The organism is Streptomyces sp. NPDC101132 (genome assembly GCF_044759225.1).
In the GTDB taxonomy this organism is placed as follows: Bacteria; Actinomycetota; Actinomycetes; order Streptomycetales; family Streptomycetaceae; genus Streptomyces.
In genome coordinates this window covers 81235-193711 of the sequence record NZ_JBIVYX010000012.1, presented here as the reverse complement: position 1 = coordinate 193711, position 112477 = coordinate 81235, and the positions used below count along the sequence as shown (strand labels likewise).

General features: G+C 72.2%; 101 protein-coding genes, 2 tRNA genes and 1 riboswitch (2 of these 104 running past the window's edge). Of the genes, 70 read left to right on the top strand and 33 right to left on the bottom strand.

Annotated elements, in window-relative coordinates:
• The 5 genes from ACIQUR_RS26535 to ACIQUR_RS26515 all read left to right on the top strand — a co-directional run.
• Positions 1 to 990 carry the 3' portion of a uroporphyrinogen-III synthase gene (locus ACIQUR_RS26535; protein WP_403668981.1) on the top strand. Its footprint begins 180 nt before the window's first position, so only the last 990 of its 1170 coding nucleotides appear in the window; the start codon falls outside the window, past its left edge; the stop codon is at positions 988 to 990.
• Positions 991 to 1205: 215 nt separating this feature from the next.
• On the top strand, positions 1206 to 1811 hold the full coding sequence (locus ACIQUR_RS26530) for a CGNR zinc finger domain-containing protein (RefSeq protein ID WP_403668978.1): 606 nt from the start codon (positions 1206 to 1208) through the stop codon (positions 1809 to 1811).
• Positions 1812 to 1845: 34 nt separating this feature from the next.
• Entirely contained in the window at positions 1846 to 4140 is a 2295-nt protein-coding gene (locus ACIQUR_RS26525; RefSeq protein WP_403668975.1) for a HelD family protein, read from the top strand.
• A 479-nt stretch (positions 4141 to 4619) separates the two neighbouring features.
• Entirely contained in the window at positions 4620 to 6044 is a 1425-nt protein-coding gene (locus ACIQUR_RS26520; RefSeq protein ID WP_403668972.1) for an NAD-dependent malic enzyme, read from the top strand.
• A gap of 318 nt (positions 6045 to 6362) precedes the next feature.
• Positions 6363 to 6644, top strand: a complete 282-nt coding sequence (locus ACIQUR_RS26515) for an HU family DNA-binding protein (RefSeq protein ID WP_030875040.1) — start codon at positions 6363 to 6365, stop codon at positions 6642 to 6644.
• Positions 6645 to 6758: 114 nt separating this feature from the next.
• Here the strand turns inward: ACIQUR_RS26515 and murA are convergent, their stop codons facing one another.
• Positions 6759 to 8099 (bottom strand): UDP-N-acetylglucosamine 1-carboxyvinyltransferase, encoded by a 1341-nt coding sequence (murA, locus tag ACIQUR_RS26510; protein WP_403668968.1) that lies wholly within the window; start codon positions 8097 to 8099, stop codon positions 6759 to 6761.
• Positions 8100 to 8372: 273 nt separating this feature from the next.
• Between murA and ACIQUR_RS26505 the strand changes: the two genes are divergently transcribed.
• The 12 genes from ACIQUR_RS26505 (at position 8373) to ACIQUR_RS26450 (ending at position 24691) form a co-directional block, all read left to right on the top strand.
• Positions 8373 to 8933: a YqgE/AlgH family protein gene (locus ACIQUR_RS26505; protein ID WP_403668965.1), complete on the top strand. Its 561-nt coding sequence runs from the start codon at positions 8373 to 8375 to the stop codon at positions 8931 to 8933.
• 204 nt (positions 8934 to 9137) lie between these two features.
• Positions 9138 to 9425 (top strand): DUF3039 domain-containing protein, encoded by a 288-nt coding sequence (locus ACIQUR_RS26500; RefSeq protein ID WP_403668962.1) that lies wholly within the window; start codon positions 9138 to 9140, stop codon positions 9423 to 9425.
• Positions 9426 to 9609: 184 nt separating this feature from the next.
• Positions 9610 to 11241 carry a beta-N-acetylhexosaminidase gene (locus ACIQUR_RS26495; protein WP_403668959.1) on the top strand — a complete coding sequence of 544 codons (1632 nt, stop codon included), beginning with the start codon at positions 9610 to 9612 and terminating at the stop codon, positions 11239 to 11241.
• A 360-nt stretch (positions 11242 to 11601) separates the two neighbouring features.
• Complete coding sequence (locus ACIQUR_RS26490) at positions 11602 to 12480, top strand: FAD binding domain-containing protein (RefSeq protein ID WP_403668956.1); 879 nt, start codon at positions 11602 to 11604, stop codon at positions 12478 to 12480.
• The gene (locus tag ACIQUR_RS26485; RefSeq protein WP_403668953.1) at positions 12477 to 15539 is read left to right on the top strand and encodes a 2Fe-2S iron-sulfur cluster-binding protein; all 3063 of its coding nucleotides are present in this window, start codon (positions 12477 to 12479) and stop codon (positions 15537 to 15539) included. Before ACIQUR_RS26490 ends, ACIQUR_RS26485 begins: the two co-directional genes overlap by 4 nt.
• Positions 15536 to 17848 (top strand): xanthine dehydrogenase family protein molybdopterin-binding subunit, encoded by a 2313-nt coding sequence (locus tag ACIQUR_RS26480; protein ID WP_403668950.1) that lies wholly within the window; start codon positions 15536 to 15538, stop codon positions 17846 to 17848. The genes ACIQUR_RS26485 and ACIQUR_RS26480 overlap by 4 nt, the downstream gene beginning before the upstream one ends.
• 159 nt (positions 17849 to 18007) lie before the next feature.
• The gene (locus tag ACIQUR_RS26475) at positions 18008 to 18544 is read left to right on the top strand and encodes a hypothetical protein (RefSeq protein ID WP_403668947.1); all 537 of its coding nucleotides are present in this window, start codon (positions 18008 to 18010) and stop codon (positions 18542 to 18544) included.
• The gene (locus ACIQUR_RS26470; protein WP_403668944.1) at positions 18544 to 19992 is read left to right on the top strand and encodes a hypothetical protein; all 1449 of its coding nucleotides are present in this window, start codon (positions 18544 to 18546) and stop codon (positions 19990 to 19992) included. Before ACIQUR_RS26475 ends, ACIQUR_RS26470 begins: the two co-directional genes overlap by 1 nt.
• A 26-nt stretch (positions 19993 to 20018) precedes the next feature.
• Positions 20019 to 21179, top strand: coding sequence for a type VII secretion-associated serine protease mycosin (gene mycP, locus ACIQUR_RS26465; protein ID WP_403668941.1), 1161 nt, complete (start codon positions 20019 to 20021; stop codon positions 21177 to 21179).
• 18 nt (positions 21180 to 21197) lie between these two features.
• Positions 21198 to 21581 (top strand): hypothetical protein, encoded by a 384-nt coding sequence (locus tag ACIQUR_RS26460; protein ID WP_403668938.1) that lies wholly within the window; start codon positions 21198 to 21200, stop codon positions 21579 to 21581.
• Between the two features lie 9 nt (positions 21582 to 21590).
• Entirely contained in the window at positions 21591 to 23951 is a 2361-nt protein-coding gene (locus ACIQUR_RS26455) for a hypothetical protein (protein ID WP_403668935.1), read from the top strand.
• Between the two features lie 8 nt (positions 23952 to 23959).
• The gene (locus ACIQUR_RS26450) at positions 23960 to 24691 is read left to right on the top strand and encodes a hypothetical protein (protein ID WP_403668933.1); all 732 of its coding nucleotides are present in this window, start codon (positions 23960 to 23962) and stop codon (positions 24689 to 24691) included.
• Between the two features lie 83 nt (positions 24692 to 24774).
• On the opposite strand, the gene ACIQUR_RS26445 is transcribed toward ACIQUR_RS26450, so the two are convergent.
• Positions 24775 to 24846, bottom strand: a tRNA-Cys gene (locus ACIQUR_RS26445).
• A 222-nt stretch (positions 24847 to 25068) separates the two neighbouring features.
• Here ACIQUR_RS26445 and ACIQUR_RS26440 point away from each other — a divergent pair.
• From ACIQUR_RS26440 to ACIQUR_RS26415, 6 genes are all read left to right on the top strand, one after another.
• Positions 25069 to 26544: an MFS transporter gene (locus ACIQUR_RS26440; protein WP_403668930.1), complete on the top strand. Its 1476-nt coding sequence runs from the start codon at positions 25069 to 25071 to the stop codon at positions 26542 to 26544.
• 32 nt (positions 26545 to 26576) lie between these two features.
• Positions 26577 to 26774 carry an Arc family DNA-binding protein gene (locus ACIQUR_RS26435; RefSeq protein WP_385531896.1) on the top strand — a complete coding sequence of 66 codons (198 nt, stop codon included), beginning with the start codon at positions 26577 to 26579 and terminating at the stop codon, positions 26772 to 26774.
• Positions 26774 to 27142 (top strand): type II toxin-antitoxin system death-on-curing family toxin, encoded by a 369-nt coding sequence (locus ACIQUR_RS26430; RefSeq protein WP_399944785.1) that lies wholly within the window; start codon positions 26774 to 26776, stop codon positions 27140 to 27142. The genes ACIQUR_RS26435 and ACIQUR_RS26430 overlap by 1 nt, the downstream gene beginning before the upstream one ends.
• Positions 27143 to 27438: 296 nt before the next feature.
• Positions 27439 to 29226: a DEAD/DEAH box helicase gene (locus tag ACIQUR_RS26425; RefSeq protein WP_399944788.1), complete on the top strand. Its 1788-nt coding sequence runs from the start codon at positions 27439 to 27441 to the stop codon at positions 29224 to 29226.
• Between the two features lie 385 nt (positions 29227 to 29611).
• The gene (locus ACIQUR_RS26420; RefSeq protein ID WP_399944790.1) at positions 29612 to 30253 is read left to right on the top strand and encodes an IclR family transcriptional regulator; all 642 of its coding nucleotides are present in this window, start codon (positions 29612 to 29614) and stop codon (positions 30251 to 30253) included.
• Positions 30254 to 30378: 125 nt separating this feature from the next.
• A complete protein-coding gene (locus tag ACIQUR_RS26415) occupies positions 30379 to 31176 on the top strand; it encodes a S16 family serine protease (protein WP_403668924.1) in 798 nt (265 codons plus the stop codon).
• On the opposite strand, the gene ACIQUR_RS26410 is transcribed toward ACIQUR_RS26415, so the two are convergent.
• The 4 genes from ACIQUR_RS26410 to ACIQUR_RS26395 form a co-directional block, all read right to left on the bottom strand.
• Positions 31106 to 32449, bottom strand: coding sequence for an MFS transporter (locus ACIQUR_RS26410; protein WP_403668921.1), 1344 nt, complete (start codon positions 32447 to 32449; stop codon positions 31106 to 31108). The two genes, ACIQUR_RS26415 and ACIQUR_RS26410, sit on opposite strands and share 71 nt — an antisense overlap.
• A complete protein-coding gene (locus ACIQUR_RS26405) occupies positions 32446 to 32637 on the bottom strand; it encodes a hypothetical protein (RefSeq protein ID WP_403668918.1) in 192 nt (63 codons plus the stop codon). The genes ACIQUR_RS26410 and ACIQUR_RS26405 overlap by 4 nt, the downstream gene beginning before the upstream one ends.
• Before the next feature lie 258 nt (positions 32638 to 32895).
• Positions 32896 to 33537, bottom strand: a complete 642-nt coding sequence (locus tag ACIQUR_RS26400) for a helix-turn-helix domain-containing protein (protein ID WP_403668915.1) — start codon at positions 33535 to 33537, stop codon at positions 32896 to 32898.
• Between the two features lie 96 nt (positions 33538 to 33633).
• A complete protein-coding gene (locus ACIQUR_RS26395; protein WP_403668912.1) occupies positions 33634 to 34110 on the bottom strand; it encodes an Lrp/AsnC family transcriptional regulator in 477 nt (158 codons plus the stop codon).
• 122 nt (positions 34111 to 34232) lie between these two features.
• Here ACIQUR_RS26395 and hppD point away from each other — a divergent pair, with 122 nt between their 5' ends.
• On the top strand, positions 34233 to 35378 hold the full coding sequence (gene hppD, locus ACIQUR_RS26390) for a 4-hydroxyphenylpyruvate dioxygenase (RefSeq protein ID WP_403668909.1): 1146 nt from the start codon (positions 34233 to 34235) through the stop codon (positions 35376 to 35378).
• Between the two features lie 429 nt (positions 35379 to 35807).
• On the opposite strand, the gene ACIQUR_RS26385 is transcribed toward hppD, so the two are convergent.
• A complete protein-coding gene (locus tag ACIQUR_RS26385; protein ID WP_403668906.1) occupies positions 35808 to 37487 on the bottom strand; it encodes a tetratricopeptide repeat protein in 1680 nt (559 codons plus the stop codon).
• 97 nt (positions 37488 to 37584) lie between these two features.
• On the opposite strand from ACIQUR_RS26385, the gene ACIQUR_RS26380 reads away from it, so the two are divergent.
• Positions 37585 to 38964 (top strand): FAD-binding oxidoreductase, encoded by a 1380-nt coding sequence (locus ACIQUR_RS26380; protein ID WP_403668903.1) that lies wholly within the window; start codon positions 37585 to 37587, stop codon positions 38962 to 38964.
• A 13-nt stretch (positions 38965 to 38977) separates the two neighbouring features.
• On the opposite strand, the gene ACIQUR_RS26375 is transcribed toward ACIQUR_RS26380, so the two are convergent.
• Positions 38978 to 39454, bottom strand: coding sequence for an SsgA family sporulation/cell division regulator (locus ACIQUR_RS26375; RefSeq protein ID WP_403668900.1), 477 nt, complete (start codon positions 39452 to 39454; stop codon positions 38978 to 38980).
• A 283-nt stretch (positions 39455 to 39737) separates the two neighbouring features.
• Between ACIQUR_RS26375 and ACIQUR_RS26370 the strand changes: the two genes are divergently transcribed.
• Positions 39738 to 41381 (top strand): RDD family protein, encoded by a 1644-nt coding sequence (locus tag ACIQUR_RS26370; RefSeq protein WP_403668897.1) that lies wholly within the window; start codon positions 39738 to 39740, stop codon positions 41379 to 41381.
• Positions 41382 to 41470: 89 nt separating this feature from the next.
• Entirely contained in the window at positions 41471 to 42271 is an 801-nt protein-coding gene (locus tag ACIQUR_RS26365) for an RDD family protein (RefSeq protein WP_403668894.1), read from the top strand.
• Between the two features lie 4 nt (positions 42272 to 42275).
• Here the strand turns inward: ACIQUR_RS26365 and ACIQUR_RS26360 are convergent, their stop codons facing one another.
• Positions 42276 to 42578 (bottom strand): hypothetical protein, encoded by a 303-nt coding sequence (locus tag ACIQUR_RS26360; RefSeq protein ID WP_403668891.1) that lies wholly within the window; start codon positions 42576 to 42578, stop codon positions 42276 to 42278.
• 443 nt (positions 42579 to 43021) lie between these two features.
• On the opposite strand from ACIQUR_RS26360, the gene ACIQUR_RS26355 reads away from it, so the two are divergent.
• A complete protein-coding gene (locus ACIQUR_RS26355; protein ID WP_403669122.1) occupies positions 43022 to 45385 on the top strand; it encodes an immune inhibitor A domain-containing protein in 2364 nt (787 codons plus the stop codon).
• Positions 45386 to 45526: 141 nt separating this feature from the next.
• Positions 45527 to 45892 carry a hypothetical protein gene (locus ACIQUR_RS26350; RefSeq protein ID WP_403668888.1) on the top strand — a complete coding sequence of 122 codons (366 nt, stop codon included), beginning with the start codon at positions 45527 to 45529 and terminating at the stop codon, positions 45890 to 45892.
• 107 nt (positions 45893 to 45999) lie between these two features.
• Here the strand turns inward: ACIQUR_RS26350 and ACIQUR_RS26345 are convergent, their stop codons facing one another.
• Together ACIQUR_RS26345 and ACIQUR_RS26340 are read right to left on the bottom strand one after the other, a co-directional pair.
• Entirely contained in the window at positions 46000 to 46596 is a 597-nt protein-coding gene (locus ACIQUR_RS26345) for a nicotinamidase (protein WP_403668885.1), read from the bottom strand.
• Between the two features lie 135 nt (positions 46597 to 46731).
• Positions 46732 to 48060, bottom strand: a complete 1329-nt coding sequence (locus ACIQUR_RS26340; protein WP_403668882.1) for a nicotinate phosphoribosyltransferase — start codon at positions 48058 to 48060, stop codon at positions 46732 to 46734.
• 108 nt (positions 48061 to 48168) lie between these two features.
• Here ACIQUR_RS26340 and clpS point away from each other — a divergent pair, with 108 nt between their 5' ends.
• The 7 genes from clpS to ACIQUR_RS26305 all read left to right on the top strand — a co-directional run bounded on the left by clpS (position 48169) and on the right by ACIQUR_RS26305 (position 52953).
• Positions 48169 to 48483: an ATP-dependent Clp protease adapter ClpS gene (gene clpS / locus ACIQUR_RS26335; RefSeq protein ID WP_399944824.1), complete on the top strand. Its 315-nt coding sequence runs from the start codon at positions 48169 to 48171 to the stop codon at positions 48481 to 48483.
• Positions 48483 to 49094: a DUF2017 domain-containing protein gene (locus ACIQUR_RS26330; RefSeq protein ID WP_403668878.1), complete on the top strand. Its 612-nt coding sequence runs from the start codon at positions 48483 to 48485 to the stop codon at positions 49092 to 49094. Before clpS ends, ACIQUR_RS26330 begins: the two co-directional genes overlap by 1 nt.
• 334 nt (positions 49095 to 49428) lie before the next feature.
• The gene (locus ACIQUR_RS26325) at positions 49429 to 50862 is read left to right on the top strand and encodes an amino acid permease (RefSeq protein WP_403668875.1); all 1434 of its coding nucleotides are present in this window, start codon (positions 49429 to 49431) and stop codon (positions 50860 to 50862) included.
• Positions 50863 to 50975: 113 nt separating this feature from the next.
• Positions 50976 to 51395: a Mov34/MPN/PAD-1 family protein gene (locus tag ACIQUR_RS26320; RefSeq protein ID WP_403668872.1), complete on the top strand. Its 420-nt coding sequence runs from the start codon at positions 50976 to 50978 to the stop codon at positions 51393 to 51395.
• Positions 51396 to 51472: 77 nt separating this feature from the next.
• On the top strand, positions 51473 to 51577 hold the full coding sequence (locus tag ACIQUR_RS26315) for a putative leader peptide (protein WP_399944834.1): 105 nt from the start codon (positions 51473 to 51475) through the stop codon (positions 51575 to 51577).
• A 134-nt stretch (positions 51578 to 51711) separates the two neighbouring features.
• Positions 51712 to 51990 (top strand): MoaD/ThiS family protein, encoded by a 279-nt coding sequence (locus ACIQUR_RS26310; RefSeq protein ID WP_403668869.1) that lies wholly within the window; start codon positions 51712 to 51714, stop codon positions 51988 to 51990.
• A gap of 12 nt (positions 51991 to 52002) precedes the next feature.
• Positions 52003 to 52953 carry a PLP-dependent cysteine synthase family protein gene (locus ACIQUR_RS26305; protein ID WP_403668866.1) on the top strand — a complete coding sequence of 317 codons (951 nt, stop codon included), beginning with the start codon at positions 52003 to 52005 and terminating at the stop codon, positions 52951 to 52953.
• Positions 52954 to 53136: 183 nt separating this feature from the next.
• Here ACIQUR_RS26305 and ACIQUR_RS26300 read toward each other — a convergent pair whose 3' ends face one another.
• On the bottom strand, positions 53137 to 53592 hold the full coding sequence (locus ACIQUR_RS26300) for a type II toxin-antitoxin system PemK/MazF family toxin (RefSeq protein WP_403668864.1): 456 nt from the start codon (positions 53590 to 53592) through the stop codon (positions 53137 to 53139).
• 219 nt (positions 53593 to 53811) lie between these two features.
• Here ACIQUR_RS26300 and ACIQUR_RS26295 point away from each other — a divergent pair, with 219 nt between their 5' ends.
• The gene (locus tag ACIQUR_RS26295) at positions 53812 to 54564 is read left to right on the top strand and encodes an MBL fold metallo-hydrolase (RefSeq protein ID WP_403668862.1); all 753 of its coding nucleotides are present in this window, start codon (positions 53812 to 53814) and stop codon (positions 54562 to 54564) included.
• 39 nt (positions 54565 to 54603) lie between these two features.
• Here the strand turns inward: ACIQUR_RS26295 and ACIQUR_RS26290 are convergent, their stop codons facing one another.
• From ACIQUR_RS26290 to ACIQUR_RS26280, 3 genes are all read right to left on the bottom strand, one after another.
• A complete protein-coding gene (locus ACIQUR_RS26290) occupies positions 54604 to 55536 on the bottom strand; it encodes a hypothetical protein (protein ID WP_403668860.1) in 933 nt (310 codons plus the stop codon).
• A 104-nt stretch (positions 55537 to 55640) separates the two neighbouring features.
• Positions 55641 to 56915: a PTS transporter subunit EIIC gene (locus ACIQUR_RS26285; RefSeq protein ID WP_403668858.1), complete on the bottom strand. Its 1275-nt coding sequence runs from the start codon at positions 56913 to 56915 to the stop codon at positions 55641 to 55643.
• 251 nt (positions 56916 to 57166) lie between these two features.
• Positions 57167 to 58468, bottom strand: coding sequence for a PTS transporter subunit EIIC (locus tag ACIQUR_RS26280; protein ID WP_403668855.1), 1302 nt, complete (start codon positions 58466 to 58468; stop codon positions 57167 to 57169).
• Positions 58469 to 58614: 146 nt separating this feature from the next.
• Here ACIQUR_RS26280 and ACIQUR_RS26275 point away from each other — a divergent pair, with 146 nt between their 5' ends.
• The 4 genes from ACIQUR_RS26275 (at position 58615) to rdgB (ending at position 60899) form a co-directional block, all read left to right on the top strand.
• Entirely contained in the window at positions 58615 to 58941 is a 327-nt protein-coding gene (locus ACIQUR_RS26275; RefSeq protein WP_403669119.1) for a glucose PTS transporter subunit EIIB, read from the top strand.
• A 93-nt stretch (positions 58942 to 59034) separates the two neighbouring features.
• Positions 59035 to 59760: a ribonuclease PH gene (rph, locus tag ACIQUR_RS26270; protein WP_399944850.1), complete on the top strand. Its 726-nt coding sequence runs from the start codon at positions 59035 to 59037 to the stop codon at positions 59758 to 59760.
• A gap of 141 nt (positions 59761 to 59901) precedes the next feature.
• The gene (locus ACIQUR_RS26265) at positions 59902 to 60288 is read left to right on the top strand and encodes a hypothetical protein (RefSeq protein ID WP_403668851.1); all 387 of its coding nucleotides are present in this window, start codon (positions 59902 to 59904) and stop codon (positions 60286 to 60288) included.
• 8 nt (positions 60289 to 60296) lie between these two features.
• Positions 60297 to 60899, top strand: a complete 603-nt coding sequence (rdgB, locus tag ACIQUR_RS26260; RefSeq protein ID WP_403668847.1) for an RdgB/HAM1 family non-canonical purine NTP pyrophosphatase — start codon at positions 60297 to 60299, stop codon at positions 60897 to 60899.
• A 44-nt stretch (positions 60900 to 60943) separates the two neighbouring features.
• Here rdgB and ACIQUR_RS26255 read toward each other — a convergent pair.
• The 4 genes from ACIQUR_RS26255 to bcp form a co-directional block, all read right to left on the bottom strand.
• Positions 60944 to 61019, bottom strand: a tRNA-Leu gene (locus ACIQUR_RS26255).
• 54 nt (positions 61020 to 61073) lie between these two features.
• Positions 61074 to 61730, bottom strand: coding sequence for an HNH endonuclease (locus tag ACIQUR_RS26250; RefSeq protein ID WP_403668844.1), 657 nt, complete (start codon positions 61728 to 61730; stop codon positions 61074 to 61076).
• The gene (locus tag ACIQUR_RS26245) at positions 61727 to 62368 is read right to left on the bottom strand and encodes an HNH endonuclease signature motif containing protein (RefSeq protein ID WP_403668842.1); all 642 of its coding nucleotides are present in this window, start codon (positions 62366 to 62368) and stop codon (positions 61727 to 61729) included. The genes ACIQUR_RS26250 and ACIQUR_RS26245 overlap by 4 nt, the downstream gene beginning before the upstream one ends.
• Before the next feature lie 129 nt (positions 62369 to 62497).
• On the bottom strand, positions 62498 to 62965 hold the full coding sequence (gene bcp / locus ACIQUR_RS26240) for a thioredoxin-dependent thiol peroxidase (protein WP_403668839.1): 468 nt from the start codon (positions 62963 to 62965) through the stop codon (positions 62498 to 62500).
• Positions 62966 to 63068: 103 nt separating this feature from the next.
• On the opposite strand from bcp, the gene ACIQUR_RS26235 reads away from it, so the two are divergent.
• From ACIQUR_RS26235 to ACIQUR_RS26225, 3 genes are all read left to right on the top strand, one after another.
• Positions 63069 to 63389, top strand: coding sequence for a DUF3618 domain-containing protein (locus ACIQUR_RS26235; RefSeq protein ID WP_403668836.1), 321 nt, complete (start codon positions 63069 to 63071; stop codon positions 63387 to 63389).
• A gap of 43 nt (positions 63390 to 63432) precedes the next feature.
• Positions 63433 to 63777 carry a GroES family chaperonin gene (locus ACIQUR_RS26230; RefSeq protein WP_399944862.1) on the top strand — a complete coding sequence of 115 codons (345 nt, stop codon included), beginning with the start codon at positions 63433 to 63435 and terminating at the stop codon, positions 63775 to 63777.
• A gap of 70 nt (positions 63778 to 63847) precedes the next feature.
• Positions 63848 to 63911, top strand: a riboswitch (guanidine-III (ykkC-III) riboswitch).
• A 30-nt stretch (positions 63912 to 63941) separates the two neighbouring features.
• Positions 63942 to 64262, top strand: a complete 321-nt coding sequence (locus ACIQUR_RS26225; RefSeq protein ID WP_403668833.1) for a DMT family transporter — start codon at positions 63942 to 63944, stop codon at positions 64260 to 64262.
• Here ACIQUR_RS26225 and ACIQUR_RS26220 read toward each other — a convergent pair.
• Positions 64207 to 66609, bottom strand: a complete 2403-nt coding sequence (locus ACIQUR_RS26220) for a transglycosylase domain-containing protein (protein WP_403668830.1) — start codon at positions 66607 to 66609, stop codon at positions 64207 to 64209. The genes ACIQUR_RS26225 and ACIQUR_RS26220 overlap by 56 nt on opposite strands.
• Positions 66610 to 66900: 291 nt before the next feature.
• Here ACIQUR_RS26220 and ACIQUR_RS26215 point away from each other — a divergent pair, with 291 nt between their 5' ends.
• The 5 genes from ACIQUR_RS26215 to ACIQUR_RS26195 all read left to right on the top strand — a co-directional run bounded on the left by ACIQUR_RS26215 (position 66901) and on the right by ACIQUR_RS26195 (position 72014).
• Positions 66901 to 67704 (top strand): ABC transporter permease, encoded by an 804-nt coding sequence (locus tag ACIQUR_RS26215; protein WP_403669116.1) that lies wholly within the window; start codon positions 66901 to 66903, stop codon positions 67702 to 67704.
• Positions 67697 to 68500 (top strand): ABC transporter permease, encoded by an 804-nt coding sequence (locus ACIQUR_RS26210; protein WP_403668827.1) that lies wholly within the window; start codon positions 67697 to 67699, stop codon positions 68498 to 68500. The genes ACIQUR_RS26215 and ACIQUR_RS26210 overlap by 8 nt, the downstream gene beginning before the upstream one ends.
• 73 nt (positions 68501 to 68573) lie before the next feature.
• Positions 68574 to 69530 carry an ATP-binding cassette domain-containing protein gene (locus ACIQUR_RS26205; RefSeq protein ID WP_403668824.1) on the top strand — a complete coding sequence of 319 codons (957 nt, stop codon included), beginning with the start codon at positions 68574 to 68576 and terminating at the stop codon, positions 69528 to 69530.
• Between the two features lie 17 nt (positions 69531 to 69547).
• Entirely contained in the window at positions 69548 to 70216 is a 669-nt protein-coding gene (locus tag ACIQUR_RS26200) for a DUF1707 domain-containing protein (RefSeq protein ID WP_403668822.1), read from the top strand.
• 235 nt (positions 70217 to 70451) lie between these two features.
• Positions 70452 to 72014 (top strand): S8 family peptidase, encoded by a 1563-nt coding sequence (locus ACIQUR_RS26195; RefSeq protein ID WP_403668819.1) that lies wholly within the window; start codon positions 70452 to 70454, stop codon positions 72012 to 72014.
• A gap of 92 nt (positions 72015 to 72106) precedes the next feature.
• On the opposite strand, the gene ACIQUR_RS26190 is transcribed toward ACIQUR_RS26195, so the two are convergent.
• Both ACIQUR_RS26190 and ACIQUR_RS26185 read right to left on the bottom strand, forming a co-directional pair.
• Positions 72107 to 73321, bottom strand: a complete 1215-nt coding sequence (locus ACIQUR_RS26190) for a serpin family protein (protein WP_403668816.1) — start codon at positions 73319 to 73321, stop codon at positions 72107 to 72109.
• A gap of 26 nt (positions 73322 to 73347) precedes the next feature.
• A complete protein-coding gene (locus tag ACIQUR_RS26185; protein WP_403668813.1) occupies positions 73348 to 74697 on the bottom strand; it encodes a glycoside hydrolase family 18 protein in 1350 nt (449 codons plus the stop codon).
• 260 nt (positions 74698 to 74957) lie between these two features.
• Here ACIQUR_RS26185 and ACIQUR_RS26180 point away from each other — a divergent pair, with 260 nt between their 5' ends.
• From ACIQUR_RS26180 to ACIQUR_RS26155, 6 genes are all read left to right on the top strand, one after another.
• Positions 74958 to 75710, top strand: coding sequence for a GntR family transcriptional regulator (locus tag ACIQUR_RS26180; RefSeq protein WP_403668811.1), 753 nt, complete (start codon positions 74958 to 74960; stop codon positions 75708 to 75710).
• Positions 75711 to 75936: 226 nt separating this feature from the next.
• On the top strand, positions 75937 to 77622 hold the full coding sequence (locus ACIQUR_RS26175) for a purine-cytosine permease family protein (protein ID WP_403668808.1): 1686 nt from the start codon (positions 75937 to 75939) through the stop codon (positions 77620 to 77622).
• A gap of 160 nt (positions 77623 to 77782) precedes the next feature.
• Positions 77783 to 77968 carry an SPOR domain-containing protein gene (locus tag ACIQUR_RS26170; protein WP_403668805.1) on the top strand — a complete coding sequence of 62 codons (186 nt, stop codon included), beginning with the start codon at positions 77783 to 77785 and terminating at the stop codon, positions 77966 to 77968.
• A 40-nt stretch (positions 77969 to 78008) separates the two neighbouring features.
• Positions 78009 to 78410, top strand: a complete 402-nt coding sequence (locus ACIQUR_RS26165) for a (deoxy)nucleoside triphosphate pyrophosphohydrolase (RefSeq protein ID WP_403668803.1) — start codon at positions 78009 to 78011, stop codon at positions 78408 to 78410.
• 354 nt (positions 78411 to 78764) lie between these two features.
• Positions 78765 to 79202 (top strand): ATP-binding protein, encoded by a 438-nt coding sequence (locus ACIQUR_RS26160; protein WP_403668800.1) that lies wholly within the window; start codon positions 78765 to 78767, stop codon positions 79200 to 79202.
• 241 nt (positions 79203 to 79443) lie between these two features.
• On the top strand, positions 79444 to 82038 hold the full coding sequence (locus ACIQUR_RS26155) for a SpoIIE family protein phosphatase (protein WP_403669113.1): 2595 nt from the start codon (positions 79444 to 79446) through the stop codon (positions 82036 to 82038).
• Between the two features lie 109 nt (positions 82039 to 82147).
• Here ACIQUR_RS26155 and ACIQUR_RS26150 read toward each other — a convergent pair whose 3' ends face one another.
• From ACIQUR_RS26150 to ACIQUR_RS26125, 6 genes are all read right to left on the bottom strand, one after another.
• On the bottom strand, positions 82148 to 82864 hold the full coding sequence (locus ACIQUR_RS26150; protein WP_403668797.1) for a PspA/IM30 family protein: 717 nt from the start codon (positions 82862 to 82864) through the stop codon (positions 82148 to 82150).
• 37 nt (positions 82865 to 82901) lie between these two features.
• Positions 82902 to 84953 carry a TPM domain-containing protein gene (locus ACIQUR_RS26145; RefSeq protein ID WP_403669110.1) on the bottom strand — a complete coding sequence of 684 codons (2052 nt, stop codon included), beginning with the start codon at positions 84951 to 84953 and terminating at the stop codon, positions 82902 to 82904.
• Between the two features lie 114 nt (positions 84954 to 85067).
• A complete protein-coding gene (locus tag ACIQUR_RS26140; RefSeq protein WP_403668794.1) occupies positions 85068 to 85394 on the bottom strand; it encodes a hypothetical protein in 327 nt (108 codons plus the stop codon).
• Positions 85395 to 85488: 94 nt separating this feature from the next.
• Positions 85489 to 85674, bottom strand: a complete 186-nt coding sequence (locus ACIQUR_RS26135) for a DUF397 domain-containing protein (protein ID WP_403668791.1) — start codon at positions 85672 to 85674, stop codon at positions 85489 to 85491.
• An 11-nt stretch (positions 85675 to 85685) separates the two neighbouring features.
• Positions 85686 to 85886 carry a DUF397 domain-containing protein gene (locus tag ACIQUR_RS26130; RefSeq protein ID WP_403668788.1) on the bottom strand — a complete coding sequence of 67 codons (201 nt, stop codon included), beginning with the start codon at positions 85884 to 85886 and terminating at the stop codon, positions 85686 to 85688.
• 8 nt (positions 85887 to 85894) lie between these two features.
• Positions 85895 to 86743 (bottom strand): helix-turn-helix domain-containing protein, encoded by an 849-nt coding sequence (locus ACIQUR_RS26125; protein WP_403668785.1) that lies wholly within the window; start codon positions 86741 to 86743, stop codon positions 85895 to 85897.
• A gap of 198 nt (positions 86744 to 86941) precedes the next feature.
• On the opposite strand from ACIQUR_RS26125, the gene ACIQUR_RS26120 reads away from it, so the two are divergent.
• Positions 86942 to 87382, top strand: coding sequence for an ATP-binding protein (locus tag ACIQUR_RS26120; RefSeq protein ID WP_403668782.1), 441 nt, complete (start codon positions 86942 to 86944; stop codon positions 87380 to 87382).
• A gap of 1018 nt (positions 87383 to 88400) precedes the next feature.
• Here the strand turns inward: ACIQUR_RS26120 and ACIQUR_RS26115 are convergent.
• The 4 genes from ACIQUR_RS26115 to ACIQUR_RS26100 form a co-directional block, all read right to left on the bottom strand.
• Positions 88401 to 89171, bottom strand: coding sequence for a succinate dehydrogenase/fumarate reductase iron-sulfur subunit (locus ACIQUR_RS26115; RefSeq protein ID WP_403668778.1), 771 nt, complete (start codon positions 89169 to 89171; stop codon positions 88401 to 88403).
• Positions 89168 to 91069 carry a fumarate reductase/succinate dehydrogenase flavoprotein subunit gene (locus ACIQUR_RS26110; RefSeq protein WP_403668775.1) on the bottom strand — a complete coding sequence of 634 codons (1902 nt, stop codon included), beginning with the start codon at positions 91067 to 91069 and terminating at the stop codon, positions 89168 to 89170. Before ACIQUR_RS26110 ends, ACIQUR_RS26115 begins: the two co-directional genes overlap by 4 nt.
• A gap of 1 nt (position 91070) precedes the next feature.
• Positions 91071 to 91892, bottom strand: coding sequence for a hypothetical protein (locus ACIQUR_RS26105; protein ID WP_403668773.1), 822 nt, complete (start codon positions 91890 to 91892; stop codon positions 91071 to 91073).
• Positions 91893 to 92084: 192 nt separating this feature from the next.
• Complete coding sequence (locus ACIQUR_RS26100) at positions 92085 to 92312, bottom strand: hypothetical protein (protein WP_403668770.1); 228 nt, start codon at positions 92310 to 92312, stop codon at positions 92085 to 92087.
• A 368-nt stretch (positions 92313 to 92680) separates the two neighbouring features.
• On the opposite strand from ACIQUR_RS26100, the gene ACIQUR_RS26095 reads away from it, so the two are divergent.
• The 14 genes from ACIQUR_RS26095 to ACIQUR_RS26030 all read left to right on the top strand — a co-directional run bounded on the left by ACIQUR_RS26095 (position 92681) and on the right by ACIQUR_RS26030 (position 112266).
• The gene (locus ACIQUR_RS26095; protein ID WP_403668767.1) at positions 92681 to 95095 is read left to right on the top strand and encodes an ABC transporter family substrate-binding protein; all 2415 of its coding nucleotides are present in this window, start codon (positions 92681 to 92683) and stop codon (positions 95093 to 95095) included.
• Positions 95096 to 95459: 364 nt separating this feature from the next.
• Positions 95460 to 97364 carry a translational GTPase TypA gene (typA, locus tag ACIQUR_RS26090; RefSeq protein WP_399944928.1) on the top strand — a complete coding sequence of 635 codons (1905 nt, stop codon included), beginning with the start codon at positions 95460 to 95462 and terminating at the stop codon, positions 97362 to 97364.
• Positions 97365 to 97767: 403 nt separating this feature from the next.
• The gene (locus ACIQUR_RS26085; protein WP_403668765.1) at positions 97768 to 99411 is read left to right on the top strand and encodes an ABC transporter substrate-binding protein; all 1644 of its coding nucleotides are present in this window, start codon (positions 97768 to 97770) and stop codon (positions 99409 to 99411) included.
• A 168-nt stretch (positions 99412 to 99579) separates the two neighbouring features.
• Positions 99580 to 100512, top strand: a complete 933-nt coding sequence (locus ACIQUR_RS26080; protein ID WP_399944934.1) for an ABC transporter permease — start codon at positions 99580 to 99582, stop codon at positions 100510 to 100512.
• Positions 100505 to 101452, top strand: a complete 948-nt coding sequence (locus tag ACIQUR_RS26075) for an ABC transporter permease (protein WP_403668763.1) — start codon at positions 100505 to 100507, stop codon at positions 101450 to 101452. The genes ACIQUR_RS26080 and ACIQUR_RS26075 overlap by 8 nt, the downstream gene beginning before the upstream one ends.
• Before the next feature lie 11 nt (positions 101453 to 101463).
• Positions 101464 to 102522: an ABC transporter ATP-binding protein gene (locus tag ACIQUR_RS26070; protein ID WP_403668760.1), complete on the top strand. Its 1059-nt coding sequence runs from the start codon at positions 101464 to 101466 to the stop codon at positions 102520 to 102522.
• Positions 102515 to 103621 carry an ABC transporter ATP-binding protein gene (locus ACIQUR_RS26065; protein WP_403668757.1) on the top strand — a complete coding sequence of 369 codons (1107 nt, stop codon included), beginning with the start codon at positions 102515 to 102517 and terminating at the stop codon, positions 103619 to 103621. The genes ACIQUR_RS26070 and ACIQUR_RS26065 overlap by 8 nt, the downstream gene beginning before the upstream one ends.
• 153 nt (positions 103622 to 103774) lie before the next feature.
• The gene (locus ACIQUR_RS26060; RefSeq protein ID WP_403668754.1) at positions 103775 to 104713 is read left to right on the top strand and encodes a GNAT family N-acetyltransferase; all 939 of its coding nucleotides are present in this window, start codon (positions 103775 to 103777) and stop codon (positions 104711 to 104713) included.
• A 120-nt stretch (positions 104714 to 104833) separates the two neighbouring features.
• Positions 104834 to 106459, top strand: a complete 1626-nt coding sequence (locus tag ACIQUR_RS26055; RefSeq protein WP_403668751.1) for an ABC transporter substrate-binding protein — start codon at positions 104834 to 104836, stop codon at positions 106457 to 106459.
• A gap of 77 nt (positions 106460 to 106536) precedes the next feature.
• The gene (locus tag ACIQUR_RS26050) at positions 106537 to 107460 is read left to right on the top strand and encodes an ABC transporter permease (RefSeq protein WP_403668748.1); all 924 of its coding nucleotides are present in this window, start codon (positions 106537 to 106539) and stop codon (positions 107458 to 107460) included.
• A 130-nt stretch (positions 107461 to 107590) separates the two neighbouring features.
• On the top strand, positions 107591 to 108508 hold the full coding sequence (locus tag ACIQUR_RS26045; protein WP_403669106.1) for an ABC transporter permease: 918 nt from the start codon (positions 107591 to 107593) through the stop codon (positions 108506 to 108508).
• Positions 108509 to 108526: 18 nt separating this feature from the next.
• Entirely contained in the window at positions 108527 to 109510 is a 984-nt protein-coding gene (locus ACIQUR_RS26040) for an ABC transporter ATP-binding protein (RefSeq protein WP_403668746.1), read from the top strand.
• Entirely contained in the window at positions 109503 to 110582 is a 1080-nt protein-coding gene (locus tag ACIQUR_RS26035) for an ABC transporter ATP-binding protein (protein WP_403668743.1), read from the top strand. The genes ACIQUR_RS26040 and ACIQUR_RS26035 overlap by 8 nt, the downstream gene beginning before the upstream one ends.
• Before the next feature lie 280 nt (positions 110583 to 110862).
• The gene (locus ACIQUR_RS26030) at positions 110863 to 112266 is read left to right on the top strand and encodes an FAD-binding oxidoreductase (protein ID WP_403668740.1); all 1404 of its coding nucleotides are present in this window, start codon (positions 110863 to 110865) and stop codon (positions 112264 to 112266) included.
• A 15-nt stretch (positions 112267 to 112281) separates the two neighbouring features.
• Here the strand turns inward: ACIQUR_RS26030 and ACIQUR_RS26025 are convergent, their stop codons facing one another.
• Positions 112282 to 112477, bottom strand: partial view of an ABC transporter ATP-binding protein gene (locus ACIQUR_RS26025; RefSeq protein ID WP_403668737.1) — the 3' portion only. It continues 935 nt past the right edge of the window; only the last 196 of its 1131 coding nucleotides appear in the window; the start codon falls outside the window, past its right edge; its stop codon occupies positions 112282 to 112284.

Below are 112477 nucleotides of genomic sequence, written 5' to 3'. Positions count from 1 at the left end.
GGCGAACTCCTGGCCGCCACCAAGGAACTCATCGGCAACGCCCCCGACACCGTGGTCGCCACCACGGCCATCGGCTTCCGCGGCTGGATCGAGGCCGCCGACGGCTGGGGCGTCGGCGAAGACCTGCTGGCCCGGCTGCGCGCCGCCCGGCTGCTGGCCCGCGGACCCAAGGTCAAGGGAGCCATCCGGGCCGCCGGCCTGACCGAGGAGTGGTCCCCGGACTCCGAGTCGCTCGCCGAGGTGCTGGACCGGCTGCTCGCCGAGGGGGTGGCCGGCCGGCGGATCGCGCTCCAGCTGCACGGCGAGCCGCTGCCGGGCTTCGTCGAGACGCTGCGGGAGGGGGGAGCCGACGTCGTGGTCGTGCCGGTGTACCGCTGGATGCCGCCCGAGGACCTGGCCCCGCTCGACCGGCTGGTGGACGCCCTGGTCACCCGCTCCCTCGACGCGGTCACCTTCACCTCCGCCCCCGCCGCGGCCTCCCTGCTGTCCCGGGCCGGCGAGCGCGGGCTGCTGCCCGAACTGCTGGACGCGCTGCGCGGGGAGGTGCTGGCCGCCTGCGTGGGGCCGGTCACTGCGCTGCCGCTGCAGGCCCACGGCATCGAGACCGTCCAGCCCGAACGCTTCCGCCTCGGGCCGCTGGTCCAGCAGCTCTGCCAGGAACTGCCCGCGCGGGCCAGGACGCTGCCGCTGGCCGGGCGCCGGGTCGAGATCCGCGGCCACGCGGTGCTGGTCGACGAGGACCTGCGCCCCGTACCGCCCGCCGGCATGGCACTGCTGCGGGCCCTGGCCCGGCGCCCCGGCTGGGTGGTGGCCCGGGCCGAACTGCTGCGGGCCCTGCCGGGCGCGGGGCGCGACGAGCACGCCGTGGAGACCGCGATGGCCCGGCTGCGGAGCGCCCTGGGCACGCCGAAGCTGATCCAGACCGTGGTCAAGCGCGGCTACCGGCTCGCCCTGGACCCGGCCGCCGACGCGAAGTACGCGGACGCCTAGACAGGGCCTAGCCGTCGCCCCGCGGCGCGGCTCCCGGGCCCCCGCGCTTCCGTGCCACCGGCTCGCGGGCTGCGTCCCGGCTCGTCGTACGTGGCGCACGTGGTGCTCCTGGACGTTCCGGAACGGAGGCCGTGTCGGCGGGGTTCCCGATCGGCTCGGGGCGCGGCACTCTGGAGGCGGCACCCACCGGTCGCTTCGAGGGCGGTGACACGCGCATGACTGCGGGCGCGGGCTCGTACGGGCTGTGGTTCGACTCCGGGCGCGTCTGCCTGGACCTGGTCGCCACCGCCGGACCCGACGAACGGCTCGGCGAGACCTTCCGGCTGAGGCAGTGGCTGATCGGCACCGGACTGGTGCCCCTGGGCACCCCGCTCGACCGGGTCGGGTACGACTGGCTCCCCCAGTTCTGGGCGCTCCGCGACGACCTCGCCGACCTGCTGGCCGCCGCCCTCCGCGGGCTCCCCGCCGGCGAGGCGCTGGAGCGCGTCAACGCCCGGGCCCTGGCCGCCCCGCCCGGCCTGTGCGCCGTACGGGAGCCCGGCGGCGGACTCGCCCGGCGGCTGCACGGCGCCGACTGCACCGCCCTGCTGGCCGCGGTGGCCCGCGACGCGGTGGTGCTGCTGACCGACCCCGGCGCGGTGGCGCTGCTGCGGGCGTGCGACGGGGAGGGGTGCACCCGGGTGTACCTCGACACCTCCCGCGGCCACCGGCGGCGCTGGTGTTCCAGCGAGACCTGCGGCAACCGCGAGCGCGTCGCGCGCCACCGGCGCCGCTCCCTGGCCTTGCGGGAGGACTGTCCGCAACCGGAGGGGGTACCTTAGACGGTCGCCCAGAACGACCAGAAGGGGGCCCTTGGTGGCCGCGCAGGAAGCCACGGAAGAGACCGTCCGCGATCGGGAGATCGCGGTCGAACAGACTCATCTGGACCAGGTGTACCGCCGCCTCGAGGAGAAGATCCACGAGGCGGAGTTCCTGATGAACGACGCGGCCAAGCGCGGCCAGGTGGGCACGCCCGGCGCGCTCGCCGAGCGCGACGCCCAGGTGTTCCGGGCCGGCATCCACCTCAACCGGCTCAACAACGAGTTCGAGGACTTCCTCTTCGGCCGGATCGACCTCGTGCTCGGCAAGGACGGCGAGCGCGGCCCGGACGGCGCGTACACCTCCGTCGAGCCGGCCGACGACGCCATCCGCGAGGACCTCACCGCCGACATCGCGGAGACCCTGCACATCGGCCGCATCGGCGTCCTCGACGCCGACTACTCCCCGCTGGTCATCGACTGGCGGGCGCCGGCCGCGGCGCCGTTCTACCGCTCCACCCCCAAGGACCCCGGCCGGGTGGTCCGCCGCCGGGTGATCCGCTCCAAGGGCCGCAAGGTGCTCGGCGTCGAGGACGACCTGATGCGCCCCGAGGTCACCGCCCACCTGGACGGCCGCGAGCTGCCGGCCATCGGCGACGGCGCGCTCATGGCCTCCCTCGGGCGGGCGCGTACGCACTCCATGCGCGACATCGTGTCGTCCATCCAGGCGGAGCAGGACCTGGTCATCCGGGCCCCCGCCGCCTCGGTGGCCGAGGTGTCCGGCGGCCCCGGCACCGGCAAGACCGCGGTGGCCCTGCACCGGGCCGCGTACCTCCTCTACCAGGACCGCCGCCGCTACTCCGGCGGCATCCTGATCGTCTCCCCGACCCCGCTCCTCGTCGCCTACACCGAGGGCGTGCTGCCCTCCCTCGGCGAGGAGGGCCAGGTCGCGATCCGCGCGCTGGGCTCGCTGGTCGACGGGGCCGAGGCCACCACGTACGACGAGCCGGCCGTGGCCCGGATCAAGGGCTCCTCCCAGATGCTCAAGGTGCTGCGCAAGGCCGTCCGGGGCGCCCTGGAGCTGGGCGGCGCCCCCGAGCGGCTGCGCGTGGTCGCCTTCAACCGCCGCCAGGAGCTGGAGGCCGAGGAACTCGACCGGATCCGCCAGACCGCCCTGGGCGGCACCGCGCCCGTCAACCTGCTGCGCCCGCGTGCCCGCCGGCTGCTGCTGGACGCCCTGTGGGCGAAGTCCGGTGGCGCGAGCCGGCACACCGACCCCGAGCTGGCGGCCGAACTGCGCGCCAGCTTCGACGAGGACGTCTCCACCGAGGACCCGTTCATCGAGTTCCTGGACGCCTGGTGGCCCGAGCTGACCCCGCGCCGGGTGCTGGCCGCCATGGCCGACGAGCGGAAGCTCTCGCGCTGGAGCCGCCGGGTCCTCAACCCCCGCGAGACCCGTCAGCTGGCCCGTTCGCTGCGCCGGGTGGGCCCGGACGGCTCGGGTCCGCTGTCGGTGCACGACGTGGCCCTGCTGGACGAGCTCCAGGGCCTGCTGGGCGCCCCCGCCCGGCCGAAGAAGAAGCGCGACCTCGACCCGCTGGACCAGCTCACCGGCCTGGAGGAGCTGATGCCGCGCCGCGAGGAGACCCAGCGCGAGCGCGCCGAGCGGATCGCCGCCGAGCGCACCGAGTACGCGCACGTGATCGTGGACGAGGCCCAGGACCTGACGCCCATGCAGTGGCGCATGGTCGGGCGGCGCGGACGGACCGCCACCTGGACGGTGGTGGGCGACCCCGCGCAGTCCTCCTGGACCGACCCCGACGAGGCGGCCGAGGCCCGGGACGAGGCGCTGGGCAGCCGGCCGCGCCGCCGCTTCACCCTCACCGTCAACTACCGCAACCCGGCCGAGGTGGCCGAGCTGGCCGCCAAGGTGCTGGAACTGGCCATGCCGGGCATGGAGTCGCCCACCGCGGTCCGCTCGACCGGTCTCCGTCCGCGGTTCGCCGCCGCGGGCGACGACCTGGGCGCGGCGGTACGGGAGGAAACGGTCCGGCTGCTGGGCGAGGTGGACGGCACGGTCGGCGTCGTGGTGGCGATGGACCGCCGCGAGGAGGCCGCGGGCTGGCTGGCGGGCCTGGGGGACCGCGCCGTCCCCCTGGGCAGCCTGGAGGCCAAGGGCCTGGAGTACGACGCCACGGTCGTCGTGTCGCCCGCGGAGATCGCGGCGGAGTCGCCGGCCGGCCTGCGGGTGCTGTACGTGGCGCTCACGCGCGCGACCCAGCAGCTGACGGTGGTCTCCGACGCGCGCGACGAGCCGGACGCTGACGGGGTGCCGGAGCTGCTGCGCCGCTGACCCGCGCGGAGCGGCGCCCGGCCTCCGGGCGCCGCTTCCGAGATCGTCCGTGAGCCGTTCGGCCCGCGGCCGAGCGGGCGGCATGTGTCCAGGTCGTGGGCAACTCGGCGGAGGGGGGATCACTTCCGGGCAACCTTTGTTAGCCTGGGTGAGGCACCGGCTCGATCCAAGCCCCCGGGCCCAACCTTCGTCGCTTAGAGCGACCACTTGCCGCGAGGCGAGCATGGCGGGTCGGTGTCACAGTCGTTCACAGAGGTCCGCGTCCTTCTCCAGGGAAGGGCGCGGACCTTTTTTGTGCCCGGGCACACTTCCTTCACGTCAAGATATCTCGTATGGTGGAAGTGTTCTTCCGAAGTTTGTAGCTGGTTACCTGCTACCGGCCGGTAGGTGGGACGATCGGACAACACGTCCTGTCGCGTTCGCGCGCGATGTCAGGGGGGCGTGTGCAGCGAAGCAAGGGAAAGCAGAGGAACACGGCCATGGCAACGGCGCCCAGCGTCTCGTACTCGATGACGGTCCGCTTGGAGGTGCCCGCGAGCGGAACCGCGGTCTCCCAGCTCACCACGGCCGTGGAGTCCTCCGGCGGATCCGTCACCGGCCTCGACGTGACCGCCTCGGGTCACGAGAAGCTCCGTATCGACGTCACGATCGCCGCGACCTCCACCTCGCACGCCGACGAGATCGTCCAGCAGCTGCGCGAGATCGACGGCGTGACGCTCGGCAAGGTCTCCGACCGTACGTTCCTCATGCACCTCGGCGGCAAGATCGAGATGGCGTCCAAGCACCCCATCCGCAACCGCGACGACCTCTCCATGATCTACACCCCGGGCGTGGCCCGCGTGTGCATGGCGATCGCCGAGAACCCCGAGGACGCGCGCCGCCTCACCATCAAGCGCAACTCCGTCGCAGTCGTGACGGACGGCTCCGCCGTCCTGGGTCTGGGGAACATCGGTCCCAAGGCCGCGCTGCCCGTCATGGAGGGCAAGGCGGCCCTCTTCAAGCGCTTCGCCGGCATCGACGCCTGGCCGATCTGCCTGGACACCCAGGACTCCGACGCCATCGTCGAGATCGTCAAGGCGATCGCCCCCGGCTTCGCGGGCATCAACCTGGAGGACATCTCCGCGCCGCGCTGCTTCGAGATCGAGGCCCGGCTGCGCGAGGCCCTCGACATCCCGGTCTTCCACGACGACCAGCACGGCACCGCGATCGTCGTCCTCGCCGCCCTCACCAACGCACTTCGCGTGGTGGGCAAGGGAATTGGCGACGTCAAGGTCGTCATGTCCGGCGCCGGCGCGGCCGGTACGGCCATCCTCAAGCTGCTCATCGCGGCGGGCGTCAAGCACGCCGTCGTCGCCGACATCCACGGCGTCGTGCACGCCGGCCGCGCCGACCTGGTCGACGCCGACGCCGAGTCGCCGCTGCGCTGGATCGCCGACAACACCAACCCCGAGGGCTACACCGGCACCCTGAAGGAAGCCGTCGTCGGCGCCGACGTGTTCATCGGCGTCTCGGCCCCGAACGTGCTGAACGGCGACGACGTCGCGGCCATGGCCGAGGGCGCGATCGTCTTCGCGCTCGCGAACCCGGACCCCGAGGTCGACCCCTCGATCGCCCGTGAGACGGCGGCAGTTGTGGCCACCGGCCGCTCCGACTTCCCGAACCAGATCAACAACGTGCTGGTCTTCCCGGGCGTCTTCCGCGGCCTCCTCGACGCCCAGTCCCGCACCGTGAACACGGACATGATGCTGGCCGCCGCGAGCGCCCTCGCCGACGTGGTCACCGAGGGCGAACTGAACCCGAACTACATCATCCCGTCGGTGTTCAACGACAAGGTCGCCGGCGCCGTCGCGGGTGCCGTCCGCAACGCCGCCAAGGCGGCCGGAGCCTCCACGAACGGGCTGTGACGGGCCCCACGTCCGCCTGACCCCCGGCGCGTCGCGGGATGCGGGGCCGACGGGGCCGCTCTAGGGTTGCGGGGATGCCCGCAGCGGTACCGCGGTCCGCATCCACCGGCGGACGGAGCGTCACCGCGGCGTGACCGTGGCGCTTTTCGTGTGACCCTGGCGGGTGCCGGATTGGCTTTCCCGCCGCTGGTGGGGGCAGGATGCGTAACCGGGCGAGAGGGTCTGACGTCAGACCCGGGTCCGGGGACTGTCCTAGGGCCCTGGCAGCATCGGCTTCGATCTCACGCCTCAAAGGCAAGTTGAACACGGGAGTACAACATGAACCGCAGTGAGCTGGTGGCCGCTCTGTCCGAGCGTGCCGAGGTGACCCGCAAGGACGCCGACGCCGTTCTGGCCGCCCTCGCCGAGACCATCGGCGAGGTCGTCGCCAAGGGCGACGAGAAGGTCACCATCCCCGGCTTCCTGACCTTCGAGCGCACCCACCGTGCCGCTCGCACCGCGCGCAACCCGCAGACCGGCGACCCCATCCAGATCCCGGCCGGCTACAGCGTGAAGGTCTCCGCGGGCTCCAAGCTCAAGGAAGCCGCCAAGGGCAAGTAAGTCCTGGTCGGCCTCCGGCCGGGCGTGGTACGCCGTGAGGCGTCCTCATACGCAGAAGGGCGGCCACCCCCTCGGGGTGGCCGCCCTTTGGCGTTCCTGCGCGCTCCTGGAGCGTCAGACGAGCGCGCCGTTCGGCAGCTCGACCTTGGCGCCGAGCTCCACGAGCTTCTCCATGAAGTTCTCGTAGCCGCGGTTGATCAGGTCGATGCCGTGGACGCGCGAGGTGCCCTCGGCCGCCAGGGCCGCGATCAGGTACGAGAAGCCGCCGCGCAGGTCGGGGATGACCAGGTCGGCGCCCTGCAGCTTGGTCGGGCCGGAGACGACCGCCGAGTGCAGGAAGTTGCGCTGGCCGAAGCGGCAGGCCGAGCCGCCCAGGCACTCGCGGTACAGCTGGATGTGGGCGCCCATCTGGTTCAGCGCGGAGGTGAACCCCAGACGGGACTCGTACACCGTCTCGTGGACGATGGAGAGGCCGGCGGCCTGCGTCAGGGCCACCACCAGCGGCTGCTGCCAGTCGGTCTGGAAGCCGGGGTGCACGTCCGTCTCCAGGGCGATCGCGTTCAGCGGGCCGCCCGGGTGCCAGAAGCGGATGCCGTGGTCGTCGATCTCGAAGGCGCCGCCGACCTTCCGGTACGTGTTCAGGAAGGTCATCATCGAGCGCTGCTGGGCGCCGCGCACGTAGATGTTGCCGCCGGTCGCCAGCGCCGCGGACGCCCAGGAGGCCGCCTCCAGGCGGTCCGGGAGCGCCTTGTGGTTGTAGCCGCGCAGCTTCTCGACACCGGTGATCCGGATGGTCCGGTCGGTGTCCATGGAGATGATCGCGCCCATCTTCTGCAGGACGCAGATCAGGTCCTCGATCTCGGGCTCCACGGCGGCGTTCGACAGCTCGGTGACGCCCTCGGCGAGCACGGCCGTCAGCAGCACCTGCTCGGTCGAGCCGACCGAGGGGTACGGCAGGCGGATCTTGCAGCCGCGCAGCCGCTGCGGCGCCTCCAGGTACTGGCCGTCCTCGCGCTTCTCGATGGTCGCGCCGAACTGGCGCAGCACGTCGAAGTGGAAGTCGATCGGCCGGCCGCCGATGTCGCAGCCGCCGAGGCCCGGGATGAAGGCGTGGCCGAGGCGGTGCAGCAGCGGGCCGCAGAAGAGGATCGGGATGCGCGAGGAGCCCGCGTGCGCGTCGATGTCCGCGACGTTCGCGCTCTCGACGTGGGTGGGGTCGAGGACCAGCTCGCCCGGCTCGTCGCCCGGGCGGACCGTCACGCCGTGCAGCTGGAGCAGGCCGCGGACCACGCGGACGTCGCGGATGTCCGGGACGTTGCGCAGACGGCTGGGTTCGCTGCCGAGCAGAGCGGCGACCATGGCCTTCGGCACGAGGTTCTTCGCGCCGCGGACCCGGATCTCGCCCTCGAGCGGGGTGCCGCCGTGGACAACAAGGACATCGTCTGTGCCGGTCATGAATCTCGCGTTCCGAGAGAGGTGGGCAGGGGGCCAGAGAAAAGGGTAAGGGGCAGACTCCCCCGATCCGCATGCCCGACGGGCCCTCGGGAATGTCATGGATTCGCCACAGCACCCTCCGTGCCCGCCGCATGGCGGAGGGTTGTGTTCCGCATGCTGTTCCGCGTCCGCCCCGCGACGCGCGCCCCGTGCTGCCGCGATGCGCCCGAAGTGCGGTGCGTCCGATCCGTCGCCCGCTCCCCCTTCAGGGCGAATATGCGGGATCATGTCCGCATGACCGAGGTGTCCTCGCTCACAGGGCGGCTGCTCGTCGCCACTCCCGCACTGGCGGACCCGAACTTCGACCGCGCGGTGGTGCTCCTCCTCGACCACGACGAGGAGGGCTCGCTCGGCGTGGTCCTGAACCGGCCCACCCCCGTCGGCGTCCGTGACGTCCTGCTGCCCTGGGCGGGCCTGGCCGGGGAACCGGGCGTGGTCTTCCAGGGGGGTCCCGTCTCGCTCGACTCCGCGCTCGGGATCGCCGTCATACCGGGGGACGAGGGCCCGCTGGGCTGGCGCCGGGTGTACGGGGCGATCGGCCTGGTCGACCTGGAGGCTCCGCCCGAGCTGCTGGCCAGCGCCCTCGGGTCCCTGCGGATCTTCGCCGGCTACGCGGGCTGGGGTCCGGGCCAGCTGGAGGCCGAGCTGATCGAGGGCGCCTGGTACGTCGTGGAGTCCGAGCCCGGCGACGTGTCCTCGCCCGACCCGGAACGGCTCTGGCGGTCGGTGCTGCGCAGGCAGCGCAGCGAACTGGCGATGGTCGCCACCTATCCGGACGACCCGTCCCTGAACTGAGGCGGCGCCGGTCCCGGCGCCTGCGGCCGTGGCGCCTGCGGTCGCGGCGCCCGTGGCCCCGGCGCCCGCGGTCGCAGGCGGGGCGGGCCGCGGTCGTGGGCGGGGCGGGCCGCGGTCGTGGGCGGGGCGGGCCGCCGTCGCCCGGGCCGTGCTCCCGCCCGGGCGTGCTCCTCGCGCCGCCGCGCGGCCCAGTACCCTAGCGGCATGAGCACTCTTGAGCCCGAGCGCGGGACTGGCACGGGGACCCTCGTAGAGCCGACGCCGCAGGTTTCCCACGGCGACGGCGACCACGAGCGCTTCGCCCACTACGTCCAGAAGGACAAGATCATGGCGAGCGCCCTCGACGGTACCCCCGTCGTGGCGCTCTGCGGCAAGGTCTGGGTGCCGGGCCGCGACCCGAAGAAGTACCCCGTCTGCCCCATGTGCAAGGAGATCTACGACTCCATGGGCGCCGGCGGCGGCGACAAGGGCAAGGGCGGCAAGGACAAGTAGGTCCTGCCGCGGTCCGGAAGGCCCCCGGGGTGAGCGTGCCGCGCCTCCCGGGGGCCTTCCGCATGCCGGTAGGGTCCCCCGCGTAAGCACTCCGTGAAACAGCCGTTGCGCAGGGTGCAACGGCATGCGGGTACCTCCCGGCGTCGGACCGGGGGCGACCGCCCCGACCGCGAAGGGCCGACGCATGGACCTCATCCCGGCACCCGTCCGCTGCCACGTCGACGACGGCGCCCCCGGGCACACGCTCGACGCGACCACCACCCTCACCGCCGGTCCCGGCGCGGAGGCGACGGCCCGCTGGCTCCGGGGTGAACTCGGTGCGGCCACCGGGTTCCCCCTCCCGCCCGACAGCGGCCGCTCCGGGATCCGGCTGCTGACCGACGACCGGGTCCGCGCCGAACTGGGCGAGGAGGGCTACCGGCTCACCGTGGACGCGGGTGGCACCGCCGTCGTCGGCGGCGGCCCCGCGGGCGTGTTCTGGGGCGCCCAGACGCTGCGTCAGCTGCTCGGCCCGGAGGCCTTCCGCCGCGCCCCGCTGCCCGGCCGTGTCTGGCGGCTGCCGCACGCGCGCATCGAGGACCGGCCGCGCTTCGGCTGGCGGGGCATGATGCTCGACGTCGCCCGCCACTTCCTGCCCAAGGACGCCGTCCTGCGGTACGTGGACCTGCTCGCCGCCCACAAGCTGAACGTGCTGCACCTGCACCTGACGGACGACCAGGGCTGGCGCGTCGAGATCCTCCGCCACCCCCGCCTCACCGAGGTCGGCGCCTGGCGCCCCCGCAGCCGCCGGGGCCACCGCGCCTCGCCGCTGTGGGACGACACCCCGCACGGCGGCTTCTACACCCAGGACGACGTCCGCGAGATCGTGGCCTACGCCGCCGCCCGGCACGTCCGGGTGGTCCCCGAGATCGACGTACCCGGCCACTCGCAGGCCGCGATCGCCGCGTACCCCTGGCTCGGCAACGCCGACGCGGCCGACACCGCGGCCCTCGGCGTGTGGGACGACTGGGGCGTCAGCGAGAACGTCCTGGCCCCCACGGACGAGGTGCTGCGCTTCTACGAGGGCGTGTTCGAGGAACTGCTCGGCCTCTTCCCCGCCGAGACCTCGCCGTTCGTGCACGTCGGCGGCGACGAGTGCCCCAAGGAGCAGTGGCGCCGCTCGCCCGCCGCCCAGGCGCGGATCCGCGAACTCGGCCTGGCCGACGAGGAGGAGCTCCAGTCCTGGTTCATCCGGCACTTCGACCGCTGGCTCGCCGACCGCGGCCGACGCCTCATCGGCTGGGACGAGATCCTGGAGGGCGGCCTCGCGGACGGCGCGGCGGTCTCCTCCTGGCGCGGCTACGCGGGCGGCATCGCGGCCGCCGCTGCCGGGCACGACGTGGTGATGTGCCCCGAGCAGCAGGTCTACCTGGACCACCGTCAGGACGGCGGCCCGCACGAGCCGGTGCCCATCGGCTACGTGCGGACGCTGGAGGACGTGTACCGCTTCGAGCCGGTGCCGCCGGAGCTCGACGCGGCCGCCGCCGCGCACGTGCTGGGCGCCCAGGCCAACGTGTGGACCGAGGTGATGGAGGACCAGAGCCGGGTCGACTACCAGGTCTTCCCGCGGCTGGTCGCCTTCGCCGAGGTCGTGTGGTCGGAGCTGCCGGGGCCCGCGGAGCGCGACTGGGCCGGCTTCCGCGACCGGATGACCGGGCACTTCCGGCGTCTTGACGCCCTGGGCGTCGACTACCGGCCGCCCGGCGGCCCGTCGCCGTGGCAGCGGCGCCCGGGAGTGCTGGGACGCCCGATCGAGGGGCCGCCCCCGAACGTGTGAGGGGGCGGCCGGGGTGACCGGCGTGCGCGGCGGGCGCGGGGGCGGCGCGCGCCCGCCGCCGGACGCGGGGGGCGCCTCCGGGTGGCGGGGGGGTGCGCGGAGCCCGGTCCGCTGCGAGGTGCGCGGAGCCCGGTCCGCGGCGGGTGCGGGGGCGCGTACGGGCGGACCGGGGGCAATCGGAAGTCTGTGCCCAAGCAGTGGCAAATCGGACGAACTGCCTGGTCGGGGGTGAACAGTTACCGGCGGACCCTCGCGTCGACCGGCTTGGAAGATGTGCCAGAGTTGCCACGTCCCGGCAGTGAAGACGTACCGTACGGCGGACAGCTGTGAGCGCCGGGACATCGGGAAGGGGCAGCTGGGTTGACCACGCACGCACCGCAGACGGCGCAGTCCGTGACGCTGCCGTCCTCGCTCGACGAGGCCGTGGCGGCGCTCGCCGCCATGCCCGCCGCCGTGCCCGTCGCCGGGGGCACCGACCTGATGGCCGCGGTCAACTCCGGACTGCTCCGGCCCGCCGGCCTGGTCGGCCTCGGCCGCATCAGCGAGATCCGCGGCTGGCAGTACCAGGACGGCCACGCCCTCCTCGGCGCCTGCCTGACGCACGCCCGCATGGGCCGCCCCGACTTCGCCGCGCTGATCCCGGCCCTGGCCGCCGCCGCGCGCGCCGCCGGCCCGCCGCAGATCCGCAACGCCGGCACCCTCGGCGGCAACATCGCCACGGCCGCGCCCACCGGCGACACCCTGCCGGTGCTGGCCGCGCTGGAGGCCGAGCTGGTGATCGCCGGGCCCGGTGGCGCCCAGCGCGAGATCCCGGTCTCCCACCTGCTCGCGGGCCGCGAGATGCTGCACCCCGGCGAGCTGATCGGCTTCGTCCGCGTGCCGCTGCTGCACGCCCCGCAGGTGTTCCTGAAGGCCACCGGCCGGACCGGCCCCGGGCGCGCGGTCGCCTCGGTGGGCCTGGTGCTCGACCCGGCGCGGCGCGGGGTGCGCTGCGCGATCGGCGCCGTGGCCCCGATGCCGCTGCGGCCGCTGGAGGCCGAGCGCTGGGTGGCCTCGCTGATCGACTGGGACAACGGGCGCGCGCTGGCCCCGGAGGCGCTGGAGGCCTTCGGCGAGTACGTCGCCATGGCCTGCGTACCGGACCAGTCGCCGGAGCCCGCCTCGCCGGCGGTGCTGCAACTGCGTCGGACGGTGGCCGTACTGGCCCGGAGGGCACTGGGGAGGGCGCTGGCCTCATGAGTGGGAACGAGAACGTGACGGGGCCCGCGCAGGGCTCCTGGGGCTGGCAGCCGGTGCCGCACGGCGGTGACTACGACGCGGACGCCACGGCCTTCGTGAAGCTGCCGGACGAGATGCTGGGCGGCGCGGGCACGGGCGAGCCGCTGGAGGCTCCCGGGCACGGGTACGTGCCGCCGGTCATCGTCACCTCGGGCGCCGGTACGGATCCGGCCGCCACGGGGACCTGGTCGATCCCGGTCGACTGGCAGGGCGACGCCGGTACGGGTGGTGTCGCGGTGACCGGTGGCGGTGCGGGTGCCGGTGGTGGCGCGGGCACGGCCGGTGCGGACCGGGCCGGTTCGGATGCGGCCGGTGCGTGGGGCGCGGGCGGCGCGGAGCCGTCGGGCGCCTGGAACGCGGTGCCGTCCGCGGAGTGGCCCGAAGCGGGCGCGGGTGCCGCCAGTGCCATGGGTGCCGGGCAGGCGGACGCGGGTTCCGCGGGTGCCGGTGCCTGGGGCGCGGTGCCGGCCGGCGACTGGCCCGAGGCGGGCGGGCTCGCGCACGGCGACACCGCCGAGTGGCGGTTCCCCGACGCCGACGGAACCTCCGGCGGGGCCGCGCTGACCGGCCAGTGGTCCATCCCGGTGGCCCAGGGCGACCTGCCCGAGGAATCGGGGGAGTACACGCGTTCCACGCTGGCCCCCGAGTGGGCGCACCAGGCTCCGGCGACCCTGCCGGGCGGTGCCGCCGCACCCTGGGCGGAGCAGCTGCAGCAGTGGCCGGTGCCGTCCGCCGAGGCGGTCGCCGAAGCCGCCGCCGAGCACACCGAGGGCTCGGGCACCGCCTTCGACGGGGTGCGGGGCTACGTGGCTCCCCCCGCCGACTACACGGGCACCGCGGTTCGGGTGCCCTACGCGGGCGCCGACGACTCCGACGCGGGTGCGGCGGCCGGTGCGGCCGACGTGTACGCCGGGGACACGGGGCTCGGGGCCGAGGCGTACGCCGGGGCCGAGGGACACGGGGCCGACGGGCACGGTGGTGCCGGGCACGGGGCCGACGCGTTCGGGACGGACGGGCGCGGTGTGGCCGCGGGCCACGGCGGGGCCGGGCACGGCGTCGCCGGCGCGGGCCACGGGGTGGCCGCCGACGACGCGGGCCGTGCGGTCGCCGCCGGGCCGCGGGTGGCCTCGTGGGGCACCGACGCCACCGGGCAGGCGCCCGGCGGGCACCCGGAGGCCGCCGTCGCCGCCGATCTGCTGACCGGTCTGGAGGCCCAGCGCGACCACCCGGCGGGTGCCGGGGCGCCGGGAACCGGGCCCGCTGCCACCGCCGGGTTCCCCGATGCGGCCGGGCCGGCGGGTGCCGGTACCGCGCGGCAGAGCGCGGAGCCGGCCGAGCTGCGGGAGGCCGCGCTCGCCCACACCGCGGCGGGTGCCGCCGCACCCGGCCTCCCCGAGGGCTTCGAGGCCGCCGGGCTCCCGGAGGGCTTCGAGGCCGCCGCGGCGCCCGACGCCCCGGGCGCCGGGGACCACGACCCGGCGGGCAGGGAGCGCGCCGCCTTCACCGCTGCCGGTACGCCCGGCCCGTCGGCCGGCGCCTCCGGCCCCGACGGCACTGGCCGGGGCGACGCAGCCCACGACGACGCCGCGTACGGCACGCAGGCCCACGGGGACCAGGACCCCGCGGGCGGGGAGCGCGCCGCCTTCACCGCTGCCGGTACGCCCGGCCCGTCGGCCGGCGCCTCCGGCCCCGACGGCTCCGCCCACGGCGACGCCGCGTACGGCACCCCGGCCCAGGGCGCGGACGCGTACCGGCTCCCCGCCGAGGGCGTCGTCCCGCACGGCACGCCCGCCCAGGGCACCCCCGTACCCGGCGCCCCCGCGTACGGCACGCCGACGACGTACGGACTGCCCGGCCACGACGTCCCGGCCCAGGGCACCCCGCCGCACGGCACCCCCCTCCACCCCGGCGCGGCCGACGGCTTCCCGGGCGCCGACGTGGACGCCGTACGCGGCTCCGCCGGTCCGGAGGCCGAGGCGCGCGGCGGCCACCCCGCCCCGCAGCCCACCGCCGAACTCCCCGCGACCGCCCCGCGCGGCTCCCGCGCGCTGCGCCGCGGGCTCGGCACCGGCGCCCCCGCGGCCGCGCGGGCCGCGGCGGCCGCTCCGGCGGGCGACGAGCCCGTCCAGCACTCCGCGGCCCCGGACGACGAGGCCCGCGTACCGGGCGCACGCGACGGCGCCCAGCAGTCCGAGGCCCCCGGGCCCGAGGACACGGGTGCCCCCGCGGCGGCCGGCCCGGCCACCGGGGCGGCCGTGCCGTCCCCGGAAGCCGCGGACGCCCCCGAGACCGCGGACGGCGCGGACCCCGGGCCGGCCCCGGAATCCGACGCGGCCCGGGACACCGCCGAAGCCGGAGCCGGCAGCCCGGAGCCCCGTGCCGAGGCCCCCGCCGCGACCCCGGCCGCCCACCCCGAGGGGGCGGGCCCCGCCGACGCCCACCACGAGCACCCGCACGCCTCGTACGTGCTGCGCGTCAACGGCGCCGACCGGCCCGTCACCGGCGCCTGGATCGGCGAGTCCCTGCTCTACGTGCTCCGCGAGCGCCTCGGCCTGGCCGGCGCCAAGGACGGCTGCTCCCAGGGCGAGTGCGGCGCCTGCGCCGTTCAGGTCGACGGCCGCCTGGTCGCCTCCTGCCTGGTGCCCGCCGCCACCGCCGCCGGCAGCGAGGTCCGCACCGTCGAGGGCCTGGCCCAGAACGGCCGGCTCTCGGACGTGCAGCAGGCGCTGTGCCGGTCCGGAGCCGTCCAGTGCGGCTTCTGCGTCCCCGGCATGGCCATGACCATCCACGACCTGCTGGAGGGCAACCACGCCCCCAGCGAGCTGGAGACCCGGCAGGCGCTCTGCGGCAACCTCTGCCGCTGCTCCGGCTACCAGGGCGTGCTCCGGGCGGTACGCGAGGTCGTCGCCGAACGCGAGGAGGCGGCCGCCGCCCAGTCGGAACCCGCGCCCGAGGCCCGCATCCCGCACCAGGCGCCCCCCGGCGCCGGCGGCATCCACCACGACGGAGGCATGGCGTGACCAACGACGCGGCCACGGGGACCGCCGAAGCCACCGCCGCGGAGCAGCCCGCCCTGGGCCTCGGCGCCTCGGTGGCCTCTGCCGACACGCGTGCCAAGACCGAGGGCACCTTCCCGTACGCGGCCGACCTCTGGGCCGAGGGCCTGCTGTGGGCCGCCGTGCTGCGCTCCCCGCACGCGCACGCCCGCATCCTGTCCGTCGACACGTCCGCCGCCCGCGAGATGCCCGGCGTCCGCGCCGTCGTCACGCACACCGACGTGCCCGGCGCGACCACCCACGGCCGCCGCATCTCCGACCGGCCCGTCTTCGCCCACGACGTCGTGCGCCACCACGGCGAGCCCATCGCCGCCGTCGCCGCCGACCACCCCGACACCGCCCGCCTGGCCGCCGCCGCGATCACCGTCGAGTACGAGCTGCTCGAACCGGTCACCGACCCCGAGCAGGCCTTCGGCGCCGAGCCCCTGCACCCCGACGGCAACCTGATCCGCCACATCCCGCTCCGCTACGGCGACCCGGACGCCACCGGCGAGATCGTGGTCGAGGGCCTGTACCGGATCGGCCGTCAGGACCCCGCGCCCATCGGCGTCGAGGCCGGACTCGCCGTACCGCGCCCCGACGGCGGCGTCGAGATCTACACCGCCTCCACCGACCCGCACACCGACCGCGACCTCGCCGCCGCCTGCCTCGGCCTCGAACCCGACCGGGTCAAGGTCGTCGTCACCGGCGTGCCCGGCGCCACCGGCGACCGCGAGGACGGCGGCTTCCAGCTGCCCCTCGCCCTGCTCGCCCTGCGCACCGGCTGCCCGGTCAAGCTCGCGGCCACCCGCGAGGAGTCCTTCCTCGGCCACGCCCACCGCCACCCCACCCTGCTGCGCTACCGCCACCACGCCGACGCCGAGGGCCGCCTGGTCAAGGTCGAGGCGCAGATCCTGATGGACGCGGGCGCGTACGCCGACGCCTCGTCGGAGTCCCTGGCCGCGGCCGTGGCCTTCGCCTGCGGCCCGTACGTCGTCCCGCACGCCTTCGTCGAGGGCTGGGCCGTACGCACCAACAACCCGCCCTCCGGCCACGTGCGCGGCGAGGGCGCGATGCAGGTGTGCGCGGCGTACGAGGGCCAGATGGACAAGCTCGCCGCCAAGCTGGGCCTGGACCCGGCCGAGCTGCGCATGCGCAACGTGATGGCCACCGGCGACCTGCTGCCCACCGGCCAGACCGTCACCTGCCCGGCGCCGGTCGCGGAACTGCTGCGCGCGGTGCGCGACTTCGAACTGCCCGGCCTGCCGAAGGACGCGCCCGAGGACGAGTGGCTGCTGCCCGGCGGTCCCGAGGGCGCGGGCGAACCCGGCGCCGTACGCCGCGGGGTCGGCTACGCCCTCGGCATGGTCCACATGCTCGGCGCCGAGGGCACCGACGAGGTGTCCACCGCCACGGTCAAGGTCCACGACGGCACCGCCACGGTCATCTGCGCCGCGGTCGAGACCGGCCAGGGCTTCACCACGCTGGCCCGCCAGATCGTCCAGGAGGTCCTGGGCATCGAGCACGTGGCCGTGGCGCCGGCCGACACCGACCAGCCCCCCGCCGGACCGGCCACGCACGGCCGGCACACCTGGGTGTCGGGCGGCGCGGTGGAGCGGGCCGCGAAGATGGTCCGTACCCAGCTGCTCCAGCCGATGGCGCACAAGCTGGGCATGTCGACCGAGCTGCTCCAGATCCAGGACGGCAGGATCACCTCGTACGACGGCGCGTTCACCACCACCGTCACCGAGGCCATGGCGGGCAAGGAGCTCTGGGCGACCGCCCAGTGCCGCCCGCACCCCACCGAGCCGCTCGACGAGTCGGGGCAGGGCGACGCCTTCGTCGGGCTCGCCTTCTGCGCGATCCGCGCGGTCGTGGACGTCGACATCGAGCTGGGCGCGGTCCGGGTGGTCGAGCTCGCCGTGGCCCAGGACGTCGGCCGGGTCCTCAACCCCCGCCAGCTCGCCGCCCGCATCGAGGCCGGCGTCACCCAGGGGCTGGGCGCGGCGCTCACCGAGAACCTGCGCACCGGCGGCGGCCTGGTCCGCCACCCGGACCTGACGGGCTACGCCCTGCCGACCGCCCTGGACGCCCCGGACATCCGCATCGTCAAGCTGGTCGAGGAGCGGGACGTGGTCGCGCCCTTCGGCGCGAAGGCGGCGAGCGCGGTGCCCGTGGTGACCTCCCCGGCGGCGGTCGCGTCGGCGGTACGGGCGGCCACCGGCCGGCCGGTCAACCGCCTCCCGATCCGCCCCCAGGCGGCGGTGGTCCAGCCCGCGGCGGCGAACGGCTGAGACCAACTGGAGCCCGTGTGACGTGCATTGCACCTCCATTGCACGTGCAACCCGGAGTTTGGTCTGTCAGTCCTGCTCGCTAGAGTGATCTCCCGTCCGCGTGCGAACGGATGCGAACGGGGCCGGGGCACACGCGGGTGACACACGGGGAGGGCCAACGTGGCGGTGGACGACGGAGCGGGCTCCTTCGGCCTGCTCGCGGGCGGGGTCTTGGCGGGCGGTCTCGCGGGCGCGGTGGCCGCGCAGGCGAAGGCCATGTCCGTCGAGGTCGAGTCGATGCAGAAGTTCAAGACGCGCGTCGACGAGCTGCTGACCAAGCTGGAGGGCTCCCAGGCGGCACCCAAGGCGTTCGCCGACGGCACGCTCCCGTCGGGCGACCTGGGCAAGGGCTTCCACGAGGCCGACGGGCTGTACGGCGCGTACAACACCGTCCACGGCGAGCTGACCAACCTCTCGAAGGCGCTGGCCGGGCAGATAGAGGCGCTGAGCATCGCGGTCGAGGGCTCCCGCGTGGGCTACGAGAACGTCGACGAGGACATCAAGCAGCGCATGCGCCGCCTGCACGCGGATGCGGAGAAGCGGTACGACCGGAAGCGCGACCCGGAGGCCGACGAGCGGGAGGGCGGGCACGCCCAGGACCCGGCCGGGGGCCCGCACACGGGCGACGCCGGCGGGTCGAGGGAGGGTTCCTTCTGATGGCGACGAACTTCGAAAGCCACACCCACCAGGAGCTGCTCGCCATGCTCGCCTCGGCGGACGCGGCGACCGCCAAGAGCCTGGGCACGCAGCTGACCGAGGCCGCCAAGACCATCAAGGAGATCGCCGAGGACCTCAAGGCCCATGCCCCGAAGGTGGCGTGGGAGGGCAAGGGCGGCGACTCGTTCCGCGAGTGGGTCAACGCCACGGCCAACGCGACGCTCCGGCTGAGCGAGTACAGCGCCACGGGCGGCACCTGGATGACCAACGCGGCCCAGACGATCGTCGAGGTCAAGGCCAACATGCCCGAGCGCGACACGTCCGCGGCGGCCAACCTGGCGGCGGCCAAGGACGCCCCGAACGACCCGGACTCGGACCAGATCGCCCGCGAGGCCCGCGCGAAGCTGAACGGCGACCACGCGACGGCGGTCCAGCAGATGACGAAGCTGGCGCAGTCGTACGAGGCGTCGTCGCTGGCCATGAACAGGGCGGAACCGCCTACGTTTCCGCCGCCGCCGGACCGTTTCGTACCGGACGGCGGCTACGCGTCGGTTGAGGAGATCCAGCGCCCCGGCGGCGCCTACGCGGGAGGCTCCGGAGGAGGCACGGGTGGCTCGGGCCACAACCCTCCGCACTCGGACGATGGTGGGAACGACACCACTCGGCCGCCGGTGCGGGAGTCCCCTACCCCGTCTCCGCAGCCGAACACCCCGACTCCCGTGACGCCGGACGCCCGTACCCCGGTGATCCCGGATCGCGACAACGATCCGCGACTCGACAGCGTGGCGCCGCCGATCGAGCGGAAGGCTCCGCCGGTCACGACGCTGCCGCCCGTGGTCAATCCGCCCAACGGCGGGGGTCCGCTGCCGAACGTGCCCCCGCCTCCGCCGTTGGTGCTGCCGCCGAACGGCGTCAAGCCGGGTGGCGGCGGCCCCGGCCTCCCGCCCGGCGGGGGAATCCGGCAGACCCCGCCGCCGGTCATGGGCGGCGGCCCCGGCGGCCCCGGTGGCCGATTCGGTGGCCCGGGGCTGACCCCCGGACCCAGGGACTCGGGCATCGTGGGCGGCCGTCAGGTGCCGGTCAGCAGGACGCCGTCCGCCGGAATCCCGCGGGGCACGGTCATCGGTGAGACGGCCGGCGGCCAGACCGGGCGTTCCCCGGGAGGCTTCATGGGCGGTGCCGGCGGCCACGCCGGTGGCCAGGGTGCCTCGCCGGTCGGGCGGCGGCTCGCCAGTGAGCCCGGAGGCGTCTACGGGCGCCAGCAGGCGGCCGGTTCGGCCAGTGGCCGTCCGTTCACCCAGGGCGGCTCCGGTCTCGTGCGAGGGCAGTCCAACGGGCAACCGGAGGAGCGCGAGGAGCGTAGGGGCCACCGCCCCGACTACCTTGCCGAGGACGAAGAGACCTGGCAGTCGGGCAACCGCCGCGTTGTCCCGCCGGTGATCGACTGAGCGAACGGAACTTGCACGAAATGCGTATGCGTGGAGCTACGTCAGCCCTGCTGGGTCTGCTGCTGGCCGGAGTCGCCGCGACTCCGGCCCAGGCCGAAACCGTGCGCTCGATGCAGTGGCATCTCGACGCCATGAAGGCAGACGAGATGTGGAAGACCAGCACCGGCGAGGGGATCACCGTCGCGGTGATCGACAGCGGGGTGAGCCCGGTGCCCGAGCTCGCAGGGCGGGTCCTCGACGGCAAGGACCTCCTCAAGGTCAAGGGCGACGAGCACACGGACGTCCGCAATCACGGCACGACGATGGCCGCCCTGATCGCGGGGACCGGCGAACGCGGCAACAGCGGTTCGTACGGACTTGCTCCCGGCGCCAAGATCCTTCCCGTACGGGTGGGGGAGGGCGGCGGGGGAGACGCCCACCACGGGGACCTGGCCGCGGGCATCCGCTATGCGGCCGACGCGAACGCCAGGGTCATCAACGTCTCGATGGGCGGCCCCGGTGACACCGCCGATCTCCGAGAAGCCGTGAAGTACGCCCTGGAGAAGGGCTCGCTGATCTTCGCTTCGGTCGGCAACTCCGGGGACTCCGACAACCTTCCCAAGTTCCCCGCCGCCACCCCGGGTGTGGTGGGTGTCGGCGCCATCGACCGGCAGGCGAAGGCCGTGAAGGTGTCACAGCACGGCCCTCAGGTGGACCTGGCCGCACCCGGTGGAGACGTGATCGGCGGCTGCGCCACCAACTCGGGGCTCTGCACGGCAACCGGTACCAGTCCGGCCAGCGCACTGGCATCCGCCTCCGCCGCCCTCATCTGGTCCGCCCACCCCACCTGGACCAACAACCAGGTCCTCCGCGTCATGCTGAACACGGCCGGCAAGCCGAGCGACGGGAAGGAACGCAGCGACTACATCGGCTACGGCGTCGTCCGCCCCCGCGTCGCGCTGACCGACCCCGGCGACCCGGGCCCCGCGGACACGTACCCGCTCCCCGACCTCGCCGCTGCCGAGCCGAAGCCGCAGCCGGACCCCTCCAAGCCCGCCGCGCCGCAGGCCGACGGCCCGGCCGACGCCACCCCGATCGACGACGGCTCCGGAGGCGACGAGCCGTACATCGCCCTCGGAATCGGCGCGGCCGTGCTGCTCGGCGGGGCCGTGGCCGTGGTCGCCGTACGTTCCCGCCGCCGGACCTAGCAGGAAGCGAGACGCGACGTGTCCTTCGAGAAGGAATGGGCCTCCGCGCGTACCACCGCGGCCCGCCCCGCGAGCCCCACCGCCGACCTGAGCGTCGACCCGGACGCCCTCGGGGCGGTCGGCAGCGACGCGTACGACCTCTACCAGCGGCTCTCGCGGGACGGCGACCACGCCCGCCCGGCGACCTTCGACGCGTCGATCGCGCTCACGAACACGAACTTCCTGAGCGGTCCGGCCCTGCTGACCGTCCACGACCGCTGGAACACGCAGCTGCGCACGCTCCTCGACGCCTGTGCCAACGTCTCCAACCACCTGGACTACTCCGCGGCCTCGCACGCCAAGGAGGAGGCGGACATCACCGCCGCCCTGTCCGCATCCAAGATCAACGAGTACCTCAAGTAGGGCAACGACATGACCAGCGCGCTGACGTTCGCCGACATCTACACCCTCCAACTCGCCAAGCTGCACGACGCGGTGACCGACTGGGGCGCGATGGCCGGGAAGCTGGAGACCCTTTCCGGCGATGCGAGAAGCGGCATGCTGGCCAAGGCGAACGCGGCCGACTGGCGCGGGGTCAACGCCGACGTGACCAAGCCCTTCATCGGCAAGACCGCCAAGGAGTTCAGCGACGCCGCCGCGGCCGCCAAGGGCATCGGGACGATCCTCGGCCAGGGCTACGCGGCCTTCAAGCACGCCCAGGACCAGCTGAAGAAGATCGTCTCCACCGAGGCCCCCGCCCAGCAGCTCGTGGTCGACGTCGACTCGGGCAAGGTCAGGGCCGCCGACCCGCTGAGCAACCACCCCGAGGGCCGGCACGACCCCGACTACGACGACCTGGTCCGCAAGGAGGCCGCGGCCGTCAAGGCCCTCCAGCGGCGCATCGACGCGATCGTGGAGACCTGCGACGACGCCGACCAGTCCATGGCCCGCGCGCTGCGGGCGAACATCACCGACGACGCCCACGACTTCAGCCCGCCGAAGTACGACAGCCTGGACGCCGAGGAGGCGCAGCGCGCGGCCGACCTCGCGAAGAAGGGCCGCGAGCTCACGCACGAGGAGCTGGTCCAGCTCAACGAGCTGCTGAGGGACAACCACGGCGCGCCGGCCTTCTCGACGCACTTCTACGGGACGCTCGGGCCGCGCAAGGCCCTGGAGCTCTTCGGGCAGCTGTCGACGGACACGTACGACTACACCGAGGTGAACGGGCAGCGGCTGAAGGACGTGCAGGAGCTCCAGCGCAACCTCGGCCTCAACCTGGCCACGGCCACCGACCCGGACCACAAGCCGCACCTGCCGGCGTCGTTCGGGCAGGAACTGCGCAGGCTGGGCACCGAGCGGATCATGCTGCACGAGTACGACCGCAGCGGCGCCTTCGGCTACCAGCTGCTCAGCGGCATCATGCGGTACGGCGACTACGACGCCCGCTTCCTGAACCCCATCGCGGAACACGCGGCCCAACTGCACGCCGAGGACCCGTACCGGTGGGCGGACACGAAGCCGCTGGGCGGCTACCCGAAGAACATGTTCAACCCGTCCGGGCTGAACGGCGCCGGCTTCGACCCGATGACGGGCTTCCTGGAGGCGCTGGGGCACAGCCCGGATGCGGCGAAGGAGTTCTTCCGCCCGGAACGAGATCTTGTCGCCTACAACGAGGACGGCACCAAGAAGTCGGGCGCTCCCGATCTGGGCAAGGACGCCGACGGCAATCCCATCAAGGGCTACCTCGACTACTTCGGGAACGACAAGTACAAGACCTTCCCCGACATCGAGATCTTCGACCCGGAAGAGGCGAAGAAGGCCCTCACGTTCATGCCGGACGCCCTCGGCCACGCCCTCGAAGCAGCCACGCTCGGCCACGCCTGGGACGACCCGAACCCGAAGCTCCTCCGCGATGCTGGTTCGGCGCGGGTCATGGAACTCGTCGCGGCTAAGTACGGCGGGGACGCGGGTCTTCTCAAGGACCGGGAGATTCTGGCGGACAGCCTGGGCCGCATGACGGCTGGTTACATCGATGACGTCAACTGGGCTTTGCATGAGAACCAGGACGAGAGCGTCTTTGCTCCCCAGAACTCCAAGGGCGAACTGCACGCGAAGTTCGGCCGGGAGGGCGTGCGTGATCTGTTGAGCGCTTTGGGTCAGCATCCTGACGCCTACGCGTCGGTGTCGGCGGCGGATCGCATCTATTCGTCCAGCGTGCTGGAAACGGCCGTGCGTCCGGACGGAACCATCGACGAAGGGCGTGCCCGCGCGACGATCCGCACCACTGCCGAAGTGCAGGGAATGCTCGACGAGTCCCGCGCCGGGCAACTCCGGGGCGAGGCGGAGGAGGTCCACAAGGAGTACGAGCGGGCTCAGGCACAGCGCGCCGCCTGGATCGAGTTCGGCACGGGAGCCGCCGTCGCCGCAGGTGTCGCCTTCCTGCCGGCCACGGCCGCGGCGGCCGGAGCGGCGGCCATCCTCGTCCCCCTGGCAGTCGACACCGGCAGCGGGGCCATCGAGCAGGTGGCGGGGCAGGTGATCGGCGACTGGTCGGACGACGCGGTGGACAAGCACCAGGACGAGATCGACGAAGAGACGCACACCAGCACCAAGACGATGTTCCAGGCGGGTGAGCGCAGCGCCGAGGCGCCGATGGAGAGGTTCTTCGAGGCGCATAAGGTCGACCGGAATAGCAACTTCGGCAACGACCTGATCGAGTCCATGCGGGACGGCTACCAGACCGGAAACTCCCGTGCGGCCCAGCAGGGACACGAGGCGGAGACCGGCAAGTGAAACGGGACATGAGCACGCGCAACCGGAAGGCCCGGCTGGGCATAGCCCTGATGGCGCTGGTCGCGGCCGGGTGCGGCACGTCGGACGAGGGCGCCCCCGAACCTTCGCGGGCTCAGAGTTTCTCCGCGATGCAGGTGTGCGGCGGGTCGGTCGTGCTGCCTTCGTCAGCGAAAGCGCTGGAGCGGCTCACGGGCGCCACTTCGTTCGAGCCGGGGCAGGCGAAGCAGGAACTGGGGATCCCCGCCGCGGCGCAGGTCCTCGAGGACGCCTACAAGGCCGGCTACAAGGTCCGTGACATGCCAGGTGCGCACTGCGTGATTCGTGGTGAAGTGCCTTCAGCCGATCTCGACTACACCGTGAAGCTCGACTTCACGGCGTACAGCGAGAAGGCTGACCTCCCCGACTACGCCAAGGGCCGCCTCGACCATGGCAAGGGAACGCTGACATCGCTGTACGGGTCTCGTACCTCGATCTCCTTCGACTGCGTCAGCTCCCGTGTCGGTTCGACGGCAGCCATCCCACTCCGCGTCAACGGGCGGATCACGTCCGAGGACGGCACGACGAGCTCCGAACCACCCACCGCCGCCGAAGACCGCATGCTCATCCTCCACACCGCCTCCCTGAGCCTCGCCAAGGAACTCGGGTGCCGCAACAACGGCGGGCTGCCGGACGACGTGTCCGGGCTGCCCGAGCCGTTGCCGCCCCTGGACCGCGGGGCGTCCCCTTCGCCCTCCCGCTGACGCGAAAGGCAAACGGCACGGCGCCCGGAACCGCAGGGTCCGGGCGCCGTGCCGTGCCGCGCCGTGCGCCGTACGGCGCGCAGAGACCGCGACCGGAATCGAACCGGCGTAAACCGCTTTGCAGGCGGTTCCCTCAACCACTCGGGCACGCGGTCGTGCTGTGGTGCTCCGACCGTATGCGCGGCCGCCGCGGGGCCGGAAGGGATCCGGCGGGGACGCAACGCGACTGCCACAGCGCGTTCACAGTCCCCCGGGCGCGTCACGGTCCCCGGTGCCGGAGACGGGCGGTCCTAGGGCCCACGGACCAGACGGGATCCGCCTCATTGACCTCTTCCCGGACAGGGACGATTGCCGGTGTTGCCCCTTACCCTGAGGCGATGAGCGCCACCGAACCGCAGACCTCGTCGTCAGCGACCACCGCCCCGCCGCCCGTGCCCGAGCCGCAGGGCGGTGTTCTGGGTTCCGCGCACCGGGCGCTCACCATCGGCATCGTCACCGTCGTGCTGCTCATCGCCTTCGAGGCCACGGCCGTCGGCACCGCGATGCCGGTCGCCGCCCGCGAGCTGGACGGCGTGGGCCTGTACGCCTTCGCCTTCTCCTCGTACTTCACCACCAGCCTCTTCGGCATGGTGCTGGCCGGGCAGTGGTGCGACCGCCAGGGCCCGCTGCGCTCGCTCACCACCGGCATCGCCGCCTTCGCCGCCGGCCTGGTGCTGTCCGGCACCGCGGGGGCCATGTGGCTCTTCGTCCTCGGGCGGGCCGTGCAGGGGCTGGGCGGCGGGCTGGTGATCGTCGCGCTGTACGTGGTGGTCAGCCGGGCCTACGACGAGCGGCTGCGGCCCGCGATCATGGCGGCCTTCGCCGCGAGCTGGGTGGTGCCGTCCATCGTCGGTCCGCTCGCCGCCGGCACGGTCACCGAGCACCTCGGCTGGCGCTGGGTGTTCGTCGGCATCCCGGTGCTGGTGGTCTTCCCGCTGCTGATCGCGCTGCCCGCGATACGCCGCACCGCGTCCGGGCCCGCGGACCCGACGGCCCCGCCCGTCGCCTTCGACCGGCGCCGGATCCGGCTCGCCTTCGGGATCTCCGTAGGGGCCGGGCTGCTCCAGTACGCCGCCCAGGACCTCCGGTGGCTGTCGCTGCTGCCGGGTGCCGTGGGCGCGGCGCTGCTGGTGCCGGCCGTGCTGGGGCTGCTGCCGAGCGGCACCTACCGGGCGGCCCGCGGGCTGCCGGCCGTGGTGCTGCTGCGCGGGGTCGCGGCCGGGTCGTTCATCGCCGCCGAGTCCTTCATCCCGCTGATGCTGGTGACCCAGCGGGGGCTGAGCCCGACGCTGGCCGGCTTCTCGCTGGCCCCGGCCGGGCTCACCTGGGCGCTCGGGTCCTGGGTGCAGGCGCGGCCGTGGGCCGAGAAGTACCGCGAGCGGCTGGTCGTGGGCGGCATGGCCGTGGTGGCGGTGTGCATCGCCGCCGTGCCGCTGGTGCTGATCGAGACCGTGCCGGTGTGGCTGCTGGCCGTCGTGTGGGGCCTGGCCTGCTTCGGTATGGGCCTGGTGATGGCGGCGGGCAGCGTGCTGCTGCTGAAGCTGTCGGCGCCGGAGGAGGCGGGGGCCAACTCGGCCGCCCTCCAGATCTCCGACGCCCTCGCGAACGTGGTGCTGCTGGCCGGCGGCGGCGCGGCCTTCGCCGCCCTCGGCGGCGGCTCGGTGGGCATGGCCCACGCCGCGGCTTCCTCCGACGCGGCCGCCTCCCACCCGGGGGCCTTCGCCGCGGTCTTCCTGCCGATCGCGTGCGTGGCCGCGGTGGGCGTCTGGGTGGCCTCCCGGCTTTCACCCGCACGGGGCGCCGAAACCGGGTGACACCGGCTGGTACCACGCGGTACCGTCGTGTCATGGCTGGTTTGAACGTGAGGTTCACCGAGGAAGAGCTGGACGCGCTCCGCGAGCGTGCCGAGGCCGAGGGGCGGAGCATGCAGTCCTTCGCGCACGACGCCGTCATCAGAGCCGTAAACGAACACTCGCGCCTCTTCAACGAAGCGGCCGAGCATGTGCTGAAGGCGAGTGAGGAGCTGAACCGGAGGCTCGCCTGATGCACTACCTGACCCTGCCCGAGCTGCTGAACCTCGCGCAGCGGCTCGGGGCCAGTGACGTGCGTGATTTCGGTCTGCTGGACTCGGCCCTCGCGCGGCCCCAGTCGAGCGTGTTCGGCCAGGACGCCTACCCCGACGTGTGGCAGAAGGCCGCTGCGCTGATGGAATCGCTGGCCCGCAATCACGGGCTCGTCGACGGGAACAAGCGGATCGCCTGGTACGCGACCTGGGTCTTCCTGCACATGAACGGTCACCCACTGGACGCCCAGTTCGACGTGGACGAGGCGGAGCAGTTCGTGCTCGACGTGTGCCAGGGAGCGCTGGACGTCCCGAAGATCGCGGCACAGCTGCCCCGCTTCGCAGCCTGACGGCATTGACCCCGGTGCCCCGCGCCGCCCGGCGCGGGGCACCGGTGCGTCCGGCCCCGCCCGCCCGGCCCGGGCACTCGTATTCCCCCGCGCCCCCGGATGTGAGTCTCGCCGCACCCCCCGAGGTCACGGCCTCGTCTGCCCGCACGTGGGTCGGCGGCACCGGTAGGGTGGCCCGGTTGTCCTTACGTACGACCGCCCTTGAGCCCGCACGACGTGCCCGTCCCGCACGTGCCGGCGGGCCCGTCACTGCGCGTGCGACCGCCCGTACAGCCGAGAGCCCCGAACCGGAGACCGTGACTACTACCGCCTCCCACCACCTCTCACCCGCCTTTCCCGGCCGTGCCCCGTGGGGTACCGCCAGCAAGCTGCGTGCCTGGCAGCAGGGGGCGCTGGACAAGTACATCCAGACGCAGCCCCGCGACTTCCTCGCCGTCGCGACGCCCGGCGCCGGCAAGACGACCTTCGCGCTCACCCTCGCCTCGTGGCTGCTGCACCACCACGTCGTGCAGCAGGTGACCGTGGTCGCCCCCACCGAGCACCTGAAGAAGCAGTGGGCCGAGGCGGCCGCCCGGATAGGCATCCGGCTCGACCCCGAGTACTCCGCCGGACCGCTGAGCAAGGAGTACCACGGCGTCGCCGTCACCTACGCCGGTGTCGGCGTGCGCCCGATGCTCCACCGCAACCGCTGCGAGCAGCGCAAGACGCTCGTCATCCTCGACGAGATCCACCACGCCGGCGATTCGAAGTCCTGGGGCGAGGCCTGCCTGGAGGCATTCGACCCGGCGACCCGCCGCCTCGCGCTCACCGGAACCCCTTTCCGTTCCGACACGAATCCCATTCCTTTCGTCACGTACGAGGAAGGGAATGACGGAATCAGGAGATCGTCCGCCGATTACACGTACGGATATGGGAACGCTCTCGGCGACGGGGTGGTTCGTCCCGTCATTTTCCTGTCCTACAGCGGAAACATGCGGTGGCGCACGAAGGCCGGCGACGAGATCGCGGCCCGCCTCGGCGAACCCATGACCAAGGACGCCATCTCGCAGGCCTGGCGCACCGCGCTCGACCCGCGCGGCGACTGGATGCCCAACGTGCTGCGCGCCGCCGACCAGCGGCTGACCGAGGTCCGCAAGGGCATCCCGGACGCCGGCGGCCTGGTCATCGCCTCCGACCAGGACTCGGCCCGCGCGTACGCCAAGCTGATCCGCGAGATCACCGGCACCAAGGCCACCCTCGTGCTCTCCGACGACGCCGGGGCCTCCAAGCACATCGACACCTTCAGCGGGAACGACGACCGCTGGATGGTCGCGGTCCGCATGGTGTCCGAGGGCGTCGACGTGCCGCGCCTCGCCGTCGGCGTGTACGCGACGACGATCTCCACCCCGCTGTTCTTCGCCCAGGCCGTCGGGCGCTTCGTGCGCTCCCGCAGGCGCGGCGAGACCGCCTCGGTGTTCCTTCCGACGATCCCCTACCTCCTCGGTTTCGCCAACGAGATGGAGGTCGAGCGCGACCACGTGCTCGACAAGCCCAAGAAGGAGGGCGGGGAGGAGGACCCGTACGCCGAGTCCGAGAAGGAGATGGACGAGGCGAACAAGCAGCAGGACGAGGACACCGGCGAGCAGGACATGCTGCCCTTCGAGGCGCTGGAGTCCGACGCCGTCTTCGACCGCGTCCTCTACGACGGCGCCGAATTCGGCATGCAGGCGCACCCGGGCAGCGAGGAGGAGCAGGACTACCTCGGCATCCCCGGCCTGCTGGAGCCCGACCAGGTGCAGCTGCTGCTCCAGAAGCGGCAGGCGCGCCAGATCGCGCACAGCAAGCGCAGGCCCGACGCCGAGGCCGACCTGCTGGAGCTGCCGGCCGAGCGGCGCCCCGTCGTGTCGCACAAAGAACTGCTGGAGCTGCGCAAGTCGCTCAACACCATGGTCGGTGCGTACGTCCACCAGAGCGGCAAGCCGCACGGCGTGATCCACACCGAGCTGCGCCGGGTCTGCGGCGGCCCGCCGAGCGCGGAGGCCACCGCCGGGCAGCTGCGCGAGCGCATCAAGAAGGTCCAGGAGTGGGCCACCCGGATGCGCTGATCCGGATTCGTACGAAACGTGGACGAGGGCCCGTGCGGAGGAACGCACGGGCCCTCGCCGTTGACCGCGGAGTGCGGTCGACCATACCGATGGTAATGAAACGGTAAATCCCTTTCGGGTCGTATAAGGTCCCCGGTGTCGAAGACCTTGGTCCCGAAACGGCGCAAATTGCTTGCTACCGCCCGGATTCTGGACGAGGGCTTCCGCTCAGCGGACCCGGTCGCTACATTTCCCCGCATTGAAACGCCCCGTGGCAGCGCCGCCGCGGAGCGCAGCCGGTGCTCATGGCCTTTATCCGGCGGCCTCTCCGTGCGTCGCCGATGGGACCGGCAGCGCTACCGCCCCGTGAGAGATCACCGCCGCTCACCACAGAGGGAGAGGCGTCGTGACCGCGGAAACCTCCCAGACTCTCGACAGAGGACTTCGAGTCCTCAAACTCCTTGCCGACACCGACCACGGTCTGACCGTCACCGAGCTCTCCAACCGGCTCGGCGTCAACCGCACCGTGGTCTACCGGCTCCTCGCCACGCTCGAACAGCACGCGCTGGTCCGCCGTGACCTGGGCGGCCGCGCCCGCGTCGGCCTCGGCGTGCTGAGGCTGGGCCGCCAGGTCCACCCGCTCGTACGCGAGGCCGCGCTGCCCGCGCTCCGCTCGCTCGCCGAGGACATAGGCGCCACCGCGCACCTGACCCTCGTCGACGGCACGGAGGCCCTCGCGGTCGCCGTGGTGGAGCCCACCTGGACCGACTACCACGTCGCCTACCGGGCCGGTTTCCGGCACCCGCTGGACCGCGGGGCCGCCGGACGCGCCATCCTCGCCGCCCGCCAGAACGCCCCCGACGACCCGGGGTACACGCTCACCCACGGCGAGCTCGAAGCCGGCGCCAGCGGTGCCGCCGCACCGCTGGTCGGGATCACGGGCCTGGAGGGCAGCGTCGGCGTCGTCATGCTCGCCGACGCCGTGCCCGAGCGCGTGGGCCCGCGGGTCGTCGACGCGGCCCGCGAGGTCGCCGACGCCCTGCGCTGACGGCCCGACCGCGTACGCACTCCCCCCACGCGCGTACGTGCACGACCGCCCCACCGGCTCCGGGCGCACAGCCGCCCGGAGCCGCCCGGAGCCGTCCCGAGCACCCGGCCCGCTAGATTGGCCGGGTGCTCTCACGCCTCACTCGTCTGCCCCGCCCCACCGCCCTCGGCATCTGCGCGGCCCCCGTGCTCGCGCTGCTCGCCGTGGCGGCCTTCGCCCCGCTGCCCTTCGCGCTCGCGCGTCCGGGGCTGACGGCGGACGTCCTGGGCTCCCAGAAGGGCAAGCCGGTCATCACCGTCACCGGCGCCCCGACCCGGAAGACCGAGGGGCAGCTCAGGATGACCACCATCCTCGCCACCGGCCCCTCCGTCGACGTGGGCCTCGGCGAACTGGTCGGCAGCTGGTTCCGCACCGACCGGGCGGTGCTCCCCAAGGAGGCGGTCTACCCGACGGGCGGAAACGACGAGGAGATCGAGCAGCACAACCTGGAGCAAATGCAGAAGTCCCAGGACGCCGCGACCGCCGCGGCCCTCGGCTACCTCAAGAAGGACCCGAAGACCGTCAAGGTCGACCTCTCCCTCGCGGACGTGGGCGGCCCCAGCGCCGGCCTGCTGTTCTCCCTCGGCATCGTCGACAAGATCGACGGCGACGGCAGCGGCGGCGACCTCACCGGCGGCCGCGTGATCGCGGGCACCGGCACCATCACCGACACCGGCGAGGTGGGCGCGGTCGGCGGGGTGGCCCTGAAGACCCAGGCCGCCAAGCGCGACGGCGCGAGCGTCTTCCTCGTGCCGAAGGCGGAGTGCTCCGACGCCAAGGCCGAGCTGCCCGAAGGGCTGCGGCTCGTCCCGGTCACGACCCTGTCGGGTGCGGTGTCCGCCCTGAAGGCGCTGGAGAAGGGCGGCTCGGTCCCGAGCTGCTGACCGGCTCCGCGGCCACCACGGCGTACTCCGGGCCCATCGTCCGCCAGGACGGGAACACCAGCGGCGAGAGCGTCGCCAGCAGGTACGCGGCCCCGAACGCCAGCAGCGCGCCGGTCACCCCGGCCCCCTCGACCAGCAGTCCGGCCGCCAGACCGCCCAGCGGCATGGCCAGCTCGCACCCCGCGGTGGACACCCCCGCGACCCGGCTGCGCAGCTCCTCCGGAACCCGCTCGAAGACCATCGTGGTCAGGATCGGGTTGAGCATCCCCGCCCCCAGGCCCGCCAGCACCATCGTCACCGCCAGCGGCGTCACCGTGTCGGTCGCCGCCGCCACCGCCCACCGGGTCGGCCCGCTGACCAGGAAGGCCGCGGCGAACACCGCCCGGCGCGGGAACCGCTCGCCGACCGCCCCGTACAGCAGCGCGCCCAGCAGCGCGGCCCCGCCGAACAGGGCCACCAGCAGCCCCAGCTGCGCCGCCCCGCCCAGCTCCTCGCGGGCGTGCACCGGCAGCAGCACCGCGCCCCACGCCTGGTCGAGGCCGTTGGTGACCATGACCATCACGGTCACGCCGAGCAGCAGCCGGCTGCGGACCAGGAAGGCCCAGCCCTCGCCCAGCTCGGCCCGGTACGAGGCGAGGGAGACGGCCCCCGCGCCGGGCCGCGGCTCGGCCGCGGCCACCCCGCGCACCCCGAAGGCGACCAGCGCCGCGGACACCAGGAACGTGCCGGCGTCCAGCAGCAGCACGGACTCCGCGCCCAGTACGGCGATCAGTACGCCGGCCAGCGCGGCGCCCAGCATCCGGGCGCCGCGCGAGACCCCGTCGTACAGGCTCGCGGCCCGGGTGACGGTGGTCCCGGCGTGCAGGGCGAGGTTCGGCAGCAGCACCCCGCGGGCGGTGAGCCCGGGGGTGTGCACCAGCCCGCCGACGGCCATCAGCGCGCAGAGCGTCCAGAACTCCAGCAGCCCCGCGTGGTGCAGCAGCGGGATCGCCCCCACCGACGCGCCGCAGACCAGGTCGGACAGCACCGACACGCGGCGCCGGCCGATCCGGTCGATCACCGGGCCGCCGGCCAGGGCGGCCACCACGATGGGCAGGGTCGCGCAGAAGGCCACCACCCCGGCCCGCGCCGGGCTGCCGGTGGTCTGGAGCACGAACCAGGGCACCCCGATCAGGGTGAGTGAACTGCCCGCTATGGAAACGGTGTTGGCGGCCAGCAGGGCCGCGAGCGGCCCCCTGTGGGAGGGGGCCGCCGGGTGCGCGGTACCGGTCATGCCGCGGGCGCGGGGTGCATGAGGCGGGTGCCGGCCCCGACCAGCGCCTCGCCGAGGCGGTGCCGCAGGCCGTGGGCGCGGGCGGCCCGGCCGGCCTCGTGGGCCAGGTGCCAGTCGCGGGCCGCGGCGCGGAGCTCGGCGGCGCGGGCGCAGTGGGCCTGGGTGTGGGTGTCGCTGAAGGTGTGCATGGCAGGACTCCTTCTGTGGGGTGTGGGTGCGCGGACCGGGGTCCGGGCACGTGGGTGCGCGGGCCGGGGTCCGGGCGGGGGAGGGCGCGCCGCGGCCGGGGTGGGGGCGCGGAGGCCCGTACGCCGCGGTGGACGCGCGGCGGTGGACGCGGCGGGTCGGGTGCCGCGGGGAGGGGTCGCCGCCGTGCGGGCCCGGCGGCGCGACGGGCGGCGGGTCAAGTGCCGCCCGGTGTCAGGGTGTCGTGAGGAGGGTGCGGGCTAGTCGGTGGTGCCCTGGTCCTGGGTGCGGGGCAGGGCGTGCACGTGGAAGCGGACCATCCGGGCGTCCTCGGCCGGCTCGGTCCGGTCGTAGCTGTTGATCACGTCGTGGAGCTTGCGGACCAGCTCGGCGGTCTCGGCTGCCGTCAGTCGCAGGGTGAAGTCGCTGAGGTCCGAAGCCAGTTGCCATTCCTGTGGCCAGTCGTGCGAGTTCGCGATCCAGGTGCTCGCCTCCTGGGCGTGGATCGTCGCGACCTCGTGCCGGAACAGGTCGACCGCGCCCCGGACCTCGGGGTTGGGGTCGATGGCCACCGATTCCGGCAGCCGGGTGCCGTAGTGGGCGGACTTCCACCACCGCTCGCGGCCCTTGCCGTGCTCGGGCGCGTCCTCGACGAACCCGTACGCCGCGAGCTGGCGGAGGTGGTAGCTGGTGGCTCCGCTCGACTCGCCCAGCTGCTCGGCGAGTTGGGAGGCGGTGGCGGGGCCGTTGGAGCGCAGCGCCTTCAGCAGGCGCATGCGCAGCGGGTGCGCGAGTCCCCGGAGGGTGCGGGCGTCCAGTTCGTGGACGGTCCGGTCGGGCCGGTCGGACGGGGCCTTCGCGGCCCCGGCGTCGGGCGCGGGGCCTTCGGGATTCTCGGGCATGGCACCACCCTAGAGTTGCAAAGAAGTCTGTGCAAGGGTTTCTTTGCAACTACTTCTCTGCATCTCTGCAGGGGCTTTCCCGCCGTCCGCTCCCGGCTACTCCTCGGGGTCCTCGGCGGCCTGCTCGACCAGCGGGATGACGCGCAGCGGCACGGGGTTCTCCATCACGATCGCCGTGGACGCGCGCACGATCCCCTCGAAGCCCACGACCCGGTCGATCACCCGCTGGAGGTCCGCGTTGGAGCGCGCCACCAGCCGGCACAGCATGTCGCCGTGCCCCGTGGTCGTGTGGAGTTCCAGCACCTCGGGGACGGTGGCCAGGTGGGCCCGTACGTCGGCGCCCTGGCCCTGCTTGATCTCCAGCGTCGCGAAGGCGGTCACCGGATAGCCGAGCGCCGCCGGGTCCACCTGCGGCCCGAAGCCGCGGATCACCCCGTTGGCCTGCAGCCGGTCGAGGCGGGCCTGCACGGTGCCGCGCGCGACCCCGAGGCGGCGCGAGGCCTCCAGTACGCCGATGCGCGGTTCGCGGGCGAGCAGCACGATCAGCCTGCCGTCCAGGCGGTCGATCCCCATGAGCCCTCCTGGGCTGGTCATCCTGTACAGGGCGCCCGCCGATACTCCCACCCAGCTGGTCATATTGCACAGCGAAACAAGAAACTATTGCGCAGCTTGTGGAACAGCGGGAATCTGCGCTCATGACTGAGACCCTGGATCACACCCCCGACACCGAGCGCGAGGCCGACCCCTTCCCGGTGAAGGGTATGGACGCGGTCGTGTTCGCCGTCGGCAACGCCAAGCAGGCCGCGCACTACTACTCCACGGCCTTCGGCATGAAGCTCGTGGCGTACGCCGGCCCGGAGAACGGCAGCCGTGAGACCGCGAGCTACGTCCTCACCAACGGCTCCGCCCGCTTCGTCCTGACCTCGGTCATCAAGCCGACGACCGACCACGGCCGGTTCATCGCGGAGCACGTCGCCGAGCACGGTGACGGCGTCATCGACCTCGCCATCGAGGTGCCGGACGTCCGCGCCGCGTACAAGTACGCCGTCGAGCAGGGCGCGCGCGGCCTGGACGAGCCGTACGAGATCGCCGACGAGCACGGCACCGTCGTGCTGGCCGCGATCGCCACGTACGGCCAGACCCGCCACACGCTGGTCGAGCGCGCCAACTACACCGGCCCCTACCTGCCGGGCTACACGGCCGTCGACCCGCTGGTCGCGCCGCCGGCCAAGCGGACCTTCCAGGCGATCGACCACTGCGTCGGCAACGTCGAGCTGGGCCGCATGGACGAGTGGGTCGGCTTCTACAACAAGGTCATGGGCTTCACGAACATGAAGGAGTTCGTGGGCGACGACATCGCGACCGAGTACTCGGCGCTGATGTCCAAGGTGGTCGCGGACGGCACCAAGAAGGTGAAGTTCCCGATCAACGAGCCGGCGATCGCGAAGAAGAAGTCGCAGATCGACGAGTACCTGGAGTTCTACAACGGCCCGGGCGTGCAGCACATCGCCCTCGCCACGAACGACATCGTCAACACCGTGCGCAGCATGCGCGCGGCCGGCGTCCAGTTCCTGACCGTGCCCGACGCGTACTACGACACGCTCGGCGAGTGGGTCGGCGACACGCGCGTGCCGATCGACGAGCTGCGCGAGCTGAAGATCCTCGCGGACCGGGACGAGGACGGCTACCTGCTGCAGATCTTCACCAAGCCGGTGCAGGACCGCCCGACCGTCTTCTTCGAGATCATCGAGCGGCACGGCTCGATGGGCTTCGGCAAGGGCAACTTCAAGGCGCTGTTCGAGGCGATCGAGCGGGAGCAGGAGAAGCGCGGCAACCTCTAGCCGTGCGGCGCGTCTCGGATACCGGCCCACCGTAGCGAGTGGTGGGCCGGTACCCCGCGCCCACCACGGGGGCTCCGCCCCCGTACCCCCGCGCCTCAGTCGCCGGCGGGGCTTGATCTTCGCCCCCGGCGGCACATTCGTGCCGGGGCCGGGAGCCGGGCTCCGTGCCCGGTGCGTGACACCACCGCCCACTCCAGCCTCGCCGGCGTTTGAGGCGTGGGGGTCCCCCCGGACGGAGTCTGGGGGAGGGGCTGGGGCGGAGCCCCGGTTCGGGAAGGGGCGGGGTGGGGGAGAGCTCCGCCTCGGCCCGGCAGCGCCGGGCCGGCCGACTTCGGGGCCGCGGACCCGGGCGCTGGTGGGGGGCGCCCGGGACCCGCGGCCCCGACTCCGACACCGGCAACCGGCAGTCAGCTACCGCTACCGCTACCGCTACGGGGTCGCCCCCGCCCGCTTCGGCAGGGTGCCGGCCGCCTCGCGCTCCGGCGCCGCGGGAGCCGGCTCCGGCCGCGCGGGAGCCCGCTTCGGCTCGGCAGCCGCCCGCGGGGCACGCTTCGGCTCAGCAGGGGCCACACGCTTCGGCCGAGCCGGATCCGGATCCGGATCCGGATCCGGATCCGGATCCGCGTCCCCACCCGCACCGGCACCGGCACCCGCACCCGCCGCCGCAGGCTTCGGCTTCGGCATGTCCGGCGGCACCCACGGAGTGACCGGCCGCACGTGCTCCGGCCCACCCGCCGCCGGCTGGCCGATCGCCTCCAGCGCCGACTTCGCCAGCGGCGCCCGCACCGGCGAGAACACCGGGTTCGTCCGCAGCGCCTCCTGCAGGTGCCGCCGCGCCGCGGCCTCGTCGCCCAGCGCCCGCTCGATCTCCGCCCGGTGGTACGCGAACTCCGCGCTCCGCAGCCCGGGATCCGTCGCCTTCATCGCGTACTCCAGCGCCCCGGCGTCGTCGCCGGTCCGGTGCAGCGCCCACCCCAGCGCGTCCGCCACCTGCATGCTCTTCGCCCGGCCCCACTCCGCCCGCAGCATCCGCACCGCGGCCGCCGGGTCGCCGTGGTCCGCCTCGAACAGGCCCAGCGTGACCGTCTCGTTCACCCCGTGCGCGGCCTCCCGCGCCACCAGACCCCGCAGCACCGCGTACGGCTCCGCCGCCTCCTCCCGCTGCCCCGACGCCTCCAGCAGCTCGCCCAGCTCCAGCGCGAAGCCCGCCTCGGGCACCTTCTCCAGCGCCTTCCGGTAGTCCGCCACCGCCTCGCCCGTGCGGCCCAGCGCCGCCAGCACCCGCGCCCGCCCGCCCAGCGCCCGGGCCTGCGCCGGATCCGTGCGCAGCGCCGCCTCGTACCGCGACAGCGCCTCCGCCGTCTCGCCGCGCTCCCAGAACAGCTCGCCCGCCCGGTAGAGCACGTACGCCTTCTCCGCCGGCGTCTTCGCCGCGCCCGCGGCCTGCTCCATCGCGGCCATCGCGTCCTCGCGCCAGCCCCGGTCCCGGTACACCTGGGCAGCCCGCAGGTACGCCGCCAGCCCCGGCCGCAGCGAGACCAGCTTCTCCATCGCCTTCTCGGCGGCCTTGTAGTCCCCGATCCCGGAGTACGCGTCCACCAGCACCGGGTACGCCGTCCAGCGCCCCGGCGACTGCGCCCGGACCAGCTCGCCCCACCGCTTCCCCGTGGCGAAGTCCCGCCGGGCGTTGGCCAGTGCCCCCATCCCGACCATCGCCTCCAGGTTGCCCTTCCCCGCCGGCCGCAGCTCCAGGGACCGCTTCAGCGCCCGCTCCGCCCGCGGGAAGTCCCCGGAGTCCGCGGTGCGGCGCGCCTGCTCCAGGTACGCCGTGCCGAGCACCGCCCACGAGCCGTCGTCCCGCGGGTGCGCGCGCAGCCACCCCTCACGGTCGGTGATGAGCGTGCCCAGGTCCGCCGCGGCCGCCGGGGCGCCCATCCCCACGGCCGCCATCGCCCGCAGCTCGGCCCGGGGCGGGCGGTGGTCCACGGCGTCCGGACGGGCGGGCCGGATCACCAGGGCACCGGCGATCAGCACCACCGCCGTGGCGGCGGTCAGCGCGGTCCTGCGCCGGCTGAAGGTCACGGGCGGTCGCTGGGATTCCTCTTCCATGCGCTCACTGTGCGTCAATATGAAGAGCTTTCCGGGGCTGTCCGAACCGGTTCGCCGCCGGGTTCACACCGATGGCCCTTGGTGCCAGGCTGAGGCCATGGACGATCTCCGCGCCACGCTCACCGGCAGGCTCCTCGAAGGCCTTCCCGCCGAGGCCGTGCTCACCGACCCGGACGTCACCGCCTCCTACGCCACCGACATGGCGAGCTTCTGCGCCGCCGGCCGCCCCGCGGTGGTCGTCCTGCCGCGCACCGTCGAGCAGGTGCAGCACGTGATGCGCACCGCCACCGCGCTGCGCGTCCCGGTCGTCCCGCAGGGCGCCCGCACCGGCCTGTCCGGCGCCGCCAACGCCTCCGACGGCTGCATCGTCCTCTCCCTGCTGAAGATGGACCGGATCCTGGAGATCAGCGCGGTCGACCGGATCGCCGTGGTCGAACCGGGCGTCGTCAACGCCGCGCTCTCCCGCGCCGTCGCCGGCCACGGACTCGCCTACCCGCCCGACCCCTCCAGCTGGGAACAGTGCACCATCGGCGGCAACATCGGCACCGCCTCCGGCGGTCTGTGCTGCGTGAAGTACGGGGTCACCGCCGAGTACGTGCTCGGGCTCGACGTCGTGCTGGCCGACGGACGGCTGCTGCGCACGGGCCGCCGTACCGCCAAGGGCGTCGCCGGGTACGACCTCACGCGGCTGTTCGTCGGCTCCGAGGGGAGCCTCGGCGTCGTCGTACGCGCCGTGCTCGCCCTGAAGCCGGCCCCGCCCCGGCAGCTCGCGCTGGCGGCCGAGTTCCCGTCCGCGGCCGCCGCCTGCGCCGCGGTCTGCGCGGTGATGGAGCGCGGGCACACCCCCTCGCTGCTGGAACTGATGGACCGTACGACGGTCCGGGCCGTCAACCGGCTCGGGAAGATGGGGCTCCCGGAGACCACCGAGGCGCTGCTGCTCGCCGCCTTCGACACCCCCGACCCGGCCGCCGACCTGGCCGCCGTGGGGGAGCTGTGCCTGGCGGCCGGGGCCACCCGGGTCGTCCCCGCCGAGGACGAGGCGGAGTCCGCCCTGCTGCTCCAGGCCCGCCGGCTCGCGCTGACCGCGCTGGAGACCCTGCGCCCGGCCACGATGATCGACGACGTGTGCGTGCCCCGGTCGAAGCTGGCCGAGATGCTGGCCGGCACCACGGAGATCGGCCGCACGTACGGGCTGACCATCGGCGTCTGCGCGCACGCCGGGGACGGCAACACCCACCCCGTGGTCTGCTTCGACCCGGCGGACGAGGACGAGGCGCGCCGGGCCCGCGAGTCCTTCGACGAGATCATGGCGCTGGGGCTCGCCCTGGGCGGGACCATCACCGGCGAACACGGCGTCGGGGTGCTGAAGAAGGAGTGGCTGGCGCGCGAACTGGGGCCGGTGGGCGTCGAGATGCAGCGCGCGGTGAAGCAGGCCTTCGACCCGCTGGGCCTGCTGAACCCCGGCAAGCTCTTCTGACCGGTCCCGCCGGTCACTCGCCCTCGCCGGACTCGTCCGACGGCCACGGGTCGCGCAGCCACAGGTCGTCCGCCGGGGTGGGCGTGAGCAGTTCGGCCAGCGCGTCGTCCAGGCCGAGCCGCTCGGACTCCGTACCCGGCGGGACCGCGCGCAGGGTGCGCTCCAGCCAGGCCGAGACGGAGGTGGCCGGCGCCTCCAGGAGGGCGTCGCCGTCGGGGGAGCTGAGGGCCACGCAGATCACGCTGTGCGCGTCGACCTTGGTGGGCCAGATGCGCACGTCGCCGTGGCCGCACGGCCGGAACACGCCCTCGACCAGCAGCTCGCGGGCGAAGGTCCAGTTGACCGGGGCGCTGGAGCCGACGTGGAAGGTGATGTGGACGGCGTACGGGTCGTCCGCGCGGTACGTCAGCCGGGCCGGGACCGGAATGCTGCGCTCGGGGGACAGGACCAGCTTCAGTTCGAGCTCTCGCTCCACGACGGTGTAGTGCATGGGTGTTCCTCTCTGGGTGTGCGGCGGGCGGTGGCACGTGGCCCGCTACCCCGAGAGAGCACGGTGACGGCCGGGTATGACGCGACTTCCGTGAACGAGCGCCAGGTTGGCCGAAATCGGTCGGATGACCGGAAGTCGCCCCCGCGGCCCGAGGTCGCCCGATGGCGGCCTTTCTCCCGTTCCCGGTCCTGGAGGACGGTGCTTCTTGGCTAAGGTCTCCCCCAGGCACAAGCGGAACGGCACGCGGCACGAGCGGCACTGGCGGACGATCGGAGTTGGGGACATGACGGCCTCCCCTGGTGACGGAGAGACGGCGCCCCGAGAGGGCTACTACCCGGACCCGTCCATCCCGGGCTTCGTCCGGTACTGGAACGGCTCCGCCTGGGTGCCGGGTACGAGCCGCCCGGCCGCACCGGCAGGCGCGCCCGGCACCTCCGCGCGCCCCGCGCCGGCGCCCGCGCCCCCCTCGCAGCCCCACGCGCCCGGCACCGAGGACGCCGCCGCGGTACCGGCGGCGGAGGAGACCGGGCCGGTCTTCTTCGACGAACTCCCGGAAGCGGACGCCTCCGAGGGCGGCACCGGGGACCGCGCCGGGGATGCCGCCGCGGCGGCCCGTACCGGGGACGCGGTGCCCGAGGACGCGGTGCCCGAGGACGCCGTGCCCGGGGCCCGCCGCCCCGGCGACCCGCGGGCGCGTGACCCCCGTACCGGCGCCGAGCCGTCGGACGCCCGCCCCGAGTGGAAGGCCGACGTGGCCCAGCAGTCCGGCTTCGGCGGCGACCGCGACCGCAAGGTCACCTGGGGCGAGCCGGCGGCCGCCAGGGCCGCGGCCCCGACCGTCGCCGACCCCGGCACGGAGTCCGCCGAGCGGACCGACGAGGCCGCCGCGCCGGGCACCGCCCCGTCCGTGCCGGCCCAGGCCTCGCCCGCCGCCCCGGCACCGGCGGTGGTGCTGGCCAAGTCCGGTGCGGCCGCGTCCGACGGGCCGGCCGCCCCCGCGTCCCTCGCCGGGACCGGGCCCGGCACGACCGCCCCGGACCGGCCGGTCTGGCCGGAGGCGGGCAGCGCCGCGGCCTCCCCGGCGCCCGCGGCCACCCCGTCCTCCCCGGCGCCCGCGACGTCCGCCGCGCCGAGCGCCTCCACCGCGGCGGCCGCCACCGCGCCGGCCGTCACCACACCCGCCTCCACCGCGCCGGCCTCCACCGCGCCGGCCGCCCCGACCGCGGCCGACGCCCCCGCCGTGAGCCCTGCCCCGGTCCCGTCGGCCGCCCCGTCGGCCGCCCCGGTCTCCCCGTCGGCCTCACCGGGTGCCGCGGCCGGCGGCCCCGCGCTGCCGGCCGGCTGGCCCGCGGCCGGCGTGCCCGCCCAGGCCGGCGCCCCCGGCCAGGACGCCGCGGGCTGGCGCCCGCCCACCGACGAGCTGTTCCAGCGCATGGCCGAGGAGGCGAGCCGGCCCGCCGGGCTCGGCCGCAGGCTCGGCGCCCGGATCGTCGACTCCCTCGTCACCGGCGCGGTCACCGCCGCCGCGGCCCTGCCGTTCGTGACCCCCGCGACCGAGCACATCGAGGACAAGATCGACGCCGCCAAGCTCGGCGGAGAGACCGTCACCGTCTGGCTGCTCGACGGCACCACCGGCGGCTACCTCGCCGCCGTCCTCGGTGTGTACCTCGTCTTCGGTGTGCTCTACGAGGCGGTCCCCGTCGCCCGCTGGGGGCGGACCCTCGGCAAGAAGCTGTTCGGGGTGCGCGTGTGCGGACTGGAATCCCGGCAGCCGCCGTCCTTCGGCGCGGCACTCGGCCGCTGGCTGGTGTACGGGGGCCTCGGGATCCTCGGCGTCGGCCTGTTCAACGCCCTGTGGTGCCTGGTGGACCGGCCCTGGCGGCAGTGCTGGCACGACAAGGCGGCGGGCACCTTCGTGACCCGCTGAGCCACCCGGCGAGGCGTCCCGCGGCGGCCGTTCCCCCGAACGGCCGCCGTCCCGTTGCGGGCCCGGACGGCCCGGGTTCTGCTCGGGCCATGAGTACCGACCAGCCGCCGCCCGGCCAGCCGCCGGAGGACGATCCGTTCCTCAAGAAGCCGCAGCCGCCCTCGGGCGGCGACCCGTACGGCACGCCCCCGCCCCCGCCCGGCGGTTCCGGCGGCGCAGGGGGCGAGCCCCCGCCTCCGCCGCCACCCCCGTACGGCGGAAGCGGTGACCCGTACGGCGGCGGGAGCGGCGGGCCGTACGGCGGTGGAACCGGCGGCCCGTACGGCGGCGGCGGCCCGGGCGGCCCCTACGGCGGCGGGCCCGGCGGCCCGTACGGGGGAGGGGGCTACGGCGCCCCGGACCCGCTGGCCGGCATGCCCCCGCTGGCCGACTTCGGCAGGCGGCTCGCCGCCCGCGTGATCGACCTGCTCCTCATCGCCATCCCGCTGGCGCTCCTCCAGATCCCCTTCAACACCGACCGCTGGGTGGTGAAGACGGACCAGGGCGAGGACGCGACCGAGATCATCACCAAGGCGTACAAGGGCACCGGTCTGGTGTGGCTGATCATCGAGATCGCGGCGTACGTCCTCTACGACTGGTACATGACGAAGAAGAACGGGCAGACCCTCGGCAAGCGCCTGCTGAACCTGCGCGTGGCGATGCTCAACGACGGCAGCGTTCCCGGCAGCAACCCGGCGCTCACCCGCGCGGCCGTGCTCTGGATCCCCACGCTGCTCTGCTGCGCCTGCCTCTGGCCGCTCGTACTCATCATCACGATGCTCACGGACAAGCCCTACCGGCAGGCCCTGCACGACAAGGCCGCCAAGACCGTGGTGGTCACCACGACCTAGACCCCTAGTGGTGTACGGGAGCCTCGGCGGGCAGCTGTTCCGCCGTACGCGGCTCCGGCACCCTGGCCCCCGCGCCGGCCCCGGCGTCCTCGGAGAGTGCGGCCGCGGAGCTCTTCCGAGCCCCGCGCGCCGCCCTCTTCGGCGCGGGGACCGTGACGGCGACCAGGAGCCCCAGCAGCAGCGCGGCGGCCGAGATGACGGCGACCCCGATCCCCGTGCTGGTCTGCGACAGCAGCAGCATGGCGATGGTCGAGGCGATGACGGTGGCGGACCCGTAGGCGAGCTGTGCGGCAGTGGGACGCGGCATGGCGGTATCCGTCCTCAAGGCATCGGAGGGGGAGTCTGCTCGACTGGGGCACCGTCAAGTGACTCTACGACGGTGGATGCCCGGAGGGAACGCCCGGTAAGCGTGACCTAACCCACGGTGCCGGAGCATGGGGGGCGCACGGGGTCACTCCGCACGCCGTCGGTCGGGTGGGCGCGCCCTGCGAAACGGAATGATTCGGACCTATGGGGAACGTCCGAAATGCGGAACGGCCGTCCCGCATAGTGCACTTGACCAGGCCAAGTCAAGGTCTGTCTTTTCTCGCGTTACTCCGGTCAAATGTCGTCACTTGAGACGCGTGCTGCGCCGGACCGACCCCTCACTTTCGCTCCGTGCCTGCGGCCGCGGGAGGGGAACAACATCAAGTGAGCAGGAACACCTCGTCCAAGCGACGAGTCATCCGCGCTGCCGCGGTCACCGTGACCATGGCCGCCTGCGCGGCGACGATGTCCGTCTACACCATGGCCCAGGCCGACGAGCAGTGGACCACCACTGCCGCCGCCGACAAGGTCGCGGACCAGAAGGACCCGTCGGCGAAGGCGCTGAAGTCCGACCACGAGTACGAGGGTCCGTTCAGCAAGCAGCAGGAGCAGGCCCGCAAGGCCGCCCTCGAGGCCGTCGCGTCCGGTGAGAAGCCGGTCGAGACCCGCCGCGGCGGCTCCAAGGTCGTCAAGCTCGACGACCGCAAGTACGTCGAGCTGAACCGCGAGCGCACGGACAAGATCTTCACCATCCTCGTCGAGTTCGGCGACAAGGTCGACAACACGACCATGTTCGACCCGGACGGCGACGGCCCGCTGGAGCCCGTCAAGAAGTACGGCGGCGACCCCGGTCCGCTGCACAACAAGATCGCGAAGCCGGACCGCACGCAGGACAACAGCACCGCGTGGCGCTCCGACTTCAACCGTCAGTACTTCCAGGACCTGTACTTCGCCCCGGCCTCGTCGGGCAAGCACTCCCTGAAGACGTACTACGAGAAGACCTCCTCGGGCCGCTACTCGGTCTCCGGCACGGTCACCGACTGGGTCAAGGTCCCGTACAACGAGGCCCGTTACGGCTCGAACTACTGCGGCCAGTCCAACTGCGCCAACGTCTGGGACACCGTCCGCGACGGCGTCACCGCGTACTACAAGAAGCAGAAGGCTGCCGGCAAGACCGACGCCGAGATCAAGGCCACGCTGCAGAAGTACGACGTCTACGACCGTTACGACCACGACGGCGACGGCGAGTTCAACGAGCCCGACGGCTACATCGACCACTTCCAGATCGTCCACGCGGGCGAGGACGAGTCGGCCGGCGGCGGCGTCCAGGGCGAGAACGCCCTGTGGGCCCACCGCTGGTACGCCTACGGCACCGACGCCGGTTCCACCGGCCCGTCGGGCAACAAGGCCGGCGGCACCCAGATCGGCAAGACCGGCATCTGGGTCGGCGACTACACGATGCAGCCCGAGAACGGCGGCCTCGGCGTCTTCGCCCACGAGTACGGCCACGACCTCGGCCTCCCGGACCTCTACGACACCTCCGGTGGCGGCGAGAACTCGGTCGGCTTCTGGTCCCTGATGTCCGCCGGCTCCTGGCTCGGCATGGGCAAGGACTCCATAGGCGACATGCCCGGCGACATGACCGCCTGGGACAAGTACCAGCTCGGCTGGCTGAACTACGACGTGGCCAAGGCCGCGACGAAGTCCACCCACAAGCTGGGTGTCGCGGAGTACAACACCAAGGACAAGCAGGCCCTCAAGGTCACGCTGCCCAAGAAGAAGGTCACCACCACCGTCGTCAAGCCCGCCGCGGGCTCGAAGCAGTGGTGGAGCAACATGGGTGACGACCTCAAGAACACCCTGTCCCGCAAGGTGGACCTCACCGGCAAGGCCAAGGCCGAGCTCAGCCTCAAGGGCTGGTGGGACATCGAGAAGGACTACGACTACCTCTACACCGAGGTGTCGACCGACGGCGGCAGCAACTGGACGCCGCTCGACGGCACGGCCAACGGTGTCGCCATCCCGCGCGACGCCGCCAACAAGCCGGCGCTGACCGACGTCTCCGGCGGCTGGAAGAACCTGAAGTTCTCCCTGGACGCCTACGCCGGCAAGAAGATCGACGTCCGCTTCCGCTACCAGACGGACGGCGGCGCGGGCGGCAAGGGCTTCACCGCCGACTCGGTCAAGGTCGTCGCCGACGGCGCGACCCTGTTCTCCGACGGTGCCGAGAACGGCCTGAACGGCTGGACCGCCAAGGGCTTCTCCGCCATCGGCGAGTCCTTCTCGAAGTGGTACGCCCAGTACTACTTCGCCGAGAACCGCCAGTACGTCTCGTACGACAAGACCCTCAAGGTCGGCCCGTACAACTTCGGCTTCGCCGCCTCGCGCCCGAGCTGGGTCGAGCACTACAGCTACCAGACCGGTCTGCTGATGTGGCTGTGGGACACCTCGCAGAAGGACAACAACACCAGCGTCCACCCGGGCGCCGGTCTGATCCTTCCGATCGACTCGCACGCCAAGCCGATGAAGTGGAAGGACGGCTCGATCATGCGCAACAAGATCCAGCCGTTCGACGCGCCGTTCTCGAAGTACGACTCGAAGGCGTTCACCCTGCACAAGGCGGACGTCGCGACGGTCATCGGCGCCCACAAGGGCATCCCGGTCTTCAACGACCGGACCGGCACCTACTGGTACGCGTCGAACCCGACGGGCAGCGTCAAGACCGCTGACACCAACACCAAGATCTCGATCGTGGACCAGCCGCTGAGCGGCAACACGATCACGGTCCAGGTGGCCCCGGCCTCCTAAGGCCAGGTAAAACCGCAGGTCACAGCAGTATCGGCCGTCGCCCTCTAGCGGGCGGCGGCCGATCGCGTTTAGATGCCTGGTGCGGGGTGCTTGTTGACACCCCGGTCAACGGAGTCCATCTCGACGGGGGAGACGAAAGGGATGCCAGGCGGAGGTTTCGTCAAGTTGCCCGGCGGCAGCGTGGTGGTCGCACTCACGCTGCCCAGACCATCGGGCGGGCCGTCCGGAGCGGACGGCAAGGTGCGGGTGCTGGTGCACGCCGCGAACCGGGCCCGCGCCCTGACCAGGTTGCGGAACCTCGGGATGCGGGCGGTGTACCTGCGCGGGAACGCGGAGCCGCCCACCCCGGACGAGGTGACGGCGGTCCTGCACCACCCGGACGGCCTGCTGTGGCGGGGCGCCCCGGAGGACCCGCCGTGCCCCGCCCGGGCCGCCGGCGCCTGGGGGCAGCCCCAGGAGCTCTGGCACCCCATACGGGCCCTCCTGAGGGGCTCGCCGGCGGGCTGAGGCCGCTGCCGGGCCGGCCGAGGCCCCTCCCGGGCCGCACCCGGCCCGGAGCGGCCCCCTCCGCGCGGCCCTCTCCGGGGACGCCGCCTCCGGGCCGCCGTCCCGGGCTAGCGGACCACCGGCTGCCCGGAGAGCTTCACGCCCGCCTCCCGCAGCTCCTCCAGAGCCGCGGCGGTGGTGTGCGGGGCCACTCCGGCGGTCAGGTCCAGCAGCACCTGCGTGGTGAAGCCCGCCCGGGCCGCGTCCAGGGCCGTGGCCCTCACGCAGTGGTCGGTGGCGATGCCGACCACGTCCACCTCGGTGACCTCGCGGGCGCGCAGCCAGTCCGCGAGGCCCGTGCCGTTCTCGTCGGCGCCCTGGAAGCCGCTGTACGCCGCCTCGTACGCGCCCTTGTCGAAGACCGCGGCGATGGCGCCCGAGGCGACGGCCGGGGCGAAGTTGGGGTGGAAGCCCACGCCCTCCGTGCCCGCCACGCAGTGGACCGGCCAGGAGCGCTCGTAGTCCGGCTCGGCCGGCGGGTGGGCGAAGTGGGAGCCGGGGTCCACGTGGTGGTCCCGGGTGGCCACGACGTGCCGGTAGCCCGGGGTGGCCTGGCCGATCAGCTCGGTGATGGCGGCGGCGACGTCCGCGCCGCCGGAGACCGCGAGACTGCCGCCCTCGCAGAAGTCGTTCTGGACGTCTACGACGATCAGTGCCCTGTGCATGGCGCGGTCCTTAGTGAGAAGTGACGGATGTGGTCGGTGGCGGCTCCCCTGGAGGCCTTTCCCCCACCCGGTGGGTGGGGGAAACCCGGGCGGGCCGGGGCCCGGGGCGGGCGCCGCGGCCGTGCGCCCGCGCGGTCAGGCGTATTCGGTCGGGATGACCGCTTCGCCCCGCGAGAGCTGCAGCGCGGACATCGGCAGCCCGCCGCGCGCGGCCCGGTGCCGGGTCCGGGCGGCCTCCAGCGGCTCGCGACCGGTCACCTCCCCGCCCTTGACCAGCTCGACCAGCAGCTGCCGGCCCGACAGCGCCGCGGGCACCGGGCCGGTGCCCACGACCTCGGCCTCGGCGACGCCCTGCTCGTCCAGCCGGCGGGCCGCCCACTTGCGGCCGCCGTGCGAGACCTTGCCGCCGCTCGACTTCTTGGCCACCGGCTGGAGCGGGGCCTTCGGGTCGGCCGAGGTGGCCCGGGCCACCAGCTTGTAGACCATCGAGCAGGTCGGGTGCCCGCTGCCGGTGACCAGCTGGGTGCCCACGCCGTACGCGTCCACCGGGGCCGCCGCCAGGGAGGCGATGGCGTACTCGTCCAGGTCCGAGGTGACCACGATCTTCGTGTTGACCGCGCCCAGCTCGTCGAGCTGCTGCCGCACCCGGTGGGCCACCAGGAGCAGGTCACCGGAGTCGATGCGGACCGCGCCCAGGTCGGTGCCGGCCACCTCCACGGCGGTGCGGACGGCCTCGGCCACGTCGTACGTGTCCACCAGGAGGGTGGTTCCGCGGCCCAGGGAGGCCACCTGGGCGGTGAACGCGTCGCGCTCGGTGTCGTGCAGCAGGGTGAAGGCGTGGGCGCTGGTGCCGACGGTCGGGATGCCGTACCGGAAGCCGGCGGCCAGGTCCGAGGTGGAGGTGAAGCCGCCGACGTACGCGGCGCGCGAGGAGGCCACGGCGGCCAGCTCGTGGGTGCGCCGGGCACCCATCTCGATCAGCGGCCGGTCCCCGGCGGCCGAGGCCATCCGGGAGGCGGCGGCCGCGATGGCCGAGTCGTGGTTGAGGATCGACAGGATCACGGTCTCCAGCAGCACGCACTCGGCGAAGCTGCCCTCGACGCGCAGGATCGGCGAGCCGGGGAAGTAGACCTCGCCCTCCGGGTAGCCCCAGATGTCACCCGAGAAGCGGTACGAGGAGAGCCAGTCCAGGGTGCGCATGTCCACGATCGCCCGCTCGCGCAGGAACTCCAGCACGGCGCCGTCGAAGCGGAAGTTCTCCACCGCGTCCAGCACGCGTCCGGTGCCCGCCACGACTCCGTAGCGGCGCCCCTCGGGCAGGCGGCGGGTGAAGACCTCGAAGACCGAGCGGCGGTCGGCCGTGCCGTTGGCCAGCGCGGCCTGCAGCATCGTGAGCTCGTAATGGTCCGTGAAGAGCGCTGTCGACGGCACGTCCACCGGCAGGCCCAGGTCCGCAGGGTTCATGTCAGGGATGCTACTCCACATCTCGTCAAACTGACGAGATCTCCCGCGTGCCGTTGCGCCGTCAACCGGCAAGCCCCCGCTCGGCGGCCGTCACGGCGAGGTGGCAGCATGGGACGAGTGAGTGTTGCTCCCATTGAGATCGAACGCACCGAATCGGCCGAGGAGACCCGCGCGGTCCCTGAACCGGACGTCCCCTGGGTCACCCTGGTGCACAACGACCCGGTCAACCTCATGAGCTACGTGACCTACGTCTTCCAGGCCTACTTCGGCTACTCCAAGGACAAGGCGCACAAGCTGATGCTGGACGTCCACCACAAGGGTCGGGCGGTGGTCTCCAGCGGGACCCGCGAGGAAATGGAGCGCGACGTGCAGGCCATGCACGGCTACGGCCTGTGGGCGACCCTCTCGCAGGACCGCGGCTGATGGCCGCGCGTCCGGGCACCTTCGTGCCCCTCAAGGGCGGCGGCGCGGCCGTCGCGCTCGACGAGATCGAGATCTCCATCCTCCGCTCCCTGGCCGTGCAGCTGCTGGAGCTCATCGGACCCGGCGACGAGCCCGCCGAGGACGCCGACCCGCTCGCCGCCCTCTTCGCCGAGGGCCCGAGCGAGCCCCCGTCCGACCCCGCACTGGCCCGCCTGTTCCCCGACGCCTACGGCAGCCCCGACGGCCCGGCCGAAGGCGAGGACCCCGAGCAACTGCGGTCCCGGTCCGCGGAGTTCCGCCGGTTCACCGAGAACGACCTGCGGACCCGCAAGCGCGAGGACGCGCTGGCCGTCGTACGCAGCCTCGACGCCCTCACTCCCGCCGGGGACGGCGGCGCGGTGCTCGAACTGACCGGCGAGCAGCCGCTGCGCTGGCTGGGCGCGCTCAACGACCTGCGCCTGACCATCGCGGCCCGGCTGGAGATCGCCGAGGACGACCAGGTCGAGCAGCTCTACCGGCTGCCCGACGAGGACGTGCGCAAGCCGATGGTGATGGCCTACCTCTGGCTGGGCGGGCTCCAGGAGACGCTGGTCGACACGCTGGCGACGTGATGTCCTGAGGGCCCCGGTTTGAGCATCCCCTGAGGTGTTCGCTCAGAGGACCCTCAAATCCGGATAACGATCAGATCACCGCGATGCGGTGATCTGATGTTTTTGTGGGCCGGTGTCCCGAATTTCCTGTGAGCTGTGTCCCATTTCGTACCGCGGATCATCGTTTCAACCGTGATAGATCTTCACGACCGCCGCGGGCACCACCCCTGCTCGGGGCGGCGCTTTGGGCCGACTGACCGTCGGCGTGCACTCCATCCGTATCCGGGGGGATCGAGGACCCGATCCGCAGCCACTTCAGAAGGCGCGGGTCGGCAATGGAGAAAGGCGCACCACCATGACCTCAGCGCAGGTCGAAAAGCAGCACGACGGCAATGAGGCCGAGGGTTCCGCATCCGGCGAGGGATACCACCGCGCGCTCGGCGCCCGCCAGATCCAGATGATCGCGATCGGCGGCGCCATCGGCACCGGCCTCTTCCTGGGCGCGGGCAAGGCCATCTCCAAGGCCGGCCCCAGCCTGATCCTGGCGTACGCCATCGCGGGCCTGGTCATCTTCTTCATCATGCGGGCGCTGGGCGAACTGCTCATGTACCGCCCCGTGTCGGGCTCCTTCTCGGAGTACGCCCGCGAGTTCGTCAGCCCCTTCGCCGGCTTCGTCACCGGGTGGACGTACTGGCTCTTCTGGGTGGTCACCGGCATCACCGAAGTCACCGCGGCCGCCCAGTACATGGCCTTCTGGACGCACGACAGCTTCCCGCAGTGGGCCTACGCGCTCATCTTCACGGTGATCCTGTACGGCGCGAACCTCATCTCCGTGAAGCTCTTCGGCGAGCTGGAGTTCTGGTTCTCCATGGTCAAGGTCACCGCCATCGTCGGCATGATCCTGATCTGCGCCGGCATCCTGACGATCGGCTTCTCCGACGCCGCCGCCACCGCCTCGGTCTCCAACCTCTGGAACGACGGCGGCTTCTTCCCCAAGGGCCTCGGCGGCACGCTGATGACCCTCCAGATCGTGATGTTCGCCTTCCTCGCCGTCGAGCTGGTCGGCGTCACCGCCGGCGAGTCCAAGGACCCCGAGAAGACCCTCCCCAAGGCCATCAACACCGTGCCGTGGCGGATCGCCGTCTTCTACGTCGGCGCGCTGATCATGATCCTCTCGGTCGTCCCGTGGACCCACTTCCAGCCCGGCGTCAGCCCCTTCGTCGCCGCCTTCGAGAAGATGGGCCTCGGCGTCGGCGCCGCGATCGTCAACTTCGTCGTGCTCACCGCCGCCCTCTCCTCCTGCAACTCGGGCATGTACTCCACCGGCCGCATGCTGCGCGACCTCGCGCTCAACGGCCAGGGCCCGAAGTTCTTCACCAAGCTCACGAAGAACGGCACCCCGCTGGTCGGCACCACCTTCTCCGCCGCCCTGATGCTCGTCGGCGTCTGGATCAACTACGTCGCCCCCGGCAAGGCCTTCGACTACGTCGTCTCCTTCGCCACCATCTCCGGCATGTGGGCCTGGATCATGATCCTGGTCTGCCAGATCCGCTACCGCGCCAAGGCCGACCGCGGCGAGCTGCCGACCTCGCCCTTCCGGGCGCCCGGAGCCCCGTACACCAGCTGGTTCGCGCTGCTCTTCATCGGCATGGTCATCGTGATGATGGGCGTCGACAAGGACGCGCGCGTCTCGCTCTACTGCGCGCCGCTGTGGGGCCTGGTGCTGTTCGTCTCGTACCAGTTCCTCAAGAGCCGCAACCCCGAGAACGCGGCCTTCGCCAAGCGCTGAGCCGACCGGCCCGGGGTGCTCCCCGGGCCCTGGAACCGGCCTCGTGTCCAGCATCCGGGCCCTTCCGTACCATCCGTCGGTACGGAAGGGCCCGTCTGCTTATCCTGTCGCTCATGCTGACCCTCACCCAGGCCCTGTACGACCAGATCGTCGCGCACGCCCGCGCGGACCACCCCGACGAGGCGTGCGGAGTGGTGGCGGGGCCGGCGGGCACCGGACGCCCCGAGCGCTTCATCCCGATGCTCAACGCCGCACGTTCGCCCACGTTCTACGAGTTCGACTCCACGGACCTGCTCAAGCTGTACCGCGAGATGGACGACCGGGACGAGGAGCCCGTGATCATCTACCACTCGCACACGGCGACCGAGGCCTACCCGTCCCGCACCGACGTCACCTACGCGAACGAGCCGGGCGCCCACTACGTCCTGGTCTCCACCGCGGACACCGACGGCGGGGAGTTCCAGTTCCGCTCGTACCGCATCGTCGAGGGCGAGATCACCGAGGAAGAAGTGCAGGTCGTGGCCTCCTACTGACCACATCGTGAGCGGTTGGCGTCCACGATGCGGGATCACACTCCAAACGTCAGACCGGGAATCGTTAACATGACCGCATGGTTTCCCACGACGTGAGCATCGAGACGCCCAGCAGGACCCTGCTCGTGGCGCGGCTGCACGTCGACCTGTGCCGCCTCGCCAGCGCGATCTGTCCCGCCTGAACCCCGCCCGGACCCCGCGTCCGGGACCCGGAGCCGCACGTCCCCCCGCGCGGGGGGCCCGTAGCCGCGCGCACACCCGGCGCCCGCCGCCGCCCACCGACGCCGCCCGTCACACCGATCCCTGGAGCCTTGCCATGGCCATCGAGGTCCGCATCCCGACCATCCTCCGCACCTACACCGACGGCCAGAAGGCCGTCGAGGGCACCGGAACCACCCTCGCCGAGCTCTTCGCGGACCTCGAGACCCGCCACAAGGGCATCGAGGAGCGCATCGTCGACGGCGGCCAGCTCCGCCGCTTCGTGAACGTCTACCTCAACGACGAGGACGTCCGCTTCCTCGACGGCATCGCCACCCAGGTCGCCGACGGCGACAACGTCACGATCCTCCCGGCCGTGGCCGGCGGCTCGAAGTAAGCGGCACGCCCGATGCGATACGACTCCCCGCTGGCGGCGGTCGGCAACACCCCGCTGGTCCGCCTGCCCCGGCTGTCCCCCTCCGAGGACGTCCGCATCTGGGCCAAGCTGGAGGACCGCAACCCGACCGGCTCGATCAAGGACCGCCCCGCGCTCCACATGGTCGAGCAGGCCGAGAAGTCCGGCCGCCTGTACCCGGGCTGCACCATCCTGGAGCCCACCTCGGGCAACACCGGCATCTCGCTCGCCATGGCGGCCAGGCTCAAGGGCTACCGCATCGTGTGCGTCATGCCGGAGAACACCAGCCAGGAGCGCCGGGACCTGCTGGCCATGTGGGGAGCCGAGATCATCTCCAGCCCGGCCGCGGGCGGCTCCAACACGGCCGTCCGGGTCGCCAAGGAACTCGCCGCCGAGCACCCCGACTGGGTGATGCTCTACCAGTACGGCAACCCGGACAACGCCGGCGCGCACTACGCCACCACCGGCCCGGAGATCCTCGCCGACCTGCCCTCCATCACCCACTTCGTGGCCGGCCTGGGCACCACCGGCACCCTGATGGGCGCCGGCCGCTACCTGCGCGAGCACAAGCCGGACGTGAAGGTCGTGGCCGCCGAACCGCGCTACGACGACCTGGTCTACGGCCTGCGCAACCTCGACGAGGGCTTCGTCCCCGAGCTGTACGACGCCTCCGTGCTCACCACCCGCTTCTCGGTGGGCTCGGCCGACGCCGTCACCCGCACGCGGGAACTCCTCCAGCAGGAGGGCATCTTCGCCGGCGTCTCCACCGGCGCCGCCCTGCACGCGGCCATCGGCGTCGGCCGGAAGGCCGTGAAGGCGGGGGAGTCCGCCGACATCGTCTTCGTCGTCGCCGACGGCGGCTGGAAGTACCTGTCGACGGGCGTCTACACGGCGGCCACCACCGAAGAGGCCATCGAGACGCTCCAGGGCCAGCTCTGGGCCTGAGGCCGCCCAGGGCCCGGGGACCCCGGGCCTGAAGCCCCTGCTCCACGGGGCTCCCCGGCACGGGCTGCGCGCCACGGGGCTCCGCGGCCGGGGCCTCGGGGCCTCAGGCCTCGGGGCCTGGAACCCCCTCGGGGCCTGGAACCCCCTGGGGTCCTGGTGCCCTCCCGGGCCGAGCCCCCGACGTCACCCGGCGAGGTGGCGGACCTGGTCCCACAGGACCGGGTCCACCACCCCGACCCGGCGGCGGAAGTCCCACACCGCGACCTCCCGCAGCTCGTCCGTCTCCAGGAAGCTCGGCCGCCCGTGCGCGTCGCCCACCACCCCCGGCGGCAGCGCGATCACCCCGGGCCGCTCGTCGTGGTACTTGCTGGTGATCTTGATGACGCGCGCCACCCGCCCCCGTACCGCGAGCACCAGACACGGCCGGTCCTTCTCGCCCGGCCCGTCCTCGAACGGCACCATGGCCCACCAGATCTCCCCGGGCTCCGGCCGCCTCCGCGGCCCCGGCCCGTGCGGCCCGCCCGGCGGACGGCCCGTCCCGGGCCGCGCCGGGGGCCGCGCCGGACGGCGCCCCATCAGCACCACCGCCACGGCCAGGCCCACCGCGGCGGCCAGCGCCGGCCACCAGGACGTGTCCATGCCCCGACGGTAACCGCGCTCCCGCCGCCCGTCGCGGCGACATCGCTGGCCGCGTGTACGGAGGGTCGCTCACCCGGGTGACAGCGCAGGTGAGTTCGCCCACACAGGCCTGCCGCAGAGGAGCGGCCGGCCGGTCCGCGCCGTACCTTTGACGGACGCACGGCCCCCGTCGCCCCCGCCGTCCCACGTCCACGGACCGTCCACGGAGGTTCCTGCTCCATGAAGCTCACCGTCGTCGGCTGCTCCGGCTCGTTCCCCTCAGCGGAATCGGCCTGCTCGAGCTACCTCGTCGAGGCCGACGGCTTCCGGCTGCTCCTCGACATGGGCAACGGCGCCCTCGGCGAGCTGCAGCGCCACTGCGGTCTCTACGACCTCGACGCGATCTTCCTCAGCCACCTGCACGCCGACCACTGCATCGACATGTGCGCGTACTTCGTGGCCCGCTACTACCGCCACGAGGGCGGCCGCTGCGGCACCATCCCGGTCTACGGGCCCGAGGGCACCGAGCAGCGGCTGACCACGGCGTACGAGGACGTGCCGCACGAGCGGTCCATGAGCGAGGTCTTCGACTTCCGGACCCTGAAGTCCGGCAGCTTCGAGATCGGCCCGTTCCAGGTCCGCACGGAGCGGGTCGCCCACCCCGTCGAGGCGTACGGCATCCGGGTGGAGCACGGCGGCCGCTCCCTCACCTACTCGGGCGACACCGGCGTCAGCAGCGCGCTCGACGCGCTCGCCGAGGGCACCGACCTCTTCCTGTGCGAGGCCTCCTTCACCCACGGCAAGGAGGACATCCCCGACCTGCACCTCAACGGCCGCGAGGCCGGGGAGTACGCCCAGCGCGCCGGCGCCGGCCGCCTGGTCCTCACCCACATCCCCCCGTGGACGGACGCCCAGATCAACCTCGCCGACGCCCGAGCGGCCTACGACGGCCCCACGGACCTGGCCCACGCAGGCGCAACCTACGAAATCTGACCCCCCGCCCGGCGGTCCCCGCCGGGACCGGGGCAGGGCCTACCAGGCCCCGCCCGCCGCACTGCCGTCCCCGAGGCGAGGCCGGCGCCCCGACAGGGCCATCCGGTTCCACGTGTGCCGGCGTCCGCGCACCGCCACCGAGTAGGCGTACATCACCTCCGGGTCGCACATGCCCGGCAGGTACGAGTCGCCGAAGTGGTGGGCGTCGAACCCGGCCTCCTTGGCGTTCAGCGCGAGCTGCGGCACGACGTCCCGGTGCGCCCCCTCCTGGCTGGTTCCGATCGCTCCCATCACCACCGCCCCCGCGTCCTGCACCGCCGCGACCGCCTCGGCGGCCAGCTCCCGGGTCACCCCGGGCAGCGTGCCGGGCAGCGGCATCACCACGCCGTCCGCCCCCGCCTCGACCAGAGCCGTCAGCCGCGCCGTGGTCACCCGCTCGGGATGCCCGGCGTGGTGCATCTTCCCCGACCACAGCGCCGCGTCCGGGCCGAGCCCGGCGCGCAGCTCCTCGGTGACCCGGGCCATGGCCGCGTACGAGCCCCCCGTGCCGGGGTTGGCCGTGATGCACAGCAGCGCAGCGCCCATGTCGACGAGCCGCTTGGCGTACTCGGGCCGGGCGCGCCGGATCTCCGGTACGTCGCCGGGCTCCAGGTTGACCCCGACCGGGCGGCCGATCACCCGGGCCAGCTCGGTGAAGGAGGTGAACTCGCCGAGCCCGGGCAGCCGCAGCCGCTCGCCGTCCCAGGCCCGCTCGATCAGGTTCAGCACCACGACGTCCGCGCCGAACGCGGCCACCAGCTCGGCGTTGTGCACGCCCCGACCGTCCGGGTGGGGGGAGAGTGCGGCCCGTTCCGCGAACACCTCGGCCACGATGGTCCGCCCTTCGGCGGCCGCCACGGCCCGGGTCAGGGCCCGTCCGCGCAGGGCGGCGAGCTGGTCGCGGTCGAGGTCGAGAATGCGCTGTTCGGTCATGTTTCGACCGTAATCGCCGGGACATGCGTGAAGCCCCCGCCTTTCGGTCTGAAAGGCGGGGGCTTCGGTCCCTTACGGGAGTGCTGCCGTGGGCGGGGCCGTGCCTACTTGGCCTCGGCCTTCAGGAGCTCGGCGAGCTCCTCGTCGGACTCGCGGCCCGGCGTCGGGAGGTTGAACTTGGTGATCGCGAAGCGGAAGACCACGTAGTAGACGGCGGCGAAGCAGAGGCCGACACCCGCGAGCATCCAGGGCTTCTCGGCGATGCCGAGGTTCAGGAAGAAGTCGACCGCGCCGGCGGAGAAGCCGAAGCCGTCACGCATGCCGAGGGCCCAGGTCAGCGCCATCGAGATACCGGTCAGCACCGCGTGGATCGCGTACAGCACCGGGGCGATGAACATGAAGGTGAACTCGATCGGCTCGGTCACGCCGGTGACGAAGGCGGTGAGCGCGAGGGAGAACATCATGCCGCCGACGACCTTGCGGCGCTCGGGGCGGGCGCAGTGGGTGATCGCGAGGCAGGCCGCCGGGAGGGCGAACATCATGATCGGGAAGAAGCCGGTCATGAACTGTCCGGCGGTCGGGTCGCCGGCGAGGAAGCGGGCGATGTCGCCGTGGACCGCGCCGTTGGCACCGTCGAACGAGCCGGCCTGGAACCACGGGAAGGAGTTGAGCAGGTGGTGCATGCCGATCGGGATCAGCGCACGGTTGGCGACACCGAACAGACCCGCGCCGACGGCGCCGGAACCGGTCAGCCACTCGCCGAAGTTGTGCAGACCGGTGCCCAGGACCGGCCAGATCAGGCCGAAGACGATGCCGGTGAGCAGACCCGCGAAGGCGGAGAGGATCGGGACCAGGCGGCGGCCGCCGAAGAAGCCCGCCCAGTCCGGCAGCTTGGTCCGGTAGAACTTCTGGTAGAGCAGGGCCGTGATGATGCCCATCACGACGCCGCCGAGCACACCGGCGTTGACCGGCGCGTCGTTCATGACGATCTTGCCGTTCACGACCGAGGCGACCTGCGGCAGGTTGCTGTCGGTGAAGGTCGCGAGCACCTTCTGGAAGACCAGGTAACCGGTGACGGCGGCCAGGGCGGTGGAGCCGTCCGACTTCTTCGCGAAGCCGATCGCGATGCCGACGGCGAACAGCAGCGCCATGTTGTCGAGGATCGCGCCACCGCCGGCGGCCATGTAGCCGGCGATCTTGTTGACGAAGGTCGGCAGGTTCGCGCTGCCGAGCATGTCGCCCGCGCCGAGGCGCAGCAGGAGGGCGCCGGCGGGCAGCACCGCGACGGGGAGCATGAGGCTCCGGCCGATGCGCTGCATGACAGCCATCGCGCCGGAGCCCTTCTTGTCAGCCGCGGGGGCGGCGCTAGCCGTGGTCACAACTTCCTCCAGAAGGCAAGGCGCCGCCTGGGGGGTTTGAGCCACGGGGGGACGGCGACGTCTCGGAAATGGGGGCACGTGAGCGCGGAAACCCGCTCGCGTGGTCTACACCAATGGGTGGTGTAGACCAGTTGTAGCACGGTGAGGGATAGATAAGGAACCTTCGATAAACTGTGGTCTACACCACACGACGAAGGCCCCCGGACCGGTGATCGGAGGGCCTCTGCGGGGCGGGCCGAAGGGCCCGGTCGCTATGCCTTGGTGACGTCCTTCTGCATCTCCTCGATCTCCTCGTCGGACTCGCGGCCCGGCGTCTTCAGGTCGAACCTGGTGATCGCGAAGCGGAAGATCGCGTAGTAGAGGGCCGCGAAGCCCAGGCCGATCGGGATGATCAGCCACGGCTTGGTGGCCAGCCCCCAGTTGATGACGTAGTCGATCAGGCCGGCCGAGAAGCTGAAGCCGTCGTGCACGCCCAGCCCCCACGTCACCGCCATCGACACGCCCGTGAGCAGCGCGTGCACCGCGTACAGCGCCGGCGCCACGAAGAGGAACGAGTACTCCAGCGGCTCGGTGATGCCCGTGACGAACGAGGTCAGGGCCACCGACAGCATCAGGCCGCCCACCTCCTTGCGGCGCTGCGGCTTCGCGCAGTGCGTGATCGCCAGGGCGGCGGCCGGCAGCGCGAACATCATGATCGGGAAGAAGCCCGTCATGAACAGACCCGCGTTCGGGTCGCCGTTCAGGAACATCGCGATGTCGCCGTGGACCGTCTGCCCCTCGGGCGTCGTGTAGCTGCCGAACTGGAACCACACCGGCACGTTCAGGAACTGGTGCAGGCCGATCACCAGCAGGGCGCGGTTCGCGATGCCGAAGATGCCGGAACCCCACGCGCCCAGGTCCACGAGCCAGTCGGAGAAGCTCTCCAGCGCGTCACCGACCGGCGGCCAGACCCCGAGGCAGATCACCGCGAAGCCGATCGCGACGAACGACATGATGATCGGCACCAGCCGGCGGCCGTTGAAGAAGCCGAGCCAGTCGACCAGCTTCACCCGGTGGTACCGCTGCCAGAACCACGCCGACAGCAGGCCCATGATGATGCCGCCGAAGACGCCCGGGTTCTGGAACGTGTACTCGGCGAACGTGTCGTCCGCCCCCAGGCAGCCGCCGCCGACGTCCGTCGTGTCCGTCGGGCAGGGCTCGGGGAACACCCGCAGCACCCCCCGGTACACCAGGAAGCCCGCCACCGCCGCCAGGGCGGTCGAGCCGTCCGCTTTCTTGGCCATGCCGATCGCGACGCCGATGCAGAACAGCAGCGGGAGCCCGAGGTCGGCGTTGAGCAGGGCGCCGCCCGCCGCCGCCATGACCTTCGCGACGTCCACCCAGTTCAGGCCGTCCTTGCCGAAGACGTCCGGCTGCCCCAAGCGGTTGAGGATGCCCGCCGCCGGCAGCACGGCGATCGGCAGCTGGAGGCTGCGGCCCATCTTCTGCAGGCCCTGGAACAGACCGTTCCACCACCTCGGCTCCGGCTCCGCGGCCGCGCTGCTGGCGCTCATCGGCGTCCTCCCTGCCACCACCAGGTTTGGCGGTTGCCGCACACTGGTGTAGACCAGTCGTAGATACGGTCCGAGCGGCCACCCCCAGAGGCGCACCGCTACTGATCGTCATCATTCGGCACAGTCGGGACCAACGCCTCGTGAAGATGGTCCAACCGTGGGTTACCGTGACAAAGCGGGCCACCCGCGACCGGCAACATGCCGCCGAGACTCGTTCCTTGAAGACAGGGGAAAGACACATGGCCACCAAGGCTGAGAAGATCGTCGCCGGGCTCGGCGGTATCGAGAACATCGAAGAAGTCGAAGGCTGCATCACCCGCCTCCGCACCGAAGTCGTCGACCCCACCAAGGTCGACGAAGCCGCACTCAAGGCCGCCGGCGCCCACGGCGTCGTCAAGATGGGCACCGCGATCCAGGTCGTCATCGGCACCGACGCCGACCCCATCGCCGCCGACATCGAGGACATGATGTGAGCTGAGCCCACCGGCTCACCCGCCCCTCCCCACGCAGGCCCCGACCGGCAAACCCCGGCCGGGGCCTCCGCGCACAACGGCTACGCTCGTCCCATGTCTCGCATCGACGGCCGCACGCCCGAACAGCTCCGCCCGGTCACCATCGAACGCGGATGGAGCAAGCACGCCGAGGGCTCCGTCCTCATCTCCTTCGGCGACACCAAGGTCTTCTGCACCGCCTCCTTCACCGAAGGCGTCCCCCGCTGGCGCAAGGGCAGCGGCGAAGGCTGGGTCACCTCCGAATACTCGATGCTCCCCCGCTCCACCAACACCCGCGGCGACCGCGAATCCGTCCGCGGCAAGATCGGCGGCCGCACCCACGAGATCAGCCGCCTCATCGGCCGCTCCCTCCGCGCCGTCATCGACTACAAGGCCCTCGGCGAGAACACCATCGTCCTCGACTGCGACGTACTCCAGGCCGACGGCGGCACCCGCACCGCCGCCATCACCGGCGCCTACGTCGCCCTCGCCGACGCCGTCTCCTGGGGCCAGCAGAAGAAGCTCGTCAAAGCCGGCCGCAAGCCCCTCACCGGCACCGTCGCCGCCGTCAGCGTCGGCATCGTCGACGGCGTCCCCCTCCTCGACCTCTGCTACGAGGAAGACGTCCGCGCCGAAACCGACATGAACGTCGTCTGCACCGGCGACGGCCGCTTCGTCGAAGTCCAGGGCACCGCCGAAGGCGAACCCTTCGACCGCAAGGAACTCAACGCCCTCCTCGACCTCGCCGCCGGCGGCTGCGCCGACCTCGAAGCCATCCAGCGCCAGGCCCTCGGCCTCTGACCGGCCCCGCCGGCACCACCACCAGGCCACCCGCGCAACCAACCCGCCGGACCGCCGCGTCTTGACGGATACGGGCGCACAGACCCAAGCTTCGGCACTGTGCGCCCGTCCGCACAAGATCCGACAACCGGGGGGACCCGCATGACCACGTACCGCCGCACCGCCGCGCTCGCGATCGCCGCCCTCATAGCCGCCCCCGCCCTCACCGCCTGCAGCGCCATCAACACCGCGCTCGACTGCGCCCAGACCGCCGTCGCCATCACCGACGCCGTCAACGACCTCCAGCAGGCCGTCTCCCAGGCCGGCAACAGCCCCCAGGACGCCCAGAACGCCCTCAACGAGATCGACCAGAACCTCAGGTCCATCGGCGACAAGACCGACAACGCCGACCTCGGCAAGGCCATCGACTCCCTCACCACCGGCGTCGACAACGTCCGCAAGGCCATCGAGCAGGGCAACCCCACCCCCGACGTCACCCCCGTCGTCGACGCCGCCTCCGAAATCAGCAAGGTCTGCTCGCCCGGATAATCGACGCCATGACCCGTCTCATCCTCGCCACCCGCAACGCGGGCAAGATCACCGAACTGCGCGCCATCCTCGCGGACGCCGGCCTGCCCCACGAGCTGGTCGGCGCCGACGCCTACCCCGAGATCCCGGACGTCAAGGAGACCGGCGTCACCTTCGCCGAGAACGCCCTGCTCAAGGCCCACGCCCTGGCCCAGGCCACCGGCCTCCCCGCCGTCGCCGACGACTCCGGCCTCTGCGTCGACGTACTCAACGGCGCCCCCGGCATCTTCTCCGCCCGCTGGGCCGGCCGGCACGGCGACGACCAGGCCAACCTCGACCTGCTCCTCGCCCAGCTCTCCGACATCGACGACGCCCACCGCGGCGCGCACTTCCGGTGCGCCGCCGCGCTCGCCCTCCCGGACGGCACCGAACGCGTCGTCGAGGGCCGCCTCCCCGGCACCCTCCGCCACACCCCCGCCGGCACCGGCGGCTTCGGCTACGACCCGGTCCTCCAGCCGCAGGGCGACACCCGGACCTGCGCCGAACTGACCCCGGCGGAGAAGAACGCGATCTCCCACCGCGGCCAGGCCTTCCGCGCCCTGATCCCGGTCATCCGGGAACTCCTGGGCTGAACGCACCAGGGCCGCCTCCCGCATGCGGGAGGCGGCCCTGGTGTTGGTACGCCCGGTCGGATTCGAACCGACATGCACGACCACCTAAAGATCGCCGCTCAGCCGTTGGCGTACGGGCGCGAGCAGAGCACACTCTACTGCGCCCGATGGACGTACGGGCACTCCCCAGAAGGCCTATCGGCTGCGCCTGCCCCCACGGCACCATGTGCTCGTCACCGCATGGCAGTTGGGGCACAGCAGCCGCAGGTTCTCGGCCCGGTCGTCACGCCAGTCGCCGTTGACGTGGTCGACCTCCAGGGTCAGGGGGCGGCCCTGCCACTCGGGAGCGGTCCCGCATTCCGCGCAGCGGGCCGGTACACCGATCTCGTCGAGAGCTCGGCGGAGCAGGTGGGTACGGGTGCGCTGTTTCCGGTCGTGTCGGACGAGGATGTCCGCCGCCGTCCTCGACGAGGTCGGTCCCGGCTTGCCCCGCATGTGTGCCTGCCCTAGGAAATGGGCCGTGCACAGCCGGTCCTCGCGGATCCACTGCTTCAGGACGGAGCGGTTGCTTCCCGAGTCGGGGCGGCCCAGGCGGCGGAGGGTTCCCGCCAGTGAATGGGAGGAAGCCACGGCCTCGCGCAGGGTCCGCCCGTCCGGCTTGACCCGCGCGCCGTGACGCCGGCGTGCGAAGTGCGAGACGTCGATCCCGAAGTGGTCGAACCTCGCCAGCAGGTAGCGGCCGAGCCGGCCGTACGGCTTGGTGCCGAGGAGCGAGATGACTTCATCGATGCTGCCGCAACGCTCCGCGGCCTCCGCGAGGACTTCTCGTGTGTAGCGGTTCCCGGAGGTCATCGCCGCCGCCCCTTCGAGCGGCCGCGGTACGTGTCCGTCGTGGAGTGGCAGTTGGGGCAGAGCAGGCGCAGGTTCTCGGGACGGTTGTTGCGCCAGTCGCCGTCGATGTGGTCGACCTCCAGCGGCAGGGGGCGGCCGCGCCAGGTCGGCGCCGTGCCGCACATCCGGCAGCGTTCGGCCACGCCGAGTGCCGTGAGAGCCTGCTTCAGCTGCCCGCTCTGCGCCCGGCGCGCGTGTGGACCCTCCTGCCTCACCAGCAAGGCTTCCGGTGTACGGCGGGTCTTCGGGCGGCCGGCCGACGACGGCAGGGTGAAGTGCGAGGTGTCGATGCCGAAGGCTTTCACGCGCCGGCTGATGTGCGTGTGATGACCCCCGACGACTTCAAGTCCGAGGCGCCTCATCACTTCGCACATGTTCGTCGACTCGGCGACCGCCTCGGCCAGCACCTCCCTCGTCCACCTCGTGCCCTCCCGCTCGAAGTGGGACGTGTCGACGCCGAGCTTCTTCATGCGTTCGCGGATGTAGTACCGCGTGCCGCTCTTCGGGTCCGCGCCCAGTTTCTCCAGTGCCTCCGTCAGCGTGCGGGACGAGCGGGCCGCCTCTGTCAGGGGGTCCTTCGTGTACGGGCTTTCCGGCATCGTGTTCCCTCCCCGGCCGCGTGTGCGGCGCTCGGATGGAGTAACGAGCCGGTATGCGGATGGTTGCGCCCGGTATGCGGAAGGGCCCGCGCCGGACGTACCGGTGCGGGCCCTTCCGGGAGGGCTGGGTCAGATGCCCAGGTCCTTGATGATCTTGGCTACGTGGCCGGTGGCCTTGACGTTGTAGAGGGCGCGCTCGACCTTGCCCTCCTCGTCCACCACCACGGTCGAGCGGATCACGCCGGTCACCGTCTTGCCGTACAGCTTCTTCTCGCCGTACGCGCCGTACGCCGCCAGGACCTCCTTGTCCGGGTCGCCGACCAGGGTGACCTTCAGGTGCTCCTTGTCGCGGAACTTGGCCAGCTTCTCCGGCTTGTCCGGGGAGACGCCGATGACGTCGTAGCCGGCGCCCGCCAGGAGGTCCAGGTTGTCGGTGAAGTCGCAGGCCTGCTTGGTGCAGCCGGGGGTCAGGGCGGCCGGGTAGAAGTACACGATCACCTTGCGGCCCTTGTGGTCCGCCAGCGAGACCTCGTTGCCGTCCGCGTCGGGCAGGGTGAAGGCGGGAGCCGTGTCGCCGGGCTGGAGTCGCTCGCTCATGTCCTCAAGTCTCCTCGGAAGGGGATCCGTACGGCACGAGCGTAAGCTGACAGACTGTCCACGTCGGACTACGCCCACCCACGACCATCACGGAGGCAGCGCGGTGTCGGATGTAAGGACCCCCGCCCAGATCGAGGCGGACATCATCCGCAGGCGCGAGCAGCTCGCGGAGACGCTCGACGAGATCGGCGTGCGCATGCACCCGCAGACGATCATCGGGGACGCCAAGGCCCGGGTGGCCTCGACGGTCGACGAGACCGCGGGCCGCGCCTTCGCCGCCGTGAACCGGGTGGTCACCGACCTCAAGGACGGCCTGCGCCACGAGGACGGTGCGCCGCGCCTGGAGCGCGTCGTGCCGGTGGCGATGCTCGCCGTGGGGCTGGTGGGCCTGCTGGCCGTGTCCGTGCGGCGCAGGCGCGGGTGACCCTGGGGGGCGCGGGGCGGGCGCGGACAGGTAGGTTCGTCACGTGAGCGAGAACCCCACCCACCACGACAAGCTGCCCATCCGGATGCTGCACGACCGTGTGCTGGTCCGGTCCGACTCGCCCGAGGGCGAGCGCCGCTCCGGCGGCGGCATCCTCATTCCGGCGACGGCCGCGGTGGGGAAGCGGCTGGCCTGGGCGGAGGTGGTCGCGGTCGGTCAGAACGTACGGACCGTGGAGCCGGGCGACCGGGTGCTGTACGACCCCGAGGACCGTGCCGAGGTGGAGGTGCGGGGTGTGGCGTACGTGCTGATGCGCGAGCGGGACCTGCACGCGGTGGCCGCGGAGCGGCTGGAGGGGTCGGAGGACTCCACCGGCCTGTACCTGTAGGAAGCCCGGACCTGCGGGAAGTCTTTCGGAGAGGGGCCGGTGACCTGGGTCACCGGTCCTTTTTTCGTGTTTTGCTACGGTGGTCTGGAACCCCGACGAGACGCGCCGTACCGGGTAGGACAAGACGACGCACCCCGTTCCGCTCTCGTTCCGGAGGTGCCGTCATGGCCTGGGTTCTTCTTCTCGTCGCCGGTCTGCTGGAGGTCGGCTGGTCGGTCGGCATGAAGTACACGGAGGGGTTCACGCGGCTCTGGCCGAGCGTGTTCACCGGTGCCGGCATCGTGGCGAGCATGGTGTTGCTGTCGTACGCGGCGAAGTCGCTGCCGATCGGTACGGCGTACGGCGTGTGGGTGGGGATCGGCGCGGCCGGTGCGGCGGTGCTGGGCATGGTGATGCTGGGTGAGCCGGTGACCGCCGCCCGGATCTTCTTCATCTGTCTACTGCTGGTGGCCGTGGTGGGTCTGAAGGCGACCTCGGGTCACTAGTTCCGCCGGTGTCGGTGCCGCCGGGGCCTCCGGTGGTGCCGCCCGTGGTGCCGCCTCCGTCGGTGCCGGTGGTGGTGGAGCCGGTGGTGCCCGTGGTGGTGCCGCCCGTGGTGCCGGTGGTGGCTCCGTCGGTGGTGCCGCCGTCGTTCCCCCCGTTGTTCCCGCCGGTCCCGCCCTGGCTCTGGCCCTGGTTGCGGCCGCCCTGGTTCCGGCCTTCGGTCTGGCCTTCGGTCTGGCCCTGGTTGCGGCCGGGGCGCTCGCGGTCGGGGCCCCGGGTGCGGGTGGGCTCGGCGGGCGGTACGTAGGCTGCGCCCGGCTGGAGTTCCAGGTCGAAGTCGACGGGGTCGGTGCCTTCCAGGGCGGCCGCGGTGTACGCGGCCCAGATGCGGGCGGGGTAGCCGCCGCCGTTGATGCGGGCCTCGCCGAGGGCGCCGTAGAGGGGCTGGAGGGTGCCGGCGTCGGGGTCCTGGCCCATGACGGCCACGACGGTGGCGAGTTCGGGGGTGTAGGCGGCGAACCAGGCGGCCTTGTCCTCCTCGGCGGTGCCGGTCTTGCCGGCGGCGGGGCGTCCGGCCGCGAGGGCGGCGGTGCCGGTGCCGCTCTCGACGACGCCCTGCAGCACGGCGGTGGTGGTGTCGGCGGCCTCGCGGGTGACGGCCTGGCGGGGGGTGCGGCGGGGGAGGGGGACGGAGTCGCCGTCCTTGGTGATCTTCTCGACGATGGTCCAGGGGGTGTGGCGGCCGTGGTCGGCGAGGGTGGCGTAGACCTGGGTCATGTCGAGGACGCTGGCCTGGAGGGTGCCGAGGGCCATGGCGGGCACGGCGTCGAAGGCGGGTACGTCTTCGGGCATTCCGAGGTCGATTGCGGTCCGCTTGACCTTGGTGGGGCCGACGTCGACGGCCATCTGTGCGTAGACGGTGTTGACGGAGTCGTTGGTGGCCTCGCGCACGGTGATGTCGCCGTAGGAGCGCTGGTCCTCGTTCTCGGGGGCGTAGGCGATGGCGGAGCCCTGGACGGGGCGCCGGTTGTCGCCGTTGTAAAGGGTGTTGGGGGTGATGCGGCGGCCGTCCTGGGTGGTGGATTCGTTCTGGACGGCGGCGGTGAGGACGAGGGGCTTGAAGGTGGAGCCGGGGGTGTAGTCGCGGCGGGTGGCGTTGTTGACGTACTGCCTGGTGTAGTCGATGCCGCCGTAGAGGGCGACGACCTTGCCGGTGGCGGGGTCGATGGAGGCGCCGCCGGCGCGGACGACGCGGTCCTCGGGGCGGTCGGGGTCGAGCCTGCTCATCAGCTGGTCCTGGACGGCTTCGACGAAGGCGGTCTGGCGTCGTCGGTCGATGGTGGTGGTGATGCGGTAGCCGCCGGCGGCGAGGTCGGACTCGTCGATGACCTTGGTGGCGAGGAGGTGGTCGCGGATGGTTTCGACGAGGTAGCCGCGCTGTCCGGACATGCCGGAGGGGGCGCGGACCTTGCCCGGTTCGGGGAAGGTGGTGGCGGCGCGTTCGGCGGGGTCGAGCCACTTCTTCTTGACCATGCCGTCGAGGACGTAGTTCCAGCGGGCGACGGCGCGGCCGCGCTGCTGGGGGTGGGCGACGACGTCGAAGGCGCTGGGGGAGTTGAGGAGGGTGGCGAGGTAGGCGCCCTCGGCGGTGGTGATGCGGCTGATGTCCTTGCCGTAGTAGGCCTGGGCGGCGGCCTGGATGCCGTAGGCGTTGCGGCCGAAGTAGCTGGTGTTGAGGTAGCCCTCCAGGATGGATTCCTTGGTCTCCTCGCGGCCCAGCTTGATCGCGATGAAGAACTCCTTGACCTTGCGCTCGATGGTCTGTTCCTGGCCGAGGTAGTAGTTCTTGACGTACTGCTGGGTGATGGTGGAGCCGGACTGCTTGCCCTTGCCGGTGAGGGTGTTCCAGGCGGCGCGGACCATGGCCTTGGGGTCGACGGCGCGTTCGCTGTAGAAGTCGCGGTCCTCGGCGGCGAGTACGGCTTCCTGGACGTTCCTGGGCACCTGGGCGAGGGGGACGTTCATGCGGTTGACCTCGCCGTCGCGGGCGAGCTGGGTGCCGTCGGCGTAGAGGTAGACGTTGCTCTGGGCGGTGGCGGCCTTGTTGGCGGGCGGGATGTCGACGAGGAGGTAGCCGGCGACGAGGGCGCCGCCGATGAGCAGGACGGTCAGGGTGAGGCCGCCGAGGAGCATGCGCCAGGTGGGGAGGAGGCGGCGCCAGCCGGTGCGGCGGCGCCGGGCGGGGCCGGGTCTTCCGGGGTGTCCGGCGGCCTGTTGGCCTGGGGTGGGGCCGGTCGGCGCGTCCGGATCCCGGGGGGTCCAGCCCCGCCGCGGTGACTCGTTGCTCATGTCTCCTGGGACTCCTCGGCCGGGTGTTCTGTCGCCCTGGTGGGCGATTTCTGTGGATCTGTACCCATGGAACTACGTCGCGAGCCGGTCGGCCGATATTCGGTCGCGCGGGTTCCCTCCGCCGCACTAAGCTCGCTCGCTTTGGCTGACAGGGGTTCAGGTACGGGCTTGGGGCACGGTTTCGGGCACGCGTTCAGACGGGTTTCCCGGTCAGGGGGTTGCGCCCGTCGCCCGCGCACGTCCGGATAACGATGCGGACCGCGGAAGGGAGTGAGCGGGGTGTGGTCGCAGGTGCGGCTGTACGCGGCGGTGGCGGCCGGGGGCTTCCGGCGGTACGCGACGTACGGGACGGCCACGGCGGCGGGGGTGTTCACGAACACCGTGTTCGGGTTCATCCTGGCGTACACGTACGCCGCGCTGTGGCAGGAGCGGCCCGGACTCGGCGGCTACGACCAGGCGCAGGCGCTGACCTTCGTCTGGGTGAGCCAGTCGCTGCTGGCGGCGGGGGCGCTGATCGGCGGCGGCTTCCAGGAGGAGCTGCAGGAGCGCATCCGTACGGGTGACATCGCGGTGGACCTGTACCGGCCGGCGGACCTCCAGCTGTGGTGGCTGGCGGCCGATCTGGGCCGGGCGGCCTTCCAGTTGCTGGGCCGGGGGGTGGTGCCGCTGCTCGCGGGGGCGCTGGTCTTCGAGCTGGCGCTGCCGTCGGATCCGGCGCGCTGGCTGCTGTTCCTGGTGTCGGTGTGGCTGGGGATGGTGGTGGGTTTCGCGCTGCGGTTCATCGTCGGGCTGGTGACGTTCTGGCTGCTCGACGGGGCGGGGGTGAACATGGTGGCGCTGCTGGTGTCGATGTTCTGCTCGGGGATGCTGCTGCCGCTGACCGTGTTCCCTGGCGCCTTCGGGGAGTTGGTGCGCCTGCTGCCGTGGTCGGCGATGCTGCAGGTGCCGCTGGACGTGCTGCTGGGGACGCACGCGGGGGCGGGTGCCGCGGGTCGGGCGCTGGGCTTCCAGGCGGGGTGGGCGGTGGTGCTGCTGGGGGCGGGGCGGCTGGTGCAGTCCGCGGCGACCCGGAAGGTGGTGGTCCAGGGTGGTTGAGGCGGTGCGGGGGTACGGGCTGATCGTCGGGATGTGGGTGCGGTCGACGCTCGCGTACCGGGCGTCGTTCCTGCTCGCGGTGGTGGCCGGTTTCCTCACGAGTGGGCTGGACTTCGTGGCGATCTACATCATGTTCCGGCACGTGGACGGGCTGGGCGGCTTCTCGCTGCCGGAGATCGCGCTGCTCTACGGGGCGACGACGGTGTCCCTGGGGCTGGCGGACCTGGTGCTGGGCAATTCGGACCGGGTGGGTGCGCTGATCAGGACGGGGGCGCTGGACACCATGCTGGTGCGGCCGGTGCCGGTGTTCGCGCAGGTCGCCGCGGACCGGTTCGCGCTGCGCCGGGTGGGGCGGATCTCGCAGGGCGCGGTGGTGCTGGTGTGGGGGCTGGCGGCGGCCGGGGTGGACTGGACGGCGGCGCGGGTGGTGCTGGTGCCGGTGATGCTGCTGGCCGGTGGGGGGATCTTCGCGGCGGTGTTCGTGCTGGGGGCGGCCTTCCAGTTCGTCGCCGGGGACGCGGCGGAGGTGCAGAACTCCTTCACGTACGGGGGGACGACGATGCTCCAGTACCCGCCGACCGTGTTCGCGCGGGAGGTGGTGCGCGGGGTGACGTACGTGGTGCCGCTGGCCTTCGTGAACTGGGTGCCGGCGCTGTACCTGCTGGGGCGCCCGGATCCGCTGGGGCTGCCGGACTGGGCGGCGTTCGTCAGTCCGCTGGTGGCGCTGGCGGCGTTCGTGCCGGCGGCGTTCGCGTGGCGGGCGGGGCTGCGGGCGTACCGGAGCACGGGCAGTTGACGGGCGGGGGGCGGGGCGTGCGGTACGGGCAGGTGGGGTGCGGGTTCGACGGGGTGTGCGAGGAAGGACCGGGATGGCGCTGATCGAGGTGGCCGACGTCGAGAAGGTCTTCGACGTACGACGGCGGGCGGGCCTGTTCCGCCGGGAGAAGACGCAGGTCAGGGCGGTGGACGGGATCAGCTTCGAGGTCCCGCGCGGCGAGGTGGTCGGGTACATCGGCCCCAACGGCGCGGGCAAGTCCACCACGATCAAGATGCTCACCGGCATCCTCACGCCGAGCGGCGGCCGGCTGCGGGTGGCCGGGGTGGATCCCTCGCGGGACCGGAACCGCCTCGCGCACCGGATCGGCGTGGTCTTCGGACAGCGCACCACCCTCTGGTGGGACCTGCCGCTGCGGGACTCGTACGCGCTGGTGCGCCGGATGTACCGGATCCCGGAGGCCCGCTACCGGGCCAACCTGGACCGGTGCGTGGAGCTGCTGGACCTGGGCGCGCTGCTCGACGTGCCGGTGCGGCAGCTGTCGCTGGGGCAGCGGATGCGCGGGGACATCGCGGCGGCGCTGCTGCACGACCCGGAGGTGCTGTACCTGGACGAGCCGACCATCGGCCTGGACGTGATCAGCAAGGCGAAGGTGCGGTCCTTCCTGCGGGAGCTGAACGCGGAGCGGGCCACGACGGTGCTGCTGACCACGCACGACCTCCAGGACATCGAGCAGCTGTGTGAGCGGGTGATGGTGATCGACCACGGGCGGATGGTCTACGACGGTCCGCTGGGCGGTCTGCACGAGGTGGCCGGTGCCGAGCGGACGCTGGTGGTGGAGCTGGAGCGGGAGCTCCCGCCGGTGGTGGTGAAGGGGGCGCGGACGGTGAAGGTGGAGGGGCCCCGGCAGTGGCTGGCCTTCCCGGCCGCGGATTCGGCGGCCCCGCTGGTGGCGGCGGTGGCGGCGGAGTACCCGCTGCTGGACCTGTCCGTGCGGGAGCCGGACATCGAGGACGTGATCGCACGGATGTACGCCGGGGGCGGGGTGTAGGTCCTAGGGTGGACGGTATGAGTGACGAGCTGCCCGAGCTGCGGGCTTCGGACGCCGACCGGGAGCGGGTGGCGGAGCGCCTGCGGGACGCCCTCGCCGAAGGACGCCTGGACATGGGGGAGTTCGAGGAGCGGCTGGAGGCGGCCTTCGCGGCGCGTACGTACGCCGAGCTGGCCCCGCTCACCCGGGACCTGCCCGCGCCGGGCGGCGGGGAGCCCGCGCCCCTGCCGTACGCGGCGCGGCCGGCGGGAGTGCCGGCCGGTGCGTCGTCCTGGCCCGCGCGGATCGGCGGGACGGGCACGTCGTCCGGGGCGGTGGCCGTGATGTCGGGCTTCCAGCGCAAGGGCCGCTGGACGGTGCCGGCGCGGTTCGACGCGGTGGCCTTCTGGGGCGGCGGTGAGATCGACCTGCGGGAGGCGACGTTCGCGGAGCGCGAGGTGGTGCTCAACTGCGTGGCCGTCATGGGCGGCATCCAGATCACCGTGCCGCCGGGGGTGGAGGTGGACGTGCGGGGCGTCGGTGTGATGGGGGCCTTCGACCAGCGCACGGCCGGGAGCGCGCCGGAGCCGGGGGCGCCGCGCGTGGTGGTGACCGGCTTCGCGTTCTGGGGCGGGGTCGAGGTGCGGACGAAGCCGCCGAAGGCCCGTCCGGGGCAGGCGGAGGGGCCGCCGCGCAAGGAGCTGTAGGGGCCTGCGGGCGGGGTCCCGCGGGGTGCCGTGCGCACCGGTTTATGCGGCTGGCCTTTGCCATCTTTTGACGGGTGTGCGGCAAGGCTGTTAAGCGCCTGTTGTCCTCTTGTGGGATCTCGGAGGGGTGGGTCAACCTTGCGTTGGCGTCCGGTAGTTGGGGACAGCGCACCGCTGTCCTTGACATGTCCCTGACCGGACTCCGGCATCCCCACACCCGAGGAGGACCCCCCACATGTCCGTGATGCGCCCACGACGACGCACACTCGCAGGACTCAGCGCGACCGCCGTCGCCGCGCTCGTGCTCGGCGCGGTCTCCGCGCTCCCCGCCACCGCGGCCGGCACCGCCGAGGGACAGATCGAGAACGCGGGCGCCCCCGGCGCCATATCCGGCAGCTACATCGTCACCCTCGACGGCGCCGCCGCCGACTCCGCGCAGGGCCGGGCCATCGCCCGCGAGTACGGCGCGAAGATCAACCGGACCTACAAGAAGGCCCTCAACGGCTACGCGGTCCAGCTGAGCGAGGCGCAGGCCCGCAAGCTCGCCGCGGACCCGGCCGTGAAGTCGGTGGTCCAGAACCGCCGCTTCACCATCGACGGCACCCAGCCCAGCCCGCCGTCCTGGGGCCTGGACCGGATCGACCAGAAGGCCCTGCCGCTCAACCAGAGCTACACGTACCCCGACCTCGCCGGCCAGGGCGTGACGGCCTACATCATCGACACCGGCCTGCGCATCACCCACCAGGACTTCGGCGGCCGGGCCTCGTACGGCTACGACGCCATCGACAACGACAACACCGCGCAGGACGGCCACGGCCACGGCACGCACGTCGCCGGCACCGTCGGCGGCACCTCGTACGGCGTCGCGAAGAAGGTCAAGCTGGTCGGCGTCCGCGTCCTGGACAACTCCGGCTCCGGCACCACCGCGCAGGTCGTCGCGGGCATCGACTGGGTCACGCAGAACGCCGTGAAGCCGGCCGTGGCCAACATGTCGCTCGGCGGCGGCGCCGACTCCGCGCTCGACACGGCCGTACGCAACTCCATCGCGAGCGGCATCACGTACGCGGTGGCGGCCGGCAACGAGTCCACCAACGCCAGCACCAAGTCCCCGGCCCGCGTGACCGAGGCCATCACCGTCGGCGCCACGACCAGCAGCGACGCCAAGGCCAGCTACTCCAACTACGGCACGGTCCTGGACCTGTTCGCCCCCGGCTCCTCGATCACCTCGGCGTGGAACAGCGGCGACACGGCGACCAACTCCATCTCCGGCACCTCGATGGCCAGCCCGCACGTGGCGGGCGCGGCGGCGCTGTACCTGGCGAGCAACCCGTCGAGCACCCCGGCGCAGGTGTCCACCGCCCTGGTGAACGCGGCCACCCCGAACGTGGTGACCAGCCCCGGCACCGGCTCCCCGAACCGCCTGCTGTACGTCGGCGGCGGCTCGACCACCCCGCCCGGGCCGCGGTTCGAGAACACCGGCGACTACGCGATCAACGACAACTCCACCGTGGAGTCCCCGGTCACCGTGAGCGGCGTCCCGGGCAACGCCCCGGCCACCCTCTCCGTCGCGGTCGACATCAAGCACACGTACATCGGTGACCTGAAGGTCGACCTGGTCGCGCCCGACGGCTCGGTCTACACCCTGCACAACCGCAGCGGCGGCAGCGCGGACAACATCATCCAGACCTACTCGGTCAACGCCTCCTCGGAGGTCGCGAACGGGACCTGGAAGCTGCGCGTGAACGACAACGCGAACATCGACACCGGCAAGATCGACTCCTGGGCCCTGCAGTTCTGAGGCCCTGAGCCACCCGCCCCGACCCGGGCAGCGTGAGGGGGCGGCCGCCACGAGCGGCCGCCCTTCCGCGTTCCCGCCCCGCTGCCCGCCTTCTAGGGCATGCGCAGGACCCCGCCGGACGGATGGGACCGCTGCGGGAACGGCAGCGGTTCCGCCACCCGGCCGGCGGCCAGGACGAGCCCGCTGGCCCGGTGCACGGCGAGGAACCCGAAGGGCCGGTCGAAGTCCACCCGGACCCGGCGGACGCGGTGCGTGGCCGGCGGCGGGCCTGACCCGGGCCGCATCGCGATCGCGGTGACCGCCGCCGCGCGGAAGCCCTCCGCGTGGAACTCGGCCCGCGCCGACTGCCGGGCCTCGCCGACCGCGAGCGGCGCCGCGCTGATCCCCGGGAAGTGGTCGCCGTCCCGGAGCGCGGTGGCCAGCCCGAACAGCGGCGCCCGCTCCGTCAGGTCGTGCTCGGCCGTGACCTCGAACGCCACGGTCCGCACCTCCAGCGAGGGCGCGGGGGAGAGCGCCGCCACGGTCCCCACCGTCACGCCCGGCCCCGGGGTCCCCTCGGGCAGCAGGTCCCCCGGCAGGGCGGGGACCACGCCCGTCGACACGTCCAGGCCCAGCGCCAGGGCCTCGCCGGCCGGGACCTCCTCGGCGGCCCGTACGAGGTGGACGTCCACCCCGGTCGCGCCGCCGACCTGGAGGACGGTGAGCGGGCCGGCCGGGGTCTGCGCGACGCCGACCCGGTCGAGGGAGGACGTCAGGCGGTACAGGCCCGCGACCGTACGGCCCGCCCAGGGCCCGTCCGCGGGCCGCTGCGGCACCGGCTCGAAGGGGTGCAGCCAGGACACGTCGAGCGCGAGCGCCGAGGCCAGCACCATCAGGGCCGCGGCCGGATCGGTCACCGGCATCTTCTCGATCAGCCCGCCGGTGCGCTCCTTGGCCCAGGTGTCCAGGGCGGCCCGGTCGGTGTCCGGTACGCCGGTGAGGGTGCCCCGGGTGCCCTCCGGCAGGCCGGCGGTCCACCGCTCGCGCAGGGGCAGGTCCGCGCGCGTCCACAGGCCCAGGGCGGTCTCCAGGCCGCCGATTCCGGCGAGGCCCTCGAACAGCTCCCGGGCCGTGGCGGCCGCCTCCCCGGCCGGTGTGCCGAGCGCGGCCGCGAGTTCGTCGCGGGCCGGTCCGCCGGCGCCGTCGGCCAGGAGGGCGAGCAGCGGCCAGAGCCCGGCCGCCGTGAAGACGGTGTTGTCCCCGGAGCCGAGCGAACGGGCCCACCGCCGGGTGAGCCCGTTCACCGTCCGTACGGTCGAGTTCCTCATGGACCGGAGTCTGGCAGGTGGTCCCGTCAGCGCGTCAGGCCCCGGTCCACGGCGGTGATCAGCTCGCCGTCGGGGGTGTCGGCGTCGAGGGACCAGAACATCGCGCCGCCCAGGCCGTGGGCGCGTACGTAGGCGGACTTGCGGCGCAGCACCTGCGGGTCGTCGTACGTCCACAGGGTGGTGCCGTCGAAGAGCCAGGCGTGGCCGCCGCGCCGGTCGCGGTACAGCTCGTACGTGCCGGAGGCGGCGAGCTTCTTGAGGGCCTTGTAGTCCTCGTAGCCCGGGGCCCAGGTGGCCGGGGCGGGGCCGGTCGCGGGCTGGCCCATGCCGTCGCCGCCGCCGGTGACGCCGGTCCAGCCCTGGCCGTAGAAGGGCATGCCCACCACGAGCTTGCGGGCGGGGGCGCCGCGCTGCAGCCAGGCGCGGACGGTGCCGTCCACGCTGAAGTCGTCGCGGGCGTGGAGGGCGGACTGCTGGGCGGTCACGGGCTCGCCCGAGACGTGGAAGTCGTAGCCCTGGAGGGTGACGAAGTCGAGGTCGCGCATGATCTTCCGGACCTCGAAGCCCGCGTCGATCTTGGCGGGGGCGGTCGGCACGAACGCGGACAGCTCGTACTTCCGCTTCACGGTCCGGCCGTAGGCGTCGAGCTGGGTGCGGAACTCGCGGACCAGGGCGGTGAAGTTCCGCTTGTCCTCGGGCCGGTACTTCGTGTCGGTGTCGCCCGCGGAGCCGGGCCACTCCCAGTCGAGGTCGATGCCGTCGAAGACGCCGGCGGCCGCGCCGGCGCCGCCGCGGGTGCCGTCCTGCGGGAGGTTGCCCTTGATGTACAGGTCGAGGCAGGAGGAGACCAGGGCCTTGCGGGAGGCGGGGGTGAGGGCGGCGTCGGAGAAGTGGGTGGACCAGCTCCAGCCGCCCAGGGAGAGCAGCACCTTCAGCCCGGGGTGCTTGGCCTTGAGCTCGCGCAGCTGGTTGAAGTTGCCGGCGAGCGGCTGGTCCCAGGTGTCGGCGACGCCGTCGACGGAGTTCGCGGCGTCCAGCGGGCGCTGGTAGTCGGCCCAGGCGTCGGCCTCGCCGGGGATGTTGCCCATGACGCACCTGCCGTCGGAACCGATGTTCCCGAAGGCGTAGTTGACGTGGGTCAGCTTGGCGGCGGTGCCGCTGGTGTCGAGGTCCTGGACCTGGAAGTCGCGTCCGTAGACGCCCCACTGGGTGAAGTAGCCGACGCGCTTGTACGCGTGCCGGGCGTGGGAGCTCGCGGTCGCGCGCTCCGCGGTGCGGTCGGCGCTGTCGTCCGCGCCGGCGGCGGGCGCGAACGCGGTGAGGAGGGAGAGGGAGCAGGCGGCTACGGCCAGCCTGGCGAGTGTGCTGCGGCGCATGGGCTTCCTTCGGACGTCCAACGCGGATACGGGAGTTGCCGGGCCGTGCACCGGGGAACGTATTGGTCTGGACCATCCTGGTCAAGGGGCGGTTGACGAAGCGACCGGAAACGCTTGATCGTTGTACTGTCGGTAAGGGCCGCTTCGCAGGTTTCCCGACCTCACCTTCATCACATTGGGTGAATCCTTGGCCCTTGCTTGCGGTCAACAACCGACGGTTGCCAGGCTGTTGCTGTCTGTCAACCTGATGGGAGTGGCCCGTGACATTCGGTGAGCAGCCGGCCTATCTGCGCGTCGCGGGGGATCTACGACGCAAGATCGTCGATGGGTCCCTGCCCCCGCACACCCGGCTGCCCTCGCAGGCCCGGATCCGCGAGGAGTACGGCGTGTCCGACACGGTCGCGCTGGAGGCGCGCAAGGTCCTCATGGCGGAGGGCCTCGTCGAGGGCCGCTCGGGCTCGGGCACGTACGTGCGGGAGCAGCCGGTGCCCAGACGCGTGGCCCGCTCCGGGTACCGCACGGGGGGCGCGTCCACCCCCTTCCGGCAGGAGCAGGCCGACAGCGGGGCACGCGGCACCTGGGAGTCCAGCAGCGAGCAGACCACCGCGCCGCCCGAGATCGCCAAGCGCCTGGGCATCGAGCCGGGAGACCGCGTGATGTGCACGCGGTACGTCTTCCGCGACGCCGGCGAGGCCATGATGCTCTCCACCTCCTGGGAGCCCCTCGCCGTCACCGGCCGCACGCCCGTGATGCTGCCCGAGGAGGGGCCGCTGGGCGGCTGCGGCGTCGTGGACCGGATGGCCGCGATCGACGTGGTCGTGGACAACGTGGTGGAGGAGGTCGGCGCCCGCCCCGGGCTCGCCGAGGAGATCCTCGCGCTCGGCGGCGTCCCGGGACACGTGGTGCTGGTCATCGGCCGTACGTACTTCGCCTCCGGGCGTGCGGTCGAGACCGCCGACGTCGTCGTCCCGGCGGACCGCTACCGCGTGGCCTACCACCTGCCGGTCCGGTAGCGGGGCGGGGCCGGGTACGGGCCGCCTACGGGCCGCCTGCGGGCCCGGTGCGGGAGCGTACGGATGGGCCGGGCAGGTGCGTACGGGCGGCCGCGGCCGGAGCGTACGGTAGCCGGACGCCGTGTCCGCGGGCGTTAACCGGGAGTTGACGTGACGTCAGGCGGCGTAACCGCCGGGCAACGGCGCCGTGCGGCGGCCCGTCACGCACCCGCCCTACCTTCCCCGCATGACGGACACGGCCACCCACACCCGGCGGCGGCAAGGACCGCGCCGCAACTACGCCCGGCTCGCCGCCGACGAGAGCCGCGAGGACTACTCGCTGCGCTACGCGCCCCACTCGTTCCGCCGCTGGTCCCCCGGCTCGGTCGCCGGCACCGCGCTCGGCGGCATCGCGTACCTCGCCGACTTCGCGATCGGCGCCTCGATCGTCTTCGCCTACGGGTTCACCAGCGGGATCGCGGCCATCCTGACCGCCGCGGTGGTCATCTTCCTCACCGGGATCCCCATCGCCCGCGCCTGCGCCCGCCACGGCCTCGACATGGACCTGGTCACCCGCGGCGCCGGCTTCGGCTACTTCGGCTCGACCCTGACCTCCCTCATCTACGCGTCCTTCACCTTCATCTTCTTCGCGCTCGAAGGCTCGATCATGGCCCAGGCGCTGCACCAGGCCACCGGGCTGCCGGTCCAGCTCGGCTACCTCGTCACCACGCTCGTCGTCATCCCGTTCGTCTTCCGCGGCATGGGCGCCCTGGCCCGCCTCCAGGCCTGGACCCAGCCCGTGTGGATCCTCGGGCTGGTGCTGCCCTTCCTGGTGCTCGCCTTCGAGGCCCCCGGCTCCTGGGCGGAGTTCACCCACTTCGGCGGCACCGAGGGCGCCGGCTCCGGCTTCTCCTGGATCGGCTTCGGCTTCGGCACCGGCATCGCCCTCTCGCTCATCGCCCAGATCGGCGAACAGGCCGACTACCTGCGCTTCATGCCGGCCAGGACCGAGAAGAACGCCCGCACCCGGCGGCTCGCCGTCCTGGCCGCCGGCCCCGGCTGGGTCGTCATCGGCGCGGCCAAGCAGATCGGCGGAGCCTTCCTGGCCTTCGTCGCCCTCGAAGCCGTCGGCAAGACCCACGCACTGGAGCCCATCGCCCCCCAGATCGAGGCGCTGCGCCCCTGGCTCGGCTCGCTCGCCCTGCCCGCCGCGGCCGTGTTCGTGATCGTCTCCCAGATCAAGATCAACGTCACCAACGCCTACAGCGGCTCGCTGTCCTGGTCGAACTTCTTCTCCCGGATCACCCACCGCCACCCGGGCCGGGTCTGGTACATCTTCCTGAACCTCGCCATCGCGCTCACGCTGATGGAACTCGACATGTTCGCCGTGCTCGGCAAGCTGCTGGGCTTCTACTCCAACGTCGGCATCGCCTGGATCGCCGCCGTGGCGGCCGACCTCGTCATCAACAAGCGGCTGGGGCTCAGCCCGCCGTACATCGAGTTCAAGCGGGCCTACCTGTACGCGGTGAATCCGGCCGGATTCGGGGCGATGGCCATCGCCTCCGTGCTGTCCATCCTCGCGTTCTTCGGACTCTTCGGCCGGTACGCCGAGGCCTTCTCCACCTTCATCGCCGCCGGGGTCGCGCTGCTGCTCTGCCCCCTGATCGCCTGGGCCACGAAGGGGAAGTTCTACCTCGCGCGCCCGAATCCGGTGAACGGCCCGGACGCCGACGTGCCCGACGTCACCGCCACCCTGGAGTGCACCGTCTGCGAGACGGCGTACGAGCTCCCCGACATCGCCGACTGCCCGGTGCAGTCGGGCGCCATCTGCTCGCTGTGCTGCTCGCTCGACGCCACCTGCGGCGACGTCTGCCGCAAGGGGAGCGCGGGGGGAGCGGTGGTGCTTCCGATGCCGTCCGTGCGCCGGATCTGACACCGCGCACGCGGCTCAGTCGTACGCATGGCCGGATGCGTACGCCTGTGAGGTATCTCTTCGTGAAAACACGTATCCGCTCCGTAAAGGTCGGGCGTAAGCTCAGGCATATGCATCATGCGGTTTCCTGGGCATGCCCGTCGGCGGAGGGTGGAGCGCGATGAACGACAGCGGTGCCGAGCTCCCGTGGCTGGTCATACGGCAGGACGACAACGGCAACCGCTACCGGGTGGGCCGCTACGCCACCCGGGCCGAGGCCCAGAAGGTCGCCGACAGCCTCGACGACCGCGGCCACAAGCAGTTGTACTGGGTCGAGCGGATCGGCCAGACGGTCACGCAGAACTGACGCACGGAACGACCCCCGACAGATCCCATAGGCTCCGCCCATGACGGTACGCGTGGTCGTGGGCGGAGCCCTTTGTCATGACGGGCGCCTGCTGGCCGCACGGCGCAGCGCCCCTCCCGAGCTGGCCGGACGCTGGGAGCTGCCGGGCGGCAAGGCCGAACCCGGCGAGACCGGGCGCGAGGCGCTCGTCCGTGAACTGCGCGAGGAGCTCGGCGTCGAGGCCGAGCCGCTGGAGCGCCTGCCGGGGGAGTGGCCCCTGAAGCCCGGGCTGGTCCTGCACGTGTGGACCGCCCGCCTGGTCTCCGGCGAGCCGCGGCCGCTGGAGGACCACGACGAGCTGCGCTGGCTCGGCCCCGACGAGCTCGACGCCGTCGACTGGCTCGACCAGGACCGCCCCGCCGTCGCGGAGGCGGGCCGCCGCCTGCGGGCCGGCCGGGTCTGACCCTTCTTCCCGGGCGCGCCGCGCCACCCGCCCCGGCGCCGCCACCCGTCCCGGCACCGCCGGCCGATCCGGCACGGCGCCCCGATCCCGCGCCGCGCCGCCCGGTCCGGCGTCACGTCCTCCCCTCCGGCGCCCCACCCTCCCCTCCGGTCACACCCGGCGCACGGCCGGGAGCGCAGGGTCGTCGCGGTGCGCCGGGCGGGGCGCGGGGGCCGGGCGCGTACGCCGTTCGTGCCACAGTGCGCCGGAGGGTGGGCCTCCGGGCGGTACGACGCCCCGGATATCGGGTATGTCGCTATTAATCCCTATCTCGTCCCTCTGAAAACCGGACTGGGGCCCCACGGGGCCCGGGAAGTGATCGGCGTGATCGAGACCGAAGGCGACCGCGCCGACCGCGCCGAGTGGGCCTTTCCCGCCGAGCCCGGCGCGGTCCGCACCGCCCGGCACGCCGTCCGCGGCGCGCTGCGGACGTGGGGTCTCGACTCCGTCGGCGACGTGACCGTCCTGCTGGTCAGCGAGCTGGTGACCAATTCCCTGCGGTACGCGTCCGGGCCGATCGGCGTCCGGCTGGTACGGCGGGATCCGGCCACCGACGCCTCCGTACCGCGGCCCGCGCTGCTCGTGGAGGTCTCCGATCCGCTTCCGGATCCGCCCCGCGAGCGGGTCGCCACACCGGACGACGAAGGGGGGCGGGGACTGCACCTGGTGGCCGTCTCCGCGCAGCGCTGGGGCACCCGGCACGGAAAGACGGGGAAAACCGTGTGGTTCGAGTTGGCGCTGCCCGGTGAGTAAAGAGGTGAAGGGACTCCGAAGATCACCGCGAGCGGGCCGGAGCAGCCACCGTGCCGACGGGGCCACGGGGGCGACCGAGACCGTGCTGTGATCGAGAACGCCGTACCGGTGATGGCCGTGGTGCTGAATACTTCGTCCATGACCGGTCCGGTTGCGGTGAGCTGGAGGGGACGGTCGCGTGAGCGAAATACCTGCGCAGGCACGAGAGACCCAGGTGCCCGGAGAACTGTGGCGCGAAAGCATGTGGCACAGCAGTCCGCCCGGCTCGATCTATGACTACATACGGGTCGCCTCGTTCTCGATCGGGCCCGACGGGCTGGTCGACCAGTGGAGCCTGCGCGCCGAGGAACTCTTCGGGCTGAGGGCCGCCGACGCGGTCGGCCGCGACCCGGTCGAGGCCTTCATGCCCGCCGAGCTGCGGGCCGGCGGTCACCGCAAGATCGCCGAGATCCTCGACGGCAAGGAGTGGACCGGCCTCGTCCCCTTCCGGATCCCGGGAGGCGACGGCGAGCACGGGGTGGCCGAGATCTACGTCATGCCCACCGAGACGGAGGACGGCGACCGGGCCGCGCTCTGTGTCGTGGTCGACGTACGGGCCCTGCGGCGCATCGAGTCCGACCTCGCCGCCTCCCAGGCGATATTCGGCCAATCTCCGTTCGGGTTCCTCCTCTTCGGTACGGACCTGACCGTCCAGCGGGCCAACCGCCGGTTCGCGACCGTCTTCGGCGGCGCCGTGGAGGACCACCGCGGCCGCACCGTCCACGACTACCTCTCCCGCCGCGAGGCCGACCGCATGACCGCGGCGCTGGAACGCGTGCTGGAGACCGGCGAGGCCGTCACCGACCTGCGCATCGTCGGCGCCGCCCCCGGCAGCCGCGAGCAACGCCACTGGTCCATCAACCTCTACCGCGTCCACGGCGGTTCCGGCCGCCCCATCGGCGTCGCCGGGCTGGGCACCGACGTCACCCGCCGCCACCTCGCCGCCCGCGAGGCCGCCGGCGTACGCCGCAACCTCGCCCTCCTCAACGAGGCCGGCTCCCGCATCGGCAACTCCCTCGACCTGGAGACCACCGCCCGCGAACTGCTCGACGTCACCGTCCCCGGCTTCTGCGACCTCGCCGCCGTCGACCTCTACCAGGGGCTGCTCCAGGGCGACGACGACGGCCCCGGCCGCGTCCCGCACGGCCACGGCCACGGCCACGGGCAGGGTCCCGGCACGCAGCGCCCGTACTCCGCCGCCACCGGCACCGCCGGCGGACGGCTCCCCTCCGCCCCCCTGCGCCGCGTCGCCTTCGCCAGCGCCGTCTCCGACGCCCCGCTGACCGGCACCGCCGCGTCCGTCGGCGAAGGGGCCGAACCCGCCGGACCGGTCGCCGTCGGCGAGATCCACCGCTACCCCGCGGCCTCGCCCGGCGCCCTCGCCCTGCGCACCGCCCGGCCCCGGCTGATCCTGGGCTCCGGCCCCGACGACCTGGTGCAGTCCACCCTCGTCGTGCCGATGGTCGCGCACGACACGGTGGTCGGACTGGCCCAGTTCTCCCGTACCAAGGGCAGCGAGCCCTTCGGCGAACGGGACCGGGCCGTCGCCGTGGAACTGGCCGCCCGCGCCGCGGTCTCCATCGACAACGCCCGTCTCTACCGCCGCGAGCACGAACGGGCTCTGATCCTCCAGCGCAGCCTGCTGCCCCCCGGCGACCCCGAGGCCGCCGGCCTGGACATCGCCTGCCGCTACCTCCCCGGCAACACCGCCACCGAGGTCGGCGGCGACTGGTTCGACGTCATCGAACTGCCCGGGCACCGCACGGCGCTCGTCGTCGGCGACGTGATGGGCCGCGGGCTGCGGGCCGCCGTCGCCATGGGCGAACTGCGCACCGCCGTACGCACCCTCGCCCTGCTGGACCTGGAACCCGCCGAAGTGCTGTCCGCGCTGGACGAGGTCGCCCGCGGCCTCGGCACGCCGGGCGGCGCGCAGGCCTCCCGCTCCCGGGACGCCGACCTGTCCGAGGTGTACCTCGCCACCTGCGTGTACGCCGTCTACGACCCCGTCACCCGGCGCTGCACCATCGCCAACGCCGGCCACATGCCGCCCGTGCTCGTCGAGAGCGGGGACGCCGGGGCACTGCTGCTGGAGGTGCCGCCCGGCATGCCGCTGGGCGTGGGCGGCGAACCCTTCGAGGAGGTCGAGGTGGAGCTTCCGGAGGGCGCCCTGCTGGCCCTCTACACCGACGGGCTGGTCGAATCCCGCGACCACACCCTGGAGGAGGGGCTGCGGGGCCTGCGCGAAGCGCTGACCGACCCCTCCCGGCCGCTGGAGGACGTCTGCGACCACGTGCTGAACAGCCTGGAGACCCGGCACGGCGAGGACGACATCGCCCTGCTGATGGCGCGGGTCCAGGGGCTGCCCGGCGACGCGGTCGGCGACTGGTCGCTGCCGCGGGAGGCCCTCTCGGTCGGCCGCGCCCGGGAGTTCGCCCGGGCGCAGCTGGTGGCGTGGGGTCTCGAAGGCCTCGCGGACACCACGGAACTGCTGGTCAGCGAGCTGGTCACCAATGCCCTGCGGTACGGCGAGGGCGAGATCCGGCTGCGGCTGCTGCTGGACCGGACGCTGGTGTGCGAGGTCTGGGACGGGGCCCTGGCGCAGCCGCGGCGGCGACGGGCGCGCGACACCGACGAGGGGGGCCGGGGGCTGCAACTGGTGGGGCTGCTCAGCACGTCCTGGGGCAGCCGGCGGACCCCGCGGGGCAAGACGGTGTGGTTCGACCTGGCCCTCCCGGGCGCCGAGGCCGCGGCCGCGGGCGAACTCTCGGCGGAGCAACTGCTGGAACTGTACGGGTGACTTCCGCTCCCAGTGCGGGGTGCGGTTCGTTGCCGGTCCCGTGCCGGGTGCGGTTGCTTGCCGGGGGTGGCTCTGACCGGACCCGGGCACGGGCACGGGACCGCCACGGTCAGGCGGCGCGGTTCTTCAGGGCCGCCAGGCGGGCCTCGATCTCCGACTGGCGGCCCAGGTCGTCCAGGGACTCGAACTGGGCGTCCAGAGAGGAGGCGGCCAGCTCCTCCTTGCCCAGCGCCCGCGCCTCCTCCCGCCGCACCTTGTCCTCGAACCGGCTGATCTCGCTCGTCGGATCCAGCACGTCGATGCTCTTCACCGCGTCCAGCATCGTGTTCTGCGCCTGCGCCGTCTTCGCCCGCGCCACCAGCTCGTCCCGCTTGGCCTGGAGCTCCGTCAGCTTCTCCTTCATCGAGTCCAGCCCGGACTTCAGCTTGTCCACGACCTCGGTCTGCGCCGCGATCGTCGGCTCCGCCGTCTTCGCCTCCTTCTCCGACTGGAGCTGCCGCCCCAGCGCGACCTTCGCCAGGTTGTCGAAGCGGTCCGCGTCCGCCGCCCCGCCCGCCGCCCGCAGCTCGTCCGCCTTGCGGCTCGCGGCCAGCGCCTTCTCGCCCCACTCGGCGGCCGCCTCCACGTCCTCCCGGTGGTCCTGCTCCATCAGCCGCAGGTTGCCGATGGTCGTGGCGACCGCCTGCTCCGCCTCCGAGATGTTGTTGCCGTAGTCCCGGATCAGCTGGTCCAGCATCTTCTGCGGGTCCTCCGCCTGGTCCAGCAGCGCGTTGATGTTCGCCTTGGCTAGCTGGGTGACGCGGCCGAGGATGGTCTGCTTGGTCATCGTGGATCGCTTTCCTCGTAGTGGTCGTACGCGTACGTCAGAAACGGCCGCCGCCGCCCATGCGCCCCCGCGTGCCCCCGCCCCCGAACGACCCCGGGCCGGGCCCGGAGCCACCGCCGAAACCGCCCCCGAAGCCACCGCCCCGGCCTCCGCCGAAGCCCCCGGACCCGCCGCGCAGGATCTCGCCGAGGATGATCCCGCCCAGTACGGCGCCCCCGCGGCCGCCCGCGCCGCCACCGCCGTACGGCGGCTGGAAGCCCCGTACGTCCCGCTCGGCCAGCTCCTGCGCCTCGCGGGCCAGCGCGTCCGCCCGCTGCGCCTCCGCCAGCGCGCCCGAGGCGTCCTGGCCGGCCAGGGCCCGGGCCCGCTCCAGGTGCCGCTGCGCCTCCGCCAGCCGGGTGCGGGCCTGGCTGCCGACGGCGCCCCGCGTGGTCGTGACGTAGTCCGTGGCCGCCCCGATCGCGCTCCGCGCGGTCAGCAGCGCCTGGTCCAGCAGGGCCCGGGCGCGCTGGTTCCCGGTCTCCCGCTCACGCGCCCCGGCCAGCGCCTCGTCCAGGGCCGCGTCCGCCTCCTCCACCCGGCGCAGCGCGTCGATCGGGTCGTACCTCCCGCCCGCCACCTCCTGCCGCACGTCCGCCAGGACCGCCTCGGCCCGGCCGATCCGGCCCCGCAGGTCCGCGGTCGACACCCCCTCGGAGGTGCCGGTCAGCAGCCCCCGCGCGTCCGCCAGGTCGGTCTCGGTCTCGGTGAGCGCGCCGTCGAGCTTCCCGGCCGCCTCGGCCAGCTCCTGTGCGCGCCGCTCGACCGCGTCGACGAGCGTGCCGGCCTGGTCCACGGCGCCCTCGGCGGCCCGCACCTGCACGGCCGCCCGCGCGTTGTCCCCGGCGTCCACGGCCTGCCGGGCCAGGCCCAGGCTCGTGGTGGCGAACAGCAGCCGGTCCTTCGCCTGTTCCGGGTTGCCCCCGATGGGCGCCGAGGCCGAGTCGGCGTACCGGCCGCGCAGCGCGGTCAGGGTGGCCTCGGCGGTGCCGGCCCGGCCGGTGAGGTCGCGGAACTGCGCCTCGACCGCCTCCAGGGCCCCCGGGGCGTTCTTCTCCAGCGCGCGCAGCCGGTCGAAGGCCGCCGACTCCGCGTCCAGCCGCCGGTTCGCCTCGGTGCAGCGGGCGATGATCTCGTCCAGCATCCGGCGGCGGGTGGCCTCGTCCTCGGGGTACGCGTCGTCGAGCTGCTGGCGCAGCCGGAAGGCGGCGGTCAGCTCGTCCTTCGCGTGCGCGAGGGCCTCGGTGAAGGGCTTGGCCGCCTCGTCGCCGAACTGCGCGGAGGCGAAGCCGAGTTCCTCGGTGCTGGTGCGGACCGCGTCGTCCGTCCCGACGAGCAGCGCCCTGGCCCGGGCGTCGAGCTCCTCCGTCTGCCGACCCGGGGCGGAGCCGCCCCAGGTGGCGGTCGTACCGGCCGGGGTGCCGGACTTCTTGCGCCGGCTGCGGGTGTACGCGTACACGCCGAGCGCACCCGCCGCGCCGACCGCCACCACCGGCAGCACGTAGTCCCCGGCACCGCTCTCGCTCCCGGACCCGGCACCGGGGTCGGGGTCGCCCGGGGTGATCGAGGGGGCGGGCACGGGCCTGCCGTCGAGCACGGCCCCGTACCCGTCGGCCGCGCCGATCGCGGCACCGGCCCAGTCGTTCTGCCGCAGCGCCGGCTCGACGGCGTCCCGGGCCACCGCGGCGAGCTGCGCCTCGGTGAACCCGGAGTCGGCATCGGCCGAATAGGCGTACTGGCGCGCCCCGGTGGCGACGGCGAGGAGCAGGTCGTTCTGGCCGAGCCCGTTGCGCTCCGCGGTGGCGTCGGCCCAGCTCTGGGGGGACCGCCCGGAGAAGTCGTCCACGTACGCCACGAACAGCTGCACCCGGTGCCCGGCGTAGAGCCGCTCCAGCGCCCCGACGACGTCCCCCCGCCGCTCCCCGAGGGCCCCGACCCGATCGGTCACCTGCCCCTGCCGGTCGAGGGAGATCGGGTCGTCGGCCCGCGCGCCGGCGGCATGCGCCACGAGCAGCACGCCGAAGGCCAGCAGAACGGCGGCGACCGCCATGGCGGCGCGCAGGGGTATCCGGTCGCTGGCACGTCTCTTCGGCGGCGTCACATTTGGGAGGGTATGAGCGCCAACGTCCCCCCGCGACCGGAGCCGCGGGGGCGCGGGTCGCTGTCAGGAGAAGACGACGGACCTGAGCTTCAGACGGTCCCCGAGCTTCTTGCCGGGGTTCATCACGTAGAAGACGTCGCCGTTGCAGTCGAAGTCGAGGAAGACCGTGGCCGTGGCGTCGGTGAGGTTCTGGGGCGCGAAGGCCGGGTCCTCCTCGGTGGCTCCGAAGAGGTTGATGCAGGTACGGCTGTCGGGGTCCGCCACCCCGGCCGGGACGCCCGGGCCGACCTTGTACAGGAAATCGCCGTTGGCGGCGCTGGCGGGGTTGGCGGCGGACAGGACGAGGGCGAGCACGCCGACTGCGGTGACGGCGGCCTGGCGAAGGCGCATGGAACGGCCCTTCGGGACGGGTACGTGGCAGTACCAAGTGATCGATGCGAAATCACTCTAGAACGGCCGAAAAAGCCGAAACGTTCCCTTCTGGTTACCTCGCCGTGTCGCCCCTCAGGGCCCGGATGAACGCCGCCCAGGCGTCGTGGCCGAAGGCCACCACGACCCCGTTGCCGTCCCCGCGCTCGGCAATGCGGCTGTGGTGGGGGCCGTGGGCGACGTAGAGGCAGGCCTCGCCCTCGCCGCAGTGGGATGACTTCCGCCAGGCGGGGTTGGGCATGACGGGCTCCTTCACGGCTTCCGGGATGACTGAAGGTCGGCGGCCCTCACGGCCTGTATGAACGCCGCCCAGGCGCCGGCACCGGCGGTCACGATAGGTCCAACTCCGTCCGCACGCTGGGCGATGCGGATGGCGGTGGTGTCCTGGGCTGCGTAGACGCATGATTCGCCCTCGCCGCAGTAGGTCGACTTCTGCCAGTGGTCATGAAGCATGCGATTCCTCAAAGAGTCTTGGTGATGGACTGGAGCAGGTCCCGCGATCTCGGCTCGTCCAGGGCGAGGGCTTCCAGTCGGTCCAGGACTCGCCGGTACTTCGCCAGCTGAGCCTCCGCGTCGAGCAGCACCACGCCGTGCGACTGGTCGAGCTGGACGGTGTCCAGCTGCGGGACGGGGCCGTGCACGTAGTAGACGGGCTGGCCTGCGCCTGGGTATCCACCGGCGGTGAAGGGGATGGCGCGAATGCTGATGTGCTGAGCCTCGCTCATTGCCAGGAGATGGGTCAGCTGCGCCTTGGCCACCTCTGGACCGCCGAACCGCATGCGAAGCGCGGCTTCGTGGATGACTGCCGTGTACGGCGGTGGTGCATCCCCGAACAGCACCTCCTGACGCTTGATGCGGAAGGAAAGGCGGTGCTCGATCTGTGATGGTGTCAGTTCGGGTACGACCTGGCGGAACACCTCCCGAGCGTGTTCCACCGTCTGAAGGAGCCCGGGGATTCCCGACGTGTGCGATGTGCGGAGGCGCGTGCCGTGGTACTCCAGTTCGGCGAGGTCGAGTAGACCTGCTGCGAGGATTTCCCGGTACTCCTCCCACCAGCCGTTCCTGCGCTCTCCTGTCATGCCGGAGAGCGCTTCGATCAGCTCCTGATCCGTGCATTCGTACCGGTGGGCCAGCTCGCGTACCCGCTCCGCGCTCACGCCGTAGCGGCCGGCTTCGATATTGCTCATGCGGGCCTGGTTGCCGCCGATGAAGGCGGCTGCCTGGGTGGCCGTCAGTCCGGCGCGCTCGCGCAGTCGACGCAGCTCGCTGCCGAGCCTTTGGCGCCTGGCCGTGGGCATGGTCGAGGGCATTAGCACTCCTGCACGAAAGCCGTCACCCACATGAATGGAGTGGGACCGCCATCCCCGTCTTCCATGGAATGCATTCCATGGAAGGCTCTAGCGTGAGCACCAGGCCTTCCACCCGGAAGCACCCCGCTCGACGGAGCGACCTGGTCACCGGGCACCACACGCATCGACACCAACACCCCTCCGTGATCGGAGACTTCCATGAGTGTCACCGTAGCCCCGTCGTGGGCCTACACCCTCCAACTTCCGCAGGATCCCCGCGCTCCGGGCCTCGCCCGGCGGATGCTCCGCTGGGTCCTCCAGGTGCACGCGATGACCGCCGTGCAGCCGACCGCCGAGCTGCTGACCTGCGAGCTGGTCACCAACGCCTACCTGCACTCCGACACCCCGTACACGCTGCGCCTGCGCGCCCTCACCCCGGACCGCCTCCGCGTGGCGGTCTGGGACAGCAACCCGCACATCCCTCCGCCCTTCACACCCGGCGGCACGGCCGACACCCCCGCGACGACCGCCGAGCACGGCCGAGGGCTGTTCCTCGTGCAGTCCTACGCGGACAACTGGGGCGCGTACCCGCTGGGCAGCGGCGGGCTGTACGGAGAACCGGGCGGGAAGTTGCTGTGGGCGGAATGCGGGTCGGCTTGACCGGCCGTCCGCTTCCACCGCACCGCCCTGTCTTCACCCCGTGCGAGCCGGTTGCCGCGTGAGGGAGAAGCGCGTAGCGATCGTGGGCGGCTTATGAAGGGGCACGGGCGGCCCGGAGGCCGCCGAGACGGGCTGGGGGCCTACGGACGCTGACGCGTCCGCCCCTTGGGGCGGGGCCGAGCCCCGGCGCCGGGACACGCACCCGGTACCGGAGTGCCTGCGTTGTCCCCCTGGGCGTCCTTCCTGGGGGTGTCCGCCGAGGTCTTTGCCTTCCGGGGCGGGTGGCCTGTCAAGGGTGGAACGAAGTGGAATCGCCGCAGGCGACGCGGAGCGCAGCGGAGCGCCCTTGACAGGCCAGCGCGCCCCGGAAACCCTCGGTCGGCGGACGCCCACAGAACGGGGCGGTACTCGAAGCCTCCGGAGGCGGGGCATCCCTCTAGGGGCACCCGGAGCCACCCCGGGCCTGTCAAAGCTGCCCCCGTCCCGCGCCCGCACCTACATGCCGGCCCGGCCTGAGGCCGTCCGCCGACCGAGGGTTTCCGGGCCGGGGCACCCTGTCAAGGGCGCTCCGCTGCGCTCCGCGTCGCTGCGCGATGGCCCTTCGGGCCACCCTTGACAGGGCACCCCGGCCCGGAAGGAAAAGCCCTCGGCGGACAGCCCCAGGAAAACGACCTGGGGGGACATCAGCCACCAACCACCCTCAGGGCCGGGACCCGGCGTCGGGGAATCGGCATCCCTGGTTCCGCGGCACGTCCCCCGGTCACCGGAGCTGCCCCGGCCCCCGCCCCAAGGGGCGGACGCGTCAGCGTCCGTAGGCCCCCAGCCCGTCTCGGCGGCCTCCGGGTCGGCTGTGCCCCTTCATAAGCCGCCGCAGATCGCTACGCGCTTCCGCCGTCGCGCGGCGGGCGGGTCCGTCTGACCTGTTGAAACGCACCACTTTTGAGACGTGGTGGCACGACCGGGGGCTGCGCGCGCCGGTGGCCCGGAGCCGTCACGGCCCCGGGCCAGCCGGCCGGAGTCACTCCGCCCGGCGGCGGATCTTGTTGCCCAGCCAGATCAGCGGGTCGTACTTGCGGTCCACCGCTCGTTCCTTGAGGGGGATCAGGGCGTTATCGGTGATCTTGATGCCCTCGGGGCACACCTCCGTGCAGCACTTCGTGATGTTGCAGTAGCCCAGGCCGTGTTCCTCCTGGGCGGTGCGCTTGCGGTCCAGGCCCTGCTCCGCGGCCGCGTCCAGCGGGTGCATGTCCAGCTCCGCCACCCGCATCAGGAAGCGGGGACCGGCGAAGGCGGTCTTGTTCTCCTCGTGGTCACGCACCACGTGGCAGGTGTCCTGGCACAGGAAGCACTCGATGCACTTGCGGAACTCCTGGGAGCGGTCCACGTCCACCTGTTGCATCCGGTACTCGCCGGCCTTCAGGCCTTCGGGCGGGACGAAGGCCGGGACCTCGCGGGCCTTGGCGTAGTTGAAGGAGACGTCCGTGACCAGGTCGCGGACGACCGGGAAGGCCCGCAGGGGGGTGACCGTGATGGTTTCGTCGCGGGTGAAGGTCGACATGCGGGTCATGCACATCAGGCGCGGCCGGCCGTTGACCTCCGCGCTGCACGAGCCGCACTTGCCCGCCTTGCAGTTCCAGCGGACGGCCAGGTCCGCCGCCTGGGTGGCCTGGAGGCGGTGGATGATGTCGAGCACCACCTCGCCGTCGTGCACCTCGACCGTGAAGTCCCGCAGGCCGCCGCCCTCCGCGTCGCCCCGCCAGACCCGGAAGCGCGCGTCGTACGTGCTCATGAGAAAAGCTCCTCTTCGGCGAGGTACTTGACCAGCTCTTCCTTCTCGAAGAGGGCGAGGAGGTCGGGGCGGATGGGGTCCGTTCGGGTGCGGATCAGTTCGATGTGGTCGGCGGCCGGGTCCGCGGGGGTGGGTGACACCGGTGTGCAGAGGAGGTTCACCGGGCGCCAGGAGCGTTCCATGGACGGGTAGTCCTCGCGGGTGTGGCCGCCGCGGCTCTCCGTGCGCTCCAGGGCGGCCCGGGCCACGCACTCGCTGACCAGCAGCATGTTGCGGAGGTCGAGGGCGAGGTGCCAGCCCGGGTTGAACTGGCGGTGCCCCTCGACGCCGGCGCGGCGGGCCCGTACCCGCAGGGCGGCCAGGCGCTCCAGGGCCTGGGCCATCTCGCCCTCCCGGCGGATGATGCCGACCAGGTCGTTCATCGTCTGCTGGAGTTCCTGGTGGAGGGTGTACGGGTTCTCCGCGCCCTCCTCCGCGTGGAACGGGGCGAGGGCTTCCGTCGCGGCCGCGTCGATCTGGTCCTGGGCGACCTCGGGGCGGGCGGCGAGCCCGGACGCGTACTCGGCGGCGTGCAGGCCGGCCCGGCGGCCGAAGACCAGGAGGTCGGAGAGGGAGTTGCCGCCGAGGCGGTTGGAGCCGTGCATGCCGCCCGCGACCTCGCCCGCGGCGAAGAGCCCCGGCACGCCGACCGTGGCGGCGGTGTCCGAGTCGACCGCGATGCCGCCCATCACGTAGTGGCAGGTCGGGCCGACCTCCATCGCCTCGGCCGTGATGTCGACGTCCGCCAGCTCCTTGAACTGGTGGTACATCGAGGGGAGCCGGCGTTTGATCTTCTCGGCGGGCATGCGGGTCGAGACGTCCAGGAAGACGCCGCCGTGCGGGGAGCCGCGGCCCGCCTTGACCTCGGAGTTGATGGCGCGGGCGACCTCGTCGCGGGGGAGCAGCTCGGGCGGGCGCCGGTTGTTGTCCGGGTCCTCGTACCAGCGGTCGCCCTCCTCCTCCGTCTCCGCGTACTTCTCCTTGAAGACGTCGGGGACGTAGTCGAACATGAAGCGCCTGCCCTCGCTGTTGCGCAGCACGCCGCCGTCGCCGCGGACGGATTCGGTGACGAGGATGCCCTTGACCGAGGGGGGCCAGACCATGCCCGTCGGGTGGAACTGGACGAACTCCATGTTCAGGAGGGGCGCGCCGGCGAGCAGGGCCAGGGCGTGGCCGTCGCCGGTGTACTCCCAGGAGTTCGAGGTGGTCTTGAAGGACTTGCCGATGCCGCCGGTGGCCAGCACGACCGCGGGGGCCTCCAGGACCGTGAAGCGGCCGGACTCGCGTTCGTAGCAGAAGACTCCGGAGACCTTGTCTCCGTCCTTGAGGACGCGGGTGACCGTGTACTCCTGGAAGACCTTGAGGCCCGACTCGTAGTCCCCGGTCTGCTCGTGGTCCTGCTGCTGGAGGGAGACGATCTTCTGCTGGAGGGTGCGGATCAGCTCCAGGCCGGTGCGGTCGCCGACGTGCGCGAGGCGGGGGTACTCGTGGCCGCCGAAGTTGCGCTGGGAGATCTTCCCGTCGGGCGTGCGGTCGAAGAGCGCGCCCCAGGTCTCCAGCTCCCAGACCCGGTCGGGGGCCTCCTTGGCGTGCAGCTCGGCCATCCGCCACTGGTTGAGGAACTTGCCGCCGCGCATGGTGTCGCGGAAGTGCACCTGCCAGTTGTCGTGTTCGTTGACGTTGGCCATGGAGGCGGCGATGCCGCCCTCGGCCATCACGGTGTGGGCCTTGCCGAAGAGGGACTTGCAGATCACCGCGGTACGGGCGCCCCGCTCCCGCGCCTCGATGGCGGCCCGCAGCCCGGCGCCTCCCGCGCCGACCACGACCACGTCCCACTGCTGCCGGTCGACTTGCGTCATGTCAGAAGATCCTCGGGTCGGTGAAGGCGCCGGTGGCGAGCAGGTACACGTAGAGGTCGCAGAGCGCCACGCTGATCAGTGAGGCCCAGGCGAGGAGCATGTGGCGGGCGTTGAGCCTGCCCACGAAGCCCCACAGGCGGTAGCGGACGGGGTGCTGGGAGAAGTGCTTGAGGCGGCCGCCGATGATGTGCCGGCAGGAGTGGCACGACAGGGTGTAGGCCCAGATCAGCACGGTGTTGACGAGGAAGACGAGGGTGCCCAGGCCCATGTGGCCCCACTCGTAGTCCTCGTTCCGGAAGGTCAGCAGCGCGTCGTACGTGAGGATCGCGGCGACCGGCAGCGCCGCGTAGAAGAAGTAGCGGTGCAGGTTCTGCAGGACGAGCGGGAAGCGGGTCTCGCCGGTGTACTTCGCGTGCGGTTCGGCGACGGCGCAGGCGGGCGGCGAGGCCCAGAAGCCGCGGTAGTACGCCTTGCGGTAGTAGTAGCAGGTCAGCCGGAAGCCGAGCGGGAAGACCAGGATCAGCAGCGCGGGGGACAGGCCCCACCAGCTTCCGAACAGGGCCCAGTTGGGGCCGCCCTGCATGGGGACGCAGTTCTCCGCGAGGCAGGGCGAGTAGAACGGCGAGACGTAGGGCGCGGCGTAGTAGTCCGCGTTGGCGAAGGCCCGCCAGGTCGAGTAGACGATGAAGGCGAGCAGCCCCGCCGCGGTGGCGGCGGGGGCCAGCCACCAGCGGTCGGTGCGCAGGTGCCGGGCGGGGATCTCGGCCCGGGAGGCGTCGTGGACGCCGGTCAGCCGGGCGGGTGGTTCTGTTCCTGTGGCCAAGGGGGACTCCGGGTGGAGTGGACGAGGGGTGTGGGGCCTGGGCGGCCCCGCGGCCGGGGCCGGCCGGGCGGGGCGGTGCCGGGGAGGCGAACCGGAACGCGGCGGTACGGGACCCCGGTGATGCGGGGAGCGGCAATGCCGAGCGCGGCCCCGCCGGGCGGCAGGGCCGTGGTCGGGGCGGAGGCTGCGCCGCTACGGCGCGCGACGGTCGCGGGCGCCGAGGCCCTCGTCGTCCGTGTCCGTCCACATTGCGCTGTCGTACGGGGTGTCCGGGATGCTGACCATCCCCTGGCCCGGGGGCGTGGGGGACGAGGAGCCGGCCGGGGACTGGCGTGCGGCCTTCTGCTCCAGCTGCTCGACCTTGCGGGTCAGCTCGTCCAGGTTGCGCCGTACGGCGTTCAAATCGTCCTGCAGGGACATGACTTGCCCTCACTTCCGCAGGTTGCGGTGGCAACGCTCATGTGCGCCTGCGAGTGTCGCGCCTCCCGTCCCCGGTTGTGAAGGGATGTGCCGGGATTGCGGGCGCGCAGGCGCGATGTGTGCGCCCCTCCTCCCCCCATTCTCATCCCTCGCAGGAGGGAACGCCCCGTCTTCTCCGCTACCGCCGGGGGTGGGAGGCGGCAAGCCTCGTTGGGCCGTGCGGGTGGGGTTGGCGGCGTGGCGCGGCGCGGGTGAGGGGGGAGCGGCGGGCGGTCGATTTCAGTGGGTTCGTCACCGGTGTGATCAGCTCCTTATACCGCCATACCGCCATACGTGATCGAGAACGGCCGCCCCCGGAGGTACCACCCATGTCCCAGAGAAGGCGCAGATCGTTGGCGCTCCTGACCTCGGGCGTGCTCGCGCTGCCCTTCCTCGCGGGGTGCGGTTCGCCCGACGACGACAGCGGCCGGGCCGCCGGCCAGGACATCGGCGCCGCCGCCCGGCCCGTGGTGGCCGACGGGGGAGTGATGCGCTGGGCCGTCGACGCGCTGCCCGACACCCTGAACGCATTCCAGGCCGACGCGGACGCCACCACCACCCGGATCGCGGGGGCGGTGCTTCCGGCGCTGTTCACCCTGAACGCGCAGGGCCGGCCGGTGGCCAATCCCGACTACCTGGAGAAGGCGGAGGTCGTCGAGCGCGAGCCGAAGCAGGTCGTCCTCTACAAGCTCAACCAGCAGGCGGTGTGGAGCGACGGCCGCGAGATCGGGGCCCCCGACTTCGTCGCCCAGTGGCGCGCGCTGAACGGCCGGGACTCGGCGTACTGGACGGCCCGCAACGCCGGCTACGAGCGCATCGAGAAGATCGAGCGCGGCGGGGACGACCTGGAGGTCAAGGTCACCTTCGCCAAGCCGTACGCCGACTGGCGGTCGCTGTTCACCCCGCTCTACCCCAAGCAGGTCACCGGCACCCCCGAGGCCTTCAACGAGGGGGCGCGGGGCACGCTCAAGGTCACCGCGGGCCCGTTCGCCCTCGGGGCGGTCGACAAGAAGAACGCCACGGTCGCCCTGTCGCGCAACCCGCGCTGGTGGGGTCAGCCGGCCAAGCTCGACACCCTGGTGCTGGCCGCGGTGGCGCGGGCCGACCGGCCGGCGGCGCTGGCGGCCGGGAAGCTCGACATCGCCGAGGTCGACCGGGCGGGCGCCGAGCGGATCGCGCTGGCGCTGCGGGACGCGAAGCGGGGCGCGGGTGCGGCCGGGAAGCCGGCGCACGGGCCCGGCGCCGCCGTCACCGCCGCGCAGGCGCTGAGGTCCTGGGCGGTCGCCAACGGCTCCGCCGAGGAGCTGGCCGAGGACGAGAAGGCCGCCCGCAAGCGGAACGCCGACGCGGTGGCCACGTACGCCGCGGAGCAGAAGGCGCTGGGCGGCTTCCGGGTGCGCAAGTCGCTGGAGCCCGCGTACACCCAGCTCGCGCTGAACGGCGCGAGCGGCCCCCTCGCCGACGAGCGGGTGCGCCGCGCCATCGCCCGGGTGCTGGACCGGCAGGCGCTGGCCGAGGCGGTGCTCAAGCCGCTGGGGCTGCCCGCCCGGCCGGTCGGCAGCCACCTGGCCCTGGCCGGGCAGCGCGCGTACGCCGACAACAGCGGCGCCCTCGGCGGCCGGGACACCCGTGCCGCCCAGGCCCTGCTCGCGGACGCCGGCTGGCGCAAGGGCGCGCCGCTCGGGGACGCCGCGGCGGGCGCCCGGGCGGGTGGCGAGGCCGCGCGGCCGGCCGCGGACGACTCCAAGACGGTCCGGCCGGCGGGCGACGGGACGGGCAACGACGGCCTGTACATCGTGGGCCAGGAGGACGAGAAGAACCCGGGCCGCCGGCCGGTCGCCGACCGGGGCCGGTACGCCGGGGACGGCGCGTACGCCGCGGCCGCGGACGGCGAGGTCGTGGACGCGGACACCGCGTCCGTGCGGCGCGGAGGCGCGGCCCTGCTGGCCCCGGCTCCGCTGGCCGCCCTCCAGGAGGCCTCGCTGGTCGACCAGGCGGAGGCGCTGGCCGCGCCGGGCGCCCGCGACGACGGCAAGAAGCGCGCCGACGAGGACGCGGAGGAGGCCGACGCGAAGGAGGCCGACGCGAAGGAGGGCGACGGGCGGGAGCCGGCGGCGGGCGTCCCGGCCAAGGGCACCCCGGCCCCGGCGCGGCAGGTCCGCACCTCCGGCTCGCTGCTGGCCAAGGACGGCAAGACGCTCAGCCTGCGGTTCGTGCTGCCCTCGGGTCCTGGCTCGGAGGCGCTGCGCACGGTCGGCGAGCGGATCGCGCAGATGCTGCGGGGCATCGGGGTGAGCACCGAGCTGACCAAGGTGCCGGACGAGAGCTTCTTCAAGGACCACATCGCCTCGGGCCAGTACGACCTCGCCCTGTACTCGTGGCCCGCGACGGCCTACCCGGCCACCGACGCCCGGCCGATCTTCGCCAAGCCGGAGCCGGCGGCGGACGGCTCGCTGCTGGTCGAACAGAACTACACCCGGGTCGGCACCGACCACATCGACCAGCTGTTCGATCAGGCGCTCGGTGAGCTGAACGAGGACGAGTCCCGGGAGCTGATGAAGAAGGCGGACGCCCGCATCTGGGCCGCCGCCGGCTCCATCCCCCTCTACCAGCGGCCCGAGCTGGTGGCGGTCAAGCCGGGTGTCAGCAACGCCGGCGCCTTCGGCCTCGGCACCCCCCGCTACCAGGACATCGGCTGGAAGAAGGCGGGCGCCGGCGGCCCCGGGGGCGCCGGGAAGAACTGAGGAAGAAGATCTGCAGAACGTGTGAAGGCATCCGGGCGCAAGCTCAGATGTGGCTCAAGTGCCTTGCCCGCCGGTCCCGCCGGCGGGCAAGGTCGGTCGCACCCGTTGACCCGCCCCGGGACCTCCCGGGATCCCCTCCGGGGCCGCACCCTCCCCACCTCCGGGACGGCCCCGGGCGCACCGCAGCACCGCAGCAGCACCGCCCCCTGAAGCTCAGCCCTCCGGCCCCTTGACAGGCCCCCGGCATGCGCTCCCCGCCACGCGACGTACCATGGGGTAAGGCCGTGGCAGGTTTTCCGCCCGGCGGGCTCGCGTACCGGACCGTACGCGACGCCATCCACGATCCCGGGAGAAGCGCCGCAGTATGCCCACGCGCCACGACATCCGTAACGTAGCCATCGTCGCCCACGTCGACCACGGCAAGACGACCATCGTCGACGCCATGCTCAAGCAGGCTGGCGCCTTCGCCGCCCACCAGCAGCTCGACGACCGCATGATGGACTCGAACGACCTGGAGCGTGAGAAGGGCATCACGATCCTCGCCAAGAACACGGCGGTGAAGTACCACCCCAAGGACGGCGGGGCCCCGATCACGATCAACATCATCGACACCCCCGGCCACGCCGACTTCGGTGGCGAGGTCGAGCGCGGTCTGTCGATGGTCGACGCCGTCGTCCTGCTGGTGGACGCCTCCGAGGGTCCGCTGCCGCAGACCCGCTTCGTGCTGCGCAAGGCGCTGCAGGCCCGGATGCCCGTCATCCTCTGCATCAACAAGACGGACCGCCCGGACTCCCGGATCGACGAGGTCGTCAACGAGACGTACGACCTGTTCCTGGACCTGGACGCCGACGAGGACCAGATCGAGTTCCCGATCGTCTACGCCTGCGGCCGCGACGGCATCGCCTCGCTGACCAAGCCGGAGGACGGCACGGTCCCGGCGGACTCCACCAACCTGGAGCCCTTCTTCTCCACGATCCTGGAGCACGTCCCGGCCCCGACGTACGAGGAGGACGCGCCGCTCCAGGCCCACGTCACCAACCTCGACGCCGACAACTTCCTCGGCCGTATCGCGCTGCTCCGCGTCGAGCAGGGCGAGCTGCGCAAGGGCCAGACGGTCGCGTGGATCAAGCGTGACGGCTCGATCTCGAACGTCCGCATCACCGAGCTGATGATGACCGAGGCGCTCACCCGCAAGCCGGCCGAGGTCGCCGGCCCCGGTGACATCTGCGCCGTCGCCGGTATTCCCGAGATCATGATCGGTGAGACGCTGGCCGACCCGGAGAACCCGGTCGCCCTCCCGCTGATCACGGTCGACGAGCCCGCGATCTCCATGGTCATCGGCACCAACACCTCCCCGCTGGTCGGCCGCGGCGGCACCGGCAAGGGCGCGGACGCCAAGTCCGCGGTCAAGGACCGCAAGGTCACCGCCCGCCAGGTCAAGGACCGCCTGGACCGCGAGCTGATCGGCAACGTCTCGCTCCGCGTCCTCGACACCGAGCGTCCGGACGCCTGGGAGGTGCAGGGCCGCGGCGAGCTGGCGCTGGCCATCCTGGTCGAGCAGATGCGCCGTGAGGGCTTCGAGCTGACCATCGGCAAGCCGCAGGTCGTCACCAAGGACGTCGACGGCAAGGTCCACGAGCCGGTCGAGCGCATGACCATCGACGTCCCCGAGGAGCACATGGGTGCCGTCACCCAGCTCATGGGCGTCCGCAAGGGCCGCATGGACAACATGTCGAACCACGGCTCCGGCTGGGTCCGCATGGAGTTCGTCGTCCCGTCCCGCGGCCTCATCGGCTTCCGTACGGAGTTCCTGACGCAGACCCGCGGCACCGGCATCGCGCACTCGATCCACGAGGGCCACGAGCCCTGGTTCGGTCCGCTGCAGACCCGCAACAACGGCTCCCTGGTCGCCGACCGCGCCGGTGCGGTCACCGCCTTCGCGATGACCAACCTCCAGGAGCGCGGCGTGCTGTTCACCGACCCCGGCACCGAGGTGTACGAGGGCATGATCGTCGGCGAGAACTCCCGCTCCGACGACATGGACGTGAACATCACCAAGGAGAAGAAGCTCACCAACATGCGCTCCTCCTCCGCCGACTCCTTCGAGGCGATCGTCCCGCCGCGGAAGCTCTCCCTGGAGCAGTCCCTGGAGTTCTGCCGCGACGACGAGTGCGTCGAGGTGACCCCGGAGGCCGTGCGCATCCGCAAGGTCGTGCTGGACCAGAAGGAGCGCTCGCGTACCGCTTCGCGCGCCAAGGCCGCCAAGTAGTCTGAGTCACAGCAGCCGTTACAGCCCGGCCCCCCACGCATCGCGTGGGGGGCCGGGCTGTTCGCGTTTGTCAAACGGATTGTTGCACTCCAGTGTCCGGATTCCGGTCGTCACACTCCGGAACGTGCGCTAACAGTCCGTTTCGGGCGTGTCTGTCTGTGCTCCCTTTGTCCGTATTTCGGTTTTTGAGCACTGTTGATGTTGTGAAACCGAGACCCTTTAAGTGTGGTTAACAGCCATGGCGTCCTTAAGGATGGCTCCATTGAGCTCGGGTCAATGGGTCACGCGCTGTGGGGAGCGCCGACTCACGAGCACACTCGGGACACCGTCCCGTAGCCGTCAGGGGTGTCGGCTTCGGATCGTGTCCCTCATGTAGATCAGTGGACTCATGAGGAGGAAACCCATGCGCGGTGCCAAGAGCGCCAAGCTGGTAGCGGGCGCGATTGTCGTCGCCCTGGCTGCGACCGCCTGCGGCGGTGGCAACGACGGCGGTTCGAACGACGCCGGCAAGGGCGCCGTCGACGCCAACGGCATCTTCTCGATCGAGGTCGGCGAGCCGGAGAAGCTCCTGCAGCCGGCCGACACGATGGAGTCCAACGGCTCGATCGTGCTCTCGGGCCTGTTCTCGCAGCTCGTCGACTACGACGCCGACGGCAAGCTCACGATGGTCAACGCCGAGTCCGTCGAGTCCAAGGACTCCAAGACCTGGACCGTCAAGCTGAAGCCGGGCTGGACCTTCCACGACGGCACCAAGGTGACCGCCGAGTCCTACGTCAAGGCGTGGAACTGGGCCGCGAACATCAACAACAACCAGGGCAACGCCTCCTGGTTCTCCGACATCAAGGGCTTCGAGAAGCTCCACCCGGAGAAGGAGGGCGCCAAGCCCACCGCCGACAAGCTGGACGGTCTGAAGGTCGTCGACGAGAACACCTTCACCATCGAGCTGACCTCCGCGATCCCGTACTTCGCCTACAAGCTCGGCTACGAGGTCTTCTCCCCGCTGCCGGAGTCGTTCTACGCGAACCCGAAGGCCGCCGGCGAGAAGCCGATCGGCAACGGCCCCTACAAGTTCGACTCGTGGGAGCACAAGAAGCAGATCAAGATCGTCCGCTACGACGGCTACAAGGGCGACAACAAGGCGAAGAACGGTGGTGTGATCTTCAAGAACTACACCACCCTCGAGACCGCCTACGAGGACCTGAAGTCGGGCAACGTCGACGTCCTGCGTCAGATCGCCCCGAAGGACCTGCCGGTCTACCGTCAGGACCTCGGCGACCGCGCCGTGGACCAGGCCTACTCCGCCATCCAGACCCTGGCCATCGCGTTCTACGCGGACCAGTGGAAGGCCAAGCCGGTCAACCCGAAGGTCATCCAGGGCCTGTCGAAGGCGATCGACCGCGACACCATCACCAAGACCGTCCTCAACGGCACCCGTGAGCCGGCCACCGGCTGGGTCGCCAAGGGCGTCATGGGCTTCCAGGACAACGGTGGCTCCGACGTCACCAAGTTCGACCCGGCCGCGGCCAAGAAGCTCATCGCCGAGGGTGGCGGCGTTCCCGGCAACGCCATCTCCATCCAGTTCAACTCCGACGGTGGCCACAAGGAGTGGGTGGAGGCCGTCTGCGGCTCCATCACCAAGGCGACCGGCGTGAAGTGCGTCGGCGACGCCAAGCCCGACTTCCAGGCCGACCTCCAGGCCCGCAAGTCGAAGCAGGTCAAGTCGATCTACCGCTCCGGCTGGGTCCTCGACTACCCGGTGAACGCCAACTTCATCCGCGACCTGTTCAAGACGGGCGCGGCGGGCAACCAGGGTGACTTCACCAACAAGGAGCTCGACGCCAAGATCGACAAGGCCGACACGGCCGCGTCGCTCGAGGAGTCGGTGAAGGCGTACCAGGCCATCGAGAAGGAACTGGTCAACTACATGCCTTCCATCCCGCTCTGGTACTACAAGGTCAACGCGGGCTACTCGGAGAACGTCTCCGGCGTCCAGTACGCCCAGGACGGCGACCCGATCCTCGAGACCGTCGAGGTCAAGAAGAAGTAGTCACTGACGTAGTCCGCAGTACGGCTGTGGACTGACGGGGAGTCAGTCCACAGCCGGCCTTTACGCAGTGTCCGGGGGGCCCTTCCGTATGTGCACGCGCCGCCGCAACAGGCGCGTGCCGCACGGGAGGGCCTGTCCCGCGCCTGCCGCATTCTCAACGGAGGCATGATGGGGCGCTATGTCGCACGACGACTGCTCCAGATGATCCCGGTCTTCTTCGGGACGACCCTGCTCATCTTCCTTATGGTCTACAGCCTGCCCGGTGACCCCGTGGCCGGCCTGTTCGGCGACAAGGGAACGGACCCGGCCACGCTGGCCAAGCTCCGACATGAGTACGGGCTGGATCTGCCGATCCTTCAGCAGTACTGGAACTACCTTTCCGACATCCTGTTCCACTTCGACTTCGGTTCGCAGATCCGGAGCGGACGTGAGATCACGGACGTCATGGGCGACGCCTTCCCGGTGACGCTGCAGCTGGCCACGCTGGCGTTCGTCATCGAGATCGTCCTCGGCATCGGCCTCGGCATCGTCGCCGGCCTCAACGCCGGCCGCCTCGCCGACAACCTGATCCTGATCCTGACGCTGCTGATCATCTCGGTCCCGGTGTTCGTGCTCGGCTTCATCATCAAGACGGTCTTCGCCTTCAAGCTGGGGTGGATCGAACCCAACGTCGGCCAGGACGAGACGTGGGGCGAGATGCTCGCGCCCGCCATCGTGCTGGGTGCGTTGTCCCTCGCCTACGTGGCGCGTCTGACGCGTACCTCGATGGCCGAGAACCTGCGCGCCGACTACATCCGCACCGCGGTCGCCAAGGGTCTCCCGAAGCGCCGCGTCATCGGTGTCCACCTGATGCGCAACTCGATGATCCCCGTCGTCACCTTCCTCGGCACCGACATCGGTGCCCTGATGGGCGGCGCGGTCGTCACCGAAGGACTCTTCAACGTCCACGGTGTCGGTGGTCTCATCTACGACTCCATCGTGCGCCGCGAGGGCCTGACCGTCGTCGGCATCGTGACCGTCCTGGTCGTCGTGTACCTCATCGCCAGCCTTCTCGTCGACCTCCTCTACGCGGTCCTGGACCCGAGGATCCGTTATGCCTGACATCACCAAGACCGTCGACGCGCCGGCCGAGGAGACCACCGCCCCCGCCGTCGCCGCCGCGCCGCAGAAGGCGGAGAAGGCCCGCAGCCTCTGGGGCGACGCCTGGGTCGACCTGCGCCGCAACCCGTACTTCGTCATCTCGTCGGTGCTGATCTTCCTCCTGCTGCTGATCAGCGCGTTCCCGAGCTGGTTCACCAGCGCCTCGCCCACCGAGGGCGACCTGGTGAAGCACTTCCTCACCAAGCCGGAGCTCGGCAGCATCGGCTCGCCGGACTGGTTCGGCTACGACGGCCAGGGCCGCAGCGTCTACGCCCGCGTCATCTACGGCACCCGCGCCTCGATCATCGTCGGCGTGGCCGTGACGGCGATCGTGACCGTGCTCGGCGCCATCATGGGCATGATCGCCGGTTACTTCGGCGGCATCACGGACGCGATCCTGTCCCGCCTGACCGACATCTTCTTCGGTGTCCCGTTCCTGCTCGGCGCCATGGTCGTCCTGCAGGCCTTCACCGACCGCACGGTGTGGACCGTGGTGTTCGCGCTGGCCTTCCTGGGCTGGACGCAGATCACCCGCGTCATGCGCGGTGCGGTGATCACGGTCAAGCAGGCCGACTACGTGCACGCCGCCCAGGCCCTGGGCGCCGGCACCGTCCGGATCCTCTTCCGGCACATCCTTCCGAACGCCATGGCCCCGGTGATCGTCGTCGCGACGATCGCGCTCGGCGGCTACATCTCCGCGGAGGCGACCCTCTCGTACCTCGGCCTGGGACTCGCGTCCCCGACCGTCTCGTGGGGTGTCGACATCTCGGCCGGTGCGGCGCAGATCCGCGTGGCGGAGCACATCCTGCTCTACCCGTCGATCATGCTCAGCATCACCGTCCTGGCGTTCATCATGCTCGGCGAAGCAGTCCGCAACGCCCTCGACCCGAAGCTGCGCTGAGGAGGGCGTACGTGACCACCATCGACAAGACCGCGACGGTCCCGGCCCCCCGCGACGGGGAGGCCTACGACGGTCCGCTGCTGGAAGTCCGCGACCTGCACGTGGAGTTCCACACCCGTGACGGCGTGGCCAAGGCCGTGAACGGCGTCAACTACAGCGTCAGCGCCGGCGAGACCCTCGCCGTGCTCGGCGAGTCCGGCTCCGGCAAGTCCGTGACCGCTCAGGCGATCATGGGCATCCTCGACATGCCTCCCGGCAAGATCCCGCAGGGCGAGATCCTGTTCCGCGGCCAGGACATGCTGAAGATGAGCAACGAGGAGCGGCGGCAGATCCGCGGCCAGAAGATCGCCATGATCTTCCAGGACGCGCTCTCCTCGCTGAACCCCGTGCTCTCCGTCGGCTACCAGCTCGGCGAGATGTTCCGGGTTCACCAGGGCCTGTCCAAGAAGGACGCCAAGCTCAAGGCCATCGAGCTGATGGACCGGGTGAAGATCCCCGCCGCCAAGGCGCGGGTCAACGACTACCCGCACCACTTCTCGGGCGGTATGCGCCAGCGCATCATGATCGCCATGGCGCTGGCCCTGGAGCCGGACCTGATCATCGCCGACGAGCCGACCACGGCCCTCGACGTGACGGTCCAGGCCCAGGTCATGGACCTCCTCGCGGAGCTCCAGCGCGAGATGAACATGGGCCTGATCCTGATCACCCACGACCTCGGCGTCGTCGCCGACGTCGCGGACAAGATCGCGGTCATGTACGCGGGCCGGATCGTCGAGACCGCCCCGGTCCACGACATCTACAAGCGCCCGGCGCACCCGTACACCAAGGGCCTGCTGGAGTCGATCCCGCGCCTGGACCAGAAGGGCCAGGAGCTCTTCGCCATCAAGGGCCTCCCGCCCAACCTGCTGCGCCTGCCCACCGGTTGCTCCTTCAACCCGCGCTGCACCGCGGCCCAGGACATCTGCCGTGCGGACATCCCGGTGCTGCACCCGGTGACCGAGCAGGACGGCAGCGAGCTGCCGGGCCGCAAGAGCGCGTGCCACTTCTGGAAGGAGACGATCCATGGCTGAGCCGACCAAGAACGACGAGGCCGCCAAGGACGCCGTCGCCGAGGTGGAGGCCGCGATCGAGGCTCCGGTCGCCAAGGGCGAGCCGATCCTCCAGGTCCGCAACCTGGTCAAGCACTTCCCGCTGACCCAGGGCATCCTGTTCAAGAAGCAGGTCGGCGCCGTCAAGGCCGTCGACGGCGTCTCCTTCGACCTGTACCAGGGCGAGACCCTGGGCATCGTCGGCGAGTCCGGCTGTGGCAAGTCCACGGTCGCCAAGCTGCTGATGAACCTGGAGCGGGCCACCGCGGGCGAGGTCTTCTACAAGGGCCAGGACATCACCAAGCTGTCCGGCCGCGCGCTGAAGGCGGTCCGCCGGAACATCCAGATGGTGTTCCAGGACCCGTACACCTCGCTCAACCCCCGTATGACGGTGGGCGACATCATCGGCGAGACCTTCGAGATCCACCCCGAGGTGGCCCCGAAGGGCGACCGGCGCCGCAAGGTGCAGGAACTGCTCGACGTCGTCGGCCTGAACCCGGAGTACATCAACCGGTACCCGCACCAGTTCTCGGGCGGTCAGCGCCAGCGCATCGGCATCGCCCGCGGCCTCGCGCTCAACCCCGAGATCATCATCTGCGACGAGCCGGTCTCCGCCCTGGACGTCTCCGTCCAGGCGCAGGTCGTCAACCTGATGGAGAAGCTGCAGGACGAGTTCAACCTCTCCTACATCTTCATCGCGCACGACCTGTCGATCGTCCGGCACATCTCGGACCGCGTGGGCGTGATGTACCTCGGCAAGATGGCCGAGATCGGCACGGACGTGCAGATCTACGACCACCCGACGCACCCCTACACCCAGGCGCTGCTGTCGGCCGTCCCCGTCCCGGACCCGGAGGCCCGCGCCAACCGCGAGCGGATCATCCTCACCGGTGACGTCCCCTCGCCGGCCAACCCGCCGTCGGGCTGCCGCTTCCGCACCCGCTGCTGGAAGGCGCAGGACAAGTGCGCCGAGGAGGTGCCGCTGCTGGCCGTCCCCGAGCGCTTCAAGGGCTCGGACTCCCCGGCCGCGCACGAGTCGGCGTGCCACTTCGCGGAGGAGAAGGCCGTCCTGGCCGTCTGATCCGCATCGGCAGTACCCGCAGTACCGCAGTACGAGCGCCAGGGCGCCCGGTCCGCACCGTCGGCCGGGCGCCCTGCGCCGTTTCCGGACCGCCGTCCCCCCGCGGGGGAAATCGGTTTGCGGCCGCGGGGCGCCGGGCCCGAAAGTGGGCCGATGCTGACCGTACGGCCCGCCGGGCCCAACGACGCGTCCGACATCTGCGCCCTGATGAACGCGGTGGACACCGCCGAGATCGGGCGGCCCGAGACCGACCTCTCCGACGTCGAGGCGGACCTGCTGCACCCCGAGGTGGACCTGGCCCGGGACTCCTGGCTGGCCGTCGAGGGCGGCCGGGTGGTCGCGTACGCCGTGGTCTGGTGCGACGGCGACCCCGTCAGGATCGACGCCGACCACTACGTCCTGCCCGGCCACGGGGCCGCGGGGGAGCGGCTCCTCGCGCTGATGGAGGCCCGGGCGCTGGAGCGGGCCCGCGAGGGCGGCTCCCCGACCGCGGTGCTGCACCTCAACCTGAACATCCGGCCCACCCTGGACACCGCCGTGCTGACCGGCCGCGGCTGGGGCCGGGTGCGCCGCCACTACGTGATGGTCCGTGACCTGGCCCCCGAGGCGGACCTGCCGCCGGCGCCCCTGGACGGTCTGACCCTGCGCGCCTGCGCGACCGAGGCGGACCGGCGCACCGCCCACGCCCTGCTGATGGACAGCTTCTCGGCCCACTTCGACCACCAGTACCGTTCGTACGAGCAGTGGCTGGACGACCTCGGGGCCGCGCGCGGAGGGATGGACTGGTCCCTGGTCTGGATCGCGGAGCTGGCCGGGCAGGGCGACGTGGCAGTGCTGCTGAGCAGGGACAACCGGGCCGCCATGGGCTGGGTGCGCAGTCTCGGCGTACGCGCGGACGTGCGCGGCCGCGGCATCGGCGGCCACCTGCTGCGGCACGCCTTCGCCGTGTACGCGGCCCGCGGCCGGGACACCATCGGGCTGGGCGTGGACACGCTGAACGCGACCGGCGCGCTGGCACTGTACGAGGCGCAGGGGATGCGTCCGCACTACTCCGTCGACACCTGGGAGGTGACCCTGGGTGATCTTGGCTGACACCCGGGTGACAGCCGGGTGACACCGGCTCGCGGACGGCCGCGCATAATGTGCGCTACCGCACTGTTTGGGGTGATATTGGCGCCTAAGTGAGTCTTGGGAGCCAAGAGGAGGCACTCCATGCGCGGAGCCACCCACGCCAAGTGGGCCGCATGCGCGGTCGCCGTCGCGCTGACGGCGACGGCCTGCGGCGGCGGGAGCGACAGTGGCGGAGGGGACGGAGCCGGCATCGTCAGCTCCTCGTGGGGTGACCCGCAGAACCCGCTGGAGCCGGCGAACACCAACGAGGTCCAGGGCGGCAAGGTCCTGGACATGCTCTTCCGGGGACTCAAGCGCTACGACCCGAAGACCGGCGAGGCTCTGGACATGGTCGCCCAGAGCATCGAGACCACGGACCAGCAGAACTTCACGGTGACCCTGAAGGACGGCTGGAAGTTCAGCAACGACGAGCCGGTGACCGCGCAGTCGTTCGTCGACGCCTGGAACTACGCCGCCGACGTGCGCAACAAGCAGAACAACTCGCCCTTCTTCTCCGACATCGTCGGCTACGAGGACGTGCACCCCGAGTCCGGGGAGCCGAAGTCCAAGACCATGAAGGGCCTGGTGGTGAAGGACGACAAGACCTTCACCGTCGCCCTGAAGGAGAAGTTCTCCACCTGGCCGGACACCCTGGGCTACCAGGCCTTCTCCCCGCTCCCCAAGGCCTTCTTCACCGACCACGCCGGCTGGCTCAACAAGCCCGTCGGCAACGGTCCCTACACGGTGGACTCGTACACCAAGGGCACCGGCATGAGCCTGCGCAAGTGGGACGGCTACACCGGCCCCGACAAGGCGCAGAACGGCGGCGTCGACCTCAAGGTCTACACGGACAACAACACCGCCTACACCGACCTGCTGGCCGGCAACCTCGACCTGGTCGACGACGTGCCCGCGCAGCAGCTGAAGAACGTCAAGAACGACCTCGGCGACCGGTACATCAACCAGCCGGCGCTCATCATCCAGACCCTCACCTTCCCCCTGTACGACCCGGCCTGGGGCAAGGCGGGCATGGAGAAGGTCCGCCAGGGCATCTCCCGCGCCATCAACCGCCCGGAGATCACCAAGCAGATCTTCCAGGACACCCGCAGCCCCGCCAAGGACTGGACCTCCTCCGCCCTCGGTGAGAAGGGCGGCTACAAGGACATGTGCGGGGACCTCTGCACGTACGACCCGGCCGCGGCCAAGCAGCTCATCCAGGAGGGCGGCGGCCTGCCCGGCGGCAAGATGACCATCACCTCCAACGTGGACACCGGCTCGCACCGCGTGTGGATGGACGCCGTCTGCAACAGCATCAACAACGCGCTCGGCCAGGGCCCCGTCTGCACCGTCAACCCGGTCGGCACCTTCGCGGACTTCCGCAACCAGCAGAGCTCCTTCAAGCTCACCGGCCCCTTCCGGTCCGGCTGGCAGGGCGACTACCCGCTGATCCAGAACTTCCTGGAGCCGCTGTACTACACCGGCGCCTCCTCCAACTACGGGAAGTTCAGCAACGCGGACTTCGACAAGCTGGTCGACCAGGCCAACCAGGAGAGCGACACCGCCGCGGCGATCGCGAAGTTCCAGGACGCCGAGAAGATCCTGGCCCAGCAGATGCCGTCCATCCCGCTCTGGTACCAGAACGGCAGCGCCGGCTACTCCGAGCGGCTGAGCGACGTAGCCCTCAACCAGTTCAGCGTCCCGGTCTACGACCAGATCAAGGTCGGCTGACGCCACGCCACTAGGAGTGGGCCCCCCGGCGCGCGAGCCACGGCGCCGGGGCGGCCCCCGGAACCCCGGAGGCGTCTATGGGACGCTACGTCATCCGACGGCTGCTGCAGATGATCCCCGTCTTCATCGGCAGCACCTTCCTGATCTTTCTCATGGTGTACGCGCTGGGCGACCCCGTCGCGGCACTCTTCGGCGACAAGGCCCCCGACCCCGCCACCGCCGCCCGGATCCGCAAGGACCTCTACCTCGACCAGCCCCTGTGGAAGCAGTACCTGCACTACATGGGCCAGATCTTCCAGGGCGACTTCGGCACCGCCTTCAACGGCCAGCCGGTCACCGAGCTGATGGCCTCGGCCTTCCCGGTCACCCTGCGCCTGACGCTCGTCGCGATCGTCATCGAGATCGTCGTCGGCATCACCTTCGGCGTCGTCAGCGGCCTGCGCAAGGGCCGCGCCGTCGACACCTCGCTGCTGGTGCTCACCCTGATCGTCATCTCGGTCCCGACCTTCGTGACCGGCTACCTGCTGCAGTTCGTCTTCGGCGTCAAATGGGGCTGGGTGTCGCCCACCGTCTCCTCCGACGCCCCCCTCAACGAGCTGATCCTGCCCGGCATCGTGCTCGCCCTGGTCTCCCTCGCGTACGTCACCCGGCTCACCCGCACCTCCATCGCGGAGAACGTCAAGGCCGACTACGTGCGCACCGCCACCGCCAAGGGCCTCCCGCGCAGGCGGGTCATCACCCGCCACCTGCTGCGCAACTCCCTGATTCCGGTGGTCACCTTCATCGGCACCGACATCGGCGCCCTGATGGGCGGCGCCATCGTCACCGAGCGCATCTTCAACATCCACGGCGTCGGCTACCAGCTCTACCAGGGCATCCTGCGCAACAACGCCCCGACGGTCGTCGGCTTCGTGACCATCCTCGTGATCGTCTTCCTGCTGGCGAACCTGCTCGTCGACCTGCTCTACGCGGTCCTGGACCCGAGGATCCGGTATGCCTGAGCCCGACCCCGAGCGCCCCGCGACCCCGCCCGAGGTCCCGGAGGGCCCCCCGCCCCCCGGCTCCGGGCACTACGACCCGGTGGGTCCCGGCCGCCGCGAGGCGATCGCCCCCACAGGACAGGGCGGACCCATGGACCTCGCGCTCGAAGAGGCCGAAAGCCTGGAGAAGGACCTGGTGCCCAACGGCCCCGGCCCCAAGGAGAAGGCCCGCTCCCTGTGGTCGGACGCCTGGCACCAGCTGCGCCGCAACCCGGTCTTCATCATCTCCTCGCTGCTGATCCTCTTCCTGGTCGTCATCGCCATCTGGCCCCAGCTCATCGCCGACGGAGACCCCCTCCAGTGCGACCTGTCGAAGTCGCAGGAGGGCTCGGAGCCGGGCCACCCCTTCGGCTACGACACCCAGGGCTGTGACGTGTACACCCGCACCGTCTACGGCGCCCGCGCCTCCATCACCGTCGGCATCTGCGCCACCGTCGGCGCCGCCCTGCTCGGCTCCCTCCTCGGCGGGCTGGCCGGCTTCTTCGGCGGCTGGTGGGACGCCCTGCTCTCCCGGGTGGCCGACATCTTCTTCGGCATCCCCGTGGTCCTCGGCGGCCTGGTCTTCCTGTCCGTGGTCACCAGCACCACCGTCTGGCCGGTGGTCGGCTTCATCGTGCTGCTGGGCTGGCCGCAGATCGCCCGCATCGGCCGCGGCTCGGTGATCACCGCCAAACAGCACGACTACGTCCAGGCGGCCCGCGCCCTCGGCGCCGGGAACGGCCGGATGCTGATGCGGCACGTGGCGCCCAACGCCGTCGCGCCGGTCATCGTCGTCGCGACCATCGCGCTCGGCACGTACATCGCGCTGGAGGCCACGCTCTCCTTCCTCGGCGTCGGGCTGCGGCCGCCCACGGTCTCCTGGGGCATCGACATCTCCAACGCCGCGCCGCAGATCCGCAACGCCCCGCACATGCTGCTCTGGCCGGCCGGGGCGCTGAGCATCACCGTGCTGGCGTTCATCATGCTCGGCGACGCGGTGCGCGACGCCCTCGACCCCAAGCTGCGCTGAGCGCCAAGGAGACGGGACATGCTGCTCGAAGTCCGCGATCTGCACGTGGAATTCAAGACGAGGGACGGGGTCGCGAAGGCCGTCAACGGCGTCAACTACTCCGTGGACGAGGGCCAGACCCTCGCCGTGCTCGGCGAGTCCGGCTCCGGCAAGTCCGTCACCGCCCAAGCCGTGATGGGCATCCTCGACATGCCGCCGGGCCGGATCCCCTCCGGCGAGATCCTCTTCAGGGGCAAGGACCTGCTGAAGATGAAGGAGGACGAACGCCGCAAGGTCCGGGGCGCCGAGATGGCGATGATCTTCCAGGACGCCCTGTCCTCCCTGAACCCGGTGCTCACCGTCGGCGCGCAGCTCGGCGAGATGTTCGAGGTGCACCGGGGCCTGTCCCGCAAGGACGCCAAGGCCCGGGCCGTCGAGCTGATGGACCGGGTGAAGATCCCCGCGGCCAAGCAGCGGGTGACGGACTACCCGCACCAGTTCTCCGGCGGCATGCGCCAGCGCATCATGATCGCGATGGCGCTGGCCCTGGAGCCCTCGCTGATCATCGCGGACGAGCCCACCACCGCCCTGGACGTCACCGTGCAGGCCCAGGTGATGGACCTGCTCGCGGAGCTCCAGCGGGAGCTGAACATGGGCCTGATCCTGATCACCCACGACCTCGGGGTCGTCGCCGACGTGGCCGACAAGATCGCGGTCATGTACGCGGGCCGGATCGTCGAGGCGGCCCCGGTCCACGACATCTACCGGGCGCCGGCCCACCCGTACACCCGGGGCCTGCTCGACTCGATCCCGCGGCTGGACCAGAAGGGCCAGGAGCTGTACGCCATCAAGGGCCTGCCGCCCAACCTGCTGAACATCCCGCCCGGCTGCGCCTTCAACCCGCGCTGCCCGATGGCCCAGCCCGTGTGCCGCGCCGACGTGCCGCCGCTGTACGAGGTCACCGAATCGCCCGTGCCGCGCTCCAGCGCCTGCCACTTCTGGAAGGAGTGCCTCCATGCCTGAGGCCATCCTGGAGGTACGCGACCTGGTCAAGCACTACCCGCTGACCCAGGGGATCCTCTTCAAGAAGCAGATCGGCGCGGTCAAGGCCGTCGACGGGGTCTCCTTCGGGCTCGGCGAGGGCGAGACGCTGGGCATCGTCGGCGAGTCCGGCTGCGGCAAGTCCACGGTCGCCAAGATGCTGGTCAACCTCGAACGCCCCACCTCCGGCTCGATCCTCTACAAGGGCGAGGACATCACGCAGCTGTCCGGCCGCGCGCTGAAGGCCGTCCGCCGGAACATCCAGATGGTGTTCCAGGACCCGTACACCTCCCTCAACCCCCGCATGACGGTCGGCGACATCATCGGCGAGCCCTACGAGATCCACCCCGAGGTCGCGCCCAAGGGCGACCGGCGCCGCAAGGTGCAGGACCTGCTCGACGTCGTCGGTCTCAACCCGGAGTACATCAACCGCTACCCGCACCAGTTCTCCGGCGGCCAGCGCCAGCGCATCGGCATCGCCCGCGGCCTCGCCCTCCAGCCCGAGGTCATCGTGGCCGACGAGCCGGTCTCCGCGCTCGACGTGTCCGTCCAGGCCCAGGTGGTCAACCTGCTGGAGCGGCTCCAGTCCGAGTTCCGGCTGTCGTACGTCTTCATCGCGCACGACCTGTCGATCGTCCGGCACATCTCCGACCGGGTGGGCGTGATGTACCTCGGCCGGGTCGTCGAGATCGGCACCGACTCCCAGATCTACGACCACCCCACCCACCCGTACACCCAGGCCCTGCTGTCCGCCGTCCCGGTGCCCGACCCGGGCGCCCGGGCGCACCGCGAGCGGATCATCCTCACCGGCGACGTCCCCTCGCCCGCCAACCCGCCCTCGGGCTGCCGCTTCCGCACCCGCTGCTGGAAGGCCCAGGAGAAGTGCGCGGTGGAGGTCCCGCTGCTGGCGGTGCCGGAGTGGTTCAGGTCCGCGGGCGGGCCGGCCGCGCACCCGTCGGCCTGCCACTTCGCCGCCGAGAAGCGGGTGGTCCCGCAGGAGGGCGAGCTGCCGCCGCCGCCCTCCCCGCCCCCGCCGCTGTCGAAGGAGCCGTAGCGACGCCCCCCCCGGATCGGGCCGGGCCTTTTCTGGCGGCATATTCACCCGAAGCGATCAGCGGTAAACGATCACACGCACGAGGGATCCGCGAGGCCCCCGGTGGACGCCACCGGGGGCCTCGGCCCGTGCCCGGACCGGGCCGGCGGTGGTCCCGTAGCAGGCCCCGGGCTCCGGCGCGGGGACTTTGCCAAGATCCACGGAGCGTGCTGCATTGATCACGACCGTGCAGAACGCCCCGTAACGCCCGGAACTCCGCACCCACACGGAAGGCCCCGGCATGTCCCACCTCCCGCACGCCGCCCTGTTCGAAGCGCTGCTGCCCCACCTCCCCGGCGACGCGCTCGTCACCGACCCGGTCCAGCTCGCCGCCCACTCCCACGACGCGGCCCCCTTCTCCGACCGGGGTTCACCCGCCCTCCTCGCCCTGCCCACCACCCCCGAGCAGGTCTCCCACATCCTGCGCGCCTGCTACGAACTCGACGTCCCCGTCGTGCCCCAGGGCGCCCGCACCGGGCTGGCCGGCGCCGCCAACGCCGTCGACGGCTGCGTCCTGCTCTCCACCACCCGGATGGACCGCATCCTCGCCATCGACCCGGCCAACCGCCTGGTGCGCTGCGAACCCGGCGTCGTCACCAAGCACCTCAACGAGGCCGTCGCCCCGCACGGCCTGAGCTACCCGCCCGACCCCGCCTCCTGGGACCGCTGCACCATCGGCGGGAACATCGCGACCGACGCGGGCGGGGTCTGCTGCGTGAAGTACGGGGTCACCGCCGACTACGTGCTCGGCCTGGACCTCGTACTCCCCGACGGCCGCCGCACCCGTACCGGACGCGACACCGCCAAGGGCGTCGCCGGCTACGACCTGACCCGGCTGGTCGTCGGCTCCGAGGGCACCCTGGCCGTGGTCGTCGGGGCGACGCTCGCCCTGCGCCCGCTCCGGCCGCCGGCCCACGCGCTGCTCGCCCGCTTCCCCGGCCTCACCGACGCGGGCGACGCGGTCGCGGCGATCACCGCGCACGGGCACACGCCCTCCGCGCTCGAACTCCTCGACCGGGCCACCTCACAGGCCGTCGCCGAACTGGGCCACCCCCTCATGGGCCCCGGCGGCCCCACCCTGATCGTCGAGAGCGAGGGCCCGGACCCGGCCGCCGAACTCGCCGCCATGGCCCGGCTGTGCCGCAGGACCGGCGCCACCGAGGTCGCCGTGGCGGCCGACGGAGCCGAGTCGGCACGGATCGCGGAGGTCCGCCGGATGGTCGCCCCGGCACTCCAGGCCCAGGCCGGCCGGCTCCCGGGGAAGGCCACCCTGTTCATGGAGGACGTGGCCGTGCCGCGCTCCGAACTCCCCAAGTTCGTCGCCACCGTCGAGGACATCGCGGCCCGCCGCCGGCTGCGCGTCTACACCGTCGGCCACGCCGGTGACGGCACCCTGCACCCCACGGTCGTCTTCGACGCCGCGGACCCCGGCCAGACCGGCCGCGCCAGGGCCGCGTACGACGACATCATGGCCGCCGGCCTCGCCCTCGGCGGCACGACGACGGGCGAACACGGCATCGGCACGCTCAAGCGGGACTGGCTGACCCGGGAACTCGACCCCACCGCCCTGGAGCTGCAACGCGGGCTCAAGCGCCTCTTCGACCCGAAGAACCTCCTGAACCCGGGCAAGGTCGTCCACGCCTGACCCCTCGGGGGAGGCTCAGGCGGGCGTCTCCCCGCGGCCCTCCGACGCGGCCAGCGCCGGGTCGAGGACCACGTCCTCGGCGCGGGAGGCGGTCGACGGGGGCTCCGGGAAGTGGCAGGCCGTCAGGTGGCCCTCCCGGTTCCCCTCGATCCGCACCAGCGGCGGCTCCTCCGCCGCGCAGCGGTCCCGCGCCTTCCAGCACCGGGTGCGG

Coding starts and splice junctions, on each gene's coding strand:
- ACIQUR_RS26530 (WP_403668978.1), top strand. CDS start 1,206: ATGACTGCGGGCGCGGGCTCGTACGGGCTGTGGTTCGACTCCGGGCGC.
- ACIQUR_RS26520 (WP_403668972.1), top strand. CDS start 4,620: ATGGCAACGGCGCCCAGCGTCTCGTACTCGATGACGGTCCGCTTGGAG.
- ACIQUR_RS26515 (WP_030875040.1), top strand. CDS start 6,363: ATGAACCGCAGTGAGCTGGTGGCCGCTCTGTCCGAGCGTGCCGAGGTG.
- murA (WP_403668968.1), bottom strand. CDS start 8,099: ATGACCGGCACAGACGATGTCCTTGTTGTCCACGGCGGCACCCCGCTC.
- ACIQUR_RS26505 (WP_403668965.1), top strand. CDS start 8,373: ATGACCGAGGTGTCCTCGCTCACAGGGCGGCTGCTCGTCGCCACTCCC.
- ACIQUR_RS26500 (WP_403668962.1), top strand. CDS start 9,138: ATGAGCACTCTTGAGCCCGAGCGCGGGACTGGCACGGGGACCCTCGTA.
- ACIQUR_RS26495 (WP_403668959.1), top strand. CDS start 9,610: ATGGACCTCATCCCGGCACCCGTCCGCTGCCACGTCGACGACGGCGCC.
- ACIQUR_RS26485 (WP_403668953.1), top strand. CDS start 12,477: ATGAGTGGGAACGAGAACGTGACGGGGCCCGCGCAGGGCTCCTGGGGC.
- ACIQUR_RS26470 (WP_403668944.1), top strand. CDS start 18,544: ATGGCGACGAACTTCGAAAGCCACACCCACCAGGAGCTGCTCGCCATG.
- mycP (WP_403668941.1), top strand. CDS start 20,019: ATGCGTGGAGCTACGTCAGCCCTGCTGGGTCTGCTGCTGGCCGGAGTC.
- ACIQUR_RS26455 (WP_403668935.1), top strand. CDS start 21,591: ATGACCAGCGCGCTGACGTTCGCCGACATCTACACCCTCCAACTCGCC.
- ACIQUR_RS26450 (WP_403668933.1), top strand. CDS start 23,960: ATGAGCACGCGCAACCGGAAGGCCCGGCTGGGCATAGCCCTGATGGCG.
- ACIQUR_RS26440 (WP_403668930.1), top strand. CDS start 25,069: ATGAGCGCCACCGAACCGCAGACCTCGTCGTCAGCGACCACCGCCCCG.
- ACIQUR_RS26435 (WP_385531896.1), top strand. CDS start 26,577: ATGGCTGGTTTGAACGTGAGGTTCACCGAGGAAGAGCTGGACGCGCTC.
- ACIQUR_RS26430 (WP_399944785.1), top strand. CDS start 26,774: ATGCACTACCTGACCCTGCCCGAGCTGCTGAACCTCGCGCAGCGGCTC.
- ACIQUR_RS26410 (WP_403668921.1), bottom strand. CDS start 32,449: ATGACCGGTACCGCGCACCCGGCGGCCCCCTCCCACAGGGGGCCGCTC.
- ACIQUR_RS26405 (WP_403668918.1), bottom strand. CDS start 32,637: ATGCACACCTTCAGCGACACCCACACCCAGGCCCACTGCGCCCGCGCC.
- ACIQUR_RS26400 (WP_403668915.1), bottom strand. CDS start 33,537: ATGCCCGAGAATCCCGAAGGCCCCGCGCCCGACGCCGGGGCCGCGAAG.
- ACIQUR_RS26395 (WP_403668912.1), bottom strand. CDS start 34,110: ATGGGGATCGACCGCCTGGACGGCAGGCTGATCGTGCTGCTCGCCCGC.
- hppD (WP_403668909.1), top strand. CDS start 34,233: ATGACTGAGACCCTGGATCACACCCCCGACACCGAGCGCGAGGCCGAC.
- ACIQUR_RS26385 (WP_403668906.1), bottom strand. CDS start 37,487: ATGGAAGAGGAATCCCAGCGACCGCCCGTGACCTTCAGCCGGCGCAGG.
- ACIQUR_RS26380 (WP_403668903.1), top strand. CDS start 37,585: ATGGACGATCTCCGCGCCACGCTCACCGGCAGGCTCCTCGAAGGCCTT.
- ACIQUR_RS26375 (WP_403668900.1), bottom strand. CDS start 39,454: ATGCACTACACCGTCGTGGAGCGAGAGCTCGAACTGAAGCTGGTCCTG.
- ACIQUR_RS26370 (WP_403668897.1), top strand. CDS start 39,738: ATGACGGCCTCCCCTGGTGACGGAGAGACGGCGCCCCGAGAGGGCTAC.
- ACIQUR_RS26365 (WP_403668894.1), top strand. CDS start 41,471: ATGAGTACCGACCAGCCGCCGCCCGGCCAGCCGCCGGAGGACGATCCG.
- ACIQUR_RS26360 (WP_403668891.1), bottom strand. CDS start 42,578: ATGCCGCGTCCCACTGCCGCACAGCTCGCCTACGGGTCCGCCACCGTC.
- ACIQUR_RS26355 (WP_403669122.1), top strand. CDS start 43,022: ATGGCCGCCTGCGCGGCGACGATGTCCGTCTACACCATGGCCCAGGCC.
- ACIQUR_RS26350 (WP_403668888.1), top strand. CDS start 45,527: ATGCCAGGCGGAGGTTTCGTCAAGTTGCCCGGCGGCAGCGTGGTGGTC.
- ACIQUR_RS26345 (WP_403668885.1), bottom strand. CDS start 46,596: ATGCACAGGGCACTGATCGTCGTAGACGTCCAGAACGACTTCTGCGAG.
- ACIQUR_RS26340 (WP_403668882.1), bottom strand. CDS start 48,060: ATGAACCCTGCGGACCTGGGCCTGCCGGTGGACGTGCCGTCGACAGCG.
- clpS (WP_399944824.1), top strand. CDS start 48,169: ATGGGACGAGTGAGTGTTGCTCCCATTGAGATCGAACGCACCGAATCG.
- ACIQUR_RS26330 (WP_403668878.1), top strand. CDS start 48,483: ATGGCCGCGCGTCCGGGCACCTTCGTGCCCCTCAAGGGCGGCGGCGCG.
- ACIQUR_RS26325 (WP_403668875.1), top strand. CDS start 49,429: ATGACCTCAGCGCAGGTCGAAAAGCAGCACGACGGCAATGAGGCCGAG.
- ACIQUR_RS26320 (WP_403668872.1), top strand. CDS start 50,976: ATGCTGACCCTCACCCAGGCCCTGTACGACCAGATCGTCGCGCACGCC.
- ACIQUR_RS26315 (WP_399944834.1), top strand. CDS start 51,473: ATGGTTTCCCACGACGTGAGCATCGAGACGCCCAGCAGGACCCTGCTC.
- ACIQUR_RS26310 (WP_403668869.1), top strand. CDS start 51,712: ATGGCCATCGAGGTCCGCATCCCGACCATCCTCCGCACCTACACCGAC.
- ACIQUR_RS26305 (WP_403668866.1), top strand. CDS start 52,003: ATGCGATACGACTCCCCGCTGGCGGCGGTCGGCAACACCCCGCTGGTC.
- ACIQUR_RS26300 (WP_403668864.1), bottom strand. CDS start 53,592: ATGGACACGTCCTGGTGGCCGGCGCTGGCCGCCGCGGTGGGCCTGGCC.
- ACIQUR_RS26295 (WP_403668862.1), top strand. CDS start 53,812: ATGAAGCTCACCGTCGTCGGCTGCTCCGGCTCGTTCCCCTCAGCGGAA.
- ACIQUR_RS26290 (WP_403668860.1), bottom strand. CDS start 55,536: ATGACCGAACAGCGCATTCTCGACCTCGACCGCGACCAGCTCGCCGCC.
- ACIQUR_RS26280 (WP_403668855.1), bottom strand. CDS start 58,468: ATGAGCGCCAGCAGCGCGGCCGCGGAGCCGGAGCCGAGGTGGTGGAAC.
- ACIQUR_RS26275 (WP_403669119.1), top strand. CDS start 58,615: ATGGTCCAACCGTGGGTTACCGTGACAAAGCGGGCCACCCGCGACCGG.
- rph (WP_399944850.1), top strand. CDS start 59,035: ATGTCTCGCATCGACGGCCGCACGCCCGAACAGCTCCGCCCGGTCACC.
- ACIQUR_RS26265 (WP_403668851.1), top strand. CDS start 59,902: ATGACCACGTACCGCCGCACCGCCGCGCTCGCGATCGCCGCCCTCATA.
- rdgB (WP_403668847.1), top strand. CDS start 60,297: ATGACCCGTCTCATCCTCGCCACCCGCAACGCGGGCAAGATCACCGAA.
- ACIQUR_RS26250 (WP_403668844.1), bottom strand. CDS start 61,730: ATGACCTCCGGGAACCGCTACACACGAGAAGTCCTCGCGGAGGCCGCG.
- ACIQUR_RS26245 (WP_403668842.1), bottom strand. CDS start 62,368: ATGCCGGAAAGCCCGTACACGAAGGACCCCCTGACAGAGGCGGCCCGC.
- bcp (WP_403668839.1), bottom strand. CDS start 62,965: ATGAGCGAGCGACTCCAGCCCGGCGACACGGCTCCCGCCTTCACCCTG.
- ACIQUR_RS26225 (WP_403668833.1), top strand. CDS start 63,942: ATGGCCTGGGTTCTTCTTCTCGTCGCCGGTCTGCTGGAGGTCGGCTGG.
- ACIQUR_RS26220 (WP_403668830.1), bottom strand. CDS start 66,609: ATGAGCAACGAGTCACCGCGGCGGGGCTGGACCCCCCGGGATCCGGAC.
- ACIQUR_RS26205 (WP_403668824.1), top strand. CDS start 68,574: ATGGCGCTGATCGAGGTGGCCGACGTCGAGAAGGTCTTCGACGTACGA.
- ACIQUR_RS26200 (WP_403668822.1), top strand. CDS start 69,548: ATGAGTGACGAGCTGCCCGAGCTGCGGGCTTCGGACGCCGACCGGGAG.
- ACIQUR_RS26195 (WP_403668819.1), top strand. CDS start 70,452: ATGTCCGTGATGCGCCCACGACGACGCACACTCGCAGGACTCAGCGCG.
- ACIQUR_RS26190 (WP_403668816.1), bottom strand. CDS start 73,321: ATGAGGAACTCGACCGTACGGACGGTGAACGGGCTCACCCGGCGGTGG.
- ACIQUR_RS26185 (WP_403668813.1), bottom strand. CDS start 74,697: ATGCGCCGCAGCACACTCGCCAGGCTGGCCGTAGCCGCCTGCTCCCTC.
- ACIQUR_RS26175 (WP_403668808.1), top strand. CDS start 75,937: ATGACGGACACGGCCACCCACACCCGGCGGCGGCAAGGACCGCGCCGC.
- ACIQUR_RS26170 (WP_403668805.1), top strand. CDS start 77,783: ATGAACGACAGCGGTGCCGAGCTCCCGTGGCTGGTCATACGGCAGGAC.
- ACIQUR_RS26165 (WP_403668803.1), top strand. CDS start 78,009: ATGACGGTACGCGTGGTCGTGGGCGGAGCCCTTTGTCATGACGGGCGC.
- ACIQUR_RS26155 (WP_403669113.1), top strand. CDS start 79,444: ATGTGGCACAGCAGTCCGCCCGGCTCGATCTATGACTACATACGGGTC.
- ACIQUR_RS26150 (WP_403668797.1), bottom strand. CDS start 82,864: ATGACCAAGCAGACCATCCTCGGCCGCGTCACCCAGCTAGCCAAGGCG.
- ACIQUR_RS26145 (WP_403669110.1), bottom strand. CDS start 84,953: ATGGCGGTCGCCGCCGTTCTGCTGGCCTTCGGCGTGCTGCTCGTGGCG.
- ACIQUR_RS26140 (WP_403668794.1), bottom strand. CDS start 85,394: ATGCGCCTTCGCCAGGCCGCCGTCACCGCAGTCGGCGTGCTCGCCCTC.
- ACIQUR_RS26135 (WP_403668791.1), bottom strand. CDS start 85,674: ATGCCCAACCCCGCCTGGCGGAAGTCATCCCACTGCGGCGAGGGCGAG.
- ACIQUR_RS26130 (WP_403668788.1), bottom strand. CDS start 85,886: ATGCTTCATGACCACTGGCAGAAGTCGACCTACTGCGGCGAGGGCGAA.
- ACIQUR_RS26125 (WP_403668785.1), bottom strand. CDS start 86,743: ATGCCCTCGACCATGCCCACGGCCAGGCGCCAAAGGCTCGGCAGCGAG.
- ACIQUR_RS26120 (WP_403668782.1), top strand. CDS start 86,942: ATGAGTGTCACCGTAGCCCCGTCGTGGGCCTACACCCTCCAACTTCCG.
- ACIQUR_RS26115 (WP_403668778.1), bottom strand. CDS start 89,171: ATGAGCACGTACGACGCGCGCTTCCGGGTCTGGCGGGGCGACGCGGAG.
- ACIQUR_RS26110 (WP_403668775.1), bottom strand. CDS start 91,069: ATGACGCAAGTCGACCGGCAGCAGTGGGACGTGGTCGTGGTCGGCGCG.
- ACIQUR_RS26100 (WP_403668770.1), bottom strand. CDS start 92,312: ATGTCCCTGCAGGACGATTTGAACGCCGTACGGCGCAACCTGGACGAG.
- ACIQUR_RS26095 (WP_403668767.1), top strand. CDS start 92,681: ATGTCCCAGAGAAGGCGCAGATCGTTGGCGCTCCTGACCTCGGGCGTG.
- typA (WP_399944928.1), top strand. CDS start 95,460: ATGCCCACGCGCCACGACATCCGTAACGTAGCCATCGTCGCCCACGTC.
- ACIQUR_RS26085 (WP_403668765.1), top strand. CDS start 97,768: ATGCGCGGTGCCAAGAGCGCCAAGCTGGTAGCGGGCGCGATTGTCGTC.
- ACIQUR_RS26080 (WP_399944934.1), top strand. CDS start 99,580: ATGGGGCGCTATGTCGCACGACGACTGCTCCAGATGATCCCGGTCTTC.
- ACIQUR_RS26075 (WP_403668763.1), top strand. CDS start 100,505: ATGCCTGACATCACCAAGACCGTCGACGCGCCGGCCGAGGAGACCACC.
- ACIQUR_RS26065 (WP_403668757.1), top strand. CDS start 102,515: ATGGCTGAGCCGACCAAGAACGACGAGGCCGCCAAGGACGCCGTCGCC.
- ACIQUR_RS26060 (WP_403668754.1), top strand. CDS start 103,775: ATGCTGACCGTACGGCCCGCCGGGCCCAACGACGCGTCCGACATCTGC.
- ACIQUR_RS26055 (WP_403668751.1), top strand. CDS start 104,834: ATGCGCGGAGCCACCCACGCCAAGTGGGCCGCATGCGCGGTCGCCGTC.
- ACIQUR_RS26050 (WP_403668748.1), top strand. CDS start 106,537: ATGGGACGCTACGTCATCCGACGGCTGCTGCAGATGATCCCCGTCTTC.
- ACIQUR_RS26045 (WP_403669106.1), top strand. CDS start 107,591: ATGGACCTCGCGCTCGAAGAGGCCGAAAGCCTGGAGAAGGACCTGGTG.
- ACIQUR_RS26040 (WP_403668746.1), top strand. CDS start 108,527: ATGCTGCTCGAAGTCCGCGATCTGCACGTGGAATTCAAGACGAGGGAC.
- ACIQUR_RS26035 (WP_403668743.1), top strand. CDS start 109,503: ATGCCTGAGGCCATCCTGGAGGTACGCGACCTGGTCAAGCACTACCCG.
- ACIQUR_RS26030 (WP_403668740.1), top strand. CDS start 110,863: ATGTCCCACCTCCCGCACGCCGCCCTGTTCGAAGCGCTGCTGCCCCAC.